110 protein-coding genes, 6 tRNA genes and 2 pseudogenes (1 of these 118 cut by a window edge) are annotated in these 110,451 nt (G+C 70.8%); 73 read left to right on the top strand and 45 right to left on the bottom strand.

Features of this window, described 5'->3' with window-relative positions; all coding sequences use genetic code 11:
• From AB0J66_RS37990 to AB0J66_RS37980, 3 genes are all read left to right on the top strand, one after another.
• Positions 1–620 carry the 3' portion of a PQQ-binding-like beta-propeller repeat protein gene (locus tag AB0J66_RS37990; protein WP_364671666.1) on the top strand. The gene continues 646 nt to the left of window position 1, outside the view, so the window shows 620 of its 1,266 coding nt (coding positions 647–1,266); its start codon lies off the left edge, out of view; its stop codon occupies positions 618–620.
• Between the two features lie 67 nt (positions 621–687).
• A complete protein-coding gene (locus AB0J66_RS37985) occupies positions 688–1,362 on the top strand; it encodes a response regulator transcription factor (RefSeq protein WP_364671663.1) in 675 nt (224 codons plus the stop codon).
• Positions 1,359–2,600, top strand: coding sequence for a HAMP domain-containing sensor histidine kinase (locus AB0J66_RS37980; RefSeq protein ID WP_364671660.1), 1,242 nt, complete (start codon positions 1,359–1,361; stop codon positions 2,598–2,600). Before AB0J66_RS37985 ends, AB0J66_RS37980 begins: the two co-directional genes overlap by 4 nt.
• A 2-nt stretch (positions 2,601–2,602) precedes the next feature.
• Here AB0J66_RS37980 and AB0J66_RS37975 read toward each other — a convergent pair whose 3' ends face one another.
• From AB0J66_RS37975 to AB0J66_RS37955, 5 genes are all read right to left on the bottom strand, one after another.
• Positions 2,603–3,667, bottom strand: a complete 1,065-nt coding sequence (locus AB0J66_RS37975; protein WP_364671657.1) for a DUF2637 domain-containing protein — start codon at positions 3,665–3,667, stop codon at positions 2,603–2,605.
• Positions 3,668–3,833: 166 nt separating this feature from the next.
• Complete coding sequence (locus AB0J66_RS37970; protein ID WP_364671654.1) at positions 3,834–4,862, bottom strand: hypothetical protein; 1,029 nt, start codon at positions 4,860–4,862, stop codon at positions 3,834–3,836.
• 144 nt (positions 4,863–5,006) lie between these two features.
• Positions 5,007–7,067, bottom strand: a complete 2,061-nt coding sequence (locus tag AB0J66_RS37965) for a 3-hydroxyacyl-CoA dehydrogenase NAD-binding domain-containing protein (RefSeq protein ID WP_364671651.1) — start codon at positions 7,065–7,067, stop codon at positions 5,007–5,009.
• Complete coding sequence (locus AB0J66_RS37960) at positions 7,064–8,260, bottom strand: thiolase family protein (RefSeq protein ID WP_364671649.1); 1,197 nt, start codon at positions 8,258–8,260, stop codon at positions 7,064–7,066. Before AB0J66_RS37960 ends, AB0J66_RS37965 begins: the two co-directional genes overlap by 4 nt.
• Positions 8,261–8,573: 313 nt before the next feature.
• Positions 8,574–9,878 (bottom strand): ribonuclease D, encoded by a 1,305-nt coding sequence (locus AB0J66_RS37955; protein ID WP_364671706.1) that lies wholly within the window; start codon positions 9,876–9,878, stop codon positions 8,574–8,576.
• 178 nt (positions 9,879–10,056) lie between these two features.
• Here AB0J66_RS37955 and AB0J66_RS37950 point away from each other — a divergent pair, with 178 nt between their 5' ends.
• Complete coding sequence (locus AB0J66_RS37950; protein ID WP_364671646.1) at positions 10,057–11,130, top strand: trypsin-like peptidase domain-containing protein; 1,074 nt, start codon at positions 10,057–10,059, stop codon at positions 11,128–11,130.
• Here the strand turns inward: AB0J66_RS37950 and AB0J66_RS37945 are convergent.
• Positions 11,117–11,689 carry a DUF3000 domain-containing protein gene (locus AB0J66_RS37945; RefSeq protein ID WP_364671643.1) on the bottom strand — a complete coding sequence of 191 codons (573 nt, stop codon included), beginning with the start codon at positions 11,687–11,689 and terminating at the stop codon, positions 11,117–11,119. The two genes, AB0J66_RS37950 and AB0J66_RS37945, sit on opposite strands and share 14 nt — an antisense overlap.
• Positions 11,690–11,762: 73 nt before the next feature.
• Between AB0J66_RS37945 and hemE the strand changes: the two genes are divergently transcribed.
• From hemE to hemQ, 3 genes are read left to right on the top strand one after another with little or no spacing between them, the layout of a single operon-like run.
• Positions 11,763–12,800: a uroporphyrinogen decarboxylase gene (gene hemE, locus AB0J66_RS37940; protein ID WP_364671640.1), complete on the top strand. Its 1,038-nt coding sequence runs from the start codon at positions 11,763–11,765 to the stop codon at positions 12,798–12,800.
• 58 nt (positions 12,801–12,858) lie between these two features.
• Entirely contained in the window at positions 12,859–14,241 is a 1,383-nt protein-coding gene (gene hemG, locus AB0J66_RS37935) for a protoporphyrinogen oxidase (protein ID WP_364671637.1), read from the top strand.
• 2 nt (positions 14,242–14,243) lie between these two features.
• On the top strand, positions 14,244–14,945 hold the full coding sequence (gene hemQ / locus AB0J66_RS37930; RefSeq protein WP_364671634.1) for a hydrogen peroxide-dependent heme synthase: 702 nt from the start codon (positions 14,244–14,246) through the stop codon (positions 14,943–14,945).
• Between the two features lie 26 nt (positions 14,946–14,971).
• Here hemQ and AB0J66_RS37925 read toward each other — a convergent pair whose 3' ends face one another.
• Positions 14,972–15,427, bottom strand: a complete 456-nt coding sequence (locus AB0J66_RS37925; protein ID WP_364671631.1) for a GNAT family N-acetyltransferase — start codon at positions 15,425–15,427, stop codon at positions 14,972–14,974.
• 81 nt (positions 15,428–15,508) lie between these two features.
• Between AB0J66_RS37925 and AB0J66_RS37920 the strand changes: the two genes are divergently transcribed.
• The 6 genes from AB0J66_RS37920 to AB0J66_RS37895 all read left to right on the top strand — a co-directional run bounded on the left by AB0J66_RS37920 (position 15,509) and on the right by AB0J66_RS37895 (position 19,246).
• Positions 15,509–15,763 carry a glycoside hydrolase family 13 gene (locus AB0J66_RS37920; RefSeq protein ID WP_364671628.1) on the top strand — a complete coding sequence of 85 codons (255 nt, stop codon included), beginning with the start codon at positions 15,509–15,511 and terminating at the stop codon, positions 15,761–15,763.
• A gap of 73 nt (positions 15,764–15,836) precedes the next feature.
• Positions 15,837–16,445 carry an NAD(P)H:quinone oxidoreductase gene (wrbA, locus tag AB0J66_RS37915; RefSeq protein ID WP_364671625.1) on the top strand — a complete coding sequence of 203 codons (609 nt, stop codon included), beginning with the start codon at positions 15,837–15,839 and terminating at the stop codon, positions 16,443–16,445.
• 28 nt (positions 16,446–16,473) lie between these two features.
• Complete coding sequence (locus AB0J66_RS37910) at positions 16,474–16,731, top strand: hypothetical protein (RefSeq protein ID WP_364671622.1); 258 nt, start codon at positions 16,474–16,476, stop codon at positions 16,729–16,731.
• Between the two features lie 104 nt (positions 16,732–16,835).
• Complete coding sequence (locus AB0J66_RS37905; RefSeq protein ID WP_364671619.1) at positions 16,836–17,636, top strand: thymidylate synthase; 801 nt, start codon at positions 16,836–16,838, stop codon at positions 17,634–17,636.
• Positions 17,633–18,154, top strand: coding sequence for a dihydrofolate reductase (locus AB0J66_RS37900; protein ID WP_364671616.1), 522 nt, complete (start codon positions 17,633–17,635; stop codon positions 18,152–18,154). Before AB0J66_RS37905 ends, AB0J66_RS37900 begins: the two co-directional genes overlap by 4 nt.
• Before the next feature lie 45 nt (positions 18,155–18,199).
• Positions 18,200–19,246, top strand: a complete 1,047-nt coding sequence (locus tag AB0J66_RS37895) for a glycosyltransferase family 2 protein (protein ID WP_364671614.1) — start codon at positions 18,200–18,202, stop codon at positions 19,244–19,246.
• A gap of 10 nt (positions 19,247–19,256) precedes the next feature.
• Here AB0J66_RS37895 and msrB read toward each other — a convergent pair whose 3' ends face one another.
• The gene (gene msrB / locus AB0J66_RS37890; RefSeq protein ID WP_364671611.1) at positions 19,257–19,664 is read right to left on the bottom strand and encodes a peptide-methionine (R)-S-oxide reductase MsrB; all 408 of its coding nucleotides are present in this window, start codon (positions 19,662–19,664) and stop codon (positions 19,257–19,259) included.
• 64 nt (positions 19,665–19,728) lie between these two features.
• On the opposite strand from msrB, the gene AB0J66_RS37885 reads away from it, so the two are divergent.
• Positions 19,729–20,208 (top strand): PH domain-containing protein, encoded by a 480-nt coding sequence (locus tag AB0J66_RS37885; protein WP_364671608.1) that lies wholly within the window; start codon positions 19,729–19,731, stop codon positions 20,206–20,208.
• A 95-nt stretch (positions 20,209–20,303) separates the two neighbouring features.
• Positions 20,304–20,816: an LPXTG cell wall anchor domain-containing protein gene (locus AB0J66_RS37880; protein ID WP_364671605.1), complete on the top strand. Its 513-nt coding sequence runs from the start codon at positions 20,304–20,306 to the stop codon at positions 20,814–20,816.
• 63 nt (positions 20,817–20,879) lie between these two features.
• Here AB0J66_RS37880 and AB0J66_RS37875 read toward each other — a convergent pair whose 3' ends face one another.
• Both AB0J66_RS37875 and AB0J66_RS37870 read right to left on the bottom strand, forming a co-directional pair.
• Positions 20,880–21,473: a hypothetical protein gene (locus AB0J66_RS37875; protein ID WP_364671602.1), complete on the bottom strand. Its 594-nt coding sequence runs from the start codon at positions 21,471–21,473 to the stop codon at positions 20,880–20,882.
• 167 nt (positions 21,474–21,640) lie between these two features.
• On the bottom strand, positions 21,641–21,919 hold the full coding sequence (locus tag AB0J66_RS37870; RefSeq protein WP_364671599.1) for a type II toxin-antitoxin system prevent-host-death family antitoxin: 279 nt from the start codon (positions 21,917–21,919) through the stop codon (positions 21,641–21,643).
• A gap of 161 nt (positions 21,920–22,080) precedes the next feature.
• Here AB0J66_RS37870 and ligD point away from each other — a divergent pair, with 161 nt between their 5' ends.
• On the top strand, positions 22,081–23,115 hold the full coding sequence (gene ligD, locus AB0J66_RS37865) for a non-homologous end-joining DNA ligase (protein ID WP_364671703.1): 1,035 nt from the start codon (positions 22,081–22,083) through the stop codon (positions 23,113–23,115).
• On the opposite strand, the gene AB0J66_RS37860 is transcribed toward ligD, so the two are convergent.
• Complete coding sequence (locus AB0J66_RS37860; protein WP_364671596.1) at positions 23,116–23,949, bottom strand: chlorophyllase; 834 nt, start codon at positions 23,947–23,949, stop codon at positions 23,116–23,118. It lies immediately after the preceding gene.
• A 72-nt stretch (positions 23,950–24,021) separates the two neighbouring features.
• Here AB0J66_RS37860 and AB0J66_RS37855 point away from each other — a divergent pair, with 72 nt between their 5' ends.
• Both AB0J66_RS37855 and AB0J66_RS37850 read left to right on the top strand, forming a co-directional pair.
• A complete protein-coding gene (locus tag AB0J66_RS37855; RefSeq protein WP_364671593.1) occupies positions 24,022–24,588 on the top strand; it encodes a TetR/AcrR family transcriptional regulator in 567 nt (188 codons plus the stop codon).
• A gap of 51 nt (positions 24,589–24,639) precedes the next feature.
• Positions 24,640–25,023, top strand: coding sequence for a VOC family protein (locus AB0J66_RS37850; protein WP_364671590.1), 384 nt, complete (start codon positions 24,640–24,642; stop codon positions 25,021–25,023).
• On the opposite strand, the gene AB0J66_RS37845 is transcribed toward AB0J66_RS37850, so the two are convergent.
• Both AB0J66_RS37845 and AB0J66_RS37840 read right to left on the bottom strand, forming a co-directional pair.
• Positions 25,020–25,520 (bottom strand): hypothetical protein, encoded by a 501-nt coding sequence (locus AB0J66_RS37845; RefSeq protein ID WP_364671587.1) that lies wholly within the window; start codon positions 25,518–25,520, stop codon positions 25,020–25,022. The genes AB0J66_RS37850 and AB0J66_RS37845 overlap by 4 nt on opposite strands.
• A gap of 48 nt (positions 25,521–25,568) precedes the next feature.
• Positions 25,569–26,033 carry a GNAT family N-acetyltransferase gene (locus AB0J66_RS37840; protein ID WP_364671584.1) on the bottom strand — a complete coding sequence of 155 codons (465 nt, stop codon included), beginning with the start codon at positions 26,031–26,033 and terminating at the stop codon, positions 25,569–25,571.
• A gap of 29 nt (positions 26,034–26,062) precedes the next feature.
• Here AB0J66_RS37840 and AB0J66_RS37835 point away from each other — a divergent pair, with 29 nt between their 5' ends.
• Positions 26,063–26,521: a potassium channel family protein gene (locus tag AB0J66_RS37835; protein ID WP_364671581.1), complete on the top strand. Its 459-nt coding sequence runs from the start codon at positions 26,063–26,065 to the stop codon at positions 26,519–26,521.
• On the opposite strand, the gene AB0J66_RS37830 is transcribed toward AB0J66_RS37835, so the two are convergent.
• Positions 26,472–28,043, bottom strand: a complete 1,572-nt coding sequence (locus tag AB0J66_RS37830) for an alpha/beta hydrolase (RefSeq protein WP_364671578.1) — start codon at positions 28,041–28,043, stop codon at positions 26,472–26,474. The two genes, AB0J66_RS37835 and AB0J66_RS37830, sit on opposite strands and share 50 nt — an antisense overlap.
• 63 nt (positions 28,044–28,106) lie before the next feature.
• Positions 28,107–29,174, bottom strand: coding sequence for an ATP-dependent DNA ligase (locus tag AB0J66_RS37825; protein WP_364671575.1), 1,068 nt, complete (start codon positions 29,172–29,174; stop codon positions 28,107–28,109).
• A gap of 97 nt (positions 29,175–29,271) precedes the next feature.
• Between AB0J66_RS37825 and AB0J66_RS37820 the strand changes: the two genes are divergently transcribed.
• From AB0J66_RS37820 to AB0J66_RS37810, 3 genes are read left to right on the top strand one after another with little or no spacing between them, the layout of a single operon-like run.
• A complete protein-coding gene (locus AB0J66_RS37820; RefSeq protein ID WP_364671572.1) occupies positions 29,272–29,817 on the top strand; it encodes a hypothetical protein in 546 nt (181 codons plus the stop codon).
• Positions 29,818–29,827: 10 nt separating this feature from the next.
• Complete coding sequence (locus AB0J66_RS37815; RefSeq protein ID WP_364671569.1) at positions 29,828–30,550, top strand: HipA family kinase; 723 nt, start codon at positions 29,828–29,830, stop codon at positions 30,548–30,550.
• Positions 30,547–30,915, top strand: a complete 369-nt coding sequence (locus AB0J66_RS37810; RefSeq protein ID WP_364671566.1) for a DUF3037 domain-containing protein — start codon at positions 30,547–30,549, stop codon at positions 30,913–30,915. The genes AB0J66_RS37815 and AB0J66_RS37810 overlap by 4 nt, the downstream gene beginning before the upstream one ends.
• Positions 30,916–31,021: 106 nt before the next feature.
• On the opposite strand, the gene AB0J66_RS37805 is transcribed toward AB0J66_RS37810, so the two are convergent.
• Positions 31,022–31,555, bottom strand: coding sequence for a hypothetical protein (locus tag AB0J66_RS37805; RefSeq protein WP_364671563.1), 534 nt, complete (start codon positions 31,553–31,555; stop codon positions 31,022–31,024).
• 329 nt (positions 31,556–31,884) lie between these two features.
• Here AB0J66_RS37805 and AB0J66_RS37800 point away from each other — a divergent pair, with 329 nt between their 5' ends.
• Entirely contained in the window at positions 31,885–32,079 is a 195-nt protein-coding gene (locus AB0J66_RS37800) for a hypothetical protein (RefSeq protein ID WP_364671560.1), read from the top strand.
• Here the strand turns inward: AB0J66_RS37800 and dgt are convergent.
• Both dgt and AB0J66_RS37790 read right to left on the bottom strand, forming a co-directional pair.
• Positions 32,076–33,521, bottom strand: a complete 1,446-nt coding sequence (gene dgt / locus AB0J66_RS37795) for a dGTP triphosphohydrolase (RefSeq protein ID WP_364671557.1) — start codon at positions 33,519–33,521, stop codon at positions 32,076–32,078. The two genes, AB0J66_RS37800 and dgt, sit on opposite strands and share 4 nt — an antisense overlap.
• Before the next feature lie 10 nt (positions 33,522–33,531).
• A complete protein-coding gene (locus AB0J66_RS37790) occupies positions 33,532–34,110 on the bottom strand; it encodes a hypothetical protein (RefSeq protein ID WP_364671554.1) in 579 nt (192 codons plus the stop codon).
• 90 nt (positions 34,111–34,200) lie between these two features.
• Between AB0J66_RS37790 and AB0J66_RS37785 the strand changes: the two genes are divergently transcribed.
• From AB0J66_RS37785 to AB0J66_RS37775, 3 genes are read left to right on the top strand one after another with little or no spacing between them, the layout of a single operon-like run.
• Positions 34,201–35,304 (top strand): MBL fold metallo-hydrolase, encoded by a 1,104-nt coding sequence (locus AB0J66_RS37785; protein WP_364671551.1) that lies wholly within the window; start codon positions 34,201–34,203, stop codon positions 35,302–35,304.
• Positions 35,286–35,867 (top strand): YdcF family protein, encoded by a 582-nt coding sequence (locus AB0J66_RS37780; protein WP_364671548.1) that lies wholly within the window; start codon positions 35,286–35,288, stop codon positions 35,865–35,867. The genes AB0J66_RS37785 and AB0J66_RS37780 overlap by 19 nt, the downstream gene beginning before the upstream one ends.
• 8 nt (positions 35,868–35,875) lie before the next feature.
• Complete coding sequence (locus tag AB0J66_RS37775; RefSeq protein ID WP_364671545.1) at positions 35,876–36,505, top strand: glycosyltransferase family 2 protein; 630 nt, start codon at positions 35,876–35,878, stop codon at positions 36,503–36,505.
• 221 nt (positions 36,506–36,726) lie between these two features.
• Here the strand turns inward: AB0J66_RS37775 and AB0J66_RS37770 are convergent, their stop codons facing one another.
• The 3 genes from AB0J66_RS37770 to AB0J66_RS37760 are packed head-to-tail and all read right to left on the bottom strand — an operon-like array spanning position 36,727 to position 39,011.
• The gene (locus AB0J66_RS37770) at positions 36,727–37,929 is read right to left on the bottom strand and encodes an MFS transporter (protein WP_364671542.1); all 1,203 of its coding nucleotides are present in this window, start codon (positions 37,927–37,929) and stop codon (positions 36,727–36,729) included.
• A complete protein-coding gene (locus AB0J66_RS37765; RefSeq protein WP_364671539.1) occupies positions 37,929–38,492 on the bottom strand; it encodes a helix-turn-helix domain-containing protein in 564 nt (187 codons plus the stop codon). The genes AB0J66_RS37770 and AB0J66_RS37765 overlap by 1 nt, the downstream gene beginning before the upstream one ends.
• Positions 38,493–38,549: 57 nt before the next feature.
• The gene (locus AB0J66_RS37760) at positions 38,550–39,011 is read right to left on the bottom strand and encodes a hypothetical protein (protein WP_364671536.1); all 462 of its coding nucleotides are present in this window, start codon (positions 39,009–39,011) and stop codon (positions 38,550–38,552) included.
• A gap of 55 nt (positions 39,012–39,066) precedes the next feature.
• On the opposite strand from AB0J66_RS37760, the gene AB0J66_RS37755 reads away from it, so the two are divergent.
• The 3 genes from AB0J66_RS37755 to AB0J66_RS37745 all read left to right on the top strand — a co-directional run bounded on the left by AB0J66_RS37755 (position 39,067) and on the right by AB0J66_RS37745 (position 40,765).
• Positions 39,067–39,318, top strand: coding sequence for a hypothetical protein (locus AB0J66_RS37755; protein ID WP_364671533.1), 252 nt, complete (start codon positions 39,067–39,069; stop codon positions 39,316–39,318).
• Positions 39,319–39,455: 137 nt separating this feature from the next.
• A complete protein-coding gene (locus AB0J66_RS37750; RefSeq protein WP_364671530.1) occupies positions 39,456–39,971 on the top strand; it encodes a hypothetical protein in 516 nt (171 codons plus the stop codon).
• Positions 39,972–40,021: 50 nt separating this feature from the next.
• Positions 40,022–40,765, top strand: a complete 744-nt coding sequence (locus AB0J66_RS37745) for a HEAT repeat domain-containing protein (protein WP_364671527.1) — start codon at positions 40,022–40,024, stop codon at positions 40,763–40,765.
• A gap of 11 nt (positions 40,766–40,776) precedes the next feature.
• Here the strand turns inward: AB0J66_RS37745 and AB0J66_RS37740 are convergent.
• The 3 genes and pseudogenes from AB0J66_RS37740 to AB0J66_RS37730 all read right to left on the bottom strand — a co-directional run.
• Positions 40,777–41,292 (bottom strand): annotated as a pseudogene (locus tag AB0J66_RS37740) (2-phosphosulfolactate phosphatase); the annotation flags it as partial.
• Positions 41,293–41,346: 54 nt separating this feature from the next.
• The gene (locus AB0J66_RS37735) at positions 41,347–41,883 is read right to left on the bottom strand and encodes a SigE family RNA polymerase sigma factor (protein ID WP_364671525.1); all 537 of its coding nucleotides are present in this window, start codon (positions 41,881–41,883) and stop codon (positions 41,347–41,349) included.
• Positions 41,880–42,200 carry a permease-like cell division protein FtsX gene (locus AB0J66_RS37730; RefSeq protein ID WP_364671522.1) on the bottom strand — a complete coding sequence of 107 codons (321 nt, stop codon included), beginning with the start codon at positions 42,198–42,200 and terminating at the stop codon, positions 41,880–41,882. The genes AB0J66_RS37735 and AB0J66_RS37730 overlap by 4 nt, the downstream gene beginning before the upstream one ends.
• Here AB0J66_RS37730 and AB0J66_RS37725 point away from each other — a divergent pair.
• Both AB0J66_RS37725 and AB0J66_RS37720 read left to right on the top strand, forming a co-directional pair.
• On the top strand, positions 42,193–42,531 hold the full coding sequence (locus AB0J66_RS37725) for a hypothetical protein (protein ID WP_364671519.1): 339 nt from the start codon (positions 42,193–42,195) through the stop codon (positions 42,529–42,531). The two genes, AB0J66_RS37730 and AB0J66_RS37725, sit on opposite strands and share 8 nt — an antisense overlap.
• Before the next feature lie 73 nt (positions 42,532–42,604).
• Complete coding sequence (locus tag AB0J66_RS37720; protein ID WP_364671517.1) at positions 42,605–43,261, top strand: hypothetical protein; 657 nt, start codon at positions 42,605–42,607, stop codon at positions 43,259–43,261.
• Here the strand turns inward: AB0J66_RS37720 and AB0J66_RS37715 are convergent.
• Positions 43,237–44,154, bottom strand: coding sequence for a YegS/Rv2252/BmrU family lipid kinase (locus tag AB0J66_RS37715; protein WP_364671514.1), 918 nt, complete (start codon positions 44,152–44,154; stop codon positions 43,237–43,239). The genes AB0J66_RS37720 and AB0J66_RS37715 overlap by 25 nt on opposite strands.
• Positions 44,155–44,188: 34 nt before the next feature.
• Entirely contained in the window at positions 44,189–44,767 is a 579-nt protein-coding gene (locus AB0J66_RS37710) for a GAF domain-containing protein (protein WP_364671511.1), read from the bottom strand.
• Between the two features lie 160 nt (positions 44,768–44,927).
• On the opposite strand from AB0J66_RS37710, the gene AB0J66_RS37705 reads away from it, so the two are divergent.
• The 3 genes from AB0J66_RS37705 to AB0J66_RS37695 are packed head-to-tail and all read left to right on the top strand — an operon-like array spanning position 44,928 to position 48,449.
• Positions 44,928–45,746 (top strand): PfkB family carbohydrate kinase, encoded by an 819-nt coding sequence (locus AB0J66_RS37705; protein ID WP_364671508.1) that lies wholly within the window; start codon positions 44,928–44,930, stop codon positions 45,744–45,746.
• Positions 45,739–47,931 carry a glycosyl hydrolase family 65 protein gene (locus tag AB0J66_RS37700; RefSeq protein ID WP_364671506.1) on the top strand — a complete coding sequence of 731 codons (2,193 nt, stop codon included), beginning with the start codon at positions 45,739–45,741 and terminating at the stop codon, positions 47,929–47,931. The genes AB0J66_RS37705 and AB0J66_RS37700 overlap by 8 nt, the downstream gene beginning before the upstream one ends.
• Complete coding sequence (locus AB0J66_RS37695; RefSeq protein WP_364671503.1) at positions 47,928–48,449, top strand: DUF1697 domain-containing protein; 522 nt, start codon at positions 47,928–47,930, stop codon at positions 48,447–48,449. The genes AB0J66_RS37700 and AB0J66_RS37695 overlap by 4 nt, the downstream gene beginning before the upstream one ends.
• A gap of 12 nt (positions 48,450–48,461) precedes the next feature.
• Here the strand turns inward: AB0J66_RS37695 and AB0J66_RS37690 are convergent, their stop codons facing one another.
• Positions 48,462–49,031 (bottom strand): TetR/AcrR family transcriptional regulator, encoded by a 570-nt coding sequence (locus AB0J66_RS37690; protein ID WP_364671501.1) that lies wholly within the window; start codon positions 49,029–49,031, stop codon positions 48,462–48,464.
• 90 nt (positions 49,032–49,121) lie between these two features.
• Between AB0J66_RS37690 and AB0J66_RS37685 the strand changes: the two genes are divergently transcribed.
• From AB0J66_RS37685 to AB0J66_RS37675, 3 genes are all read left to right on the top strand, one after another.
• Positions 49,122–49,766 carry a class I SAM-dependent methyltransferase gene (locus AB0J66_RS37685; protein WP_364671498.1) on the top strand — a complete coding sequence of 215 codons (645 nt, stop codon included), beginning with the start codon at positions 49,122–49,124 and terminating at the stop codon, positions 49,764–49,766.
• A 22-nt stretch (positions 49,767–49,788) separates the two neighbouring features.
• The gene (locus AB0J66_RS37680; protein WP_364671496.1) at positions 49,789–50,469 is read left to right on the top strand and encodes a hypothetical protein; all 681 of its coding nucleotides are present in this window, start codon (positions 49,789–49,791) and stop codon (positions 50,467–50,469) included.
• A gap of 152 nt (positions 50,470–50,621) precedes the next feature.
• Positions 50,622–52,175 carry a hypothetical protein gene (locus AB0J66_RS37675; protein ID WP_364671494.1) on the top strand — a complete coding sequence of 518 codons (1,554 nt, stop codon included), beginning with the start codon at positions 50,622–50,624 and terminating at the stop codon, positions 52,173–52,175.
• Positions 52,176–52,413: 238 nt separating this feature from the next.
• Here the strand turns inward: AB0J66_RS37675 and AB0J66_RS37670 are convergent, their stop codons facing one another.
• The 4 genes from AB0J66_RS37670 to AB0J66_RS37655 are packed head-to-tail and all read right to left on the bottom strand — an operon-like array spanning position 52,414 to position 58,858.
• The gene (locus tag AB0J66_RS37670; protein ID WP_364671491.1) at positions 52,414–53,385 is read right to left on the bottom strand and encodes a hypothetical protein; all 972 of its coding nucleotides are present in this window, start codon (positions 53,383–53,385) and stop codon (positions 52,414–52,416) included.
• Positions 53,382–55,871 (bottom strand): SMC family ATPase, encoded by a 2,490-nt coding sequence (locus AB0J66_RS37665; RefSeq protein WP_364671489.1) that lies wholly within the window; start codon positions 55,869–55,871, stop codon positions 53,382–53,384. Before AB0J66_RS37665 ends, AB0J66_RS37670 begins: the two co-directional genes overlap by 4 nt.
• The gene (locus AB0J66_RS37660; protein WP_364671486.1) at positions 55,868–57,019 is read right to left on the bottom strand and encodes an exonuclease SbcCD subunit D; all 1,152 of its coding nucleotides are present in this window, start codon (positions 57,017–57,019) and stop codon (positions 55,868–55,870) included. The genes AB0J66_RS37665 and AB0J66_RS37660 overlap by 4 nt, the downstream gene beginning before the upstream one ends.
• 9 nt (positions 57,020–57,028) lie before the next feature.
• A complete protein-coding gene (locus tag AB0J66_RS37655; protein WP_364671484.1) occupies positions 57,029–58,858 on the bottom strand; it encodes an ATP-binding protein in 1,830 nt (609 codons plus the stop codon).
• A gap of 141 nt (positions 58,859–58,999) precedes the next feature.
• Here AB0J66_RS37655 and AB0J66_RS37650 point away from each other — a divergent pair, with 141 nt between their 5' ends.
• The 3 genes from AB0J66_RS37650 (at position 59,000) to AB0J66_RS37640 (ending at position 61,972) form a co-directional block, all read left to right on the top strand.
• The gene (locus AB0J66_RS37650) at positions 59,000–59,851 is read left to right on the top strand and encodes an SDR family oxidoreductase (RefSeq protein WP_364671481.1); all 852 of its coding nucleotides are present in this window, start codon (positions 59,000–59,002) and stop codon (positions 59,849–59,851) included.
• A gap of 249 nt (positions 59,852–60,100) precedes the next feature.
• Complete coding sequence (locus AB0J66_RS37645; protein WP_364671479.1) at positions 60,101–60,817, top strand: amino acid-binding protein; 717 nt, start codon at positions 60,101–60,103, stop codon at positions 60,815–60,817.
• Between the two features lie 108 nt (positions 60,818–60,925).
• Positions 60,926–61,972, top strand: coding sequence for a GNAT family N-acetyltransferase (locus AB0J66_RS37640; RefSeq protein WP_364671477.1), 1,047 nt, complete (start codon positions 60,926–60,928; stop codon positions 61,970–61,972).
• Between the two features lie 78 nt (positions 61,973–62,050).
• Here AB0J66_RS37640 and AB0J66_RS37635 read toward each other — a convergent pair whose 3' ends face one another.
• Together AB0J66_RS37635 and bioB are read right to left on the bottom strand one after the other, a co-directional pair.
• Complete coding sequence (locus AB0J66_RS37635; RefSeq protein ID WP_364671475.1) at positions 62,051–62,227, bottom strand: hypothetical protein; 177 nt, start codon at positions 62,225–62,227, stop codon at positions 62,051–62,053.
• A gap of 4 nt (positions 62,228–62,231) precedes the next feature.
• The gene (bioB, locus tag AB0J66_RS37630; RefSeq protein WP_364671472.1) at positions 62,232–63,227 is read right to left on the bottom strand and encodes a biotin synthase BioB; all 996 of its coding nucleotides are present in this window, start codon (positions 63,225–63,227) and stop codon (positions 62,232–62,234) included.
• 84 nt (positions 63,228–63,311) lie between these two features.
• Here bioB and AB0J66_RS37625 point away from each other — a divergent pair, with 84 nt between their 5' ends.
• Both AB0J66_RS37625 and bioD read left to right on the top strand, forming a co-directional pair.
• The gene (locus AB0J66_RS37625) at positions 63,312–64,517 is read left to right on the top strand and encodes an 8-amino-7-oxononanoate synthase (RefSeq protein WP_364671469.1); all 1,206 of its coding nucleotides are present in this window, start codon (positions 63,312–63,314) and stop codon (positions 64,515–64,517) included.
• A 914-nt stretch (positions 64,518–65,431) separates the two neighbouring features.
• The gene (bioD, locus tag AB0J66_RS37620) at positions 65,432–66,274 is read left to right on the top strand and encodes a dethiobiotin synthase (RefSeq protein WP_364671467.1); all 843 of its coding nucleotides are present in this window, start codon (positions 65,432–65,434) and stop codon (positions 66,272–66,274) included.
• A gap of 77 nt (positions 66,275–66,351) precedes the next feature.
• Here the strand turns inward: bioD and AB0J66_RS37615 are convergent, their stop codons facing one another.
• Positions 66,352–66,933, bottom strand: a complete 582-nt coding sequence (locus tag AB0J66_RS37615) for a TetR/AcrR family transcriptional regulator (protein WP_364671464.1) — start codon at positions 66,931–66,933, stop codon at positions 66,352–66,354.
• Between the two features lie 45 nt (positions 66,934–66,978).
• Between AB0J66_RS37615 and AB0J66_RS37610 the strand changes: the two genes are divergently transcribed.
• The 7 genes from AB0J66_RS37610 (at position 66,979) to AB0J66_RS37580 (ending at position 73,958) form a co-directional block, all read left to right on the top strand.
• Positions 66,979–67,782 carry a class I SAM-dependent methyltransferase gene (locus AB0J66_RS37610; RefSeq protein ID WP_364671462.1) on the top strand — a complete coding sequence of 268 codons (804 nt, stop codon included), beginning with the start codon at positions 66,979–66,981 and terminating at the stop codon, positions 67,780–67,782.
• Between the two features lie 509 nt (positions 67,783–68,291).
• Positions 68,292–68,972 carry a sigma-70 family RNA polymerase sigma factor gene (locus tag AB0J66_RS37605; RefSeq protein ID WP_364671460.1) on the top strand — a complete coding sequence of 227 codons (681 nt, stop codon included), beginning with the start codon at positions 68,292–68,294 and terminating at the stop codon, positions 68,970–68,972.
• Positions 68,969–69,742, top strand: a complete 774-nt coding sequence (locus AB0J66_RS37600; RefSeq protein WP_364671457.1) for a zf-HC2 domain-containing protein — start codon at positions 68,969–68,971, stop codon at positions 69,740–69,742. The genes AB0J66_RS37605 and AB0J66_RS37600 overlap by 4 nt, the downstream gene beginning before the upstream one ends.
• A 222-nt stretch (positions 69,743–69,964) precedes the next feature.
• A complete protein-coding gene (locus tag AB0J66_RS37595; RefSeq protein ID WP_364671454.1) occupies positions 69,965–70,684 on the top strand; it encodes a hypothetical protein in 720 nt (239 codons plus the stop codon).
• A 43-nt stretch (positions 70,685–70,727) separates the two neighbouring features.
• Positions 70,728–71,519: a DUF4142 domain-containing protein gene (locus tag AB0J66_RS37590; RefSeq protein ID WP_364671452.1), complete on the top strand. Its 792-nt coding sequence runs from the start codon at positions 70,728–70,730 to the stop codon at positions 71,517–71,519.
• 42 nt (positions 71,520–71,561) lie between these two features.
• The gene (locus AB0J66_RS37585; RefSeq protein ID WP_364671449.1) at positions 71,562–72,785 is read left to right on the top strand and encodes a Pecanex-like protein 1; all 1,224 of its coding nucleotides are present in this window, start codon (positions 71,562–71,564) and stop codon (positions 72,783–72,785) included.
• Positions 72,786–73,073: 288 nt separating this feature from the next.
• A complete protein-coding gene (locus tag AB0J66_RS37580; protein WP_364671700.1) occupies positions 73,074–73,958 on the top strand; it encodes a DNA-3-methyladenine glycosylase 2 family protein in 885 nt (294 codons plus the stop codon).
• Between the two features lie 359 nt (positions 73,959–74,317).
• Here the strand turns inward: AB0J66_RS37580 and AB0J66_RS37575 are convergent, their stop codons facing one another.
• Positions 74,318–75,121 (bottom strand): TrmH family RNA methyltransferase, encoded by an 804-nt coding sequence (locus AB0J66_RS37575; RefSeq protein WP_364671447.1) that lies wholly within the window; start codon positions 75,119–75,121, stop codon positions 74,318–74,320.
• A gap of 79 nt (positions 75,122–75,200) precedes the next feature.
• Between AB0J66_RS37575 and AB0J66_RS37570 the strand changes: the two genes are divergently transcribed.
• Together AB0J66_RS37570 and AB0J66_RS37565 are read left to right on the top strand one after the other, a co-directional pair.
• Positions 75,201–75,956, top strand: coding sequence for an ROK family protein (locus tag AB0J66_RS37570; protein ID WP_364671444.1), 756 nt, complete (start codon positions 75,201–75,203; stop codon positions 75,954–75,956).
• A 1-nt stretch (position 75,957) separates the two neighbouring features.
• The gene (locus tag AB0J66_RS37565; RefSeq protein WP_364671441.1) at positions 75,958–76,677 is read left to right on the top strand and encodes an HAD family hydrolase; all 720 of its coding nucleotides are present in this window, start codon (positions 75,958–75,960) and stop codon (positions 76,675–76,677) included.
• A gap of 26 nt (positions 76,678–76,703) precedes the next feature.
• Here AB0J66_RS37565 and AB0J66_RS37560 read toward each other — a convergent pair whose 3' ends face one another.
• Positions 76,704–77,345: a 50S ribosomal protein L11 methyltransferase gene (locus AB0J66_RS37560; RefSeq protein ID WP_364671439.1), complete on the bottom strand. Its 642-nt coding sequence runs from the start codon at positions 77,343–77,345 to the stop codon at positions 76,704–76,706.
• A gap of 92 nt (positions 77,346–77,437) precedes the next feature.
• Between AB0J66_RS37560 and AB0J66_RS37555 the strand changes: the two genes are divergently transcribed.
• The gene (locus AB0J66_RS37555) at positions 77,438–80,410 is read left to right on the top strand and encodes an EAL domain-containing protein (RefSeq protein ID WP_364671436.1); all 2,973 of its coding nucleotides are present in this window, start codon (positions 77,438–77,440) and stop codon (positions 80,408–80,410) included.
• Here the strand turns inward: AB0J66_RS37555 and AB0J66_RS37550 are convergent.
• A complete protein-coding gene (locus tag AB0J66_RS37550; protein ID WP_364671433.1) occupies positions 80,407–81,483 on the bottom strand; it encodes an NAD-dependent epimerase/dehydratase family protein in 1,077 nt (358 codons plus the stop codon). The genes AB0J66_RS37555 and AB0J66_RS37550 overlap by 4 nt on opposite strands.
• A 60-nt stretch (positions 81,484–81,543) precedes the next feature.
• On the opposite strand from AB0J66_RS37550, the gene AB0J66_RS37545 reads away from it, so the two are divergent.
• From AB0J66_RS37545 to AB0J66_RS37535, 3 genes are read left to right on the top strand one after another with little or no spacing between them, the layout of a single operon-like run.
• The gene (locus tag AB0J66_RS37545) at positions 81,544–82,017 is read left to right on the top strand and encodes a 2Fe-2S iron-sulfur cluster-binding protein (RefSeq protein ID WP_364671431.1); all 474 of its coding nucleotides are present in this window, start codon (positions 81,544–81,546) and stop codon (positions 82,015–82,017) included.
• The gene (locus AB0J66_RS37540; protein WP_364671429.1) at positions 82,014–82,961 is read left to right on the top strand and encodes a xanthine dehydrogenase family protein subunit M; all 948 of its coding nucleotides are present in this window, start codon (positions 82,014–82,016) and stop codon (positions 82,959–82,961) included. Before AB0J66_RS37545 ends, AB0J66_RS37540 begins: the two co-directional genes overlap by 4 nt.
• Positions 82,958–85,000, top strand: a complete 2,043-nt coding sequence (locus AB0J66_RS37535; protein WP_364671426.1) for a xanthine dehydrogenase family protein molybdopterin-binding subunit — start codon at positions 82,958–82,960, stop codon at positions 84,998–85,000. Before AB0J66_RS37540 ends, AB0J66_RS37535 begins: the two co-directional genes overlap by 4 nt.
• Before the next feature lie 295 nt (positions 85,001–85,295).
• Here the strand turns inward: AB0J66_RS37535 and AB0J66_RS37530 are convergent, their stop codons facing one another.
• Both AB0J66_RS37530 and AB0J66_RS37525 read right to left on the bottom strand, forming a co-directional pair.
• Positions 85,296–86,342 (bottom strand): amidohydrolase family protein, encoded by a 1,047-nt coding sequence (locus AB0J66_RS37530; protein ID WP_364671424.1) that lies wholly within the window; start codon positions 86,340–86,342, stop codon positions 85,296–85,298.
• Between the two features lie 719 nt (positions 86,343–87,061).
• The gene (locus AB0J66_RS37525; RefSeq protein ID WP_364671422.1) at positions 87,062–88,189 is read right to left on the bottom strand and encodes a cellulose binding domain-containing protein; all 1,128 of its coding nucleotides are present in this window, start codon (positions 88,187–88,189) and stop codon (positions 87,062–87,064) included.
• Positions 88,190–88,426: 237 nt separating this feature from the next.
• Here AB0J66_RS37525 and AB0J66_RS37520 point away from each other — a divergent pair, with 237 nt between their 5' ends.
• Both AB0J66_RS37520 and AB0J66_RS37515 read left to right on the top strand, forming a co-directional pair.
• Positions 88,427–88,771, top strand: a complete 345-nt coding sequence (locus AB0J66_RS37520) for an Lsr2 family protein (protein ID WP_364671419.1) — start codon at positions 88,427–88,429, stop codon at positions 88,769–88,771.
• A gap of 59 nt (positions 88,772–88,830) precedes the next feature.
• The gene (locus AB0J66_RS37515; RefSeq protein ID WP_364671416.1) at positions 88,831–89,568 is read left to right on the top strand and encodes an SDR family NAD(P)-dependent oxidoreductase; all 738 of its coding nucleotides are present in this window, start codon (positions 88,831–88,833) and stop codon (positions 89,566–89,568) included.
• Between the two features lie 39 nt (positions 89,569–89,607).
• On the opposite strand, the gene AB0J66_RS37510 is transcribed toward AB0J66_RS37515, so the two are convergent.
• Together AB0J66_RS37510 and AB0J66_RS37505 are read right to left on the bottom strand one after the other, a co-directional pair.
• Entirely contained in the window at positions 89,608–91,239 is a 1,632-nt protein-coding gene (locus tag AB0J66_RS37510) for a GMC family oxidoreductase (protein WP_364671413.1), read from the bottom strand.
• Between the two features lie 39 nt (positions 91,240–91,278).
• Positions 91,279–92,286 (bottom strand): alcohol dehydrogenase catalytic domain-containing protein, encoded by a 1,008-nt coding sequence (locus tag AB0J66_RS37505; protein ID WP_364671697.1) that lies wholly within the window; start codon positions 92,284–92,286, stop codon positions 91,279–91,281.
• 177 nt (positions 92,287–92,463) lie between these two features.
• Between AB0J66_RS37505 and AB0J66_RS37500 the strand changes: the two genes are divergently transcribed.
• The 4 genes from AB0J66_RS37500 (at position 92,464) to AB0J66_RS37485 (ending at position 96,064) form a co-directional block, all read left to right on the top strand.
• Complete coding sequence (locus AB0J66_RS37500; RefSeq protein ID WP_364671411.1) at positions 92,464–92,724, top strand: hypothetical protein; 261 nt, start codon at positions 92,464–92,466, stop codon at positions 92,722–92,724.
• Between the two features lie 66 nt (positions 92,725–92,790).
• Positions 92,791–94,362: an AMP-binding protein gene (locus tag AB0J66_RS37495; RefSeq protein ID WP_364671409.1), complete on the top strand. Its 1,572-nt coding sequence runs from the start codon at positions 92,791–92,793 to the stop codon at positions 94,360–94,362.
• Positions 94,363–94,445: 83 nt separating this feature from the next.
• Entirely contained in the window at positions 94,446–95,276 is an 831-nt protein-coding gene (locus AB0J66_RS37490) for an oxidoreductase (RefSeq protein WP_364671406.1), read from the top strand.
• Positions 95,273–96,064 carry a TetR family transcriptional regulator gene (locus AB0J66_RS37485; RefSeq protein ID WP_364671404.1) on the top strand — a complete coding sequence of 264 codons (792 nt, stop codon included), beginning with the start codon at positions 95,273–95,275 and terminating at the stop codon, positions 96,062–96,064. The genes AB0J66_RS37490 and AB0J66_RS37485 overlap by 4 nt, the downstream gene beginning before the upstream one ends.
• Here the strand turns inward: AB0J66_RS37485 and AB0J66_RS37480 are convergent.
• Positions 96,052–97,635, bottom strand: a complete 1,584-nt coding sequence (locus AB0J66_RS37480) for a glycosyltransferase family 39 protein (RefSeq protein ID WP_364671401.1) — start codon at positions 97,633–97,635, stop codon at positions 96,052–96,054. The genes AB0J66_RS37485 and AB0J66_RS37480 overlap by 13 nt on opposite strands.
• A gap of 78 nt (positions 97,636–97,713) precedes the next feature.
• On the opposite strand from AB0J66_RS37480, the gene AB0J66_RS37475 reads away from it, so the two are divergent.
• The gene (locus AB0J66_RS37475) at positions 97,714–98,541 is read left to right on the top strand and encodes a class I SAM-dependent methyltransferase (RefSeq protein ID WP_364671399.1); all 828 of its coding nucleotides are present in this window, start codon (positions 97,714–97,716) and stop codon (positions 98,539–98,541) included.
• Here the strand turns inward: AB0J66_RS37475 and AB0J66_RS37470 are convergent.
• Positions 98,531–100,198: an AMP-binding protein gene (locus tag AB0J66_RS37470; protein ID WP_364671396.1), complete on the bottom strand. Its 1,668-nt coding sequence runs from the start codon at positions 100,196–100,198 to the stop codon at positions 98,531–98,533. The two genes, AB0J66_RS37475 and AB0J66_RS37470, sit on opposite strands and share 11 nt — an antisense overlap.
• A gap of 61 nt (positions 100,199–100,259) precedes the next feature.
• The gene (locus AB0J66_RS37465) at positions 100,260–100,907 is read right to left on the bottom strand and encodes an intradiol ring-cleavage dioxygenase (RefSeq protein ID WP_364671393.1); all 648 of its coding nucleotides are present in this window, start codon (positions 100,905–100,907) and stop codon (positions 100,260–100,262) included.
• Between the two features lie 70 nt (positions 100,908–100,977).
• Here AB0J66_RS37465 and AB0J66_RS37460 point away from each other — a divergent pair, with 70 nt between their 5' ends.
• From AB0J66_RS37460 to AB0J66_RS37445, 4 genes are all read left to right on the top strand, one after another.
• Positions 100,978–103,332: a TRAP transporter fused permease subunit gene (locus tag AB0J66_RS37460; RefSeq protein WP_364671391.1), complete on the top strand. Its 2,355-nt coding sequence runs from the start codon at positions 100,978–100,980 to the stop codon at positions 103,330–103,332.
• A 22-nt stretch (positions 103,333–103,354) separates the two neighbouring features.
• Entirely contained in the window at positions 103,355–104,377 is a 1,023-nt protein-coding gene (locus AB0J66_RS37455) for a TAXI family TRAP transporter solute-binding subunit (RefSeq protein ID WP_364671388.1), read from the top strand.
• Between the two features lie 739 nt (positions 104,378–105,116).
• The gene (locus AB0J66_RS37450; protein ID WP_364671385.1) at positions 105,117–105,647 is read left to right on the top strand and encodes a DUF6745 domain-containing protein; all 531 of its coding nucleotides are present in this window, start codon (positions 105,117–105,119) and stop codon (positions 105,645–105,647) included.
• A gap of 97 nt (positions 105,648–105,744) precedes the next feature.
• Positions 105,745–107,214: a phospholipid carrier-dependent glycosyltransferase gene (locus AB0J66_RS37445; RefSeq protein ID WP_364671383.1), complete on the top strand. Its 1,470-nt coding sequence runs from the start codon at positions 105,745–105,747 to the stop codon at positions 107,212–107,214.
• Here the strand turns inward: AB0J66_RS37445 and AB0J66_RS37440 are convergent.
• Complete coding sequence (locus tag AB0J66_RS37440; RefSeq protein ID WP_364671380.1) at positions 107,211–108,098, bottom strand: NADP-dependent oxidoreductase; 888 nt, start codon at positions 108,096–108,098, stop codon at positions 107,211–107,213. The two genes, AB0J66_RS37445 and AB0J66_RS37440, sit on opposite strands and share 4 nt — an antisense overlap.
• A gap of 628 nt (positions 108,099–108,726) precedes the next feature.
• Between AB0J66_RS37440 and AB0J66_RS37435 the strand changes: the two genes are divergently transcribed.
• The 7 genes and pseudogenes from AB0J66_RS37435 to AB0J66_RS37405 all read left to right on the top strand — a co-directional run.
• Positions 108,727–108,799, top strand: a tRNA-Trp gene (locus tag AB0J66_RS37435).
• A gap of 226 nt (positions 108,800–109,025) precedes the next feature.
• A tRNA-Ala gene (locus tag AB0J66_RS37430) sits at positions 109,026–109,098 on the top strand.
• 30 nt (positions 109,099–109,128) lie between these two features.
• A tRNA-Met gene (locus AB0J66_RS37425) sits at positions 109,129–109,201 on the top strand.
• A 5-nt stretch (positions 109,202–109,206) separates the two neighbouring features.
• A tRNA-Arg gene (locus AB0J66_RS37420) sits at positions 109,207–109,280 on the top strand.
• A 4-nt stretch (positions 109,281–109,284) separates the two neighbouring features.
• Positions 109,285–109,356, top strand: a tRNA-Lys gene (locus tag AB0J66_RS37415).
• 2 nt (positions 109,357–109,358) lie between these two features.
• A tRNA-Met gene (locus AB0J66_RS37410) sits at positions 109,359–109,437 on the top strand.
• A gap of 667 nt (positions 109,438–110,104) precedes the next feature.
• A pseudogene (locus AB0J66_RS37405) lies at positions 110,105–110,451 on the top strand (hypothetical protein); the annotation flags it as partial.

The raw sequence follows: 110,451 nt of genomic DNA, 5'->3' as shown, positions 1-110,451 counted from the left end.
AGACCCGGGACGCGGGAACCGGGCGGGTCGTGGCCCAGCGGAGCGTGCCGCGCGGCGCCGGGAACGTCTGGCCGGTCGGCGACCTGGTCACCATCGGCGCCGCGGACGGGTTCAGCGCGTACCAGCTGCCCGGCCTCACCTTCCGCTGGCGGACCGAGGCCGACCTGTCGCAGAGCTGGATGCAGGCCGACTGCGGCACGCTGATCTGCACCTTCCGCCAGCAGAGCGGCATTGTCGCGCTCGACCGGACGACCGGTCGCGCTCTGTGGTCCTCCAGCTTTTGGGCGTACGCGCAGCCGGCCGGCCCGTACCTCGCGGCCATCCGCCTCGACCGGCGGACCTTCGACCCCGCCGTGTGGCTGCTCGACCCGGCCACCGGCGAGCCCGTCGGCAACTTCGGCCGTTGGGAGATCCTCGACGGTTCACCGTCCGGCCCGCTCTTTGGAAAGATCGACATCTATGGCGAGGACCTCGTCTACTACGGCCGGCTCGACCCGGTCACGCGCGAGATCCGGGTCACCGGGCGGGCCGGCGGCGTCTCCGGCAACTGCCGCGAGGCGGCCGGCATGCTGATCTGCCGGCTGATCGACGCCTCGGTCGCGCTGTGGCCACTTGAGTAACCTTCCACTTACAGCCTCTTCACACCCGGTCGACGAGGCTGTACCCGGTTGTCGACGGAGGTCTGCGGTGCGTGTGCTGGTAGTGGAAGACGAGCGGAACCTCTGTGACGCGATCGCCCGGGGCCTGCGCCGCAAGGGCATGGCGGTCGACGTGGCGTACGACGGCCTCCAGGGCCATGAGATGGCCTATGTGACCCGTTACGACGTGGTGGTGCTCGATCGCGACCTGCCCGGCATGCACGGCGACGAGATCTGCGCGGCGCTGGTCGAGTCAGGGGCCCTCACCCGGGTCCTGATGCTCACCGCCAGCGGCACGGTGGCCGACCGGGTCGAGGGCCTGCAGCTCGGCGCCGACGACTACCTGCCCAAGCCGTTCGCCTTCGACGAGCTGGTGGCCCGGGTCCAGGCGCTCGGCCGGCGAGCCACCCCGGCCGCCCCGCCCGTGCTCACGGTCGGCAACCTCGTGCTCGATCAGACCCGCCGGGTCGTCACCCGCGGCGGCACCCCCATCGACCTGACCAACAAGGAGTTCGGCGTCCTGGAAGAGCTGCTCAAGGCCCGCGGGGGCGTGGTGTCGAGCGAGGAGCTGCTCGAACGCGTCTGGGATGCCAACACCGACCCCTTCACCACGACCGTACGGGTGACCATGATGACGCTGCGCAAGAAGGTCGGCGACCCGCCGCTGATCGAGACCGTGGTCGGCGCGGGCTATCGCGTGCCCGAACCGGTCGTCCTCTCATGACGGTCTACTCCGGCAGCAACCACCGCAGCCTGCGGCTCAGCCTCCGCCCCACCCTGCGCCTGCGGCTCACCCTGCTCAACGGCATCCTGCTCGTCGGCGCCGGGGCCATCCTCGTGCTGCTGGCGTGGCTGCTGGTCAGCGACGTGATGAGCTCCGGCGAGGGCCTGCGCCCGGGCACCCAGGTCGTCCTCGAGAGCGGCGAGATCCGCGACGCGGCCGAGTGGCAGAGCACGATCATCTCCCAAGCCTCCCAGGAAGTGCTGGTCAAAGGCCTGGTCGCGCTGTTCGCGATCGGCATCATCGGCACCGCCGGGGCGTACGCGGTGGCTGGCCGGGCCCTGCGCCCGCTGCACGCGGTGACCCAGACCGCCCGCCGGCTCGGTGAAGAAACGCTCGATCAGCGCATCCGCTACTCCGGGGCCGACGACGAGGTGGCCGAGCTGGCCCGCACCTTCGACGCCATGCTCGACCGGCTGGCCGGCGCCTTCGAATCCCAGAAACGCTTCGTGGCCAACGCCTCCCATGAGCTGCGGACCCCGCTCGCGGTCATGCGCACCGAGATCGACGTGACCCTGAGCGACGACGAGGCCGACGTGGCCGAGTACCGCCGGATGGCCAAGGTCGTCCGCAACGCCTCGGAAAGAGCGAACGGGCTGGTCGACGCGCTGCTCGTGCTGGCCCGCTCCGAAGCCCAGTCGGGTCGCCGCCTGGTCCGCAAGGTCCCGGCCGACCTCTCGATGAGCGTGACCAACGCCCTGTCAGCGGTCCGGGCCGAGGCCGAACGCCTGAAACTCGACGTGACCACCGACCTCCAACCCGCGTCGGTGGTGGGCGACCCGTCGCTGCTCGACCGGCTCGCGGGCAACCTGATCGAGAACGCGATCCGCTACAACCACCTCCTCGGCAGCCTCTGGCTCCGCACCTCGACCGTCGACGGCCACGCCGTGCTGGTCGTCGGCAACACCGGCTACGAGGTCGAGCCGGCCGACGTGCCGGGCCTGTTCGAGCCCTTCCGCCGCGGCGGCTGGGAACGCACCGGCTCCCGCGGCTCGGGCCTGGGCCTGTCCATCGTCCGAGCCGTCTGCGACGCCCACGGCGGCACAGTGTCGGCGGTCGCCCAGGACGGCGGCGGCCTCGAAGTCACGGTGAGACTGCCCACCGCCGACGCCACCCCGGTCGTCGCCGCCACCGCCACCGTCAAACGCGCCAAGGGCCTGGGCGTCGCCCCGTCCCAGTGACGTCAGACGGCGAGGGTGGGGTCGCCGGTTTCGCGGCGGATGGTGCGCCAGCGAGAGAGGCTGATGCCCAGCTCGGCGGCCAGGTCGGCTTCGCTCAGGTCGGGGCGGGCGGTCCTGATCTGCTGGGCCAGCGCGACCGTCTCGGCCGGAGTGCGGCGGGCTCGGGGCGGCTTCTCGGCGCTGACCGTGGTCGTCTCCGGGCGGGTGCGCTGAGCCGGTACCGCACGGCCGGCGCCGACGGGCCGGGAAGCCTCGGCCGCGGAGCGGGGCACGCTGGCGGACGGCCGGGGAGTTTCGGCCGCGGAGCGGGGAGCGCCGGTGGCTGGCCGAGGCGCGTTGCCGGCCGGGCGGCCCTGACGGGTCACGGTCGGGGTGAAGGGCGGGTTGTCGGTGGCCCGGGGAAGGGCCGCCGCCACCTCGGCCAGGGCGGCTGCGGTGGCCGCTCGGCTTCCGGCGCCGGTGCCGGCGTTGCGGGTGGGAGCCGGTATGAGACCGGGCAGTGCGGCCGCCGGATCCGACTCATCGTGCGTGTCGGAAATGTCGGGCAAGCGGGTGATGGTCATTGCTGGCGCGGCGGGCCCGGCAGTCGGCGACGCGGGCGCGGGCGACGCGGCGGGCCCGGCAGTCGGCGAGGCGGGCGCGGGCGACGAGGTGGCAGGGTCGGTGGCGCGCTCCAGGGTGGAGATGCGGCCGCCCAGCTCGACCAGGCAGATGCTGGCTACGACGATCAGGCCGTCCACTGAGAGAGGGAGCAGGTAGGGGGAGGCGCCGGTCTCGCCGTAGCGGGCGGCTACGCCGACCATGTGCCAGTAGGAGACCCAGGCGGCGATGCCGGCGATGATGGCGGTGGAGAGGAAGCGGGCCGCGGCCAGCCAGCGACGGTGGACCGGGACCCGGGAGATGAGCTCGACCGTCAGCAGCAGGGCGAGTGGGGGCCAGGCGGCGATGGCCTGGCTGATCGGGTTGTCCAGGGCGTGCAGGACGTTGGCGACGACCGAGGCGGCGACGCCCAGCAGCAGCGTGGCTCGTACCGCCCAGCGGACGCGGCGCAAGTGCTCCAGGATCACCGCGGCTCTCCTCACTCAGTGATCGGGGCCGGCGGGCGACCGATCGGGGACCCGGCCCATCCTGAACGGTGGAGATGACGCGAACGCCTCCGGAGAACGAACCGTGATCGGTCCGTGCCGGAGGCGTCGCCACTATGTGATCGTGTTGAACGGCGTGTCGGGTTGACTAGCTCTTGCTCTCGACCTGTGCCCGGAGCTTGGGGAACTCGGCCTTGGCGGCTGAAGTCGACTTGAAGTAAGAGATGATCATGCCGAAGCTGCCGTTGTCGGCCCAGGCGCAGAGGGTGAAGTCGGTGCCGGAGGCGTCTCCGCTGCCGCACTTGGCGTAGCCGCCGAGGGCGCCGGTGGGGGCGTCGACGATGTTCTCGATCTTCAGGCCGCCGACGCCGGCGCCGTAGAAGGTCGAGTCGAGCTCCGTCTTCGGGTTGGCGATCGGGACCGCCGCGGCCGCCAGCACCACGATGTCCTTCTCGCCCACCGTGCCGTACAGGGCGCCGATGGCCTTGGTGACCCCGGGCATCGTCTTCAGGCTGGACTCGAGACGCTCGGTCTGCGGCGCGAACTGCTGGTTGGTCAGCTTGGGGCGGCCGCCCAGCTTCGCCGGCTCCACGATCTTGATGGTGGCGGCCGGCGGCTTGGTCGGCTCGGTGGTGGGCGGCGCGGTCGCGGTCTCGGTCGGCTCGACGGTGGAGGTCACGGTCGGCGTCGCGTCCGCGCTGGTGGCCGTCTTGTCGTCGTCCGCGTTCTTGCCGACCAGGTAGAGCGCCACGGAGCCGCCCACGCAGAGCACCAGCACGATGGCGATCGCGGTGAGGACGATCGGCAGCACCTTGTTCTTCTGCTGCGGCGGCGGGGGCGGGGGATATCCCGGCTGGCCGTACGCGGGCTGACCGTACTGCGGCTGCGTGTAGTCACCCGGCGGAGGACCGTACGGAGGCTGCTGCCCGTACTGCGGCTGGGTGTAGTCGGGCTGGCCGGGGGCCGGGTACGCCGTGGTGGGCGGGTACGGCGGCGCGGGCGGCACAGAGCCGGGAGCGTCGGCGGGCGGCTGCTGTCCGGGGTAGGGCTGGTACGGCGGCTGACCCTGGTACGGCGGCTGGCCCGGGTTCGGCGGGTACGGCGGCTGTCCCTGGTACGGCTGGCCGGAGGAGGGCTCGCCCGGATAGGGCTGGCCGGGGTACGGGGGCTGCGACATCGAGCGCTCCATCAATCGGGTACCCACGGAGCCTATCGGCATCCGGCAATGACGCATCTCCCCAGGGAGGAGGAGGTGTGACACACCGAAACGACGATGCCCCGCGCTCACGAAAAGCACGGGGCACCGGTCGTCAAAACGGGATCAGGCGGGCAGCGAGGCCACGCCCTTCGGCAGGAACCGCTTGCCGGTCACCCGCTCGGAGGTGCCACTGCGGTCCAGGTACGGCGTGACGCCCCCCAGGTGCAGCGGGTAGCCGGCGCCGAGGATCATGCACAGGTCGATGTCCTGCGCCTCGGCCACCACGCCCTCGTCGAGCATGAGGCGGATCTCCTCCGCGAGCGCGTCCATCGCCTTCAGCCGTACCTCCTCGGCCGTCAGCGGCGCCGAGCCGCCCTCGATCAGCTCGGCCACGGCCGGGTTGATCTCGTCGTCCACCATGACCGGCAGCTTCGCGTCGACGATCTTCTTCAGGTTCGGCGAGTCGGCGTAGCGATCCGGGAAGGCCCGGTGCAGGGTCTCACCCACGTGGTACGCGACCGCGGGGCCGACCAGCTGTAGCAGCGCGATCGGGCGCATCGGCAGGCCGAGCGGGTCCATCGCCACGTTGACCACGTCGAGCGGGGTGCCGGCGTCGATGGCCTGGAAGATCTCGCTGGTGACCCGGGTCAGGAGCCGGTTGACCACGAACGCCGGGGCGTCCTTGACCAGCACCGACGACTTCTTCAGCTCCTTGCCGACCGCGAACGCCGTGGCCAGCGTCGCGTCGTCGGTCCGCTCGCCGCGGATGATCTCCAGCAGCGGCAGAACCGCCACCGGGTTGAAGAAGTGGAACCCGACGACCCGCTCAGGGTGCTCCAGGCCGGCCGCCTGCTCGGAGACCGACAGCGAGCTGGTGTTGGTGGCCAGGATCGCCTCGGGCGTCACGATCTTCTCGAGCTCGGCCCAGATCTGCTTCTTGAGCTCGAGGTTCTCGAAGACCGCCTCGATCACGAAGTCGGCGTCGGCGAAGACCGACTTGTCGACCGAGCCGCTGACCAGGCCGCGCAGCTTGGCCGCGGTGCCCTCGTCGAGCCGGCGCTTGCTGACCAGCTTGTCGATCTGGTCGATCACGTACTGCACGCCCTTGTCGACCCGCTCCTGGTCGAGGTCGGTCAGCACGACCGGCACCTGCAGGCGGCGGACGAACAGCAGCGCCAGCTGGGAGGCCATCAGGCCGGCGCCGATCACGCCGACCTTGGTCACCTTGCGGGCCAGCGACTTGTCGGGCACGCCGACCGGCCGCTTGGCCCGGCGCTGCACCAGGTCGAACGCGTACAGGCTGGCCCGGGCCTCATCACCCATGATCAGGTCGGCCAGGGCCTGCGTCTCGGCCGCCGTGCCGTCTTCGAACTTCGCGTCCTTGGCCAGCGCCAGCAGCTCCAGGGCCTTGTTGGCGGACGGGACGGCGCCGTGCAGCTTCTCGTCGAGCTGCTGCTTGGCGAAGAAGAGCACGCCCTCCCACATGTCCTGGTCGACCTCGGGCCGCTGGACCGTCAGCTCACCCTTGACCACCGCGGCGGCCCACTCGAGCGAACGCTCCAGGAAGTCGGCCGGCTCGAACAGCTGGTCGGCCACGCCGAGCTCGGCCGCCTGCTTCGGGCGCAGCGTCTTCTGGGTGAGTGGGTTCTGCAGGATCACCTGGGCCGCGCCCGGCACGCCGATCAGGTTGGGCAGCAGCTGGCTGCCACCCCAGCCCGGGACCAGGCCGATCGCGACCTCGGGCAGACCCAGCGCCGCCGCGCCGCCCGAAACCGTACGGTAGTGGCAGTGCAGCGCCACCTCGAGGCCGCCACCCAGCGCCGCGCCGTTGATGAAGGCAAAGGTCGGAATCTTCGAGTCCTTCAGGCGGGCGAAGACCCGATGGCCGAGCTCGCCGAGCTCGACCGCCTGCTCCCGCGAGGTGATGTACGGGATGCCGGTGATGTCGGCTCCCACGCAGAAGATGTACGGCTTGCCGGTCAGCGCGATGAACGCCGGGTCGGCCTCGGTCGCCTTCGTGATCGCCTCGTCCAGCGACCGCAGACCACCCGGGCCGAAGCTGTTCGGCTTCTTGTAGTCCAGGCCGTTGTCCAGCGTGATCAGCGCGGCCTTCTTGTCCAGGCCGGGCACGGCGACCAGGCGGACAAGAGCCTTGGTCACTACCTCAGTCGGGTGCTCGATCACTTCTCGGCGCCTTCCCAGTTCGGGTTCTCCCAGATAACCGTGCCGCCCATGCCGATGCCGACACACATGGCGGTGAGGCCGTACCGGACCTCGGGGTGCTCGGCGAAATGACGCGCGAGCTGCGTCATCAGGCGGACGCCGGACGAGGCCAGCGGGTGGCCGATCGCGATCGCGCCGCCCCACGGGTTGACCCGCGGGTCGTCGTCGGCGATGCCGTAGTGGTCGAGGAACGCCAGCACCTGGATCGCGAACGCCTCGTTCAGCTCGAACAGGCCGATGTCGTCGATGGTCAGGCCGGCCTTCTTCAAGGCCTTCTCGGTCGACGGGATCGGGCCGTACCCCATGATCTCCGGCTCGACGCCGACGAAGCCGTAGCTCACCATCCGCATGGCGACCGGCAGGCCCAGCTCACGGGCGGTCTCCTCGTCGGCCAGCAGGGCGGCCGTGGCGCCGTCGTTGAGGCCGGCGGCGTTACCGGCGGTGACCCGGCCGTGCGGGCGGAACGGGGTCTTGAGGGTGGCGAGCTTCTCCATGGAGGTCTCGCGCGGGGCCTCGTCGGCCGTGGCCAGACCCCAGCCCTCCTCGGTGTTGCGAATGGCGACCGGGACCATGTCCGGCTGCAGCTTGCCGTCGGCGTAGGCCTTGGCCGTCTTCAGCTGGGAATTCAACCCGTAGCGATCCGTCCGCTCCTTGGTGATGTTGGGGAGGCGGTCGTGCAGGTTCTCCGCTGTTGAGCCCATGACCAAAGCGCTGGGGTCGACCAGCTTCTCGGCGAGGATTCGGGGGTTGGGGTCCACGCCCTCGCCCATGGGGTGGTGGCCCATGTGCTCGACGCCGCCGGCGATGGCGATGTCGTAGGCGCCGATCGCGATGCCGCCGGCGACGTTCGTCACCGCGGTCATGGCGCCGGCGCACATGCGGTCGATGGCGTAGCCGGGGACCGTTTTCGGGAGGCCGGAAAGGAGGGCGGCGGTGCGGCCGATGGTCAGGCCCTGGTCGCCGGTTTGAGTGGTGGCGGCGATGGCTACCTCGTCGACCCGGTCTGGGGGGAGCTGCGGGTTGCGGCGCATGAGCTCGCGGATGCAGCGGATTACCAGGTCGTCGGCGCGGGTCTCGGCGTACATGCCGCCGGCCTTGCCGAAGGGGGTGCGGACGCCGTCTACGAAGACGACCTCGCGTATCTCACGGGGCACAGCAAGCCTCCTTGCGGGCGGGCCCGGGGGTTAGGTCTTTGATGCTACTCGTGGGTAACTAAGGGCGGGTAGCGGGTTGCGGAAACGTCACAGCTGGGGGGTGGGGTTTTTGGGGAAGACCCTGGGGCGCTGCCCTAGACCCTGGCCATCGGCTGCGGGGACCCCCAGCGAGAGGTGGGGGTCCCGCTGCGTCGACCGGCGAGGGGATCACAAAGGGGTGGGGTCCGCAAGCACACCCCGCTTGCGGACCCCACCCCTTTGCGATCTGGTCCCTACCTGCCGTCGCAACGGGACCCCCACCCAAACCCCCTCGCTAGAGGGTGGGCTGGGGTTCCGGCAAGGCCTCGGCTAGGCGGTCGGCTAGTAGGACCGTTTGCCAGTTGCGGGCGCCGAAACCCCTGAGGGTGTCGCTGATGGTGTTGGGGGTGACGTCCTCTGGTGGGGACCAGGCCAGGCGGCGGATGTAGTCGGGGCTGATCAGGTTTTCTGGGGGGAGGGTGTGTTCCTCGGCTGTGGTGATTACTACCTGGCGGCAGCGGGCCAGGCGGGCGGCGGCGATGGGGTCGCGCTCGGCCCAGCGGTGGGGAGGGGGCGGGCCCTCTACCGGCTGGTTGATGGGTAGGGCGTCGTCGGGGAGGGCGCGGGCCTCGTCGAGGGCGTCGAGCCAGACGCGGGCCAGGCGGCGGACCGAGCGGCCGCCGAAGCCGGGGATGGCCAGGAGGGTGCGCTCGTCCTTGGGGTCCTGCTCGGCGGCGGCGACTATGGCCGAGTCGGGTAGGACTCGGCCGGGGGCTGAGTCTCGTCTTGCGGCGACGCTGTCACGGGCGTACCAGAGGGCGCGGACGCGGGACTGGGCCCGTGCGCCGCGGACGCGGTGTATTCCGGAAGTCCGGCGCCAAGGGTCGGGGCGGACCTTCGGGGGGCGGTCGGCGGAGGCGACCAGGGCGGCGAACTCCTCGGCGGCCCACGCCGACTTGCCCTGGCGGTCCAGCTCGGCGGCCAGGTGGTCGCGGAGATCCGTCAGGAGCTCCACGTCCAGGGCGGCGTAGGTGAGCCAGGACTCGGGGAGAGGGCGCGTGGACCAGTCGGCCGCGGAGTGGTGCTTCTCCAGGGAGTAGCCGAGCAGCTGCTCCGTCAGGGCGGCCAGGCCGACGCGTTCGAAGCCGGCTAGGCGGGCGGCCAGCTCGGTGTCGAACAGGCGCCTCGGCTTCATGCCGATCTCGGCCAGGCAGGCTAGGTCCTGGCTTGCAGCATGCAGCACCCACTCGCTGTCGGCCAGGGCCTCGTCGAGGGTGCGCAGGTCGTCCAGGGGGAGCGGGTCGATCAGGACGGTGCCGGCGCCGGCCCGCCGCAGCTGGACCAGGTAGGCGCGCTGGGTGTAGCGGTAGCCGGAAGCCCGCTCGGCGTCCACGGCGACCGGGCCGGTGCCGGAAGCCATGCGGGCGACCACGTCGGCCAGCTCGCCGGAGGTCTCCACGGGGCGCGGCGTGCCGTCTCGGGGCGCGGTCAGGGGGACACTGGGGGCGGGCGTGGCGTCAGGACCACCAGACGTCGGGTCGGGCGGCTCGGCGTGCGGTCGTCCGTCCCTTGCGGGCTCCGGTGCGTCCCGACGGAGCAGGGGTGCGTCGTCGGTCACTCCGTAACCGTACGGGGAGGCCACCCCACGCGCGCGCAGCCGGGTCCCGGCGCGCCGATTCTCGATCTACGACTGGGGCCGGCCCGACTGATCCGGAGGGCGTTCTGGTCCGTACTACCTCTCGCAGCGCCGCATACCCGGGAGGCCGCGCCGGATGACCATGACCTTCGAACCCTTCACGCCCGCCGGCACCACGGGGGAGCAGCGCCGGTACGACGGGCGGCGCCGGGCGGACGAGCCCGCGGGCGCCCCGGCCTGGCAGGAGGCGCCGCCGCGGCGGGAGGAGCCGGCCCGCTGGAACGAGCCGGCGAGCGACCCCTGGGGCGAGCCCCGCACCCAGCAATGGGGGCAGCCGCAGGAGCAAGGGTGGGTCGAGGATCCGCAGTGGCAGGTGCCGCAGCAACGGCAGGCGCCGGCACCCCGCTGGCACGAGGAAGTGGCCCCGCCGGTCCCGGTGACGGCCGAACCCGAGCCGGCGTCGCGGCGCGCGCCGGCCGCCGGGCGGGTCAAGCCGGTCGCGATCGGCCTGGTGGTGCTCCTGCTGCTGGTGGCGGGCTGGCAGGCGTACCGCATCGAATCGATGAGTGACCACAACCAGAGCCTGGCCTCCGGGCTGGCCGCCGAGAAGGACCGGACCGACCAGCTGGAGAAGAAACTGGCCGGGGTCTTCGACCCCGAAGGGGTCTCGTCGAAGGTGCTGCCCAGCGTGTTCCGGGTGCGCGCGGGCAACTTCACCGGGACGGCCTTCTCGGTCGGCAAGAAGGCCAAGGGCAACGAGTCCAACCTGATGACGAACTACCACGTGGTGGCCGAGGTGTGGACCGACGGCGGGCGCAAGGTGTCGCTCGAACGCGGCACTACCAAGATCAACGCGACCATCGTCGACGTGGACAAGGCCAAGGACCTGGCGCTGCTGCACGCCGACACGAAGATCGCCGGGCTGGCCACGGCGCCGGCCACGGTCAAGCCGGGTCAGCAGGTGGTCGTGGTGGGCGCGCCGCTCGGGCTCGACGACACGGTGACGACCGGCGTGATCAGCGCCTACCGGCCGGACGACACGGACGGGCCGACGATCCAGTTCGACGCCCCGATCAACCCGGGCAACTCGGGCGGGCCGGTCGTGAACGCGAGCGAGCAGGTGGTCGGGCTGGCTACGGCCAAGGCCAAGGACGCCGAGGGGATCGGCCTGGCCATCCCGATCAAGACGGCCTGCGAGACCTTTACGGTGTGTTAGCTCGTTGGTTCTGACCGAGGAGAGCCACTCCCGGCGGCGGCAGACCCGCGGTTGAGGCGAGCATGTCGCACCAGCCCAGGAGATGGGCGGTGAAGTCGGTGGCGGTGGGGGTCCAGGAGGCGCGGACCTCCAGGTCGGCGGTGGGGGCGGGGCCGGCCAGCTCGCCGAAGCGGGTCGAGGTGGTCTGGGTGATCGTGCCGCCGATGGCCGTGTAGGCGGCCGCGTGCTGGGCCAGGCCGTCGGTGAGCCACGTCCACGCGACCTCGGGCAGCAGCGGGTCGTCGGCCAGGTCGGCCTCGAGCTCGGCCGTGACCAGCGTGACCAGGCGGATGTCGCCGTGCCAGGCCTCGTGGCCGGCCGGGTCGTGCAGCAGGATCAGCCGGCCCCCGGCCACCTCGTCGCCGGAGCGCAGCACGGTGGCGCTGAGCGCGAACGCGTACGGGGCGAGCTTCTGCGGCGCCGTGATCTCCTCGAGGAGGATCTCGGGCCGTGGCGCCGGGGCCCGCAGGCCGGCGACCGCGCGGGCGAACGCCGGAGGTTCAGCGGAGGGGGACGCCATGGGGGAAGACTATGCCGCCGCCGCGTGTGAGTAGCCGATCGGCGCGCCCCGCGTGTCGTGGCACGATGGCGCGGTGACCACAGTCTTGAACGATTCGCCCTTCGTGCGGGCCTGCCGCGGCCTCGACGTGCCGCACACCCCGGTCTGGTTCATGCGGCAGGCCGGGCGGTCGCTGCCCGAGTACCGCAAGATCCGCGAGGGCATCGGCATGCTCGACTCGTGCCGGCGTCCCGACCTGGTCACCGAGATCACCCTGCAGCCGGTACGCCGGCACAACGTGGACGCCGCGATCCTGTTCAGCGACATCGTCGTGCCGATCGCGGCCGCCGGCATCGACCTGGACATCGTGGCCGGCACGGGCCCGGTCGTGGCCGAGCCGGTGCGCACCCCGGCCGACGTCGAGCGGCTGCGGCCGATCACCTCCGACGACGTCGGCTTCGTCGCCGAGTCGGTTCGGCTGCTGGTCGAGGAGCTGGGCCACACCCCGCTGATCGGCTTCGCGGGCGCGCCGTTCACGCTGGCCAGCTATCTGATCGAGGGCGGCCCGTCCCGGACCTACCTCAAGACCAAGGCCATGATGTACGGCGAGCCGCAGCTGTGGAACGCGTTGATGAGCCGCCTGGCCGACATCACGCTGGCCTTCCTGCGCACCCAGATCGAGGCCGGGGTCAGCGCGGTCCAGCTGTTCGACTCGTGGGCCGGCGCGCTCAGCGAGGCCGACTACCGCGAGCACGTCCTGCCGCACTCGTCGCGGGTGCTGACCGGGCTGGCCGGCGCCGGCGTGCCGCGCATCCACTTCGGTGTCGGCACGGCGGTGCTGCTGGAGGCGATGGGCGAGGCCGGGGCCGACGTGGTCGGGGTCGACTGGCGCACGCCACTCGATCGGGCGACGAAGGTGATCGGGCCGTCGAGATCGGTGCAGGGCAACCTCGACCCGGCCGTGCTCTTCGCCGGCCGCGAGGTCGTCGAGCGGGAGGCCCGCCGGGTCCTCGAGCAGGGCCGGGCGGCCCCCGGGCACGTGTTCAACCTCGGTCACGGCGTGCTCCCCGAGACCGACCCGGACGCGCTGACCAGGCTGGTGGCGTTCGTCCACGAGACGTCCGCCTCGTAGGTCACAGTCGGCGACCCCCGCCGATGCGGCGGGGGCGCCACCTGGGAGGGTGAAAGGCGTGCGGAAGCGGGTGGCGGTCATCGGAGGCGGCATCGCCGGCCTCGCCGCGGCCGTGCGCCTGCGCGACCTGACGCCACCCGACACCGAGATCATCGTGTATGAGCAGGGCGGCGTGCTCGGCGGCAAGCTGCGCACCGGCGAGCTGGGCGGGGTGACCGTCGAGCGGGGCGCCGAGTCGTTTCTGATGTCGGGCTCGGACGGGGCCGAGTCGGCCGCCGTGGGCCTGGTCAAGCGGCTCGGGCTGGGCGCGGCGATCAAGCATCCGGCCCGGGTGCCGGCCGCGCTGGCGATCGGCGGCCGGCTCGCGCCGATGCCCGGGGGCACGCTGGTCGGCGTACCGGGGGATCTGACCCAGCTCGGCGACGTGGCGCACCCGGACGCCCGGCGCGACCACGACGCGGGCCGTCCGCTGCTCGCCGCCGGCGAAGATGTAGCGGTCGGGGCGCTGGTGCGGGAGCGCTATGGCGACGAGGTCGTGGACCGGCTCGTCGATCCGATGCTCGGCGGGGTTTATGCGGGACGCGCCGACGGGCTGTCCCTGCAGGTGACGATGCCGCAGCTGGCGCGGACGGCCCGGGTCGAGCACACCCTGCAGGCCGCCGTGCGGGCCGCGCAGAAGGCGAGCCGGCGGGTGCCCGGCCGGCCGATCTTCGGTGCGGTCGAGGGCGGCATGAGCCGGCTGGTGGGTGCGGCGGCGTCGGCCAGTGGCGCCCGGATCAGCCTGGGCCTGCCGGTCCGCGAGATCGCCCGCACTCAGCACGGGTGGCGGCTGCTGCTGGGGCCGGTGCCGGCGCCGCAGACCGATGATGTCGACGCTGTCGTTCTGGCCGTCCCGGCCGCCCCGGCTGCGAGGCTTTTGTCCGGTATTTCATCGGTCGCCTCCGAGGCTGTCGGCGACCTGGACTACGCCAGCGTGGCTTTGGTGGGGTTGGCTCTGCCGCCCGGCACTCCTCTTCCGGATCTGTCCGGATTCTTAGTGCCGCCGAGCGAGGGCACGCTGGTCAAGGCGGCTACCTTTTTCACGACGAAGTGGACTCTGCCGGGCGACGGCCCGGTGATCGTGCGGGCCTCCCTGGGCCGGGCCGGCGAAGAGGAGCGGCTGCAGTTCGACGACGCGGTGCTGCTGCAGCGCGCGCTGGACGATCTGGCCCGGCTCATCGGCGACGAGCTCCCGCCGCCGGCCGTCTCGTGGGTGCAGCGCTGGGGCGGTGGCCTGCCGCAGTACGCGCCGGGCCACGTCGACCGGGTGGCGGCGGCCCGGGCCGCCCTGCCGCCGGGGCTGGCGCTGGCCGGGGCGGCGTTCGACGGGATCGGCATCCCGGTCTGCATCGCCAGCGGTGAGAAGGCCGCGGAAGACGTGAGCAAGGCTCTGGAGGGTTAGGGATGACTGAGCAGACCAACGCGGCGCGGCTCAACGAGCTGAACGCGACGATCCGGTACACGATGTGGTCGGTCTTCCGGGCGTCGACGCCGCTGCCGGCATTGCGTGACGAGGTGGCCTCGGAGGTCGACGGCCTCTTCGAGCAGCTCGACGCCAAGGGCGTCACGATCCGCGGCACGTACGACGTGGCCGGTCTGCGCGCCGACGCCGACGTGATGATCTGGTGGCACTCCGAGTCCTCGGACGCGCTGCAGGAGGCGTACAGCCTGTTCCGCCGGACCGCGCTGGGCCGGCACCTGGCCCCGGTCTGGTCGCAGATGGCGCTGCACCGCCCGGCCGAGTTCAACAAGAGCCACATCCCGGCCTTCCTGGCCGGCGAGGAGGCTCGCCCCTACCTCTGCGTCTATCCGTTCGTGCGGTCGTACGAGTGGTACCTGTTGCCCGACGCCGAGCGGCGCCAGATGCTGGCCGAGCACGGCAAGCTGGCCCGCGGCTACCCGGACGTGCGGGCCAACACGGTCGCCTCGTTCGCGCTGGGCGACTACGAGTGGATGCTGGCGTTCGAGGCCGACGAGCTCTACCGCATCGTCGACCTCATGCGGGACCTGCGGGCGTCCGAGGCGCGGCGGCACGTGCGCGAGGAGGTTCCGTTCTACACGGGCCGCCGGCGCTCGGTCGGCGAGATCGTCGCTACGCTGCCGTAGCCCCGTCCGGCCACCCCGCCACCGCCCTAAGCCGGAGTGAACTCTCTCTTCATGGGCACGTGCGGGATGCCGTCTTCCAGGTATTCCGGACCGGTCTGCTCAAAGCCGAACTTGGCGTAGAAATCGGATAGATGCGCTTGGGCGTGCAGGACGCTCGGGCGGTTTCCGATGATTTTCAGCGCTTCGGCGATGAGCCGGCCGGCCAGCCCGGCCCCGCGCGCGTTCTTAGCGGTGACGACGCGGCCGATCCGCTGCACGTCGCCATCATCCAGGATGCGGAGATAGGCCTTTACGTCCGTTTTGTCGGCGAACCACAGATGTCTCGTGCCGGGCTCGTCGTCGCGCCCGTCGAGATCGCCGTACGCGCACTCCTGCTCGACCACGAAGACGTCGGCGCGCAGTTTGAGGATCGCGTACAGCGTCGTCGTGTCGAGGTCTCGGAACGAGGCCGACCTGAACTCGTCATGTTGTTCCGGTTGCATGTCCGCAGCGTAGGCGGCACGGCGTCACCCGTAACGTCGCCGTCCGTTGTACCGATGGAAGCCCGAGGTGTGGAGACCTTAATGATCAAGACAAGCAAGCTCTTCGGCAACAAGACCCGGGTGACCTTCTGCGTGCCCGAGGCGCTGGTCGAGGGCAAGGTCAGCGTGGTCGGCACGTTCAACGAGTGGGAGCCGGGCCGGCACGAGCTCAAGCCGCGCCGCGACGGCACCCGCACCGTCAGCGTGACCGTCGGGCCGGGTCACTACCGGTTCCGCTACCTGGCCACCGGCGGCGTCTGGTTCGACGACGAGCTCGGCGGCGAACTGAAGGTGTAATGCTTTTCGCGGTTTCGGCCGGATTGCACCGGGGATTGGCTTGACTTGGCAAGCAGATCACCAGGAGGCAATCATGGCCGGAACTCGGCTTGCAGTCATCTACTACTCGTCCACCGGGACCATCCACAAGATGGCCGAGCGGGTCGCCGAAGCCGGCGAGAAGGCCGGCGCCGAGGTGCGGCTGCGCCAGGTGGCCGAGCTCGCGCCGGCCGAGGCGATCGCCTCCAACGCGGCGTGGAGCCAGCACTTCGACAGGACCAAGGACGAGCCCAAGGCGACCGCCGACGACGTGGTCTGGGCCGACGCCGTGCTGTTCGGCACACCGACCCGCTACGGCAATGTGGCCAGCCAGCTCAAGCAGTTCATCGACACGCTCGGCCCCCAGTGGGCGCAGGGTCTGCTGGCGAACAAGGCCTACGCCGGGTTCACCGCCTCGCAGACGGCCCATGGCGGTCAGGAGACCACGCTGACCGCGCTCTACAACACGATCATCCACTTCGGCGGCATCCTCGTTCCGCCGGGCTACACCGACCCGCTCAAGTTCGCCGACGGCAACCCGTACGGCGTCTCGCACGTCACCGGCGCCACCAACGACGCCCCGCTCGGCGACGCGCAACTGGCCGCCCTGGATCACCTCGCCCAGCGGATCGTCTCGATCGCCGGCAAGCTGAAATCCGACTAAGCCTCATATTTGCCGTTAATCTGACTGCATGACCACGTACGAGACCGCCGACCTGCACACCCGGGTCGCCCGGTATGAAGCCGCCCTGGAAGAGTTGCGGGCGGCGCACCAGGACGTCCGCGCCGTCCTGCAGGATCAGATCCTCTACGAGCGGTGGCAGCAGCTCGGCGGCGACCTCGGGTTCGTCGTCAACCAGCCGCCCCCGCCCGACCAGACCCGATCCCAGCGGGACCTGCAGTCGCTCAACGAGCACATCCCGCAGATGTCGGACAGCTGGGCCAGTTAGTTCACCCCCGCCACCGGGGTGGTGCCGATTGCCGGCCGCGATCGGTGACCCGCCGGGTGGCCGCGTCTTCAAGGTGCGGGCGCCCGGCGGGTAGGTTGGCTGCCATGCCCGTCGACACCCAGTACGAGGACCTGCTGCGCCGGGTCCTGACCACCGGCACCCCGAAAAGCGACCGCACCGGCACGGGCACGGTGAGCCTGTTCGGCGAGCGCCTGCGGTACGACTTGTCGGCCGGCTTCCCGCTGATCACCACCAAGCGGGTGCACTTCAAGTCGCTGGCGGTCGAGCTGCTGTGGTTCCTGCGCGGCGACAGCAACGTGGGCTGGCTGCGGGACAACGGCGTGACGATCTGGGACGAGTGGGCCGCTCCGGACGGCGAGCTCGGCCCGGTCTACGGGGTGCAGTGGCGCTCCTGGCCGACGCCCGACGGCGGTCACGTCGACCAGATCAGCGGCGTCCTGGAGACGCTGCGCCGCGACCCCGACTCGCGCCGCATGATCGTGTCGGCCTGGAACGTGGCCGACCTGCCGGAGATGGCGCTGGCCCCGTGCCACGCGATGTTCCAGTTCTATGTGGCCGACGGCCGGCTCTCGTGCCAGCTCTACCAGCGCAGCGCCGACCTGTTCCTGGGCGTGCCGTTCAACATCGCCAGCTACGCGCTGCTCACCCGGATGGTGGCCGACCAGGCGGGGCTGCTGCCGGGCGATTTCATCTGGGTCGGTGGCGACTGCCACATCTACAACAACCACTTCGAGCAGGTGAGGACGCAGCTCACCCGCGATCCCTTCGAGTTCCCGTCCTTGAAGATCGCCGCGGCGCCGTCGCTGTTCGATTACAAATACTCCGATTTCGAGGTCGTGGGCTACCAGCACCACCCCGGGCTGAAGGCGCCCGTCGCCGTATGACCGTGCACATGATCTGGGCCGAGGCGCACGACCGCGTGGTGGGAGCCAAGGGCGAGATCCCGTGGCGGCTCCCCGAGGACCAGCGCCTGTTCCGTACGAGGACCAGCGGGGCCACGGTCGTCATGGGGCGCGCGACCTGGGACTCACTGCCGGTGAAGTTCCGCCCGCTGCCGGGGCGGCGCAACGTGGTGCTGACGCGTGACCCTTCGTGGTCAGCCGAAGGGGCCGAGGTGGCGCACTCGGTGGACGAGGTGGACCTCACGGGCGAGGTCTGGATCATGGGCGGGCAGGCGGTGTACGAGGCCTTTCTGCCCCGGGCCGGGCACATCCTGCGTACCCGCCTGGACCTGGTTGTTCCCGGCGACACCTACGCCCCCGAGCTGGGTGACGGGTGGGTCGTCAGCTCCTCGACGGGCTGGCAGACTTCCGGGAACGGCCTGCGGTACGTGGTGGAGGAATTGGTTCGCACCGAGCAAGCGTCACGGCCTGGGAAGACATCCGAGGCGAGGAAGGGCTAGTCTTCCGGCCGACGGATGACCGGCGCAGCAGGAAGAGGTCACTACATGTTCGCGTCACCGGTGGCACTCTCCGTGGTCACGCCGATGTTCAACGAGCGCGAGGCGGTCGACCACTTCGTGGCCCGGCTCCGGCCCGTGCTCGACGGGCTCGGCGAGACCTACGAGGTCGTGGCCGTGGACGACGGCAGCAGCGACGCGACCGTCTCGCGCCTCATGCAGCTGCGCGCCGACTGGCCCCAGCTGCGCATCGTGGCGCTGCGGCGCAACGTCGGCCACCAGACCGCCCTGCGCGCCGGCCTGCGGGCTTCCAAGGGCGCGTACGTGGTGAGCATCGACGCCGACCTGCAGGACCCGCCCGAGACGATCGGCGAGATGCTCGCGACCGCGCGCCGCGAGAAGGTCGACGTGGTCTACGGCGTGCGCAGCGACCGCAGCACCGACACGGCGTTCAAGCGGCAGACCGCCGGCCTGTACTACCGGGTGATGCGCAAGCTGGTCGGGCCGTGGGTGTCGGACCAGGCCGGTGACTTTCGCCTGGTCAGCCGCGCGGTGGTCGACGTGCTGAACGCGCTGCCGGAGCCGCGCCCGGTCTACCGGCTGATCGTGCCGTCGCTGGGCTTCAGCAGCGCCGAGGTGTCGTACGTGCGGGCCGAGCGGGTGGCGGGTGAGACGAAGTACCCGCTGTCGAAGATGATCAAGTTGACGCTGGACAGCATCACCAGCTTCTCGGCGGCCCCGCTGAAGATCGCGACCTGGCTGGGCATGCTGAGCTTCTTCGTCTGCCTCGTGCTGATGATCGTCGCCCTGGTCACCTGGATCGCCGGCTCGGTCGTGCCCGGCTGGACGTCCCTTTACCTGGCCGTGCTGCTGCTCGGCGGCATCCAGCTGATCTGCCTGGGCCTGCTCGGCGAGTACATCGGCCGCATCTACGCGGCCAGCCAGGGCCGGCCGCCGTTCCTGGTGGCCTTCGACACCGCCGCCCTCGACGTCACCCAGATCGCCACCCCGGTCCCGGGCGGCCCGATCGACGACGACGGCGTGGAAGCGGTGGAGCTGGCCGGCCAGGCGCCGGTGAGGCGTCAGCCGGCCTGATCCTGCGGCCTCAGGCCTTCGGCTCGAGGCGGATCGACAGGCTGTTGACGCAGTGGCGGGTGTTCTTCTCGGTCATGTGCTCGCCGCGGAAGACGTGGCCCAGGTGCGAGTCGCAGTTGGCGCAGCGGATCTCCGTACGGACCATGCCGTGGCTGTAGTCGTTGATCTCCTTGATCGCGCCGGGGAGGGCGTCGTCGAACGACGGCCAGCCGCAGTGCGAGTCGAACTTGTCGCTGCTCGGGTAGAGCGCGGCGCCGCACGCGCGGCAGTTGTACATGCCCTCGGTCTTGGTGTCGACATACTCACCGGACCAGGGGGCCTCGGTGCCCGCCTGGCGAAGGACCCGGAACTCGTCGGGGGACAGGCGGACCCGCCACTCGTCCTCGGTGGTGGGCAGGGTGGTCTCGTTCGTTGCCATGCTTCAAAGGTACGACGCACTCGGCGTGCGGCCCGGGGTCTCGGCCCGGCCGTTGAACCAAAACATGGATGCATCCGCGGCCATGTTCCGGCCCACCTGGCAGCAGGCCCTCGGGCGAGGGCTCTATCTCGGATCGATCGCGAACGTCGGCGTGCTGCTGTTCTTCGTGATCGCGACCTGGGCCGATGCCATCTCGCCACCCGGTACGGGGTGGGCCGTGGTGTCGGTCGGGCCCGCGGTGGCGGGCGCGCTGATCGGGCTGGCGGCCCGCGGGCGTACGGGCACGCAGGTCAGCTCGGGTGGCATCCGCACCCGGTCGGTGTTCGCGGACGGCGTAGCCCGGTGGGCTGATGTGGCCGACATGCGGGCCGAGCGGCGGGGCGCCCGGATGGTGGTCTCGGTCTATCTGCGTGACGGGGCCAGCGTGCAGCTGCGCGCCCCGTACAGCGGTGGTTTCTTCGCGGCGGACCCCAAGTTCGAGGGCAAAATGTTCGCTTTGTCCCATCTGTGGCGGAGTCACCGTTTCGGTGGTCTTCCGGGATGATGACCCGCCGGGGGCGGTTACAGGGTAAATCGGGCATTTGCCGCTAAGCTCCCCTCTCGGACCATGACCACAGCAACAGAACGGATTAACTCCTCATGAGCTCACTTCGCCGGATCCTCGCCGTCGGACTGCCCACCGCCGGCCTGACCGTCGCCGCCGCGCTCGCCCTCGGCGGGGCGCCCGCCCTGGCCACCGCCGACCAGGCCCCGCAGCCGATCGTCGCCGCCACCACGACCGACCCGGGCCGCCCGGGCGGCACCGCCGGCTACGGCACCGAGGCGCCCGCCGACACCGACGAGCAGCCCGCCGACACCGACGAGACGCCCACCCGCGGCCAGCCCGGCTACGGCACGCCGGCCCCGACCACGCCGGCGCCCAGCTCGCCCGCGCCGAGCACCAGCACGCCGACCGCCAACACCGACACCGTCCCGGCCGAGACCCCGAGCGGCGCCGCCCCCGACACCACCGCCCCCGGCGGCGGTGTCAGCGCCGGCGGCGCCCTGCCGGTCACCGGCGCGCCGATGAGCACCCTGGTCGCCCTGGGTGGCGTCCTGGTCGCCGCCGGCGGCGCCTCGGTCTGGTACACCCGGCGCCGTCGCAGCGCCTGACCCAACTGAGTACGGCCGAAGGCCGCCCGGTTCCCTGAACCAGGCGGCCTTCGGCCTGTCCGGCTACGGGCGGGGCGGAGGGGTCAGCTCGGCGTGCCGGATCCGGAAGTCCCCGCGGGTCACCGTGGCGAAGGCGGCGGTGGACAGACACGGCCCGATCCGGGACGGCCCCCACTCGCCGTCCTCGTTCTGGTCGACGGTCGCGTCCCAGGTGAAGCCGACCCGGTCCCGGCCGCGCCCGCCGTCCTGCACGCTGAACCCGACCCGCGTGCCGAGCAGACTCTTCGCGTAGTCGTCGGCCCGGGTGACGATCGCGGTCACCGTGGCGTGCCCCGGGCTGGTCATCAGGCAGTCGACCGCCGCCTCCCACCGGACGGTGACCTGCTCCGCGGCCAGGTAGTGCGCGACCCGCACGGTCCCGGTGGCGTCGGCGGGCGAGCCGTGCTCCCCGCCCTCGACCGGGATCGGCCGGCTCCAGGGGTCCGCCCGGGCGTCGAAGGCGAACGAGCGCACGTCGTCGTCCGCCCCGAAGGGCAGCTCGAACTCGGCCCAGCCACTCACTCGGGCCGGCCCGTGCTCGGTCGCCCCGGCCGGCCCGGCCGCCACCGCCACCAGCAGCGCCGCCGCGGCGGCCCCCCATCCCACTGTCTTGCGCATCGTCGTCTCCCGTCCGGGCCGCGCGGTCGCGGCTCCGGGCTCCACGGTCGGCGATGCGAGGCGCGCTTCGATCCCTCCGGAGAGGGAGATCGCTCCCTCCAGCGGGTGGTCACTCGATCGCCGCAAGCCCAGCTCTGTTACGGGGCTCAGCCGCGGAGTCGGGCGTTTTACCAGCGCTCCTCATCTCGCCTTTCGGCGAGTGCGGCGGCGCTGTCAACGTCTTCGCCGCCGAATTCTGGCGGAAGGAGGACCGGGCCACCGCCAGCCGGGGCCATCGCCCGTCCCGTGGCCACCAGCCTGGTCAGAGCGGATCGGTGGTCGTCCACGGGAACAAGTCGGGCGATCGGATGCCCGCGGTCCGTGATCTCAAAAGTTTCGCCACCGCGGACTCGAGCCAGCACCTGACTGGTGTTCCGGCTCAGCTCTCGGATGCCGATACGCTGCATCCGGCGACCGTAGAGCAATACGTTCCGCCTCACCAGCAGGGGTGAGTAGGCGGTCGAGCTCCTCCGCTCCGCCACGGCGAGGCTCATGCCGACGGGCGGTGGCCGCGGCTTTGTCAGTGCGAGGTGATGGGCGGCCGCTGGGGCGGAAGTGACCTAAGGTCATCGGTATGCCGAAAGCCGCAGCGGAAGAGCATGAGATCGCCGGCCACACGGTGCGGCTGAGCAGCCCGGACAAGGTGGTGTTCCCGGCCCGGGGGTACACCAAGCGTGACGTCTTCGAGTACTACCTGGCCGTCGGGGACGGGATCATGCGGGCGCTCGGGCAGCGGCCGACGACGTTGCAGCGGTTCCCGGACGGGATCGACGGGGAGACCTTCTTTCAGAAGCGGATCGGGGCGCGAGGGGTGCCCGACTGGATCCAGAAGGCGACGATCAAGTTCCCGAGCATGCGTACGGCCGAGGAGCTGTGCCCGGCCGATCTGGCCCATGTGGCGTGGGCCGCGCAGATGGGGACCATCGTCTTCCACCCGTGGCCGGTGCGGGCGGCGGCGCCCGATCAGCCCGATGAGCTGCGGATCGACCTCGACCCGCAGCCGGGGACGAACTTCGGCGACGTGGTGACCGCGGCCGGGGTGATCCGGGAGGTGCTCGACGACCTGGGCTGGGTCGGTTTTCCCAAGACGTCGGGTGGGCGCGGCGTGCACGTCTATGTGCGGATCGCCCCGCAGTGGGATTTCGTGCAGGTTCGCCGGGCCGCGATCGCGCTGGCCCGTGAGGTGGAGCGTCGCCGGCCGGAGGCCATCACGACCGCGTGGTGGAAGGAGGAGCGCGGCGAGCGGGTCTTCATCGACTACAACCAGATGGCCCGGGACCGGACGATCGCCTGCGCCTATTCGCTGCGGGCCAACGGCCGGGCCACCGCTTCGGCCCCGGTCACCTGGGACGAGCTGGCCGACGTGGAGCCGGACGACTTCGACCTGCGGACCGTGCCGAAGCGGTTCGCGAAGATCGGTGACCCGCACGCGGCGATCGACGACGTCGCCCACGACATCACGCCGCTGCTGGAGTGGTCGGCCCGCGACGAGAAGGACGGGCTGGGCGACCTGCCGTACCCGCCCGATCATCCGAAGATGCCGGGCGAGCCGCCACGCGTGCAGCCCAGCAAGATGAACAAGGCCAACTGGGAGGGCCAGTAGCTACTTGCTCTCGAGGCGGCCGAGGTGGCCCGGGTCCGGCAGGACTTCACCGCGGAGGTACGCCGTCGTGAGGCGCTGGAGGAGGTCCACGTGGGCCGGGTTCTCGTCGGTCGTCTCCCTGGCCTCGTAACCCGGGATGCCACCGAGTGAGTGCTCCGCCCCGTACAGGGTCAGCAGGCTCTTGGGTCCGGGGCTGAGCGTGTAGGGGTCGGCCGACCAGTCGGGGCCGCGCGTGGTCAGGAACGACTGGTCCTTGTCGCCCGCGACGACCAGGGCAGGCGCGGTCAGGTGGCTGAAGTCCGGGTTGAGGTAGGGGAAGTGCTCGGCGGCGTACGGGGTCAGGTCGTCGCCGCCCCGGCCGGCGGTGGCCAGCAGGATGCCGGTCCGGACGCGCTCGTCGCGGAAGTCCTCGCCGAAGACCCGGAGACCGAGCAGGGCCCCGGTGGTCTGCCCGCCGAAGGAGTGCCCGGCGGCGGCGATGGTGGTGCGGTCGAAGCGCCCGGGCACCGCGGCCTCGAACACGTCGAGATGGTCCAGGGTGCGCTTCGCGTCCTCGATGCGGTGACGCCAGATCCGCGGGGTGCGGGGGTCGTCGGCGGCCAGGCCGATCGTGCGCGAGTCGAGGTACGTGGGCTGCAGCACCGCGAAGCCCTGGGCGGCCCAGTGGTCGGTCAGCGGGCCGTAGCCGTCCAGGGACGAGCCGAAGCCGTGCGAGAAGAGGATGATCGGCAGGTTGTTGCCGCCGGTCACCGGGGCGGTCACCCGGACGTGCAGGTCCTGGCCGCGGCCGGGCGCGGGCAGGACGATGGGCTTCACCGAGACGATCGCTGTCATGAGGCATCCTCGATAAGTGGGACGTTGTCCCGCTTGACGATACGGGACGTTGTCCCGTTTAAGGAGAAGTGTGTGGTGAACGACAGACCCCGGCGGGCCGACGCCCGGCGCAACGCGGCGGTCCTGCTCGACGCGGCGGCCACGGTGTTCGTCAAATCCGGGGTGGAGGCGCCCATCCGCGACATCGCGGCGGTGGCCGGGGTCGGCACGGCGACGATCTACCGGCACTTTCCGACCCGGGCGGATCTGATCGTGGCGGTCTACCGGCATCAGGTCGAGGCGCTGGCCGAGGCCGGTCCGGCGCTGCTGGCCGAGCAGCCGACGCCGTACGCGGCCCTGGCCCGCTGGATCGGGGTCTTCGTCGACTTCGTGATCACCAAACAGGGGCTGGCGGCCGTGCTGCAGTCCGACGATCCCTGCTACGACCCGCTGCACTCGTACTTCGTGGAGCGGCTCGTGCCCGTCTGCACCGACTTGCTGAAGGCGGCCGCGTCGGCCGGGGAGATCCGGGGCAACCAGGACGCGTACGAGCTCATGCGTGGCGTGGGCAGCCTGTGCGCCGGGGCCGGGAAGAACATCCGGTACGACGCCCGGCACCTGGTCGGCCTGCTGGTGGCGGGATTGCGCTCGTCACACTGACGCGCGGAAACCTGTGGATTGAGCGGCCCGGCTACGGGAGACTACGCGGTCATGGCACACCGCAGCCGACTCTCGACGTTCCTGATCGACGCGCCCCGTGACGAGGCCGGCGCGTCGGCCGACTTCTGGTCGGGCGCTCTCGGCGTGCCGGCCGAGCCCGTGCCCGGCGAGGAGCAGTTCATCTCGCTGCGCGGGGTGCTGCCCGACCACACGCTGGCCATCCAGGCCGTGGACGACGCGCCGCGCTACCACTTCGACATCGAGACCGACGACGTCGAGGCCGAGACGGCCCGGCTCAAGGGACTCGGCGCCGTCGAGGTGGGCCGCTGGCTCGAGTGCGTGACCCTGCGGGCCCCGGGCGGCCACCTGCTCTGCGTGATCCCGCCCCACAGCGACCCCGAGGTCTTCGACCGGCTCGCCCAGAGCTGGGACTAACGGCCTTCGGGGGCAAGACCCAGGACGGCGTACGCCACGACGACGGCCGCCCGATCGGTGGTGACCTTGACCTGGGTCGTGGCGCCGCCGGGCAGAGTGCCGACGCTGTCGAGGGCCACGACGCCATCGCACGGCCGGGCGCCCGCGGCGGCGATCCGCTTGCCGCCGGAGGTCACTTCGTAGGAGAACGTGCGGCGCGGGTCGGCGCTCTGGCAGGCCGCCTGGACGAAGTACTCCTGATTGGCGCGCGGAGCGGCGCGCACGGTGCCCTCGCCCATGACGGTGCCGTCCTTGTGAGAGATCACGTAGCGGAACAACTCGCCTGGGGCCACGGCGGGCACCTTCACGGGCGTCGCGGGCGTTGGCGCCGAAGACGTCGACGGCGACGACGCGGGGGCTGAGGAGGCCGGCGGAGTCACCGCGGTGGGCGCGGGTTCTGTGGTGCACCCCGCGCAGACGGCCAGCAACACCACCACGGCGACTCGCAACTTGGGCATGCCGCGATGATGACAGGGCATGTCTCGCCAGGCCGGGTCGGCGGCGAGTCAGGCCGGGTCGACGGCGAGCTTCATGCCCTCGTGGGAGGCGGTGAAGCCGAGCGACTCGTAGAAACGCTTGGCGTCGGTGCGGCGCTTGTCGGTGGTGAGCTGCACGAGGGTGACACCTTGCTCCTGGGCGCGCTGGAGGGCGTACGCCATCAGGGCCCGGCCCAAGCCGGCGCCGCGACGGTCGGCCCGGACCCGGACGGCTTCGATGGTCATGCGGGTGGCGCCGCCGCGGCTGAGGCCGGGGATGACCGTGAGCTGGCAGGTGGCGATGATCTCGCCGTCGTCGCCGACGATCAGCTCGTTGTTCGGGTCGGCGTCGATCTGCTCGAAGGCGGCCCAGACGGCGGCGTCGGCCTGCTCGGTGACGGTGCCGCGGGACCGGCTGATCTCGTCGTCGGCCAGCAGGGCCAGGATCGCGGGGACGTCGGCTCGCTCGGCCGTACGGAACATCGGGGCTCCCATTCTGATCGTCGCTCGGGCACGATGACGCCATGAAGGTGCTGCTCACGCCGCTGTCGCGGGTCTATCGCGGGGTTGTCTGGCTGGCCAACTCGCCGGGCACGCTGATTCTCGCGTACGCCATCCTGATCGTCGTCTGTGGCGTGCTCTTCCACTTCTTCGAGACCGAGAAGTCGATCGGCGACGCGATCTGGTGGGCCGTCGTCACCGCGTCGACCGTCGGGTACGGCGACATCTCACCCGCCTCGTGGCAGGGCCGGGTGATCGCCGGGCTGCTGATCTCGCTGATGGTGCTCGTGGTGATCCCGCTGATCACCGCGCACTTCGCCAGCAAGCTCATCGTCGACCGGGACGTCTTCCGGCACGAGGAGCAGGAGGAGCTCAAGCAGAACCTGCGACAGGTGCGGGCCCTGCTCGAGCAGATGGCGGCGCGTGAGGGCCTCACTTCGCCGGACAGCGCAGCCCCTCCTGCGGCACCTTCAGATCGATGAGGTAACTGTCGACGGCCTGCGTGATGCACTGGGTGCTCGGGTAGGCCGTGTGCCCCTCGCCCTCCCAGGTCAGCACGTGCCCGACGCCCAGCATCGAGGCCAGGTCGGCGGTGTTCTCGTACGGCGTGGCGGGGTCGCCGGTCGTGCCGACCACGACGATCGGCGGGGCCCCGACGGCCTTGCCGACCGGGTACGGGTCGCGGTCGCCCTTCCACACCGCGCAGGGCAGCATGCCGACCGCGAGCGAGCCGCCGAACAGCGGGTATTTCTTGCGCCACTCGCCCTGCAGCCGGCGCACCTCGTCGACGGTGGGCGCGTCCTTGGTGTCGGAGCAGTTCACGGCCAGGTTGGCGTCGAAGAGATTGCTGTACGTCCCGTCGGGCTTGCGCTCCGCGTACTGGTCGGCGAGCTCGAAGATGCCCTCGGCGCCACCTGTCTTCAGGTCGGCGATCGCCTTGGCCAGCGCCGTCCAGCCGGTCTCGGTGTAGAGCGAGGACACCACGGCCACGAAGATCCAGCCGGAGGTGGCGTTGCGGCCGTCGGCGCCCTTGACCGGCTTGGTGTCGGCCGTCTTGAGCGCGTCGGTGACCGCCTTGCGGGCGTCCGGCGCGATCGGGCAGTCGCCGGCGTTGGCCTTGCACCAGTTGGTGAAGTTGGTGAACGCGCGCTCGAAGCCCTTGGCCTGGCTCTCCGAGCCCTCGACGAAGTTCTGCTGCGGGTCGACCGCGCCGTCGAGCACCAGCGCCCGGACCTTGGTCGGGAACTGCTGGGCGTACGTGGCGCCGAGCAGCGTGCCGTAGGAGAAGCCCAGGTACGTCAGCTTCTCGTCACCGACCGAGGTACGGATCGCATCCATGTCCTTGGCGGCCTGGGCGGTCGCGAACGTGGCCAGCTGGGCCGGGCTGTACTTCTTCGCGCAGTCGTCGGCGATCTTCTCGTTGAGCGTGACCAGCTCGGTGAACTGGGCCGAGCTGACCGGGTCGGGGACGGCGGCGAAGCTCTTGTCCTGATCCTGGGCGCTGATGCACTTGACCGGGTCGGAGCGGCCGACGCCGCGCGGGTCGAACCCGATGATGTCGAACTTGTTGGTGATCTCGGTCGGCAGGCCGCCGAACTGCTGCCCGAACGACAGGTAGACCGCCGTGTCGATGCCGGAGCCGCCCGGGCCGCCGGGGTTGATCAGCAGCGAGCCGGTCCGGTCCTTCTGGGTGGCCGAACGGATGCGGATCATCGCGATCGCGTACGTCTCGCCGTTGTTGGGATCGGACCAGTCCCGCGGGACGGAGACCTTGGCGCAGTCGTACGTCATGCCGGCGGCGCCGCGGCCCACGAGCTGATCCGGGATCTCGGGGCAGGGCTGCCAGTCGGCGTTGCCCGTGCCCGGCGCGGCGGCGCTGCTCTGGGTGCTCCGGGGGGCCGGCGTGGACCCGCCCGACCCGTCGGGCGCGAACGAGGGCACGGTGCAGCCGGAGACGGTCACCACGAGCGCGGCGAACACGGCCAGGAGAGAGCGGCGCGGCACGTTGGACCCTTCTTCAGCGGACTGTCCTGACCGAGGCTAGCCGGTGAGTCTGACAATCCGCGGTCAGCGGCTGGTCAGTACCTCGGCCAGATTGAACTGGACCGGGCGTTCGAGCTGCTCGTACGTGCAGGAGTGCGGGTCCCGGTCCGTACGCCACCGTTCGAACTGGGCGGTGTGGCGGAACCGCACACCCTCCATGTAGTCGTAGCGGACCTCGACCACGCGTTCCGGGCGCAGCGGGGTGAACGAGAGGTCCTTGCCGGCGTTCCAGCGGCTCACCTCGTTCTTACGCGGGGTGCGCTCGCCCTCCAGGTGGGCCGCCCAGTTCCACGGGTGACCCTCGAACTCCGTCACCAGCGGCTGCAACTCCTGGAAGAGCTCCTGCCGTACGGCCATGGGGAACGACCCGATGACGCCGACCGAGACCAGCACGTCCCGCTCGTCGTAGAGGCCCAGCAGCAGCGAGCCGATCCGGTCCTCGCCGGACTTGTGGACCCGGTAGCCGGCGACCACGCAGTCGGCCGTCCGCTTGTGCTTGATCTTGAACATGACCCGCTTGTCGGGCGTGTAGACCAGGTCGCGCGGCTTGGCGATCAACCCGTCCAGGCCGGCCCCCTCGAACTCGGCGAACCAGCGCCGGGCGGTTTCGAGGTCATCGGTGGCCGGAGTGACGTACACCGGGGGTTTGGCGCCCTTGAGGACCTCGACCAGCCGGGCCCGGCGCTCGGCGAAGGGCAGCTCGGTCAGGTCCTCGTCGCCCAGGGCCAGCAGGTCGAAGGCGACGAAGCCGGCCGGGGTCTGCTCGCTGAGCAGCTTGACCCGGCTCGCGGCGGGGTGGATGCGCTGCTGCAGGGCCTCGAAGTCGAGTGTGTTGCGCTCGGTGTCGGCCACGATCACCTCGCCGTCGATCACCGCCCGCTCCGGGAAGTTGGCCCGCACGGCCTCGACGACCTCGGGGAAGTACCGGGTCATCGGCTTCTCGTTGCGGCTGCCGATCTCCACCTCGTCCCCGTCCCGGAAGATGATCGACCGGAATCCGTCCCACTTGGGCTCGTAGACCTGGTCGGCCGGGATCTCGGCGACGGGCTTGGCGAGCATCGGCTTGACCGGCGGATTGATCGGCAGCTCCATTTCCCCAGTCTGCCGTGTCGCTGTCCGTCTTGGGGGGCTGGCGGCACCGGCGTAAGCGTGTAATTTTGTAATGACAGCAACCTGGGGAGGTTCCACCATGAAGTTCCGACAAGGACCGCCCGGACGGGTCGAGCCGCCGAACGCCGACGACGCCGCCGCCTGGGTCGCCGGAGCCGTCACCGACGGCTGGTTCACCGAACGGCCCGAGGTCGTCGTCGACCGCGACGAGATCATCATCTGGGGCCGGGTGGCCGCGCCCGACCTCGGCGACGACGCCACCGACGCCGACCGGGCCGCCGCCCAGGCCGGCCGGATCAACCAGTTCCGCGAGGACACCCGGGCCGACCGGATGCGGGTGGCCCGCCAGATCGAGCACCGCTACCAGCGCAAGGTCGCCTGGGGCGTGCGCTGCGGCGACACCAACGAGTTGTTCACCCACCTCGCCGCGCCGGTGATGACCCGGCTCCGCCAGCCCGAGCGGCAGATCCTCGACACGCTGGTCGACGCCGGCGTGGCCCGCTCCCGCTCCGAGGCCCTGGCCTGGTGCGTCAAGCTCGTCGGCCAGCACACCGAGGAGTGGCTGGCCGACCTCCGCTCGGCCATGGGCAAGGTCGACGAGCTGCGGAAGCAGGGCCCTTTGTAGGGTGATCCACGTGCTTCGTGAGGTCACCGCCATCCGTTATGTGACACCGCTGCGTGAAGGCGGTTCCCTGCCCGGCGTCGTGGAAGCCGACGACCTCGGCACGTACGTGGTCAAGTTCCGCGGCGCCGGGCAGGGCCCCAAGGCCCTGGTGGCCGAGGTGATCTCGGGTGAGCTGGCCCGGCGGCTCGGCCTGCCCGTCCCCGAGCTCGCCGTCGTGCACCTCGACCCGGTCGTGGCCCGGGCCGAGCCCGACGAGGAGGTCCAGGAGCTCATCAAGGCCAGCGCCGGAGCCAACCTGGGCATGGACTTCCTGCCCGGCGCCCTCGGCTACGACCCGGTGGCCCACCCGGTCGAGGCCGGCCTGGCCTCCCGCGTGCTGGCCTTCGACGCCTTCGTCGAGAACGTCGACCGCAGCTGGCGCAACCCCAACCTGCTGATCTGGCACAACGGCCTGTGGCTGATCGACCACGGCGCCACCCTCTACTTCCACCACAACTGGCCCCGCGCCGCCACGGTCGTCCACCGCCCGTACAAGTGGGACGACCACGTCCTCAAGCCGTACGCGACCGAACTAGCCACCGAGGGCCCGGCCCTGGCCGCCCGGATCACCCCGTCGCTCATCCGCGAGGCCGTCGGCCTGGTCCCCGACGAGTGGCTCGACGACGGCGACAAGGACGCCTACATCGCCCATCTCACCGCCCGAGCAGAGCAGCCGGAGGCCTGGCTGCCATGAGAGTCCCCTACGAGTACGCGGTGATCCAGGCCGTCCCGCGCATCGAACGCGGCGAGCTCATCAACGTCGGCGTCGTCCTCTACTGCCAGCGCCGCGACTTCCTTCAGGCCCGTACACACCTGCACGAGGACCGCCTGCGCGCCCTGGACCCCACCGCCGACGTCAAGGCCATCCGCGACGCCCTCACTTCGTGGGAGTCCACCTGCACCGGCGCCGGCGCCGCGGCCGGCATGAGCCAGGGCGAGCGCTTCCGCTGGCTGGCCGCCCCCCGAAGCACCATCCTCCGAGCCGGTCCGGTCCACATGGGCTTGGCCGAGGACCCGGCCGAAGAGCTCGACCGCCTGTTGACCCTGCTGGTCAGATAGCGAGAGCTGCGGCTCAGGGTTGCTATGTCACTAACAAAGCAATATTGCGAGTTTGATGTCGCTATGTTGGCGACATCGTCGGCGCTTGCAAGATCTGACCATTGGCTTAGGGCTCGTCGGCGTCGGTGAAGCGCCATTGGTGCTTGCCCAGCACGAGGCCGAAAACGACGACGCCGAGGATGGAGACCGGCACTCCGATGGCGGTACGCAGCCATAGGCCGGTCGAGTCGCCGATGAGAGCGCTGCTGTCCAGCGCGAAGATCGTAGGGTCGTTGCGGTCAGTGCAGATCCTCACCGCGGATCGTTCGCGCAGCGGCCGGCGGCTCTGATAGTGGAGCGCGCCCCGAAAGGTCTGGCCGCCGATGGCGTACGTCAGATCGGCCGAACTTCGCAGTTTGCTGCCCAGGTGCCAGCCGGCCTTTTCCACTTGGGCCTCCACGCACAGCCCGCTATCTCGAAGATTGTTGATCGTGCGGGCCTCGCTCATCACAACGGGAAGGCCGATGATGAAGCCGAGAAACGACACGACGGCGATGGCCGCCTCGAGGGGCTCGAAGCGCAGCCCTCGGCGGAGCGAGAACCGGCCCTCCGGTTGTGCGTGCCGTGCCATTGCCCGCTCCTCGTGCCGTCCCGTGATCACCGTAGGCCGTCTGAACTGGCCGAAAGCGGGAGGCTAACGATCTCGCGGCCGGCTTAGCGTCGAGCTATGGGTAAGCCGGTGGGATGTCGGCTGGGGTGGCACAAGTGGGTTCGGCGGTCGACGCAGGACGGGCAGCAGTTTCAGCAGTGTGCCCGCTGCGGCAAGGATGACGGGTCGTCGAAGGCGCACTGGGCTGCCGGGCCGATGGCGTGAAGCTTCGCATTTCGCCCTGGGCGGTGAGGTGAGAGCCCAGGTCAGTGGCGTGCGGGCCGAGTCACCCGGTCGAGCAACGGCGGGCGGGGTGGCGGCCGCGGACTTAGGCTCGGGGCATGGACTATCAAGTATCGGTCAAGTGCGAACAAATCGCCGAGTGGTACGTGAGGGTCAAGGGGCTCGCGGATGCTCATCATGGGCATGCCACGGGGGAGCACCTGAAGGCGCTCGCGGACGAGATCTACGAGCAGGTGCCGTCGGAGTGGTGGACCAGCCAGCCGGCGCCGCTGGACAACCGCGTCCGAAGTTAGAGGACGAACGCGTCGGTCCAGAGCTGGCGGGAGCGGCCGCCCAGGGCCTCCATCAGGCCGACGGCCTGCTGGTCGGTCAGGCCCGCGACGAAGTCGATCACGGCTCGGCCGCGGGCCCGGCGGAGGCTTTCCGGGGTGCCGTCGGGGAGCTCGGCCTGGGCCAGTTCGACCAGGTCCTGCAGGCGGCGCGGGATGCGCTGCTCCTCGTCGGGGTCGGTGAGCCAGGCGTCCAGCGCCTCGACCAGGGAGGCCAGCAGGCGGCCCTGGCCGCGCTGGTGCAGGGCCAGGTCGGGGCGGGCCAGGACGAACCGGTTCTGCACGAACTTGAGGATCTGCACCTCGTGCCACTGGGCGGTGGCCAGCTGCACGTGGCCGGAGCGGACGGCCGGGTCGGCGATCGTGCGGCAGGACTCGACCAGGCGGCGGGTCCACGTGGCGGAGAAGGCCGCGACCCGGGACTCGGCCTCCAGCGAGCCGTCGAACGGGCGGGCCAGCAGGCCGTCGACCAGCTCGGCCCGGACCAGCTCGACCGCGGCCGCGAAGGCGTCGTCGTCGGCCATCCAGGCGTCCTTGCGGTGCAGCTGGCGGCGTAGGGACTCGATCGCGCCGCCGGCCCGGGTCAGGTCGGTCGAGGTGCCCCAGCGCTGCCAGGCCATCAGCTCGGTGGCGACCGCGCCCTGCTGGAGAACGCCGACGCGGTGCACGTCCTCCAGGTCGTGGATGGCGTACGCGATGTCGTCGGCCGTGTCCATGACCGAGGCCTCGACGGTCTGCTGCCAGTCGGCGACCCGGCCCGCGAACGGGGCCCGGGCGGCGGCCATGTCGCGCAGCTCGGTGGAGTACGCCCCGAATTTCAGGGAGCCGCCGGCCGGGTCGTCGGCCGGTGGGGCGGCCCCGCGCGGCGGCGGGTCCATGAAGCGGGCCTGACCGCGGCGGGTCCACGGATATTTGAGGATGGCGGCGCGTACGGCGTTGGTCAGGTTGAGCCCGAGGGTTGCCTCGCCGCGGATCTCGGTGCTGGTGACGATCCGGTACGACTGGGCGTTGCCCTCGAAACCGTCGTTGAGCCCCAAACGGTGGCGGGCCAGCCGGTCGAGCACCCGCTCGCCGAGGTGGCCGAAGGGCGGGTGGCCGAGGTCGTGGGCCAGGGCGGCCGCCTCGACGACATCCGGGTCGCAGCCGCCGAGCTTGTCGGCCAGCTCGGGGTCGACCCGGTCGGCGATGGCCCGGGCGACCTGGGCCACCTTGAGGCTGTGGGTCATCCGGTTGTGCACCAGCAGGCCGGCGCCGCCCGGGCTGATCACCTGGGTGACACCGGCGAGCCGGGCGAAGAACGGGGAGCTGACGATCCGGTCGCGGTCGACCCGGAACGGGCTCGACGCGAGGTCACCGGGGGCGACGAGACTGTCGCCGAACAGGCGCTGAGCCCGGGGATCATCCATCCCAGGAAGGTTACCGGGCCTGCAGAGCGTCCAGCGCGACGGACATGGCCGCGACCAGCCGGCGGTCCAGGCGCGGGTCGTGGATCGTGACGACGTACCGGTCGCGCAGGCCCCACTTCTTGACGACCGAGAAGACCGGGCGGTCGCCGATGACGAAGTCGAAGTGGTACGGCAGCCAGGACAGGCTGTCGACGAAGCGGCGCAGCACGGCCACCCAGACGTTGGTCTCGCGGCCGATCATCTCGCCGAAGCCGGGCTGCTCGAGGTGCCAGGTCGAGCGGATCAGCGACTCCTTGAAGTTCTTGCGGAACAGGCCGATCGGGGCGCCGTTGGCGTCCGTCACGTCGTAGGTGGCGCCCAGGTCCATGACCTGACGGGCCTTGAAGCCCAGCACCGGCACCGACTTGGTGTCGTCGGTGTAGAGGGTGACCTGCTCCTTGAACGCCATCCGCTTCTGCTGGGCGAAGGCGAGCAGGCCGGCCTCGTTGCCGTCGGGGGAGACGGCGTGGATCTCGTATTGGTTGACCATCAGCCGCACGCGCTGACGGACGATCAGCTGCTGCTGAGTTTGAAGGGTGTCGACAGTCACGGCGAGAGAGTGTGTCATACCTGGCGAATGCTGTGGGGAACCTGAGCACCTCGGTGGCGGCACCCCTTGGCGGGAGGTCAAACTGGGGTAATGGCGAAACGAGGACGTACGGGTTCATTGATCGCGCTGGCATTGGGCGCGGCGGCGGTCTGGGTGGCGAAGGACATTCCCCGCCAGATGGGCGCCAAGGCCAAGGGCGAGCGGCTGGCCCGGATGCAAGCCTCGCCGCAGTTCGCCGGGGGCAAGTTCCGCAACACCGAGCCGGCCACCATGCTGGGCTTCGCCGAGATGCCCCGGCTGCTCGCCGCCACGTTGCGCGACCGCGAGAACAGGAGCCCGCACCAGCCGATCCCGCTGGTCACTCCCGACCCGGGGGCCTCGGCCGACGGCCTGCACGTCACCTGGTACGGCCACTCGTCGGCGCTGGTCGAGATCGAGGGCAAGCGGGTGCTGCTCGACCCGGTCTGGAGCGAGCGCTGCTCCCCGTCGCGCCTGTCCGGCCCCAAGCGGCTGCACGAGCCGCCGGTCGCGCTGCGTGACCTGCCGCCGCTCGACGCGGTGCTGATCTCGCACGACCATTACGACCACCTCGACATGGAGACCATCCACAACCTGGTCGACCTGCAGGCGGCCCCGTTCCTGGTGCCGCTGGGCGTCGGCGCCCACCTGGAGCGCTGGGGTGTGCCGGCCACCCGGATCGTCGAGATGGACTGGAACGACACCCACAAGGTGGCCGGGCTGGAGTTCATCGCCACCGCGGCCCGGCACTTCTCGGGCCGGGGGCTCGGCCGCGACGGGACGCTCTGGACGAGCTGGGTGATCAACGGGCCGACCCGCAAGGTCTTCTACTCGGGCGACACCGGCTATTTCCCGGGCTTCGCCGAGATCGGTGAGAAGCACGGCCCGTTCGACGTCACGCTGGTCCAGGTCGGCGCGTACAACGAGGCCTGGCCGGACATCCACATGATGCCCGAGGACGGCGTCGCCACCCACGTCGACGTCCGCGGCGGCCTGATGATCCCGGTCCACTGGGCCACGTTCAACCTGGCCCTGCACGAGTGGCCGGAACCCGCCGACCGCACCTGGGCCGAGGCCAAGGCCCGGGACGTCCGCCTGGCCGTGCCGCGCCCCGGTGAGCGGGTGGACGTCGACAACCCGCCGGCGGTGGACGGCTGGTGGCAGCAGATCGCGTAGCGGCCGCGCTGCTGGTCCTCGGCAACGGGGTGACGCCGGCCGGGCTCACCCCGGGCAGCCTGGCCCGGGTGCGGGCGGCCGTCGACTACGTACGGGCCGGGGCCCGCCCGGCCCGGATCGTCTTCAGCGGCGGTTGGGCCCAGGCGTCGTCCGTACAGCCGCCCCTGGAATGTCGCGAGGCCTCGCTGATGGTGGCCGCGGCCCGCGAGGCCGGGCTGGACCGGTGGGCCGATATCCGGGCCGAGTGCCGCTCGCGCACCACCCTGGAGAACCTGCTGCACATCGGGGCCGACGGGTTGCTCGACGGGCTCGACCTCGGACCGGAGCGGCCGCTCGGGGTGGTCACCCACGCCTGGCATCTGCCCCGGGTCCGCTTCCTGGCCGGGAAGGTGCTCGGGCTGCACGGCGACGCCCTTCTGGGCGTCCCGGCCGCCGGCTCGTCACCACTGGGGGAGTACGCGCGGAGGGCCGTGTTCCGGATCGGCTTCCTCGGCGTCCGTGATCCGCAAGGGCTGTTGCGCCGGGAACGACGGATGGTGGCGTTGGTGCGGCGCTGGGTATAGACCGCGGCATGGTCCTGCTCCTGCCCGTCTATCAGCCATCGTCCCATCTGTCGGCTTTGGTGGCCGAGATCGATTGCCCGGTTGTCGTGGTCGACGACGGCAGCACACCGGCGGTGGAGGGGCTGCCCTGCACCGTGCTCCGCCACCCGCGCAATTCGGGCAAGGGTGTGGCCCTGCGGACCGGGTTCCGGCACATCATGGCCGCCTATCCCGGCGAGGACGTGGTCTGCGCGGACGCCGACGGTCAGCATTCCGTCGCCGACATCCGTCGCATTTCCGAGGCCGTACGGGATACCGGCCACACGGTGCTGGGTGTGCGCCGGGTGCGGCGGATGCCGTTGCGCAGCCGGGTCGGCAACGCGCTGACCCGGCTGCTGTTCCGGGCCACCACGGGCCGGTCCGTGCGCGACACCCAGACCGGCCTGCGCGGCTACCCGGGTGATCTCCTCCCGTGGCTGCTGACGATCCCTGGCGACCGCTTCGAGTACGAGATGAACGTGCTGCTGGCCGCCGCCCGCGAGGGCCACCCGTACTCGCAGGTGGAGATCGCCACGACGTACCTCGACGACAACGCGTCCTCGCACTTCGGCGCGGTCGGCGACGCCGTACGGATCTATCGGTCGCTGTTGAAGTTCTAACTGGTGGCGGCGGTGTAGGCGGCGAGGAACAGGGTCCCGAGGACCAACAGCAGGCCGACGATCAGCCGGGTGGTGCGTGCGCCTTCGTGACGTACGGGTCGACTGGCGCGCCTGAACTTCTGGCGGGACGACATGGCGTACCCCCTGCGGTGGCCGGACGTGAAAGGCCAGTCTGGGGCTCGTCCGCCACCGCGACCAGGGGATATGTGGGTCGATAGCGCCTAGCCGGTGACCAAGCTCCTGTCGTCTATCCGTCTTTTGATCAGCGCGAACGGCACAAGCGTCACGGCCAGGTAGAGACCGCCCGCGAGCAGCAGCGCGACGCGGGCGCCGGCGTGATCGACGGCCACGCCGCCCAGCAGGCCGCCGAGGGGCAGCCCGGCGAAGCCGATCGCGGTGGCCACGCCGAGGACCCGGCCGCGCAGGTGGGGCGGGATGCGCTCATAACCGAGGGCCATCAGGACGGGGTTGACCGCGGCGACGGCCAGGCCGGCCCCGAACGCCACGGCCAGGACCGGAAGAAGGCGGTCGGTGGCCGCGAGCGCGAAGAACCGCGGCGACCCGGCGATCAGAAAGCAGACGGCGAAGGTGAGCACTCGCGGCAGCCGCGTGGCCAGAGCCGCGTAGACGACCGAGCCGAGGACGGCGCCCAGCCCGAAGACCCCGCCGAGCAGCCCGAGCGTGGCCGGCCCGGCGCCGGTCTCCTTCACCCAGACCGGGACGAAGACCGTGCTGTACGCCTGATCGGCCAGATTGGTGAAGAACAGAACCCCGACGATGACGGCGAAGAGGGTGTCCCGCCGCAGAAAAGCGAACCCGTCTCCGAGCTGGGCCAGGTAGCTCTCGCTCCGGGCCGGCGCAGTGGCGCGGGTGTGGACGCCGGCGGCGACCAGGGTGGCGCAGAAGGCGAACGAGGCGGCGTCGATGGCCAGGACCGCGGCCGGGCCGACGGCCGCGACCAGGACGCCGCCGAGGGGCAGGCCGATCAGGATGGCGGCCCGGCCGACGCCGTCGAAGAGCGCGGTCGCGCGGGCCATCGGCGTGCGGCCGGCGGCCTGGGGGAGCAGGGCACGCTTGGCCGTGTTGGTGGCGCCCGCGAACACACCGGCCACGGCCACGATCGCCACCAACGGCCCGAAGGACAGCAGTCCCAGCAGGTGCAGCACCGGAACCAGCCCGACCACCGCGGCGCTGGCCGCATCGGAGGCGATGGCCACCCGCCGCGGCCCGATCCGGTCGACGAGCGGGCCGCCCAGCATCCCGGCCAGCACGAACGGCAGCGTCTGGGCCAGCGCGACCGCGCCCACCCGGGTCGCCGACCCGGTGGTGGTCAACACCAGCCACGGCACCGCGATCCCGGAGACGTGACTGCCGACCAGCGACACCGACTCCGCCACCAGCAGACTGGCCAGCGGCCTGCGCATCAGCCGCGCTCCTCCGCCGCCGGCAGCGGAAGCAGCTGCCACTGCACCGCCACCCGAGCGGCCGGCGCGGCGCTGGGGTCGGTGGCGAACTCGGCGATCAGGGTCTTGAGGCGGGTGCTGAGCTCGGCGGCCCGGGCCGGGGCGAGCTCAAGGAGGTCGGTGCTGAGGAACAGGATGTCCTGCCACTCGCGCGGCATGGCCGGAAGGTCGGCGATGGCGGCCTCGGTGCGCTGAAAGTCGGCCTGGGCCACGGCCCGCAGATAACCCTCGGCCACCTCCCACGACTGGCGGCTCTCCTCGGGCGTCAGCACGGTCCGCCCGTGCGCGGCCCGCCACCAGCGCTCACGGCCGGTTCCTCGCTCGGCGTCCTCGACCACGAAGCCGTACAGCGCCAGTTGTCTCAGGTGATAGCTGGTGGCCCCGCTGGACTGCCCGAGCTGCTCACCGAGCCGCGTCGCGGTGGAGGGGCCGCCCTTCCGGAGCAGATTCAGCAGCCGTACGCGCAGTGGATGCGCCAGCCCGCGCAAGGTGCGCGGATCCAGCGCTATGTCATCGTCCCGCATGGATGCAAAGCTATCTTTGCAAAGCATCCTTTGCAAATCCGTCGGCGTCGGCGGCGGTCAGCCGGCCAACTCGGTGATCACCTTGACCAGGCCGTCGGCGATCAGGAAAAGAACATGACCGACGGACCGCAGAATCTTGACGGACAGCTCGGAATTCAGAGCCACGAGCACAATGACGACCACGGTCAGCGGCACCCAGCTCAGATGCAGCCCGACCTTCCCGGCGGTCGACTTGTGGGCGATCGCCCCGCAGAGAACACCGACGAGATCGGCAATCGTGAAGACGGTGCCCAATTGAACGTTGGGCGTGCCATGCGACATGGCGGCCCCCACGAGGTCGATGGTCAAAGCCACTACCCCGACGATCGCCGCCGCGATCGAGCTGTAAGAGAACATGAAACTACTTCCCGCCTGTATCGACCCATTCTCCTCATCGGTGAAAAGCGTGACAGTCGGCATGTAACGCGGGAAGCGGGCGAATTGCCAATCACCCGGTGCCGCAACGGCCTTTGATCGCACCCGCTCCGCCTACTCCGATCGGGCATGGTCGCCGGCGCTGGCTACGATCCCGGCCGTGACCGTCATCGATCTCGACCGCGAGGTGCAGCCCGCGCCGCACCGGCCCGCCCGGCGACCCGCGCGGGCCTTGGTCGCGCTGACGGCAGGCGCGCTGCTACTCGGCCTGCCCGGCGAGCCCCAGAGCCCGCCGAGCCCACCCGAAGGGGCCCCCTTCTGCACGGTTGTGCCGGGCTCGGGTGCCGCGAGTCAAAACGTGGTCGTCATCGATTCCACCACCGGCGAAGTGGTCCGGATCCTCCACTGCTGACCACGGGTCGGGCCGGGTTGGCTCGGCTGTGCTGCTGGGTTGATGATCGGCGGGTGTCGGGTGATGAGTCGTACGAGTTGGCCGGTTTCGTGGTTGGGGGCCGGTGGACACCTCCGGCCCAGCCTTGGACCGCGCGCATGCCGGCTGAGGTTGCCACCGTCAGCGACTGTCTGGCCGAATTGCCGGTCTTCGACACGGATCCATTGACTGCGCCCTGGCACCGGTCACTGCAGGATGCGATCGAGACCGCGCGGAACGCGCCGGCGGGCGCCCACGTTCTGGCCGCGAGCATGCCGACGCCGGGCGCGGATGGCCTGGCCGAGATGCTCGAGGCGTGGATCGGCGACTATCCACATCCGATCCTGGCCAACCTCGGCCATCGAGTCGCTCCGCCCAGTGGCTGGGTTCTCGGCTTTGAAGTACTCGGTTTCGAGGCGGGCCGCTTCCACTCCTGGCTCTGCTATGGCCTCCACGAGCAGGCCGAAGACGAACTCGCCGTCCAAGCCAACCAAGACGGCCTACTGACCAGCTTGGCCGACGCTCAGCGAATCGCCGACGCCGCCAACAACAAGCGCGGCACACTCAACGGCACGCCAGAAGAAGTCACCTGGTTTCCCGTCCGCATCACTCAGCACGACAACCGACCCACCTGAGGTATCGACATGAGGTTCTTGGGACATCGCATTCCCGGCTGGGGGTGGCGGTGACTGGCAACGAGGCGCGGCTCGGGTCCCTGATCGACCATGCGTCGCAGTGGGGAGACATCGACTATGACGAGATCGCGCCGACGGTTGAGGCACTGACCGGCTCGGGTGACGTCGGTCTGGTGCCGCGGCTGCGTGAGGCGCTCGTCGATGTGGCCGGCGACGATCGCGCCTTCGCCATCCTTGCCGGGGCGCTTCACGACCCCGACGAGCTGGTGCGGAGGGAGGCGATCGGCCGCCTCGGCGCAAGTGGTCGTCTCGACGCGGTGGAGGTATTGACGAACGCGGTGACCGAGGGCCGGCCGTTGGAGGGGGCGCGGATCGCCTACGCGCTCGGTCGGCTCGGCCGGTCATCGGCCACGCCGATGTTGCTCCAGCTGCTCTTCGACGAGGACGAGCGCGTGCGTGACCAGGCGAGGGACGCGCTTGGCGCGGTCGGGAGCCCGGCCGCCGTCGACGCCCTGCTCGCCGAGGCCGGCGGTCCGGACGTGCGGCGTCGCGCCGGAGCCGCGAAGGCGCTCGCCAAAGCGGTCGCCGCCGATCCTGCAGCGCCTCGCCGAGGATCACGAGGCGAGCGTCCGGCAGGCCGAGGGCACTCAGCTCACGAAGGCGCGGCTTTGGTCAGGGTGACGTGGGTGGGGTGGATCTGGCCGAGCATGGCGAAGGGGGAGCTGTCGACGGCGCGGCAGAAAGGAAGGTCTCGAGTGAGATCCACGCGCTCGGTGGGTGGGGCGGTGGCGTAGGCGCGGGTGTGTTCGACGGCGCCGTCGGTGATGCCTTGGAGCAGGGCGGAGCGGCTCGGGGTGGTGCCCTGGAGGAGACCGTCGAGGTAGGTGGCGCAGGCCCAGTCCTCGGGGGATCGGCCGGTGCAGATGATCGTCCAGGGGGTTCGGGGGTGGGTGGTGGTGATCCAGCGGGCGGTGGCGGTGACGTTGCGGGCGGAGGTGGCCAGCAGGGCGGCCGGGTGGGGGCTGCGGGCCAGGCCGACGGTGCCGTTCGAGGTGGACTGGATCAGGTGGTGGCCGGTGAGTGGGGCGGTCGAGATCTCGTACGGCGAATTGCCGTAGTTGAAGTCGGCGGGCCTGAGGCCGCCGGTCTCGCCGATCAGGAGGTGGCCGGGGTGTTGCCGGTGGAGGGCTCGGGCCGCGTCGAGTGAGGGTGTGCAGGCTATTGCTGTCGCGCCTCGCTCGAAGGCGACGGCGGCGGTGGTGAAGGCGCGGATGACGTCGATGACCACGACGACCCGGCCGGAGGGGATCTCGGCGTCCATTCCCACGATCGGCACGGGATGCCACTCTGCGCGCGGATGCGGCGGGCCGCAACGTCATTTGTCGAGGAAGTCGTCGCCCAGCAGGGAGCGCAGGCGGGTCAGGGCGCGCGCGTTGCGCATCTTCACGACGGAGGCGGAGACGTCGAGGATGGTGGCCACGGTGTCGACGCTGTGGTCCTCGGCGTGGCGGAGGACCAGGACGGCCCGGTCCTCGAGGCTCAGGCGGGCCAGGGCCTCGACCAGGGTGAGGTGGAGTTCCGGGCCGCCGGCGGGGGCCGGGTGGTCGGGGAGGTCGGCCACGACGATCTCGGAGCTGTCGCGGCGGCGCTGGTGGTCGAAGACCAGGTTCATCAGGACGCGGCGGCTGTAGGCGTCGAGGTTCGTGGTGGTACGCAGCAGGCGGCGCCACGACGCGTACATCTTGGTGTAGGTCTGCTGGGTCAGGTCCTGGGCCAGATGCCAGTCGCGGCACATCAGGTAGGCGCTGCGGCGCAGGCCGGTGGCGGTCGACTCGACGAAGGCGGTGAAGTCGTCGTCGGCCTGACCGCGGCGGGCCGGCACGGGGCGGGCCGGCGTCACGGTGTCGGTCACCGCACGCCTCCGATGGGGGCGCTGGGCGGGCAGACGCGGCCGACGATGTCCTGGACGCCGCCCATTGCCGCGTAGTCGGTGTGGAAGGCCGCGTAGCGCGAGGTGTCGGCCAGCCGCACCCGGAACGATTCGGGCAGGGAGTCCGGGGTGACCGACGCGACGAAGTCCGGCGAGTCGGCCCACAACTTCCGGAACTTGTCGTACGCCTGCTCGCGGTTCTCGAAGACCGAGGAGGACACGCGCTTGTCGTTCGCGAGCGCCGACCCGATGGCCGATCGTTGCCGCCGGGTCGCCTCGGAGGTCAGGAAGATGGCCACGTCGGTGGCATCGCTCTGGACCGGGTCGACCGAGCACGCCGGCGCGGCCGGGCATCATCGCGGCGGCGATCGTGACCGCCGGCGGTGTCTCTGCCGTGGACCGGAGGTTCAGGCCCGCTACGCCGCCCGCCACCGCGATCACGGCGGCGGCCGCGCCGGCCACGGCGGTCTGCCGGCGTCGGCGGCGCACCCGGCCGCCCTGTTCGATGGCCAGGTGCGCCATCGCGAAGGGGTCGGCGCCGGGGTCGTGGCTGACCGCCTGGTCGAAGTGCTCCCGCAGATTCGCGTCCACTTGTTCGTCCTCGCTGTCGGTTGCGCTCTCTGCAGATAGGACCGCCTGGGGCCGCTGTTCGGTCACATCGAATTCGGCCAGCGCCGAAGTCTCACGGCCGTAGCCTGCGGCGATGCGAGAGATTCTGAGTGACCCGGCGTTCGTGGTGCCGCCGGTGCCTCCGGCGACGGCGGGGGTGGGCTGGCTTCGGGCCAGCGTCGGCCGCTTCAGCGAGGGCGCGGCGCACGTTCGGCGGCGAGGGCTGGCCGAGGCGATTCTTGATGGCATTGCGCCGGAATCGCTGCGGGGGAGGAGCGGGCATTCGGTGGCTGTCCTGGCCGCGGCCATGGGGGTGACCGATCCGGCGGTGGCGGGGCTGGTGGAGGACGTAGCTCAGGCCTACCAGCCGGGGACGGGGGACGAGGGGGTGGCTGATCCGGCCGTCGAGCGGCTGGTTGCGATCTTCGGCCGGCACGATGAGGGGACGGCGGCGCGGATCGGGGTGCTGGTGCAGGCGTGTGGGGCGACGGTGGCACTGATCGAGCGGACGCGGGACAAGCCGGTCGAGGAGGTGCTGCGCGACGATCCACCCGTGCGCTTCACGAAGCGGCAGGCCAAGGCGGCCACCACGGCGGGTGGCCGCCGGATCGAAGCTGGTGAGATCCTGTTGGTGCCGCTGGCGGGGCCGACGGCGTTCGGCGCGGGGCCCCGGCAGTGCCCGGGCCGCGCTCACGCCCTGGCGCTGGTCGAGGCGGCGACGAAAGCTCAGGCGCCGGACGCCTCGCGCTGACGGGGAACGCAGATCTTCACCGCACCGGGGGCGACCTTGGCCGTGAAGGTCTTCGCCTTCGTGCGGGCGCCGCCGTCCAGCTCGTACTCCATCTTGGACTTGAGCTTGACCTCGATCTCGCGGGCCCGGGTGGTGCGGACGAACGGCGAGCTGTCGCTGCGGCCGACGGCCATGGTGCCGAGGGCGCGCGCCCACTGCAGGGCGCCCTGGGCGGTGGCGACGCCGACGTCGAGCCAGCCGTCGTCCGGCTTGGCGTCGTCGAAGGCCTTGATGCCGCCGGTGATCTGGCTGACGTTGCCGATCAGGACGCAGCTGGCCTCGTCGTCGAACCACTCGGTGCCGTCGATCTTGATCTGGGCGCGCGGGGCTTCGCCGTTGACGTGGCGGACGCCGGCCCAGACGTACGCGAGCTTGCCGAGCCGGTCCTTCATCTTGCGGTCGGCGTCGCTGATCATCGCGCCGTCGAACCCGACCCCGGCCATCACGCCGAAGTACTCGCCGTTGAGCTTGCCCAGGTCGATGCGGCGGTGCTCGCCGTGCAGGGCGATGTCGACCGCCTGCTCGAGGTCGGCCGGGATGCCCAGGTTGGTCGCGAGCAGGTTGCCCGTGCCGGCCGGCATGATGGCCAGCGGGATCTTCGAGCCGCCCTTCTCGTGGGCCAGCACGTCGATCGAGCGCTGGACCATGCCGTCGCCGCCCCACACCACGAGCAGGTCCGGCTTGGCCTTGATGACCTTGCGGACCTGCTCGGGGGCCTTTTTGCTCTTGGGTACTTCAGACCACAACAGGTCGTCGACGCCGGTGTCGGTCAGGCGGCGGCGGAGCTCGTCCAGGCCTCCGCCGAACGTCTTGCGCTGGTGCGCGACCACGGCGATGGTGCGGGGAGTACTCATGGGCAGCGCACTACCCGTATCGACGGAAACGTAATCAGTTGACCGTCTCGCGCATGCGCTGCTCGGCGGCCGCGCTGCGGATCACCATGAGGCGCAGCTCGAGCTCGTCCGAGACCATCGAGGCGAGGTGCTCGAGGGCCTTGAGCTGGCGCGGGTTGGCCTCACGGGGTTTGTTGTCGATGACGTTGACCGTGCCCAGGCGGTACCCGTCGTGCGTACGGATCGGGGCCGCCGCGTAGAAGCGCAGGCCGAGCTCACCGCGTACCAACGGGTGTTCCAGGGTCCGGGGGTCGACCGCGGCGTTGTTGATCACGTAGACGTCGTCCTGGGCGATCACCGACGCGCACAGGCCGGGCTCGCGGCCGACCTGGCGGACGCCGCTGAGGCCCTGGCACGCGGCCAGCCAGACCCGGTCCTGCTCGACCAGGGAGACGGTCGCGATCGGGGTGTCGAAGATGGCACCGGCGACGAAGGCGATCCGGTCGTACGCGTCCTCGACCGGCTGATCGACCAGCCGGTACCGGCGTACGGCCTCCAGCCGGGCCTGCTCTTCGGGGTTGACGGTGTCCAAGTATTCGTAGGCGTTCGACGACACGGGGCTGCTGCTCGTCATGGCCTTCCTTCCTGGGGGTGGCTCCGATGCCTGCTCGGTGCCTGCGAGCCTAGAAAGGCCCTCGAGGCCCCGCAATGCTCTCGGTAGGCGAATCGGGCCCACATCCTGTGAACAGGCTGGGATATCGCACATTCTGTCGGTCACCGGGTAATGGAGCACCGTGACGCAACGAACCGCCGCCGTGATCGGGCAGCTCGCCCGCGACCTCGTATTGACCGTTGACGAACTCCCGGACGTCGGTGCGTCCGGCGCCGCCACCAGCCGGCACGAGCAGCTGGGCGGCAAGGGCGCCAACCAGGCGGTCGCCCTGGCCCAGCTCGGCGTGCGGCCGTCGCTGGTCGCCGTGGCCGGCGACGACGTGATCGGCGACGTGCTGCTCGATCAGGCCAAGAAGGACGGCATAGACGTACGCCGCGTGGTGCGCCGTGCGGACACGCTGACCGGCCTGATCGTGGAGATCCTGGAGCCGGGCTCGAAGTACCGCTACGTCGAGCACCTGCCCCTGCTCACCGAGGGCGACGTGCTGGCCGCCCGCGATGTGATCGCCGCCGCCGACGCCGTGCTCGTGCAGTTGCAGCAGCCGTTCGAGGCCGCCCTGGCCGCGGCCCGGATCGGGCACGAGGCCGGGAAGCTGGTCGTGCTGGACGGCCAGGTCACCGACGAGGCGATCCTGCCGTACGCGGATGTCGTGCGGGCCGACGAGAAAGAGGCCGAGGGCTTGGACACGAACGGCTCCGGGCTCTTCGCCCTCGCCCAGGAGGACGGCAACCTGCTGATCTGGAAGGACGGCCGGGTCAAGATCCCGCTGATCGGCGGCGATCCGGTCGACACCACCGGCGGCGGCGACTCGTTCACCGCGGCGCTGACCGCGGCCCTGCTGACCGGTGACTCCTATGAGGAGGCCGGGCGGCGGGCGACCGCCGCCTCCGGCGTGACCGTCATGCACGTCGGTGGACGACCGGACCTGCGCTATGTCTGAGATCGGGGCCGCCGAGCCGTGGATCGTCCGCGAGACCGCCCTGCCCGCCGAGGACGCGCTGCGCCAGGCCGAATCGATCTTCGCGCTGGCCAACGGCCACATCGGCCTGCGCGGCAACCTCGACGAGCCGCACGCGGGCGGGATGCCGGGCACGTTCCTCAACTCGCTGTTCGAGGAAAGGGACATCACCTACCCCGAGGCCGGGTACGCGTTTCCGGAGCGGACCGAGACGGTGGTGAACGCGCCGAACGTCAAGCCGATCTCGCTGCGGGTGGGTGACTCGCCCTTCGACGTACGGACCGGGACGCTGACCAAGCACGAGCGGGTGCTCGACCTGCGGGCCGGAACGCTGACCCGGTCGGTCGAATGGACGTCACCGGACGGGGTTGCGGTGCGGCTGCGCAGCGTACGGCTGGTGTCTTTCCCGCGTCCGTCAGTGACCGCCGTCCGCTACACGGTGTCCGCTGACGCGCCGCTGACCGTCATTTCCGACCTGATCGTCAACGAAGAGCTGTCCTCCGAGCGGGACGACCCGCGGGCCAGTGCCATCATTTCTGACCCCTTTTGTTCTGTTTTCGTCGACGACGACATCCTTGAGCACCGCACCAACCGCAGCGGTCGATCGGTGGCGGTCGCGGTGATCCATACCGGTCACGAGGGAATTGTGGAAGCCTCGCCCGACCGGATCCGGTGGACGGCCACCGGGCACGGGGAGATCAGCTTCGACAAGTTCGCCGCGTACCGCTGGAACGAGGACGGCCTCCGTGACCTCGCGCTGAAGGATCGGGACGCGGCGGCCCGGGACGGCTTCGACGCGCTGCTGGCCGAGCAGCGCGACTATCTCGACGAGTTCTGGGACGGGGCCGACGTCGAGGTCGACGGCGACCCGGACATTCAGCAGGCGGCCCGGTTCGGCCTGTTCCACGTGCTGCAGGCGGCGGCCCAGGCCGGCCCGCACCCGATCCCGGCCAAGGGCCTGACCGGCAACGGCTACGACGGGCACACCCTGTGGGACACCGAGACGTACGTGCTGCCCGTGCTCACGTACACGCATCCGCAGTGCGCCGGGCTGGCCCTGCGCTGGCGGCACAGCACTCTTCCGGCCGCTCGGGACCGGGCTCGTGAGCTGCGGCTCGACGGCGCGGCGTTCCCGTGGCGCACGATCAGCGGCCCCGAATGCTCCGGCTACTGGCCCGCCGGCACGGCCGCGCTGCACGTCAACGCCGACATCGCCGACGCCGTGCTGCGCTACTACAAGGCCACCTGCGACGAGGACTTCATGCGTTCGGTGGGCCGAGAGTTGATCGACGAGACCGCCCGCATGTGGCAGTCCGTCGTCTACTTCGACGACGACGGGGCCGCGCACATCGCCGGGGTCACCGGGCCCGACGAGTACACGGCCCTGATGGACGACAACATCTTCACCAACCTGATGGCCGAGCAGAACCTGCGGGCCGCCGGCGTCGATGTGCGCCTGCACGTGCCCTACGACGAGAAGCGCGAGGTCCACGATCAGTCAGCCGGCTTCACCCGCCTGCCGGCATGGGACTTTTCGGACGAGGACTATCCGCTCATGCTCCACCACCACTACCTGAACCTCTACCGCAAGCAGGTGATCAAGCAGGCCGATCTGGTGCTCGCCATGATGAAGCGCCCCGACGCCTTCACCCTCGACGAGAAGCGCCGCAACTTCGAGTACTACGAGGCCCGCACGGTCCGTGACTCCTCCCTGTCCGCCCCCGTACAGGCCGTGCTCGCCGCCGAGCTCGGACACCTGAGTCGCGCCCACGAATACCTGACCGAGTCGGCCCTGCTCGACCTGCGCGGCACCGGCGAATCCGGCGGCGACGGCCTGCACATCGCCGCCTGCGCCGGCGCCTGGACCACCCTGGTCATGGGTTTCGGCGGCCTCCGCGACCACGGCCCCGAACTGTCCTTCGCTCCCCGGCTGCCCCCGCGCTTCCAGCGCCTCGCCTTCCGGCTCCGCTGGCGTGACTGCCGGCTCTCCGTCGCGGTCACTCCCGACAGCGTGACGTACGCGGCCCGGCAGGCCCCCATCACCTTCCGCCACCAGGGCGAGGAGGTGCAACTGGCCGCCGGCCAGGAGAAATCGTTCCCCTTGGACCCGGTCGAGGACCTGCCGGCCCCGCCCACCCCGCGGCCCCCTCTTAAGCTGACCGAATGACCGTCTGGGTGGCCTTGTTGCGAGCAGTCAACCTCGGCGCTCGCAACAAGGTGCCCATGGCTGCCCTACGGGCGTCCCTGTCCTCAGCCGGCCTGCCGGGCGCCAAGACCCACCTGCAGAGCGGCAACGTGCTGGTCCGCTCCGACCTGGACGTCGGCCCCATCATCCACAAGGTCCTGCGCGAGGACTTCAACCTCAACGAGCCGGTGATGGTCCGCAGCCACGACCGCCTCACCGAGATCCTCGCCGCCAACCCCTTCCCCGCCGCGGCCCTGACCCGCCCCACCCACCTGCGCGTCATCTTCCTGGCCGACCACCCACCCGCCGCCCGAGCCAAGCTCCTGGAAGAACACGCCGAGATCCGCCTGCGGGACCGCGAGGTCTACCTCGACTACGGCGACCGAGTCCACGGCAACCCGGTGAACGCGGCCATGGTCGCCCGCCGCCTGGGCCTGCACGGCACCGAACGCAACTGGGCCACCCTGACCAAGCTGGCGGAGATCGCCGCCCTCCTCTGACCCGATCGGCCGTCATCTACCGCCGGCCTGGGTGACCAGCGCGTCCAGCAGTGCGGAGGTCACAGGCTGGCCGGTCACGAGCACCCGGAAGTGGATCGGCCCGACCACCTGGTCGACAAGCAGGTCGATGTCGGCGTCGGCGGGCAGCTCGCCCCGCGCCACCGCCCGGTCGAACGGCACCCGGTCGCGGGCCCGCAGCCGGGGCAGAACCTCCGCGCGCAGCCGGGTGGCCAGCTCCGGATCGTGCTGGGCCTGACCGGTCAAAGCCCGGAACACCGCGCCCGAGTCGGACACCTCGAGAAAGCGGACCAGCTCATCGAGGTGGGCGCGCAGGTCGGTGCGGAAGGCGCCGGTGTCGGGCAGCGTCAGCTCCTGGGCGCTGTCGGCGGCGAACGCGTCGACCAGAATGTCGGTCTTGGAGCGCCACCACCGGTAGATCGTCTGCTTGGCGACGCCGGCCCGGGCGGCGATGCCCTCGATGGTCACCTTGGCGTAGCCGATCTCGGCAACGAGGTCGTCCGCCGCCTGGAGCACGGCCTCGCGCGCCGCCTCGCTCCGGCCGTGCCGGTTGCCGTGATGCATCGTGCGCTCCTTCCCGCTCCCCTCCCGCTTTCCGAGACGTTACAAGATCCGAGGCTTCCGTAGACGCAACGTTGCGTCTAGTCTTCCGGCATGACGACGACATTGCACGATCCCGCGGTCCGCGACCTGATCGCCCGGCTGTTCACCGAGGCCGAGCACGACGACGAGCGCTCGCCGGGCCGGCCCGCACCCACGATCACCGCCCAGGAGCGCTCCGACCTCCTGGAAGACATCTACATGCCGATCTCGGCACGCGGCGGCGACCTGCTCTACGCCCTGGCCCGCGCGGCCCGGCCGCAGACGGTGGTCGAGTTCGGCACCTCGTACGGAATCTCGACCCTGTACCTCGCCGCCGCCGTGCGCGACAACGGGATCGGGCACATCACCGCGACGGAGCTCAGCGCGACCAAGGTCAAGGCGGCCCGCGCCCATATCGAGGAGGCCGGGCTCAGCGACCTGGTGACCGTGCTCGAGGGCGACGCCCTGACCACCCTGGGCACAGTCGAGGGCCCGATCGGCCTGGCCCTGCTCGACGGCTGGAAAGAGATGTGCCTGCCCGTCCTGCGCCTGCTCGAGGACCGGCTCGCCCCGGGCGCCCTGATCGTCGCCGACGACTCCACATTCGACTCGATGAGCAACTACCTGTCCTACGTCCGCAACCCAGCCAACGGCTACGTCAGCATCGACTTCCCAGTCGAGGACGGCATGGAACTCAGCTGCTGGACCGGCCGCTGACCGAGGCTCGTAAGGTCAGCCGGTGAACGTCTACGACATCGTCGGCCGCCTGCCCTCGATTCCCGTGCTACGCGACCGGTGCCGGGCCCTGGCCGTTCTGGAGTTGATCCAGGGCACCGGCTACGAGTACTACAGCTACACCGCTTGGGGCGACGACGAAGCAGCGCTGATGAGCAACGGCGGCGGCGACGAGTACACCATCGTCTTCAGCGAGGCGGGCGTGTTCATCCGGCTGTTCGACCACGAGTCCGCGATGTCGCCCTATGCCGCCGATGACGATATGGCGCTCTGGCCGGGACTGCTCGACGGGCTGCCGCCGGAGTTCGCCGGACACCTCAGCGAGCCGGCGTTCTGCGACGGCGACGACCTGATCGCGACAGCGGTGCTGTGGCGACGAACCACCGACGACCGCTGGCACGCCGGCGCCGGCATCACGTTTCCGCCGTCCCTCGGCCCCTACGACATCAGCCCGGACGGCACCGACCGGCTCAGCATCCTGTGCGACGACATCGTCAACGAGTACGTCGACTTCGCCGGCGACTACTACGAGACCCAGATCGACCAGGATGCGGTGGCGCACGTCGCGGCCCTGCGCCCGCTCACCGACGAGGTGGTCCGGGCGCTGAACCCGGAGTCGAGCCTCGCCGCGGTTCGCACAGAGGTGGCCACGACCGGCTACCCGATTGCATCGACGGTCAGCTAACGCCGTCCGGGCGGAGGACGCGGGTAGTCAGTTCCCGCCGGCCCGGCGCGCCTGATCGACCGCATGAGAGTGCGCCGCTGCCTCACTGCCCCGGCTAACGTCGTACCAACCGCCGAGATTGCTTAGCTCACCCCGGACGTTGAGGACTATTCTTGATCCCTCGCTTACATGCACAGTCAACTGACTCTCGACGCCATCTCACCTGGACCGATACGGACAATGAGCCGCCACTTTGGCCATTTGACGGTCAGCGGCGACTGCGCAAGCTACGTGTACTTATCGATGCGGATGCCTGGCCGGCAGTCGCGTCAGGAAAGTTCACTCTGAATGAGATCTTGGCAGGTCTACTCACCGATCCGTCGGTCGAGTTCTGGCGGTACCGCGATAACGGCCCACCGGATGAGCTTGCTTTCACCACAGAGAATGCTGACCAAGTGCCGCCGGGCTGGGTTGATGTATCCCCACACGGCGAATTATCGTTCGGCGATGGGATGCTAGACGTCAGGGTAGGTTCCGGTCCTGGAAGCGAGCGGCTCGCCTCATTCGACCGTGGCTTAATCCACATGGTTGCTGGCCCGATCGCAAGCCAGTCAAGCGCAGATGATTCGGATGTGCGGCAGAGGTTGCTCGACGGCAGGGCGGCCACGGTGGCTGTGGCGATCAACGCCGACATATTCATCACGACGCGCGATCATCTATTGAAGTCGGACCGCTTCGTCCTGAACTGTCGGATGACGTCAGTCGCCGAGGGTATCGCTATAGTCGGTCTCTATCTGCGGGCGCAGGATCGACCGACAATTTACCGACACTTCGACTTCAACGGTCAAGTCACTTCCGGAACGCATGAGTTTTACTGGGTAGGAGCCTGTGGTTGCCTACCTTGGAGCTGGCGATGGCGATCGGTGTTCCGCAAGCAATCGGAACTTCGAGGGGAAGGTGGCTGGATATACGAAGCCGAATCAGTGATAAGTCGCTTGAGTCAAGCGCTGCAGGCGCGGGACCGGGTCCATATTGCATTAAATAGGAGTCGGTCAAACAGTTCCAACGATGACGTGGCATCTTCCTTCGACATTCTCGCACTGATGTTGCTGGCCGCTCTGGACGCAGCAGCCGCCGCGATCAGTCTGCTGTACGGCCTGCCGGGGCGGGACAACCCGAGCTTTGGCAACGCAAACTGGATCAAAGAGGCTGAAAAAGTTTGCAGGCCGATCACCGAAATCTTCCGCAAGGGGTCGGATGGCTGGCGGATGCTCTGCGCCCTCAAGGTACTGCGGAACACCATTCATCATGCGGCCCTCAGTCCGCTCATGATCCAAGATGGCGAACGCCCTCATGATCGGTTGGCAATCAGGCTACCGAAATCCTATGGACGTGAGCTACGTCACTACTTCGAGAAGCTGGGCGGCATGAAGTCATGGGGAGTGCGGCATATCACGGATGAATTTTCTTTCGCTGACCCCGGAATATTAACGGACCGGCTGCTGTCGGCAACAATCCACTACCTCAATAATGTGATGGAGGTGTTGCCAATCGAGAGACTCGAGGGCATTAACGTAAGCTCGGATGACATCGCGCCGCCCAAGGCTGAGCGCAATACGCCGTTCCATCCATGGAGCCCCGCATACATGAATAGCATTCGTTGGCAACTTGCCGTCGACCCATTCATCCCGGAATCGTTAGTTGCCGACGGACGTGATCAAAACTAAAGGTTCAATCTCAAGACGCGCAGAATAATATTAAAACGCCTCCGCGCGGCGCGACCTGCGCCAGTGAATGTGCGCACGGCCATGCAATCCGATGCACTCAATTCGGCACATCAGTGTACTGAGGTCCTGAGGGCTTCATGGTCGCTTGCGCGGAGCCTGAACGAGCGCGGGATAGGCGCTGGTGCGACCGGGGCGGTCTACCCCGGCCGGGACCGGGGGGTCGAACGTCAGCGCGGCGTCAGCGGGTCAGGGACGTGGCCTTGATCAGGGCTCGATGCAGAAAGCGGGCGTCGCCCAGCATGGTGCGGAGGCGGCGTTCCAGGCCGGCGATGGGGACCAGGTTCTGTGGGGCGCGCGGGTCCTTGTAGGAGGCTGAGGCGAAGCGCGGCAGGGTGGCGCTGGAGAGGTCGGCCAGTTCGATGGCCTCGTCGGGGGTGAGGTCGGGGGAGCATTCGACGCGGACGATGCCGGACCAGGGGGCGCCGGAGCCGCCGGGGAGTCTGAGGTACCAGGACCAGCCGCCCCAGACGGTGCCCAGGTGGAAGACGGGGGTGCGCTGGCCGGGGCGCAGCGAGGTGACCACCGGGGTGAGGGCGCCGGGGAGGTACTGCTTCTGCTGGGTCTTGACGTAGCCGATGGTGCGGGGGAGTTGCCGGCGGTTGCGCAGGGGGCCGTCTACCACCAGGAGGTCGGCGCCGTCGGAGCCGGCGGCGCGGGCCTCGGAGGAGATGTCGATTTCGAGGGCGGTCAGGGAGGGCTGTACGGCGGCGGGCAGTTTGGAGGCCTCGCCGGCGCCCTCGATGCGGTGGACGGTGTAGCGGACCGTGCCGGCCTGGACGTCGGAGGCGGTGGGGCTGGCGGTGAACAGGCCCCGGCCGACGCGGGCCATGGCCAGCTCGGCCTGGCCGCGGACCAGGTCGCAGCGGACCACGCCGGCGGCGTAGGAGGCGGCCAGGCCGGCGTAGGAGGTGCCGTCCTCTTCGGCGGTCCACAGGCCGGCGTCGTTGCGGCGGACACCGTCGACCAGGAAGACGACGTCGGGGGAACGGACGGACGTGGACACGTCGATCGGGGCCCACTCGGCGGCGGGAACCTCGACGTCGGTGTCGACCTGGGCGCTGCTGGCCGACGACGGGCCGTCACCGCCGTCGGCGCCCTCGTAGGAGGCGCCGTACGACGGGTCCCACGCGTCCACGTACATCCTGGTCAAAAGCCAACCCTTTCCACATGGGCGGTACGCGCGTCCTTGCGCACCTCGAACCGGACCGGTACGCGCTCGGCGAGCGCGTTGACGTGGGTGACCACGCCGACCATGCGGTCGCCGCGGGCGGCCAGGTTCTCCAGCGTCGCCGCGACCACGTCCAGGGTGGCCGCGTCGAGGGTGCCGAAACCCTCGTCGAGCACGATCGACTCGAGGCTGGCGGCGGTGGTCGACATGCCGGCGAGCTGCTCGGACAGGGCCAGCGCGAGGGCCAGCGAAGCCTGGAACGTCTCGCCGCCGGAGAGCGTGCGGACGGCGCGGCGCAGACCGGCGTCGTGGTGGTCGATGACGAAGAACTCGCCCTTGTCGTGGATCAGATCGTACTGGCCGCCGGTCAGCTCCCGCAGGATCCGGGACGCGCCGCCGACGAGCAGGTCGAGGGCTTCCTCGAGCAGCCAGCGCTCGAAGTTGTTGGCCCGCAGGTGACCGGCCAGCGCCTTGGCGACGCGGCTTTCCCGCTGCAGCAGCATCCGCTGTTCCGAGAGCTCAGCGGCCTGAGTGCGGCGGTCGTCGAGCCGTTTCCACGCCGCCTCGGCCCGTTCGGCGGCCACGGCCGCGGCCCGGATGAGGTCGGCCGAAGACGACTGGGCGGGAGCCGCAACTCCGGCCGTCGCAAACAAGTCGGAAATATCCGAGATGGCGGACAAGACGGAGCGGTGGGCTGCCGCAACCGCCTCGTCGGCGACCTCACGGGCGGAACGCCGCGACACGACCAGCTCGCCGGCCCAGGTTACGAGCGCCGCCCACGCCCCGGCCAGATCATCACGATCGGCCGGCGGGGGAGAGAAACGGGCGACCCCGTCCCGTACGGCATCGAACTCGCGCCAAGCCGTCCGCTGCTTCTCCTCGGCCGCCACCACCGCGGCCTGGGCTTTCCGATGCGCGGCGCGCGCCGTCCGCACCCGGGAAGCGGCCTCGTCGAGGTGCTTCTGGAGCCGGCCGAGCTCGTCGAGCCGCCGCTGCAGAGCCTCCACGCCGGGCGACTCGGCGACCGCCGCGCGGGCCTCGGCGAGCCGCGACAGGTGGTGCTCGTACTGGGCGCGTTTGCGCTCGAGGTTGCTCTCCAGCTTGCGCGCGACCGCGTCCCGCTGCTTCCAGGTCTGCTCGGCGGCCTCGGCCGCGGCCCGGGCGGCCTTGCCCGCCGCCTCGGCCGCGCGCACCGCCGAGCCCTCGGGCACGGCCGGCACGGTCGTCACTGTCTGCTCACACACCGGGCAGTGATCGCCCACCGCGAGATGCGCCCGCAGAGCCGCCGCCCGATCCGTACGCTGGGCCTCCGTGTAGTCGAGCCGGGCCTGCTCCAGCAGCTGGGCCGCGCCCAGGTTCTCACTGTGCGCGAGCTCGGCCGCCGCCACCGCGTCCTTGTGCTCGACATCCGCGACCGACACCTCGCCCGCGAACCACTCCTCCTGCCCGGTCAGCCGCTGCAACTCGGCGTGCCGGTCCAGCATCAGGCTCAGCGAGCCCGCGTCGCCGGCGGCCGCCAGCTCACCGCGTACCTTCTCTTCCTTCTCCTCCGCGGCCCGGACCTCCTCCGCGGCCTCCGCGGCGGTCGCCCTGGCGGCCGCCGTCACGCCGGCGGTTTCCACGCTTCCGGCGGGTGTACGCACGGAGCCCAGTTGCCGCAGCTCGGCGTCGAGCTCGTCCCGCTTCGTGGCGGCGGCCTGTTCGGCGGCCCGCTTGTCCTGCAGCCCGGGCACCGCCTGCTCGACCGCGGCGGTCAGCTCGCGCATGCGTACGACCTGGGCTTGAGCTGTTTCGACGGCCTCGTCCGTGGCGTCGGCCAGGCCGGCCAGGTTCTGGTCGACGACGGCGAGCTTGCCCTCGGCGGTCTGCGCGCGACCGGTCGCCTTGGTCTGCACCTCCTCGTAGACGTGCAGGCCGAGCAGGTTGACCAGGATCTGCTGGCGGGTGGCCGGCTTGGCGTGCAGGAAGTCGGCGAACTGGCCCTGCGGCAGCACGACACAGCTGGTGAACTGCTCGAACGGCAGGCCGACGGCGTGCAGCACGGCCTCGTCCATCTCGGCCGGGGTGCCCGCGAGGACGTCGCCCAGGTCGTCGAGGTCCATGCCGGTGTCGAGCTTGGTCACGTCGAAGCCGGGCGGCATGAGCTGCAGGCCGGCCCCGGCCGTCTTGACGTTGCCCCGGCCGTCGCGGCGGACGACCCGGGTCGCCACATAGCGGTCGCCGGCCGACTCGAAGACCAGGCGGACGCGGGCCTCGGTGGCCGAGGGGGCGAGCGCGTTGACGATGCCGCGGGCGCCACCCCAGCGCGGGACCGTGCCGTAGAGGGCGAACGTGATCGCGTCGAGCACCGTCGACTTGCCCGAGCCGGTCGGCCCGACCAGCGCGAAGTAGTCGGCGTCGGTGAAGTCCACCGTGGTCTCGTCCCGGAAGACGGTGAACCCGGCCATGTCGAGTCGGATGGGCCTCATTTGTTGGTGCTCACCTCGTCGTACAGCTCGTCGAACAGCTCGCGGACGCCGTCCTCGGCGTTGTCCTTGCTGTCCAGGTAGTCGCCGAAGAGCTCGCGCGGGGACCGGCCGGCTCGCTGCGCCATCCGCTCTCCCGTCTTGTCCGGCATCATCTCGGGGTCGATCCGCACCTCGAGCGCGTTGGGCAGCAGCTCCTGCACGTCCTCGCGCAGGCCGACCCGTGGCTTCTCGCGCACCAGAACACGGAGCCAGGCGTCCGGAAGGTTCACCGTGGCGAGCTGTTCGAGGGTGCCGCGCACCGTGCGCAGGGCGATGGCCGAGGAGATCGGCACGTCGCGGACCCGGGCCGCCCGATCGACGCCGACCTCGACCATGGCCACCGACGGGATGTTCTCCTCCTCGCCGAAGTCGATGGCGAGCGGGCTGCCGCTGTAACGGGTCGGGCACGGCGCGATCACCTGCTGGGAGCGGTGCAGGTGACCGAGGGCGACGTAGTGCGTGTTCTGCGGGAAGACGGTCGCGGGCACGGCGTAGCCCATGACCGTGTGCGCTTCGCGCTCGCCGCCGCCGGTGGTCGCCCCGAAGATCGTCAGGTGGGCGGTCAGCAGGTTGATCACGCCCGGGTCGGCGAACTTCTCGCTGAGCTTCGCGATCAGACGACCCAGGTGATCGGCGTACGTCTGACTGGCCTCGGCCGCCGTGAGCTCGTACATCTCGGCGGCGCGGATCGCGTACCGCTGGGACAGGAACGGCAGGGCGACCAGCTGCCAGCGCTCGCCCTCCTCGGTCTGCCCGGTGATCAGCAGGTCCTCGGGGTTGGTCAGCACCGAGCCTCGCAGCTCGATGCCGGCCGCGTCGGCCCACGGGCGCAGCGCGTCGAGGGCGGCCCCGTTGTCGTGGTTGCCGCCGATCGCCACCACCCGGGCCCCGGTCTTGCGCAGCGCCGACAGCGCCCGGGTGACCACGCGGGTGGCGTCGGCGGTCGGGGCCGCGGTGTCGTAGAGATCACCCGCGATGATCACCAGGTCGGGTCGCTCGGCCTTGGCCACCTCGACGACCTGGGCCAGGACGCGGATGTGCTCCTCGTGCCTGTTCCGGCCCTTCAGGACCTTGCCGACGTGCCAGTCGGAGGTGTGCAGGATGCGCATCGCGGAACCTTAGAACGGAATGTCGTCGTCGGTGTAATCGGTTGACATGGGTTTTCCGCCGCGGGTAGACGCAGCACTGCTGCGGCCGCCGACGACGGCGAACGGGTCGGCGCCTTGGACTATGGATTTCATGGTGCTCGTGGGCGGGGGACCGGACTCGGACTTGCGGGTGGCCCAAGCCGGGAACGGGAACTCCACGCACAGCGGGACCGGGATGTCGGGCTGGTTGACGAACATCGTGCCCGGCCGGGCCAGCAGGGCACGCTGGCGCATCGCGGGCGGCAGGAAGCCGTACTCCGGGCGCGCGGCCTCGGCCGGATCGAGCCGGCCGACCACCCGGATGGCCGAGTTCGTCACGATGCGGCGCTCGACCTCGCTGGCCGTCTGCTGGGCGCCGATCAGGATCACCCCGAGCGAGCGGCCCCGCTCGGCGATGTCGAGCAGCACCTCCTTGATCGGGGAGGTGCCCTCGCGCGGCGCGTACTTGTTGAGCTCGTCGAGGACGACGAAGAGCAGCGGCCGGCCGGTGCCGGACTTCTCCTTCTCCTCGAACTCGGTCTTGAGCGTCACACCGACCACGAACCGCTGCGCCCGGTCGGGCAGGTTGTGCAGGTCGACCACGGTGACCTGGGCCGACTCGGCGGTCTTGATCTGATGCGGGCGGCGCTGGGCCAGATCGCCGCGGATCAGCCGGGAGAGGTCGCGCTTGCTGCCGATCAGCCGGCGGGCGAACGCGTTGACGGTGCCCATGTTGACCGCGCTGCCGGCCCAGGTCGAGCGGGTGTCGTCGTCGGTGAGCTGCTCGACGATGTGGTCGACGAGATCGCCGTACGACCCGATGCGGCGGCCGTCGATGCTGATGCCGCCCTCGGCCGGGACCGCGTAGCGGTTGAGATGGGCGGTGACCGAGTGGACGACCATCGTGTACTGCTGGCGCTCGTCGTCGGCGTCGGCGAAGACGTACGGCAGGAGGCGGGCCGAGCAGAACTCCTCGAGCGTCCAGTAGAACGCGTCGACACCGGTGAGCCGGCTGCTGACATCGGGCGCGCCGGAGGAGTCACCCGCGCGCGGAGGCGCGTAAACGCGTACATCCGGGAAGGGGTTGGCTGGAAGCTCCAAGAGCTTGTAAGCCGCACGCGTCGACTCGTCGAGCTTGGTGTTGGGGTGATCGAGGAACAGCAGGTCCTCGCCCTTGACGTTGAAGATCAGGGCGCGGGCGTTGGCGCCGTCCGCGCCGAGCTGGCCCGACCGGAACACCGAGTAGAGCAGGAACGTGGCGAAACTGGTCTTGGTGGCCACGCCGGAAATGCCGGAGATGGACACATGGGCGCCGCGGGTGCCGTCGAGGAAGTCGGCGTTGAGGAAGACCGGGACCCCGTCGCGGCCGGTGCCCATCGGGATGCGCCGCTCCATGCGGTCGAAGTGCAGGGCGGCGTCGCGGGCCTCGCCGGACGCGCGGTGCACCACGGCGCCGGGGGCGGGCGGCACGTACAGCTCGGGGTCGACCCGGGTCGTGGTGATCTCGGCCGCCTCCTGCACCATCGCCGGGAGGGTGCCGTCGGCGATCGAGAAGACGTCCGAGTCGAACTGGGCGCCCTCGTGCCGGGCCCGGACCTGGGTGACCACGCCGGCGATGGTGACCGGCTCGCGGTCCGGCAGATCGCGCTGGGTGACCACGACGTCGTCGAGCTGCAGGTAGCTGCCGGGGGAGACGGCCGTCCAGAACTGCAGCGGGGTGGCATCGGCTGTACCCAGGACCCGCCCGACGGGGTCCTCAGCCGATTTGTCATTTTGTTTTCCGCCGCGGGGAAGGGCAGCTTCGTCAGACACGCTGATCATCGTGCACCAGGGGTACGACAAAAGACGCACTCGGAGTCGGTTGGCACGCGTTGTCCACAACTTCTGGTGCTCATACACAGAGTTATCCACAAGATCTTGGCCGTACGCGGGAGGCGCGCCCATCTTCGATACGGTTGCGCGGTGACTCTCTCGGGCCGTGTTCATGTCGTCGCGGGCGGCACCGGCCGCGCCGGGACCGTCGTCGTGCGGGAGCTTCTCGCCCGCGGCGCGTTGGTCGCGGTGCCGTCCCGGAGTCAGGCCAAGCTCGACCGGCTCCGCGCCCGCCTCGCCTCGCCGCCGCCCAGCGCCGCGCTCCCACCGCCCAGCCTTACCTCCCCGCCGCCGCCCAGCCCCACGCTTCCGCCGCCCAGCCCTGCCTCCCCGCCGCCCGGCGTTGGGCAGCTCTTCGGCTTTGTTGGCGACATTTCGGACTTGTCGGATGGGGAGCGGCTCCGGGACGAGATCGTGGCCCGGCTCGGGCCGATCGACGCGGTGGTGGCCACGCTGGGCGAGTGGTGGGAGGGCGCGCCGCTCACCGAGGTCGACCCGGCCACCTGGCAGCGCATCCTCGCCGACAATCTGACCAGCCACTTCACCGTCGCCCGAGCCTTCCTGCCGGCGCTCGCCGAGCGGGCCGACTCGGTCTACCTGGCGCTCGGCGGCATCGCCTCGGTGCTGGCGGTCGCGGGCTCCGGCCCGATCTCGATCACCGGGGCGGCCCAGGCCATGATGATGCGCGTGCTCCAGGCCGAGATGGCCGGCAAGGCCGTGCGGCTGCACGAGGTCGACGTCTACACCCCGATCGTCACCGAGGACTGGGACGGCGGGGCGAGCGAGCCGGGCTGGCTCACCGGCCGTGATGTCGGCGCATTCGTGGCCGACGCGCTGGAGCCGGGCTTCGCCCGGGCCGGCGAGCTGTTCCTGACCACGCCGGACGACACCGAGTTCCCGAGCAACGCGACCTGGGCGAGGACGGCCTCAGGGGCCGGGTGAGCCCGTGGCCGGCGGGGTCGGCTCGGGTGGGCGGTGCTGGCAATCACACCACGAGCCACCGCGGCACTTGTCGTGCTGCTTCTCGCGGCAGGCTGCGCAGATCACGCTCCGACGATACTCCCGTGACGTGGCGTATCCGTAGGTCTTGACCACGGGGACACGGCCGCGCAACCGGGGCGAAATGCCGAGTTGGCAGGCTGTATGCCAACGGGCGGCCTTGCTGTGCCGTCCGACGACGGGAGGAGTTGCATGTTGCTGCGGGTTCGAGTCACCCTGCCGGACCGTCCCGGCGCCCTCGGCCAGGTCGCGCGCACGCTCGGCGTCGCCGGTGCGGACATCGTCCAGGTCGTGGTGCTCGAGCGCCTCGGCGGCCGCGCCGTCGACGACTTCACCGTCGTCTGGCCCGGCGCCTCCCGCGTGGAACGCCTGCTGGCCGGTCTCGCCGCCATCCCCGGCGTCCAGGTCGACGGCGTCTGGAAGGCGATCGGCGCTCCCGTCAACGGCGGGCACGACGCCGAGCTGCTGGCCCAGGTCGCTGCCAACCCGGCCGACGGCCTGGCCACCCTGGTCGACGCCGTCCCGGCCCTGCTGGCCGCCGACTGGGCCGCCGCGGCCGTGGTGCCGGCCGACTGGGCCTCCCGGTCGAACGCGCCCCGGCCCATGAATACGGAGCCCGCCGTGGCGTACGCCAGCTGGCGCGCCCCGGCCCCGCTGCAGCTGCCCGAGGTCACCCCGCTGCGGGCCCGCCCGCTGACCGGGCCCGACAACACCAAGTACGCGGTGGCGCCGTTCGGCCGGGCCGGACTCGTGCTGGTGATCGCCCGCTCGGCCGACGAGGAGCTGCCGGCGGCGGCCTTCCACGTCACCGAGGTCGACCGGGTGGCCCAGCTCGTCCGGGCCGCGGCGGTGATCCTGGGCGACCGCCTGGACCCGGCGAGCGTACCCGCGGTGGCCAATCCGATGTGACTGGTCTCGCACCTCTAATCCCAGCTCAGGCAATGTCCGGTTAACACCCGCGGGGCAGTATTGGTGTCGGTACAGCCGACGTAGTAATCCGCGAAAGGGGTGCCGGAGATGGCGCTGTGGCGGATCCGGGCAACGGTCGACGACCGGCCGGGCTACCTTTCCGTCCTGACCGCGAGCCTGGCCCTGCGGTCGGTCAACATCCTGGCCGTTCAGGTGCACACCACCGAGGCGGGCGCGGTCGACGACTTCCTGGTCGACGCGCCCGACTCGATGACCGAGACCGAGCTGCTCACCGCGATCGCCAAGGGCCGCGGCCGCAACGCGTTCGTCACCCGGGCCGAGGCCCAGGGCCTGGCCGATCAACCGACTCGGGCCCTCGCCCTGGCCGGCCGCCTGGTGCACGAGCCCGACACGCTCGGCGAGGCCCTGGTCGCCCTGCTCGACGCGACCGAGGTCCGCTGGCGGCCCGAGCCGCTGACCGGCCGCCCCGGCCACGACGCCGAGCGCATGCGGCTGGCCGACCCGGCCGGCGGCTCCCTCGAGGTGCTGCGCAACGCCCCTGCTTTCACCCCGGCCGAGTATGCGCGGGCGCAGGCCCTGGTCGAGATCTCCGGCGCGATGCTGCGCCGCCGGCGCGAGCAGTCCACCCTGCTGCTGCCCGACGGCACCGAGCTGACGGTCCGCCCGGCAACCGCGGAGGACCTCGAGGCCGTACGCCGTCTGCACGAGCGCAGCTCCGCCGCCACCCTGCAGCGCCGCTACCTGGGCGGAGGCAGCCCGGCCGACGCCCGCCTGCGGCGCCTGCTCGAACCGTCCGGCGCCGGCCGCACGCTGCTGGTCGTCGCGGGCGACCGCGTCGTGGCCATGGCCAACCTCCTCACCGAGGGCGACCTGGGCGAGATCGCCCTGCTGATCGAGGACGCCTGGCAGCGCCGCGGCATCGGCACCGCCCTGCTGCGCCGCCTCCTCGCCCACGCCGAGCGCAGCAACCTCACCGCCGTGGTCGCCCACACCGCCGCCGACAACGTCGCCATGCTCCGCACCCTGCGCCGCGCCGGCCCCGGCACCACCGACCGCGACGGCCCGATGGTCAGCGTCACCCTCCCGGTCCCGGCCGAGCACCCGGTGGGGGAGCAGACCCCCGCAATCTCTTAGGACGTGCGAGGCTGCGGCGGCCCCTAATACGGTGGGCGGGCCGCCCCTACATCGGCGCGGCCGGCGGCCGGGCGGTTGCTAGGAGGTGCGGGTGCCGTGTTCGACGCAGGTGGCGGTCCAGCCGGTGGGGACGACCTGGACCTTCATCCGGCGGCGGCACTGGGTGCAGTAGCGCGGGGGCTCCAGAGCACGGGCCCGGTCGCAGGGCGTGTGGTCGCCTTCGGTGGCGGGGTTGCCGCAGCGGTCGCAGAACATCGGGCTACAGCGTCTGCGACAGGGCCTTGACCGGCATCTTCAGGTCTTCGAGCAGCGCCAGATCCTCGGTCGCGGGGCGGCCCAGCGTCGTCAGGTAGTTGCCGACGATCACCGCGTTGATGCCGCCCAGCAGGCCGTCCCGCGTACCGAGGTCGCCCAAAGTGATCTCGCGGCCGCCGGCGTACCGCAGGATGGTGCGGGGCATCGCCAGCCGGAAGGCGGCGATGGCGCGCAACGCGTCCCTGCCCTCGACCACCGGTTGATCACCCAGCGGCGTGCCCGGACGCGGGTTGAGGAAGTTCATCGGAACCTCGTGCGGGTCGAGCTCGGCCAGCTGCGCCGCGAACTCGGCCCGCTGCTCGATCGACTCGCCCAGCCCGAGAATGCCGCCGCAGCAGACCTCCATGCCGGAGTCGCGCACCATCCGCAGGGTGCTCCAGCGCTCCTCCCACGAGTGGGTGGTGACCACATGGGGGAAATGCGAGCGGCAGGTCTCCAGATTGTGGTTGTACCGGTGCACGCCCATCTCGACCAGCTCGTCGACCTGCTCCTGGGTGAGCATGCCGAGGCTGGCCGCGACCTGGATGTCCACCGCCTCCCGGATGGCCTTCACACCCTCACGCATCTGGCTCATCAGGCGCTTGTCCGGCCCGCGCACGGCGGCCACGATGCAGAACTCCGTGGCCCCGGTCGCGGCGGTCTGCCGGGCCGCCTCGACCAGCGACGGAATGTCCAACCAGACCGAACGCACCGGCGAGGCGAACAACCCCGACTGCGAGCAGAAGTGACAATCCTCCGGGCACCCACCGGTCTTGAGCGAGACGATGCCCTCGACCTCGACCTCCGGGCCGCACCACTTCGTCCGTACGTCATGAGCCAGCTGGAGAAGCTCCGGCAGATCATCGTCGGGCAGGCGCAGCACCTCGAGAACCTGCCCCTCGTCGAGGCCGGTCCCGCCGGAGAGCACCTGAGCGCGGGCCTTCTCGAGGATCTCGGGCATGCCCGTACCCTACAGACCTTCCGGGCCGGTTGGATTGTCATCGGTGGGTGATAGTTTCCCCTTCTCGTGATCGCTGGAGGTGTCTTGTCGGGCTGGCTGGAAGAGCTGGACCGCCTGGCCGTGAGCAGGGCCAAGGCGGGGCTCACCCGTCAGTTACGGCCCCGCCCGCCCGGCCGTTCCGTCGTCGACCTGGCCGGCAACGACTACCTCGGCCTGGCGGATCACCCGCGCGTGATCGCGGCCGCGACCGAGGCCCTGACGCGTTACGGGCTCGGGGCCACCGGGTCGAGACTCGTGCGCGGGTCGACGATGGAGCATGCCGCGCTGGAGACGGCGCTCGCGTCGTGGCTGGGCGCACCGGCGGCGCTGGTCTTCTCCTCGGGCTACCTGGCCAACCTCGCCGCCGTACGAAGCCTGGCCGCCCTCACCGACCTGATCGTCTCCGACGCCTACAACCACGCGTCCCTGATCGACGGCTGCCGCCTGGCCGCCAAGAAGACGGTGATCGCACCGCACAACTCGCCCAGCACGGTCGCCGAAATCCTGGACGCCCACCTCGCCGCGGGTGTCGCTTCCTCTCCTGTCCCGAGCGACGTCCCCGGCGCGGACGGGGCGGGCATCGGGGGGCGGCCGACGGCGGTGGTGGTGACCGAGTCGGTGTTCTCCGTGGACGGGGATCTGGCTCCGCTGGCCGAGCTTCACGAGGTGACCTCCGCTCGGGGTGCATTGTTGCTGGTGGACGATGCGCACGCGCTGGGGCTGCTGGGCCCGGCGGGTGCCGGGGGTGTGGCGGCGGCCGGGCTGGCCGGCCGCCCCGATGTCGTCGTCACCGCGACTCTCTCCAAAGCTCTCGGCGGGGCCGGCGGGGTGATCGCCGGCCCGGTGCAGTTCGTCGATCATCTGGTCGACACGGGCCGTACGTTTATCTACGACACCGCACTGCCGCCCGCCGTTGCATCCGGAGTCCAAGAAGCTCTGCGGATCGCGCAGAGCGCGGACGATCGCCGGGCCTTGCTGGCTTCGCGGGCCGCGCTGGCCGTCGGGCGTCTGCGGGCCGCCGGCTTCCAGGTGGCCACTCCGGCCGCGGGCGTATTGTCCGTGTTGGCGCCCGGCCCCGAGGCCGCCCTGGCGTGGGCCGCCGACTGCCGCGACAGAGACGTCGCCGTCGGCTGCTTCCGCCCGCCGTCCACCCCCGACGGCACCTCGCGCCTGCGCCTGACCCTCAACGCGGGCATCTCCGACCACGACTTCGCCCGCGCCCTGGACGTGATCGTGGAGTGCGCCCCGTGAGCAGCAAGCCCCGCCCTTCCCCCACCGGCCCGTCCTCCCCGGACATCACCGAGGTCATCACCCGCCTCCCCACGGCCAACGTGATCTTCACCGGCCGCCCCGGCGCCAAGGGCTTCACTTTTCCCCCACTTCCAGGCCGCTCCCAGCCGGTGACAGACCCCGCCTCGCCGAGCGCCCTCCCCACCGAGCCGCCCCCATCACTGGAGACGGCCGAGCCGCGTGCTGCTGAGCCGTCCCCGCCGCTCGTGACCGTCGAGCCGCGTGCTGCTGAGCCGTCCTCGCCGCCCGTGACCGTCGAGCCGCGCGCTGCCGAGTCGTCCTTGCCGCTCGCGACCGCTGAGTCGCCCGCTGCCGCGCGGTCCTCGCCGCCCGTGGCCGCTGAGCCGTTCGCCGCCGAACTGCCTTCGCCGCCCGCGGCGCAGGAAGCCGAGGTGTCGGTGGCTGGGGCTCGCGCAGCGGCCGAGGAGCATGAGGAAACTGCGATCGGTCCGGCCGAGGAGGCACTTGACACCTCCGCCGCGCGATATGAAGGAAAATCTTCCAGCGTTTCTCAACGAGGTGCCGCTGGGCCGGACGGGACATCGACCACGTCGTCCAGCGGTGAGGGTGCGCCCCGCCGCGGGTCGAAGAGAGGGCTCGTCGGCGGCGAGCTGTTGTCCGTAGTGGCGCCGGCCGTCTCGTCACTCGCCGGTCAACCGGGCGACCAGGGAGCGGCTGCTGATGCGGCGGAGACGCTGCCGGCTGAGCCGTCGCCGGTGTCCCCGGCGCCTGGGGGCGTGCCTGTATCGCCGGCGCCCGGGGGTGTGCCTGTATCGCCGGCGCCCGGGGGTGTGCCTGTTTCACCGGCGCCTGGCGGTGTGCCGGCACCGGCGGGTGTGCCTGTTTCACCGGCGCCGGCCGGCAGTGGGCTGGGGATGGATGACCTTCCCAGTGGTGAAGCGCTCGGCGCTGAGATCGCAGCCGAGCTTTCCGCTCAGGCGCCGCCGCCTGCGGCGCAGGCCGAGCCGCGGCGGGGCGAGCCGGGGGAGTGGCGCGGCATCGTTCTGGTGACCGGGACGGACACCGACGTCGGCAAGACGATTGTCACGGCGGCGGTGGCGGCGGCTGCGCAGGCGTCGGGGCTGCGGGTCGCTGTGATCAAGCCGGGGCAGACCGGCATTGCCACCGGTGGTCCGACCGATATTGAGGTCATTAGCCGGCTAGCGGGGCCGGACACCGCCCGTACGCTGGCCGAATATCCTGAGCCGATGGCCCCGCTGGCCGCCGCCACGGTGGCCGAGATGCCGCCGCTGGAGCTGTACGAGGTGGTCGACGCGATCCGGGCCGAGGCTGACAAGCACGACCTGGTGCTGGTCGAGGGGGCCGGTGGGCTTCTGGTGCCGATGGGCGTACGCCCGTCCGGTGAGTCCTGGACGGTGGCCGACCTGGCCACCGCACTCGGCGTCAGCACCATCGTGGTCGCCCGGGCCGGCCTGGGCACGCTCAATCACACCGCCCTGACCCTGGAGGCGCTCAACCGCCGCGGCATCCCGGCCGGCGTGGTCATCGGCGCTTGGCCGGCCAACCCCGATCTGGTGCACTGGGCCAACCTGAGCGAGATGCTCCCGCACCTGCTGGGTGCCCTGCCGACCGACGCCGGCCGCATGGACCCGGGCGTCTTCCGCCGCTCCGCCCCCGGCTGGCTCACCCCGTCGCTTTACGGCGTCCTCGACAACTGGCGGGTCTGGGCCGAGGAAACGGGCGACGGCCACCACTGAACCAGGCGGGCCACCACTGAACCAGACGGGCCACCACTGGCAGGCGGGCCGCCACTGGTAGGCGGGCCACCGCTGGATCAGGCGCCGGTGAGGATTGAGGCGACCAGCCGTTCGATCTCGTCCGGGTCGGGTGGGGTGCCGTCGCGGCCGGCGAAGACCAGGTGGGCCGTGCCGATCAGGGTCAGGGCCAGGGTGTCCACATCGGCCGAGGCCGGGAGGCGGCCCCGATCGCGTTCCCGGGCCAGGTAGGACGCCAGCATGGTGGTGGCCTCGGTCAGCAGGGGGATGCCGGCCGGGCGGTTGCGGCGCAGCCGGGCCCGCAGGTCGTCGCGGGCGATGATCAGGGCGACGATGTCGAGGGCGACCGAGCCGAAGACGTTGAAGAGCGCCACGGTCACGTTGGCCGCGACCGGGCCGCCGCCGACCGAGGCCTGCAGGTCGTCGGCGTCGCGGCCGAGGCGGGCGATGCGGTCCTCGACCAGGGCGGCCAGGAAGTCGTCGAAGTCGGTGAAGTGCCGGTGCAGCACGCCCTTGGCCACGCCGGCCTCGGTGGTGACGGCGCGGCTGGTGAGGGCACCGACGCCCTCACGAACCAGGACTCTTTCGGCAGCGTCGAAGAGCTGCTGTCGTACGTCGCGCAAGGCCACACCGGTCGGCATCCCCCAATCTTCCCCTAATGGGCATGTGCCCATTGGAGTGGGCGCATGCCCATTCAAGAGCCGCACGAGTTGCGACAGGTGGCCGAGTCCTTCGGGATCGATGCCCAGCGGTACGACCGGACGCGCCCCCGCTATCCGCGGGAACTGATCGACCGTCTCGTGGCCGCCGCGCCCGGCCCCGCCTTCCTGGACGTCGGGATCGGTACGGGGATCGTCGCCCGCGCGCTGCGGCGCCGCGGGTGCCGGGTGCTGGGGGTCGAGCCGGATCCGCGGATGGCCGAGTTCAGCCGGCGCGACGGGTTCGAGGTCGACGTGGCCACCGTCGAGCAGTGGGATCCGCGCGGGCGGCTCTTCGACGCGGTGGTGGCCGGCCAGACGTGGCACTGGGTGGACGCGACGGCCGGCGCGGCCAAGGCGGCCGGGGTGCTGCGGGACGGCGGCCGGCTGGCCCTGTTCTGGAACGCGGGCCAGCCGTCGCCGACTGCGGCCGAGGCGTTCCAGGCGGTCTACGAGCGATTGATGCCGGGCAGCATGATGGCGCGGGCCTACACCTCGGGCGCGACGGCGGTGCAGCTCTACACGTCCATGCTCGACCGGGCGGCCGACGGGATGCGGGCGACGGGCAACTTCGAGGGTCAAGAGCGGTGGCGGTACGACTGGGAGCTCGTCTACGGCCGTGACGAGTGGCTGGACCAGTTGCCGACGCAGGGCGCGCACACGACGCTGCCGCCCGAGCAGCTTTCCGAGCTCGTCACAGCGACCGGCGCGGCGATCGACGGGCTGGGCGGCAGCTTCACCATGAGCTTCTCGACGGTGGCGGTGACCGCGCTCCGGGCGACCCGATCCTGAGCGGCCACGGCGAGGTTCCGACGCTCGCGGGCGGCGCGCTGTGCAGCCGTACGGCATGAAGATCTCAAGAATTCAGGGTGTCCGCCAGAACGGACGAAAACGGCCAAGAGGTACGGATCACCCAGGCATCGCCTGAACGGGGTCACACATCGCCTGAACGGGCCAGTTGCCTCCCTCAAGGCCATCTGGGAGCGCTCCCGGATGGTGAGACGCGAACGCTGCGGAAGCGCGGAACTACTTAGCGGTAATGCCGCACCGGCAGTGCGTCGCCGCTGCTCAGAAGGACGTTTCATGGGACCCCTGGGGCTGAGTATTATTCGGCTGCCCTGGCCGTCATATCGGTGCAGATCGATGAAATTTGATCGTCTGCACCCGTGCCTCGTGACCTCTTGCGCGAGACCGGAGGACCGTTTGAGACCGCTCCCGAAAAATTTCCCGCCCGCGTTGATCCTCGCGGCTGCCCCCAGCCGTATCTCAGGCGACGGGGAAAGCTCCGGGCGGAGGTATCGATGCATGCGGTGGCCGAAAATCGGCTGGCGCCGGGTGGGGTTGGCCTGATGACACAGCGTTCCGGTGGACGGTGGCAGTCACTCGACGGGAGCCGTGGTGTGGGCGATGGTGGTTCGGTGATCCCCCGGCAGGCGCCGCGGCACGAGGCAGCGCCCTCGACCGGCCCCGGCCACGAGGACACTCTGGTCCGGATGCTCTACGAGGAGCACGCTGGTCCGTTGCTGATGTTCGTGCTGCGCCTGACCGGTGGTGACCGGCAGCGCGCCGAGGACATCGTGCAGGAGACCCTGCTGCGGGCCTGGCGCAACGCGCACCGGCTCGGCGCGCAGGGCCAGCAGTCGCTGCGGCCCTGGCTGGTCACCGTCGCGCGGCGGATCGCGATCGACGATCACCGCAGCGCCAGCGCCCGCCCGGCCGAGACCTACGACCGCGAGCTGGAGAGCTTCCCCAGCACGGCCGACGACACCGACCGCGTCCTGCAGTCGATGACGGTCTCCGACGCGCTGCGCGAGCTGAGCCAGTCCCACCGCGAGATCCTGATCGAGACGTACTTCCGGGGCCGCACGGTGCCGGAAGCGGCGGAAAAGCTCGGCCTTCCGTTGGGCACCGCCAAGTCACGGGTGTACTACGCTCTGCGTGCACTGCGGACCGCTTTGCAGCAGCGGGGGGTGACGGAATGACACAGGAAGACCACTTCGACGTGGCGTCGTACGCGCTTGGCGTGCTCGACACCCGCGACGCCGAGCTCTTCGAGGACCACCTCATCGAGTGCCCGCGGTGCGCGTACGAGCTGGAGTCGTTCGTCGAGGTCGCCGACCTGCTGGCCGACGTCGACGCGCAGTCGGTGATCGCCGCCGAGGAGACCCGGCGCGACGGCTACATGCTGCAGAAGGTGATCGGCGAGGTGTCGCACGAGCGGCAGCGGGCCAACAGCCGGCGGCTCTATTCGCTGGCCGCGGCCGTCGTCATCTTCGCCATGCTGTCGATCGGCGCGTTCTTCGTGGGCGGCCAGGTGATCGGCGACAAGGGCGGCAACGCGCCGTCGACCGCGACCGCGCAGGGCGGCAGCAGCCAGACCGACCCGCTGCCCAACAGCGGTCAGGGTCCCGGCATCGGTGGCCCCGACCTGACCGGCGAGCGGTTCGACGGCTCCGACCCGCGTACGGGGGTGCAGGCCTCGGTCGGCTTCGAGCAGAAGGACTTCGGCACGCAGATCCAGTTCGCGATCTCCAACATCACCGGGCCCAAGACGTGCCGGCTGGTGGCCGTGCACACCGACGGCACCACCGAGCCGCTCGTCTCGTGGACGGTGGGCACCAAGGGCTGGGGCACCGCGGCCAACTCGCAGCCGCTGCTGCTGCAGGCGGTCACCGCGACGCCGCGGGCCGACATCGCGCACGTGCAGGTGCAGGAGGTCCCGTCCGGCGACACCCTGGTTCGCGTTCCGTAATCAATTAGCTACTAAAAGGGCTCGGCCAATGTGGCCGGGCCCTTTTTCGTGCGCCGGGGAGAGAACTGATACGTAGGCCGGGCCCGATCGGTTCAACCAAAATTTCGGGAAATTGATCGGCGCTTTGTTCAACCCGAAGCGATCCCCGGCGCGTACTACTGCCCGGAAACGCCAGATGCAAAATCCCATGGAGGGCACGTGTTCCCGGAGAAGCGAAAGTTGATGGTTGTCGGCACCGCCATCGCCGCAGCGTTCGCACTGCAGGGCTGCGCCCCGGCTGGATACGGCGGCGACAACGCCGCCGCGGACTACGGCAACGCCGCCGAGCCGGCCTCCCAGGACGTGGCGGCCACCCCGGGCGCGACCGCCGACCCGAACGCCACGGCCGACCCCAACGCGCAGGCCGACCCCAACGCGACCGCCCCTCCCGGATCCGAGGACGCGGCGCCGGAGCTGAGCGCGGAGGACGAGACCAACAAGCTCACCGGGACCAAGGTGGCCAGGATGGGCCAGGTCGTGGAGAACGAGAACCAGCAGGTCCTCTACCGCTTCGACAGCGACACGAACAACCCGGCCAAGTCCAACTGCGACGGTGACTGCGCCAAGGTGTGGCCGCCCGCGCTGACCACGGCGGGCAAGCCGACCCTCAAGGGCGTCGACGCCAAGCTGGTCGGCACGGTCACCCGGGCCGACGGCTCGAAGCAGCTGACCCTCAAGGGCTGGCCGCTCTACACCTACATCGGTGACACCAAGCCGCACGCCTGGAAGGGCCAGAACGTGGCCGGCAAGTGGTTCGTGATCCAGCCCGACGGCGCCAAGAACCTCACCTGCCTTCCCGCCGTCTCCAAGGCGGTCGCCCCGCCGAAGGACGACGCCACGGACGATTCGGGCGCGGCCGGGTCGAGCGACGACTCCGGCACCGGTAGTGACTACAGCTACTGACTTAATCGTCTTTTAAGAATTGCTCGATCGGAGGTTGAGGAAAATGCTTACCACTCGCTCTTCGCGGCGCCCGTCGCGGTTGCTGGTGGGCATTTCGGCGGCGATTCTGGCGTTCCTGATCGCCCCGGTCACCCCGGCCCACGCGGCCGGCGGTGACGGCGTCCCCGTCCCCGCGGCGACCGGGCTGTCCGACAAGGGCACCGGCTCAGTCACCGCGGCCGACAAGGACTTCGTCATCAAGGTCCGGCTGGCCGGCCTCTGGGAGATCCCGGCCGGCAACATGGCCCAGGAGAAGTCGAACGACCCGCGCGTCGTCGCGATCGGCAAGGCCATCGCGGCCCAGCACGTGACGCTCGACGCCCTCGACCGCGCGGCGGCGGCCAAGCTCGGCATCGATCTCCCCAACCAGCCGAACAGCGATCAGCAGTTCTGGCTCAGCGAGATGCGCAACGCGAACGCGACCCAGTTCGACCAGATCTTCGTCGACCGGCTCCGGGCGGCGCACGGCAAGATCTTCCCCGCGATCGCGACGATCCGCGCCAGCACCCGCAACGACAGCGTGCGCAAGCTGGCCCAGCAGACCAACCAGTTCGTCCTGACCCACATCACGCTGCTGGAATCGACCGGCATCGTCGACTACGGGTCGCTTCCCACAGCTCCCGCCCCCGCGGCGGCCGGAAAGGGACCGGTCCCAGTGGACGGGCAGATGCTCCAAGCCGCCAGCAGCAACAGCGGCAGCGTTCCAGGCGTCAACACCACCGTGATCCTCCTTGTCCTAGCCGTCGCCCTCGTGGCCGGTGTCATCACGACGATGCGCATCTTCCGGGCGCGGTAGCCCCAGCCGTCGTCCGAGTCGCGTAAGAGAAAGGTTCACCCCATGCGAAGGTCCAAGTACCGGCGCGCCGCCAGGAGCAACAACTGGTTCAGCGGAAAACGCCGGATCATCGCGGTGGCTGCCACGCTGGTCGCCTTCGGCGGCATCGTGACCGTCACTCAGGTCTCCAACGCGAGCACCGACCGGAACCAGCGCAAGGCGCTCAGCGCCTGCGACCGGATCGAGGCGCCACCGAAGTCCGAGCTGTCCACCAAGACGCGCAAGGGCACCTACACCACCAACAACGGCACGGTGACCCAGCACGCGGACGACGGTGCGGGCGAGACGGTGTCGGTCAACACCCTGCGCAAGCGCTGCCGCGACTGGGTGATGAACAACGTCGGCAACAACGGGCAGGCCACGACGCCGCCCACCACTCCGGCCACCAACGAGCCGGCCGCCGATGAGCCGAGCGCCAGCGCGCCCGCCGAGGAAGGCGGCAACAACGGCGGCGAGCAGGGCAACGGCGAAGAGGGCAACAACGGCGGCAACCAGGGTGGCGACCAGGGCAACAATGGTGGCGACCAGGGCAACGGCAACGGCGAGCAGGGCAACGGTGGCGACCAGGGCAACAACGGTGGCGACCAGGGCAACAACGGCGGCAACCAGGGCGGCGACCAGCCCGACCCGCAGCCGACCGAGGGCCAGACGACCCCGCCCCCCGGCGCCGGTCTCGGCATCCTGACCAACAGCTGCGACACCAGCCAGCTGGCGCCGCACGACGGCTTCCAGAACGGCAACCGCTGCGTCTCCACCGAGTTCGGTGAGGTCGGCGAGGCCGCGAACAACCCGACCCTGCTCATCACGCAGGCGCCGCGCCAGGTCGCGCCGAACACCCCGTTCACGCTGACCGTCAGCACCCGCAACCTGATCCGGGACCGCTTCCTCGCGGCCGGCGCCGGTGGCTACTACGTGGAGAGCTCGGTCCTGCAGAACGGCCTGGTCCGCGGTCACTTCCACACCGCGTGCCGGATGCTCGAGAACACCAACTCGGCGCCCGCGCCGGACCCGGTCCCCGCGTTCTTCGTGGCGACCGAGGACAGCAAGGGCAGCGCGACCCCCGACTCGGTGCAGATCCAGGTCCCGGGCCTGCCCACCGCCGGCACCGCGCAGTGCGCCTCGTGGGCCGGTGACGGCTCGCACCGCATCCCGATGATGCAGCGCGCCAACCAGATCCCCGCGTACGACGCCGTGCGGATCACGGTCCGCAACGGCCGCGGGCGCTAATTAGGTCGAGAGCGGCGCCGCCACACCGGCGGTGAACCCGGCCGGGGCGAGGCCACCGACATGGCCCCCGTCCCGGCCGGGACCCCCCATCCCCGCCGGGTTGGTCGTCCTTCCCCCTGACGGACGACGTACGGCGGCATCCGCTCCAACGGCGGTCCGGACCACTCGGGTGTCCGGTCGCCCCTCCGATGGCCCTGACCGGGAGCGCGGTCAGGGCCATCGGTCTGCCTGGGCAATCCCGGCGCCAGGTGGCACAGTGTTCCGGTGACTTCCGAAGTGACCCGCCGGCTGACCCTGCCGCCGCGCTACCACTTCGGCGCCACCCTGGGGCAGCTCGCGGTCCCGAAACACGACCCGTGCGCCCGTTTCGCCGCCGACGACCTCTGGCTGGCCGCCCGCACTCCTTCCGGCGCCGCGACGCTGCGGCTGAAACGCGAAAAATCCGAACTGGTGGCCACGGCCTACGGGCCCGGCGCCGAGTGGATCATCGAGCGCGCGGACGCCATCGCCGGCCTGCGGGACGATCTGAGCGACTTCGCCGAGCTCGTCGCCCATCACCCGCTGCTCGCGCGTCTGGCCAAGACCTTCGCGGGCGTACGGATGCCGGCCACCGGCCTCGTCTTCCCGCGGGTCCTGCGGGCCATCCTCGAGCAGAAGGTGACCGGAAAAGAGGCCCACCGCTCGTACCGGGCGATCTGCCGCACCCTCGGCGAGCCGGCGCCGGGCCCGGTCGACCTCGTGCTGCCGCCCGACCCGGCGGCGATCGCCGCCATGGCCTACTGGGAGTTCCACCCGTTCGGCGTCGAGCAGCGCCGCACCCAGGCCCTGCAGCGCGCCGCCCTGGTCGCGGCCCGGCTGGAGCTGTGCGCCGACTCGGCCGAGGCGACCCGCCGGCTGGTCGCCCTGCCCGGCATCGGCCCGTGGACCGCGGCCGAGGTGGTCCGCGTGGCCTACGGCGACGCCGACGCGGTCAGCGTCGGCGACTTCCACATTCCCAACACGGTCGCCTGGGCCCTCGCCGGCGAGGCCCGCGGCACCGACGAACGCATGCTGGAGCTGCTGGAGCCGTTCCGAGGCCACCGCGGCCGCGTCTGCGACCTCCTGGCCCACGGCGGCCTGGGCGCCCCGAAGTTCGGCCCCCGCATGCCCATCCGCTCCTTCGCCCGCTTCTAGGCCCCGCCGCATCGGCCCCGCCGGCCCACCTGCGCGCCGGCCCCGCCGGCCCATCTGCGCGCCGGCCCCGCCGGCCCATCTGCGCCGGCCCGCCCGCGGCAGCCCGCATCCGCCCACCCACGCCGGCCCGCCCGCATCGGCCCGTGCCGGCCCGCGCCGGCCCACCCGCGCCCGCATCGGCCCACCCACGCCGGCCCGCGCCGGCCCGCGCCGGCCCGCGCCGGCCCACATCGGCCCACCCACGCCGGCCCGCGCCGGCCCGCATCGGCCCACCCACGCCGGTCCGCGCCGGCCCACCCGCGCCCGCCCACACCATCCGGCCCACGGCGCGGGGTGGGCCGGGTGGCACGGCCGTGTCGTCAGGACCTATGCGTGCGCTGGCGGTTTACCTCGTAGAGGACGACTGTGGCGGCGGTTGCGGCGTTCAGGGAGCTGGCGGCGCCGGTGATCGGGATGCGGACCAGGGCGTCGGCGGCCTCGCGCCAGGCCGTGCTGAGGCCGGTGGTCTCGTTGCCGACCAGGACCACCCGGGGGCCGGTGAGGTCGTAGTCGGCGACGTCGACTGCGCCGTGCTCGTCGGTGCCGACGATCTGTACGGGGAGGCCGGCGTCCTGCAGGCGTGACACCCACTCCAGGACCTCGGCGTGGCCCTCCGCGCGGATCACCGGCAGCGCGAACAGCGAGCCGGTGCTGGCGCGGACTGCCTTGGGGTCATAGGGATCGGCGGCGTGCCCGGTGATGACGACGGCCGCCGCCCCGAACGCGTCGGCTGAGCGGATCAGGGTCCCGACGTTGCCCGGCGTCGACGGCCGGTCGAACACGACGACGAGAAGGTCATCATTGAAAGCCGGAAAATCGTAATTGTCCGGAATGCGGACGACGGCGATCAGCTCGGCGGACTCCTTGTCGGCGAGCTCGGTGAACAAGTCGGGCGCCATGGCCACCGGCCGGGCTCCGGAGCGGTCGAGCACACCGCGGGCCCAGGCCGACAAGGAATGGTCGTCCGGGTAAAGAAGGTCGCTGACGTCCCACCCGTGGTCGACCGCCAGCGTGATCGGCCGCACCCCGTGGACGAGGAACGCGCCGGCCCGATGGCGCTTCGTCCGATTGGTGAGGAGAGCCTGCCACTGCTGGAAGGCGGCATTCCGGGTAGTTACTCGCACGGCCGTCGACCCTACCCAACACCACACACGCCGGTCACAATCACTAGGCGAGGAGGTGGCCGCCATGCAAACTGACGGCGTGGCTTTCACCCTGACGATCGACTGCGGCGGCGGCGGCATCAAGGGGTCCGTCCTCGACGAGGCGGGCACGATGCGGGCGCAGCCGCTGCGCGTCCCGACTCCGTACCCGTTGCCGCCCGACCTCTTCGTGAAGACGTTGGTGCAGCTCGGGGAGCAGCTTCCGAGCGCCGACCGGGTCACCGTCGGCATGCCGGGCATGCTGCGGCACGGCGTCGTCGTGGCGACGCCGCACTACGTGACCCGCAGCGGCCCCCGGACCAGGGTCGATCCCGAGCTGGTGGAGGCGTGGAGCGGCTTCGACGCGCGGACGGCGCTGGCCGACGCGTTCGGCATGCCGACCCTGGTGCTCAACGACGCCGAGGTGCACGGGGCCGGCGTGGTCGCGGGCACCGGTTGTGAGCTGGTTCTGACGCTGGGCACCGGGCTCGGCTGCGCGCTGTTCGACGGCGGCAAGCTCGCCCCGCATCTGGAGATGTCGCAGGCGCCGGTGCGCTGGGGCATGTCCTACGACACGTACATCGGCGAGCACGAGCGCCGCCGCCTGGGTGACGCCCTCTGGTCGCGCCGGGTCCGCAACGTCATCGAGGGGCTGCGCCCGGTCTTCCTGTGGGACCGGGTCTATCTGGGCGGGGGCAACTCGCGCCTCATCACTCCCACCCAGCTGGCCCGGATGGGCGACGACGTCGTGGTGGTGCCGAACACCGCGGGCATTGTCGGGGGCGTGCGGGCCTGGACGTTGGGTACCGTTCGTTGATATGCGGCCGGCTGCGCTTCTCCTCGACTTCGGGGGCGTCCTGGCGGACGCGCCGCCGCAGCGCAGCGCTCCGCCCGGTCTCGTCCTGCGGATTTTCAATCTGACCCGGGGCGCGCTGTCGCCGGGGGAGATCCAGCGGTCGGTCACCCAGGGCGCGGCGGCGTACGCGGCGTGGCGGGACGAGGACTGGCCGGACGAGCTGACCCAGGCCGAGGTGTTCGAGCGCTTCATCCTGCCCGGCTGGCCGCCCGCGGCGCAGGTGCCGGTGCGCGGCGCCGTCCGCAAGCTGGCTTACGAGTGGGCCTGGCGGGACAACTGGGCGCTGCGCCCGGGGATCCCCGAGATGCTGGAGCACGCGGCCTCCGAGGAGATCCCGTTGGCCGTGGTCAGCAACTCGCTGGCCGGAGCCGCCCACCGGGATTTCCTCGACAAGGCGGGCATCGGCCGCTATTTCGCCGCGCAGATCTACAGCGACGAGGTGGGGGTGCGCAAGCCGAACCCGCAGATGATCTGGCACGCCACCGACGCGCTCGGGGTCCCGCCCGAAAAATGCTGGTATATCGGCGACACTCCGCGCCGGGACATCGAGTGCGCCCGCCGGGCCGGCGTCGAACGCGCCATCCTCATGCCGTCGCCGCGAACCCGATCGGAGCCGGGCGGTCCCACCGCGGACGACGTCGTCGAGGACGGTTTCGCCCTGATCAAGCGGATGCGGGGATAAACCTCAAGCTGTTGCGGGGATAAACCTCAAGCTGATGCGGGGATGAGCTGCCAGACCGTCGTCGGCCGCACCGGCACGCTCTCCAGCGACACCGGCACCGGCACGTCGTACGTCGCCCTTTTGGTCAATCCCGACGGGGGCAGGTAGGCCCGCCCCGGGTCGCCGATCAGCACCAGGCTGCCCCGCCCCGCCGCGCGCCGCAGGAACGGCAGCACCCGGGCCGCCATCTCCCGGCTGTAGAAGACGTCACCGGCCAGGACCACGCCGTACGCGTCGTTCGTGTCGAGCAGGTCCGCCTCGACGGTCCGTACGGCCACGTGGTTGGCCTCCGCGTTGACCTCGGCCGCGGCCAGCGAGTACGGATCCACGTCGTTGGCCGTCACCGGGTGGGCACCCGCCTGGGCCGCCGCCACCGCCACCAGCCCCGAGCCGGTGGCCAGGTCGAGCACGCTGCGCCCGCTGACCAGCTCGGGATGGTCGAGCACGTGCCGGGCCAGCGCCTGCCCGCCGGCCCAGGCGAAGGCCCAGAACGGCGGCGGCTGCTCGGACCCGGACTCCTCGGTCTTCTCCCAGAGCGCGATCGGCTCCTCCGCCTGGTACAGCGAGATCTCGGGCACGAAGGGGACGGGGGCCAGCACGGTGTTGCCGCGGATGAACTCGAGGAGCACCCCACGATTGTGCCGCTTTCGCTCAGGTGACCCCGGGCCGGGCCGATCAGGCTCGCCGCAGAACCGATCGCGGGAGTGGAGGCAGGAACAGGATGCCGGCACGCTGGGCCGCCGCTTTCGGGGGCTGGATGGCGCTTCTCGCTGTCCTTTTCGTGCTCGCGCCCGCCGAGGCGCAGGGGGCCCTGCGGCTGGTGGCCGGGCTCTCGGCCGTCGCCGCTCTCGCGTTCGGGGTCCGCCGGCATCAGCCGGCCGACAGCCTGCCGTGGCGGCTCCTGGGCATCGCGGTCGTCCTGTCCGCGGTCGGTGGCGCGGTCTACATGGCCCCGACCGGCCTGTCCACCGCCGGTGGAGTGCTGGCCCTGGCCGCCTATCCGGTGCTGGCCGGTGTCCTGCTCGTGCTGATCCGCCGGCGCACCGGCGGACTGCGGGACCGGGGCGCCCTGCTCGACTCGCTCACCCTGACCTCCGGGGTCGCGTTGCTGGCTTGGAGCTTCGTGCTCGGCCCGGACCTGGAGCAGGGCATCGCGAGCGGCGAGGTCGTGTTCCCGCTGGCCGACCTGATGCTCCTGGGCCTGCTGACCCGCCTGCTGACCACCGGCCGCCCGGTGGCCGCCGGGCGGATCCTCGGCGCGGGCCTGCTGCTCATGCTGGTCGGGGACGCGGGCTACCAGCTGGGCGTGGTCGGCGGCGTGGCCACCCTCGGCAATCTCGCCATGTTCACGGCGGTCGGCCTGGCCGCGCTGCACCCGTCGATGATCGAGCTGAGCCGGGCCGCCCCGGCCGCGGAGACCGAGCTGACCGGTCTGCGGCTGGCCCTGCTCGGCCTGGCCTCGATGGTGTCGCCCGCGGTGCTGCTGGTGCGGATGTTCCGCGACGGCGCGGCGCCCGATCTGACCGTGGTGGCGGTTCTCAGCGCGGTCACGTTCCTGCTCGTGCTGGTCCGGATGGCCGGCATCATGGCCAGCCACCGCCTCGCCCTGGCCCGGGAGCGTGCTTTGCGTCAAGCCTCGGCCGCTCTGGTCTCGGCCAATGCCACGGACGAGGTCAACGCCGCCGTACGCGTCGCGGTCGCCCAGCTGCTGCCCCCGGACACCCCGCACGGGGTCGTGCTGGCCCTGGCCGTCGCGGAGAGCGAGACCGACCGGGCCGCCGGCACCGCGGCCCGGATGGTGCCGACCCGCGACGTCGACTGGGCCGTCGCCGTGCGGCTCACCCACTTCAGCATGACCCTGCGCAGCCCGATGGTCCTGCGGGACCGCCCGGCCGGGGCGTCGCTGCTCGGCGTGCTGCATGTCGGCGCCCCCACCCCCCTGCTGCCCGGCCTGCTGCGCGCGGTCGAGGTGCTGGCCGGGCAGGCCGCGCTCGCCCTGGAGCGGATCGAGCTCAGCCACGAGGTGATCCGCCGCAACAGCGAGACCTACTTCCGTACGCTCGTGCAGAACACCTCCGACGTCATCCTCATCGTCGACGAGGACGACCGGATCCGGTATGCGAGCCCGTCGGCCGCGACCGTGCTCGGCGCCGACCCGATCGGCACGCTGCTGCCCGGCGTGATCCACCCCGGCGACCGCGGCCGGCTGGCCGAGGTGCTCGCCGCCATCCGGGCCGGCGACGCGATGCAGGAGGGTCTCGACTTCCGGGCCGTCGGCCACGGCCGGGCCGAGGTGCTGCTCGAGATGCATTCGCAGGATCTGCGCACCGACCCCACCGTGGCCGGGCTCGTGGTGACCTTGCGCGACGTGACCGAGCGCCGGCGCCTCGAGCAGGAGCTGATCCATCAGGCGTTCCACGACTCGATGACCGGGCTCGCGAACCGGGTGCTGTTCCACGACCGGCTCGGGCACGCCCTGCACCGCGGCGCCCGTGACGGCTCGGTCGTGGGCGTGCTCTTCATCGACCTGGACGACTTCAAGAAGGTCAACGACACGCTCGGGCACGCCGTCGGCGACCAGCTGCTGATCACCGTGGCGCACCGGATCGCGGGCGCGCTGCGGGCCGACGACACGGCGGCCCGTCTCGGCGGCGACGAGTTCGCCGCGCTGGTCGAGAACGTGCAGGACCCGGGCGCGGTCGAGGAGACCGCCCAGCGGATCCTGACCGCGCTGGCCGAGCCGGTGCCGCTCGACGACGGCACGACCATCATGGCCGTGGCCAGCATCGGTATCACCACCACGCCGGAGGCCGACACCGCCGACGAGCTGCTGCGCCAGGCCGACCTGGCCCTGTACGTGGCCAAGGGCGCCGGCAAGAACCAGTGGCGGCGCTACCAGGCCGACCTGCACGGCGCGATGGTCGAGCGGCTCGAGTTGCGGTCGGCCCTGGACCACGCCGCGCGGGAAGGGCACTTCCTGCTCGCGTACCAGCCGATTGTCGATCTTGGGACGGACGAGCCGGTCGGCTATGAGGCGCTCGTGCGCTGGCACCACCCGTCGCGGGGGGTCGTGCAGCCGGCCGAGTTCATCGAGGTGGCCGAGGAGAGCGGCCTGATCGTGCCGATGGGCCGCTGGGTGCTGGAACAGGCCCTGCACACGGCCGCCCAGTGGCGGCGCATGCTGCCCCGCTCGCGCCAGCCCTACGTCAGCGTGAACGTCTCCGTCCGCCAGTTCCGCGAGGCCGGCTTCGTCGACGAGATCAAGCAGGCCCTGGCCCGGGCGGCTGTCCCGCCGCACGCGCTCATGCTCGAGCTCGGCGAGACCGCGCTGGCGCCGGAGAACGAGTGGGTCCGTCCTCTGCTGCAGGAGCTGCGGGACTTCGGCGTGCGGATCGCCATCGACTACTTCGGGGCCGGTCCGGAAGGCTTCCCGCTGGACGTGGTGAAGATCGACAAGACGGCCATCGACGGCATCGCCCAGAGCCAGGAGCAACTGGCGGCGGTGCAGGGCATGGTCGCCCGTTCCCGCCAGTACGGCCTGACCGTCATCGCCGAGGGCATCGAGAGCACCACCCACCGCGACCTGCTGGCCTGGCTGGGCTGCCCGCTCGGCCAGGGCTATCTCTTCTCCAGCCCGGTCGACGGCACCGAGGCCCTGAGCCAGATGACCGACCGCCTCCCACTGGTCGCCTAGTACGGGTTACCCGTGCCAGGCAGCCTTCCGCGCAGCAGGCCGCCGAGCCGGCCGGGCAGAGCCGGGTCGGCCGACAGCGGCGGGCCGTCGCCGTGGGCGCGGTCGGCCATGCCGGCGATCAGCTCCCGCAGGGCCTCGACGGCGTCCCGGGTGGGGCGCCAGCCCAGCTCGGTGGCGGCGCGGTCGCAGGACATCAGCGGGGCCTTGAGGGCGAGCCGGACCCAGCCCGCGTCGATCGGCTGCAGGCGCAGCCACCACGACAGGGCGGCGGCGCTGGTCAGGGCGGCGCCCGGCACGGGGACCCGTACGCCGTGGAAGGCCTTGGCCGCCACCTTCGGGTCGAGGACGGGCCCGGCGGCGATGTTGAAGGCGCCGTGCACGTCCGACATGGCGGCGCGGGCGTAGGCGTCGGCCACGTCGTCCGCGTGCACAGCCTGCATCCGCAGCGCCGGATGGGCCGGCACGACCGGGATCCACTGCGGCCTCAGCAGCCGCGCCGGCAACAGCGGCCCCGCGAAGTACCGGGCGATCTCCGTGCCGACCGCGCGCTGGAAGATCAGGCCGGGACGCAGCCGGACCACACGCAGCGTCGGATGTTCCGTCTCGACGGCGTCGAGCATTCGCTCGACCTGAGCCTTGTGCCGGCTGTACGAGGACTCGAGCACCCCGGCCCGGGCCCAGTTCTCCCGCACGTAGGCGTCCTTCGGTCCCGGCGAGTAGACGCCGACCGACGACGCGTGCACCAGGGCCCGCGCCCCCGACCGCAGCACGGCCCGGGCCACCGCCCGGCTGCCGAGCACGTTCGTCCGGTACAGCAGGTTCTGGTCGTGGCTGGGCTGGATCTGCCAGGCCAGGTGGACCACCGCGTCGGCCCCGGTGAAGATCTCGGTGAGGCGTTCGGTGGCGTCCTCGGCCCCGATGTCGACGGAGTGCCAGCTCGCGTTCGCGTACACCCCGGCCGGGTCCGGCAGCCGCCGGGCGACCCCGGCCACCTCGACATCGGACTCCGAGGCCAGACGGCGCAGGAGGGCGGTTCCGGCGTTGCCGGTGGCTCCGACGATGACGACTCGCATGTCCCTGGCGGTACCCGAGCGACGGCGATTGAATCACGACCCCGGGGGTACGAGGCCGCCATGAACCTCGTCGTGAACGGCGCCGAGCACGAGCTCGACGTGGACCCGCGCACCACCCTGCTGGACGCGCTGCGCGAGCACATCGGCCTGACCGGCGCCAAGAAGGGCTGTGATCACGGCCAGTGCGGCGCCTGCACGGTCCTGCTGGACGGCCGCCGCGTGAACAGCTGCCTGATCCTGGCCATCACCCAGCAGGACGCCCGGATCACCACGATCGAGGGCCTCGATCATCCGGTGCAGCGGGAGTTTCAGGCCCACGACGGCTTCCAGTGCGGCTACTGCACGCCGGGCCAGATCTGCTCCGCCGTCGGCATGCTGGACGAGGTCGACAAGGGCTGGCCGAGCGCGGTCACCGAGGACGGTGAGGACCTGCTCAGCGAGGCCGAGGTCCGGGAGCGGATGAGCGGCAACCTGTGCCGCTGCGGCGCCTACGCGAACATGGTCCCGGCCATCCGAGAGGCGGCCGCGCAGTGAAGACCTTCACCTACCGCACCGCGACCGACGTCGCGGCCGGTCTCGAGCCGGGCGCGACCTTCCTGGCCGGCGGCACCAACCTGGTCGACCTGATGAAACTCGGCGTGGCCACCCCGGACGTGCTGGTCGACGTGACCCGGCTCGGGCTCGACGAGGTGACCGAGCGGCCCGAAGGCGGGCTGCGGATCGGCGCCGGCGTCCGCAACAGCGACCTGGCCGCCCACCCGCTCGTCCGCCGTGATTACCCGGTGCTGAGCCAGGCGCTGCTCGCGGGCGCGTCCGGTCAGCTCCGCAACATGGCCACCACCGGCGGGAACCTGCTGCAGCGGACCCGGTGCCGCTACTTCATGGACGCCACCAAGCCGTGCAACAAGCACGCGCCCGGCACCGGCTGCCCGGCCCGCGAGGGCGACCACCGCAATCTGGCCATCCTGGGCGGCTCCGAGCACTGCATCGCCACCCACCCGTCGGACATGGCGGTCGCCCTGGTCGCGCTCGAGGCCGTGGTCAACACGTCGCAGCGCGCCATCCCGGTCAGCGACCTGTATCGGCTGCCGGGCGACGACCCGTCCCGCGACACGATCCTCGAGCACGGCGAGCTGATCACGTCAGTGGATCTTCCTGTGGTGCCTGCAAGATCAACTTATCGGAAGGTACGCGACCGGGCCTCATACGCCTTCGCTGTGGCCTCCGTCGCCGCCGTGGCGCAGGTCGCGGACGGCACGGTGACCGACATCCGGCTCGCGCTGGGCGCGGTCGCGCACAAGCCGTGGCGGGCGCTGACCGCCGAGCAGGCGCTGCGCGGCCGGCCCGCCACCCGGGAGAACTTCCTGGCCGCGGCCGACGCCGAGCTGGCCGCGGCGAAACCGTTGAGGGACAACGCGTTCAAGGTCCCGCTCGTACGCAACCTGATCGCCTCCGTGCTGGAAGGGCTCACCTCATGACCGCCGTCGGGCAGCCGCTGCAGCGTCTCGAAGGGCCGGACAAGGTCACCGGGGCCGCGAAATACGCCGCCGAGTACGAGGTCGGCGACGATATCGCGTACGCCTGGGTCGTGCAGTCACCCGTGCCCCGCGGCCGCCTCGTCGACGTCCGGGTCGACCCGCTGGTCGAGGCCGACGCCATGCTGTCGGTGCTCTGGCACGGCAACGCGCCCCGGCTCGAACCGGTCGACGACCCGGAGCTGGCCGTCCTGCAGTCCGACCGGATCAGCTACCGCGGGCAGGCCGTCGCGCTGGTCGTGGCCCGCACCCTCGAAGCGGCCCGGCGCGGCGCCCAGGAAGTCGTCCTGGAGATCGAGCAGGAGCCGCACGACTCGGTCCTGCGCGCGGACCACCCTTCCCTGTACACGCCCGAGGTGGTGAACCCGGCCTTCCCGGCCGAGACCTCCGCCGGTGACGTGTCGGCCGAGGCGGCGGTGACCGTCGACGTCACCTACACGACGCCGGCCCTGCACAACAACCCGATGGAGCCGCACGCCACGACCGCCCTGTGGTCCGGCGACGACCTCGTCCTCTACGACTCCAACCAGCACCCGGCCGGCATCGCGGCCACCGTCGGCCAGCTGTTCGGCCTCGCCCCCGAACAGGTGCACGTGGTCACCGAACACGTCGGCGGCGGCTTCGGCTCCAAAGGCTCGGCCCGCCCCAACGCCGTGCTGGCCGCGATGGCGGCCAAGGTGACCGGCCACCCGGTGCGGCTCGCGCTGCCCCGGCAGGCGCTGTTCAGCATGGTCGGCCACCGCACCCCGACCATCCAGCGGCTCCGCCTGAGCGCCACACCCGAGGGCGAGCTCGTCACCATCGACCACGAGGCCATCTCGCACACCTCCCAGCTGTTCGAGTTCGCCGAGCAGACCGCGGTGTCGACCCGGCACATGTACGCCGCGCCCAACCGCAAGACCGGGCACCGGCTGGCCCGGCTGGACGTGCCCACGCCCCGCTGGATGCGCGCGCCCGGCGAGGCCCCCGGCATGGCCGCCCTCGAATGCGCGATGGACGAGCTGGCCGTGGCCCTCGACATGGACCCGATCGAGCTGCGCGTGCGCAACGAGCCCACGGTCGACCCCGACTCGGGCAAGCCGTTCAGCTCCCGCCACTACGTCGAATGCCTGCGCCGCGGCGCCGACCGCTTCGGCTGGGCCAGCCGCAACCCCCGCCCCCGCCAGCGCCGCGAGGGCGACTGGTGGATCGGCACGGGCGTGGCCGGCGCGACCTACCCGACCATGGCCCAGCCGTCCACGGCCCGCGTCCGCAACCTGGGGGACTCGTTCGAAGTGGCGATCGCGGCGGCCGACATCGGCACCGGCGCCCGCACCATCCTCACCCAGATCGCGGCCGACGAACTCGGCGTGCCGGTCGACCAGGTCCGCATCCGGATCGGCGACAGCACACTGCCCCGCGCCTCGGTGGCCGGCGGCTCGTCCGGCAGCGCCTCCTGGGGGTGGGCGATCACCGGCGCCTGCCGGGAGCTCCGCGAGACCGGCAAGCCCGAGGTGACGTACGACAGCTCCGAGATCGTCTCCGGCCAGGAGAAAGAAGGAAAGCACGCCTTCGGCGCCCACTTCGCGGAGGTACGCGTCGACGCCGTGACCGGCGAGGTGCGCGTCTCGCGGCTCTTCGGGATGTACGCGTGCGGGCGCATCCTCAACCCGCGCACCGCCCGCAGCCAGTTCATCGGCGGCATGGTCATGGGCATGGGCATGGCCCTGTTCGAGGAGGGCGTGCTCGACCCCGCCACGGGCGACTGGGTCAACCACGACCTCGCCGAATACCACATCCCGGCCCACGCCGACGTCGAGTCGATCGAGGCCGAATGGCTGGACGAGGAGGACGGCGAGGTCAACCCGATGGGCAGCAAGGGCATCGGCGAGATCGGCATCGTCGGCTCCCCGGCCGCCATCCTCAACGCCATCTGGCACGCCACCGGCGTCCGCATCCGCGACTTCCCGGCCCGCCTGGACAAGATCCTCCCGGGCCTCTGACTTCAAGGCTGCTGGCCCTCCTGTGGGCCCGCCCTCTGTGGGCCCGGCCTTCTTGCGGGCCCGGCCCTCTTGCGGGCCCGGCCCTTCTGTGGGCCGGGCCCTTCTGTGGGCCGGGCCCTTCTGTGGGCCGGGCCCTTCTGTGGGCCGGGCCCTTCTGTGGGCCGGGCCCTCCTGTGGGCCGGGCCCTCCTGCGGCCGGCTGCCCTGGCCGGAGATTTTGCGCGGGCGGCGGCGCTGGGGCCTGTGGCCTCACGGGTCTTTCGGGGCAGCTCGCTCTGGGTGGCCCTTCCACCTGGTCAGCGGGCCGGCCAGCGCTTTCCGCGGGCGATGACGGCCAGGGGCTTGTCGAGTCGACTGAGGTCGGCGCGGGGATCGCCGTCGAAGACGACCGCGTCGGCCGGGGCGCCGTCGACCAGGCCGGGGAGACCCAGGTAGGTGCGGGCGGTCCAGGAGGCGGCGGCGATCGCCTGGTGGGCGGAGACGCCGGCGGCGACCATGGCGCGTACCTCCTGGGTGATGCCGCCGTGCGGGCGCGAGTCGGTGCCGGCCAGGACGGTGACGCCGGCCTCGACGGCGGCGGCGGTCAGGCGGCCGTGGGCGCTGGCCCCGGGCACGTACCAGCTCTTGGCGGCCCGCTCCGGATCGGCCAGAATCTTCTCCAGACTGGCCGTGATCACCGAGAGCGTCGGGGTCAGCGCGATGCCTTTCTCGGCCATCCGCGGCAGCAGGCCCGGGTCGAGGCCCATGCCGTGCTCGATGGAGTCCACACCGGCCTCGACCGCGATCTCACCGCCATCGGTCTGCTGCGAGTGGACCGCCAGCCGGCCACCCACCGCATGCACCCTCGTGACCGCCTCCCGCAGAATCTCGACGGGCAGGACCTCGCCCACCTTCCAATCCAGAATGATCTTGGCCCACCCGGTGCGCCCGGCCTGCTCGGCCGCGACTGCCGGCAACTCGCCCAGTTCGGGCCGGCGCCCCCAGCCGTCGAAGAATTGCCCCTGCTGAGCAATCCACGGCCCGGCGTGAACCGCCCGCGGGCTACCGTCATCCCGGCCGAACCACTCGGGCGGATCCCCAGCCAGCCCGGGCGAGCGGATCAGCGTGACCCCGGCATCAAGGTGGGCCCGAAGATCACCCCGCAGAACGTCCTCATCGAGCGGCTGCCCAAGCACCTCCGCCCCCGGATGCGTATGCGCGTCGACCAGCCCCGGCAGAATCCACCCCTCGGCCACCAACTCGGCCCCGCCCACCGGATCAGTCGTCCACCGATCCCCATCGGCATAGAGATCGATCGGCTCCCCTTCGGGAAGCGCATAACCCCGAATCCGCAGCACCGCCACCAAACCACCCGCCCCGCCTAGCTCGAACCGTCCATGATGCTCGGTGCCACCCCACCTCCGCTGCCCCGCGCTCGCGGAGCCCCGCCCTCATCCCCACTTGGCGTGGCCGTCCTGCTGGGCGTGGCCGTCCGGCTGGGCGTGGCCGTCCTACTCGGCGTAGGCGTCCCGCTCGGCGTGGCCGTCCGGCTTTCGATGGCCACCTCACTTGGTATGGCCTCCCGGGCGGCAATCCCGCTTCCAAGCGGCAATCCCGCTTCCAAGCGGCAATCCCGCTTCCAAGCGGCAATCCCGCTTCCGGGCCGCAATCCTGCCCGGGCCGCAATCCTGCCCGGGCCGCAATCCTGCCCGGCCGGAACTCCGCCTCGAGGCCACCATCCCCGCTTGCCGACGTGACGCTGCGGCCCTCATCGCCGACCAGCGCCGCCGCCCAGGCCTTTACGCCGCGGCCAACCTCCACTCCGTCCGCGCTCGGCCGCCGCTGGCATTACTGATGGGGGTGGGAGAAGGTCGCGGGCAGTGCTGGTGGGGCGGGCAGGCCGCGAGGGTTGCGGGCGGGGTGGGGAGGCCGCGGGCAATGTTGCTGGGTGGGGAGGCCGCGAGGGCTGCTGGTGGGGTGGAAAGGCCGCTGGAGTTGCCGTGGGGGTGGGGGAGTGGGGAAATGGGACGAGCCGCCCCGGCGCCGGAGGATCGGCTACGAGGCGGCTCGGGAATGGGGGCGGTTAGGCGGTGGTGCAGGTGGTGCCGTTCAAGGTGAAGGCGGCGGGGGCGGACGAGTTGCCCGCGTGGGTGGCCTGGAAGCCGAACGACGTGCTGGCGTTCGGGGCCAGCGTGCCGTTGTAGGCGTTGTTGCGGGCGGTGATCGCGCCCGAGGCGCCGGTGAGCGCGGCGTTCCAGGAGCCGGTAATGGTCTGGCCGGAAGGCAGGGTGAATCCGAGCGTCCAGCCGTTCAGAGCGGTACTGCCCGTATTGGTCACCGTTACATTTGCGGTAAGTCCGGTGTTCCAAGTGTTGGTCGCATAGGTGATGCGGCAGGCGGAACTGGCGGGCGGTGGCGTCGTGGTCGACGGCGGCGGGGAAGTGGGGATGCCTCCACCGTTAACCTCGGCCGCGAAATCGGTCACGGCGAGGCCGGCGCCGCCGATCCACGGCTCGAATCCGGCCTGAATGCTAGTCAAATACCAAGCGTTCGTGATCGCGCCGCGATTCTGTACGTCGCGGATGAAGTCGAGGACGCTGAACGACCACGACGTGATGGGCGACGGGGCCACGTACGAAATCACGGCATTGCTGCCGTTGCTGCCCTGCCACACCTGCCAGGAGCGCCCGCCGATGTTGGCGGTGCCGACGACCGAGCCGATCGGCTGGATCGAGCCCTGCCGGTTGAACCAGATCATGATCTCCTGCTGGCTGACGCCGTCGGTCTTCGGCGCCGGGTCCAGCCAGATGTCGTACGCGGCGTCGTAGGTCGCGCCCTGCACGTAGCTGTAGCTGATCCGGCTGGTGGCGCTGGAGATGTTGCTGACCCGGATCGGCAGGTTCGTGCCGGGCGAGCATTTGGTGTAGTGGCAGCCGAGATAGATCGCGGGGTAGGAGACCGGGGCGCCGCTGGTGTTGCCGGTGCCCTGCTGGCTGGTGACGGAGAAGCCGGTGCTGGTCACGTTGATGCACTGCTGGGCCGTGGTGCCCCAGCGGTTGTTCATCACGATGTACCGGCCGCCGACGGTGGCGGTGCCGTACTGCTCGCAGATGGTGGTGTCGGCTTCGGCGGGCCCGGCCACGGCGAACGTCGTCAGGGCGGCCGTGGCGAGTAATCCGGCGGCCAGGCCGGCGCGGAGGATGCGTCTCATTCCACTGGCTCCGAGGGGAGGGGGACGGGGGTTGGGAGCGCTCCCACGATACGTTACAGGACATTCACAGACATGAAAAGAGGGGCACCGGACGGACGGAATTGCGACATGCGAAGGGGGCAAATTTGCTCTAGGAACGGTCGGGAGACAGAATGAAACCGTATCGAACATTCACGGCGTCGCCGTCGTGCGTAAAGTCGTGACTCAAATGACATCGCTGTAGGAGCGGGGCACACCATGGCCAAGCAGGTAATAACCCTTCTGACCGACGACATCGACGGCGGGGAAGCAGACCGTACGGTCGAGTTCGGACTCGACGGTGTGAACTACACGATCGACCTCTCGGAGAAGAACGCCGGCAAGCTGCGCAAGGCGCTCGACCCGTTCCTGAGCGCGGCGACCCGCGTCGGCCGCAGCGCGGCCCCGTCCCCGGTGCGCCGGGGCGCGCAGGCCAGCACGGGCCGGGCCAGCCGCGATCAGAACCAGGCGATTCGCGAGTGGGCCAACAAGAACGGCTACGAGGTTTCCGAGCGCGGCCGCATTCCGAGCCACATCGTCGAGGCGTACCACAGCAAGCGCTGAAGTCTCAACGGCGCCGCCGGGCCACCGGCGGCGCCGTTTTTGCTTTTCGGGGAGGAAGCATGCCGGTCGTCATCGTCACGGGCGCCTCGAGCGGGATAGGCCGGGTCACCGCCCAGCGTCTCGCCCGCAACGGCGCCACCGTCGTTCTGGCCGCCCGCCGCGCCGACAAGCTCGAGCAGCTCGCCCAGGAGACCGGCGGCATCGCGGTGCCGACCGACGTGCGTGACCCGGCCGCCCTGACCGCCCTGGTCGAGCGGGCCCGCGAGCTCACCGGCCGCATCGACGGCCTGGTCAACAACGCCGGCATCGGCGGCGCCGCCTCGGTCCTGTCCGACGACGACATCGTGGTCGGCATGGTCGAGGTCAACCTGATCGCCCCGATCCGTCTCATGCGCGCCGTCGTCCCGATCATGCGGGAGCAGCGCGCCGGCGCCATCGTCAACATCGGCTCGGTGGCCGGCGAGGTCGGTATCAGCGGCGCCTACTCGGCCACGAAGTTCGCCCTGCGCGGCATGACCGACTCCGTACGCCGCGAACTGGCCGGCACCGGCATCGGCGTCACCCTGGTCGAGCCCGGCTACATCGCCGGCGCGGCCAACAAGAACCGTTCCAACCTGCCCGGCCCGGAAATCGTCGCCGCCGCCATCGAGAGCGCCCTGAAACACCCCCGCCGCCGCATCGTCGTCCCGGGCCGATACCGCGCGTCCATCCTGGCCGCCAACGCCTTTCCCTTCATCGCCGACCGCCTGTACGCGGGCAAGGCCGCCGGCAAGAAAGAACTGAAGGGCCGCCTCTGAAGCGCTGGGCGCTTCGATACTCAGGCGGCGGGGGCGGGCTCACGACTGGAAGCGGAGCGCGCCCGGGGCGTGGGCGGGCACGGCCGGGGAGTGCGGGGCGATCGGGGCCAGGCGCTCGTAGCCGGAGGCGGGGCGCGGGTCGGGCTCGCCCTTGTTGGGCCACAGGGCGATGGCCCGCTCGGCCATGGCGGTGATGGTCAGGGACGGGTTGACGCCGAGATTGGCCGGGACGGCCGAGCCGTCGATGACATGCAGGCCCTGGTAGCCGAAGACCCGGTGGTACGCGTCCACCACGCCCGACTCCGGAGAGGCGCCGATGGTGGCGCCGCCGAGGATGTGGGCGGTCATCGGGATGTTGAAGATGTCGCCGACGGTGCCGCCGGGGAATCCGCCGATCCGGGTGGCGATGCGGCGTACGGCCTCGTGACCGACGGGGATCCAGGCCGGGTTGGGGGCGCCGTGACCGGGGCCGGTGGTGAGGCGGCCGCGCTTGGTCCGGCGTACGGTCAGGGAGTTGTCGGCCGTCTGCATGACCAGCGCGATGATGGTGCGCTCACTCCAGCGCCGCACGGACAGCGAGCGCATCAGGACGTACGGGTGGCGCAGCGCCTCGGCCAGGAACCGCACCGGCCGCGGCACCCGGCCGCCCCCGTCGACCAGCAGCGTCGACAGCAGCCCCATGGCGTTGCTGCCGGGGCCGTAGCGCACCGGCTCGATGTGCGTGGTCGCGTCCGGGTGGAACGACGACGTGATCGCCACCCCGGTCGAGAACGGCTCATCGGGCACCGAGGCGGCCTGGGCGCCCAGCAGCGCCTCCGAGTTCGTCCGGGTCAGAGAGCCGAGCTGCGCCGACAAAGACGGCAGCACCCCGGTGTCCCGCATGGCGTGCAACAGCGACTGCGTGCCCAGCGCGCCCGCGGAAAGGATCACGTCCCGCGCCGTGAAAGTGCCCCGGGAGGTCGAGATCGTCCAGCCGGTCGCCGAGGGCCGCAGCGCGGTCACGGTGGTCGACGGGTGCACGGCGACCCCGGCCTGCTCGGCCAGGTACAGGTAGTTGACGTCGAGCCGGTTCTTCGCGCCCACCTTGCAGCCGATCATGCAGTTGCCGCACTGGGTGCAGCCCGTCCGCGCCGGCCCGGCCCCGCCGAAGAACGGGTCGGGCACGGTCTTGCCGGCTTCGCCGAAGAAGACCCCCACGGGCGTACGCCGGAACGTGTGCCCGACCCCCATCTGTTCCGCCACGTCGCGGATGACCACGTCGGACGGTGTCATCGTGGGCTGTTCGGTGACCCCGAGCATGCGGGAGGCCTGGTCGTAGTACGGCGCGAGCTCGGCCGCCCAGTCGGTGATCCCCGACCAGCGCGGGTCGTCGAAGAACGCCGCCGGTGGGCGGTACAGCGTGTTGGCGTACACCAGGGAGCCGCCGCCGACCCCGGCCGCCGACAGCACCACGATGTCCTTGAGGAGGGTGATCCGCTGAATGCCGCGGAACCCGAGCCTGGGCGCCCAGAGGAAGTTGCGCAGATCCCACGAGCTTTTCGGCAGCGTCCGCGCGGTGAAGCGCCGGCCCGCCTCGAGCACGCCGACCTTGTAGCCCTTCTCGGCCAGGCGCAGCGCGCTCACGCTGCCGCCGAAGCCGCTGCCCACGATCACGACGTCGTAATCAGCCACGGCCTCACTGTTGCATTACTGGTCGGTAACCACCAGACCTCAGGACAGTAAAACCTTCAGATGCCGGCCTGAAGCGGCATCGTCGAACGCCGATGCGGCTTCGCTCAACGGGTATGTCGCCGACACCAGCCGGGAGACGTCGACCTCGCCGCTGACCAGCAGCCGGATCGCCTCGGCGAAGTCGTCCGGGAGATAGGTGGCGCTGCCCTGGATCCGCAGCTGACTGTCCTGGACGAGCGGCAGCGGGATCGACACGTCGGCCGGTGGCACCCCGACCACCACGACGGTGCCGCCCTTGGCGGCCAGGCCCAGCGCCTGGGAGATCGTGCTCTGCTCGGCGACACAGTCGAAGACCACGTCGGCGCTCTCGCCCAGCGCCTCGCGAACCTGCGCCACGGCATCCGCCGCAGTGGCGTCGACGGCCGCCGCGGCGCCGAACGACAACGCCCGGTCACGGTTGGCGGCCGACCGGGCGGTCATGACGACGCGCTTGGCCCCGTACGTCAAAGACACCAGGAGGGTGAGAAGACCGATCGGCCCGGCCCCGAGGATGGCGACGGTCTTGCCGGCGACGCCGCCGGCCAGCCCGATCGCGTGCACCGGCGTGCCCAGCGGCTCGATGAAGGCCGCCGTGGGCCAGTCGAGCTCGTCCGGGATGTGGTGCAGCCGCCGCTGGTCGATGGTGAAGTAGTCGGCCATCCCGCCCTGATCGTGGGCGCAGCCGAAGAACCGCAGGCGTTCGCAGATGTTCTGCCGCCCGGCCCGGCACTGCTTGCACTCCCAGCAGGGCAGGAACGGCTCGACGGTGACCCGCTGCCCGACCTCGCAGCCGGTGACGCCCGCACCCAGGGCGGAGATCGTGCCCGACGCCTCGTGACCCGGCGCGTACGGCAGCTCGATGAACGGGTGTTGGCCGTGCAGCGCATGGGTGTCGGAGCCGCAGATGCCGGCCACCGCCGTCCGCACCTGAACCTCACCCGGCCCGGGCGCCGGCACCTCGGCCGAAACCACTGTCACGCCGTCGGCCCCGACAATTACACGCTGCATTCTCACGGTGAGACCTTAAACCGCAGCGCTCGCGGGTGTTCGAATCCGGTCTGACCTTTCCGGACACGCGGCGTTTCTACTTCTACAAAACTCTTTTTATGGACATATTGCCCGCCGTGCGGGTACGACGCCCGCCGTCGAGAAAGGGTTCTCATGCGGATTCGCTCTGCTTTCGCCGTGGCTGCCGGTGCCGCCGCCGTCCTGGCCTTCAGCGCTCCGGCCCAGGCCACGATCAACATCGGCACCGTCGACATCACGGTGACCGACGTCGCCAGCGGCAACACGACCACGCTGTTCCAGAACATCTCGGTGCTCCAGTCGGCGCAGATCTGCCAGGTCAATGTGGACGTCATCACGGCCACCCTGCTCCGCGGTGACGCCGCCAAGTGCAGCAGCAAGACCAACAACCACCAGCAGGCCTGGGTCAAGAAGCACTGACCGGCTCCGGCCGCCACTTCCGCGCTACCCCTGGCGCGGCGGTGGCGGCCGGTTCATGCTGCGGAAATGCTGTCGTATGCATCGGGAACCTCGAATCTGCCCCTGCTCGGCGAGACGATCGGCGAGAACCTCGAACGGACGGTGTCCCGCTTCGGCGAGCGGGAGGCGCTGGTGGATGTGGCGGCCGGGCGCCGCTGGACCTACGCGCAGCTGAACGCCGATGTGGACCGGCTGGCCCGCGGGCTGCTCGGCCGGGGCATCGGGAAGGGCGACCGGGTCGGGATCTGGGCCCCCAACTGCGGCGAGTGGGTGATCACGCAGTACGCGACGGCCAAGATCGGGGCAATTCTGGTCAACATCAACCCCGCTTACCGTACGCACGAGTTGCGCTTTGTCGTCGAGCAGTCCGGCCTCCGCTTGTTGATCAGCGCCGTGGAATTCAAGACCAGCGATTACCGCGCGATGATCGAGGAGATCGGCTTCGCCGACGTGGTTTATCTTCCGGATTTATCCGATTTATATGTCGACGGCGCCCCGATCGCCGCCGACTTGTCGTTCGACGATCCGATCAACATCCAATACACGTCGGGAACGACCGGCTTCCCCAAGGGTGCGACGCTTTCGCACCACAACATCCTCAACAACGGCTACTTCGTCGGCGAGCTGATCAACTACACCGAGCACGACCGGGTCTGCCTGCCGGTCCCGCTCTACCACTGCTTCGGCATGGTCATGGGCAACCTCGCCGCGACCTCGCACGGCGCCTGCATCGTGCTCCCGGCGCCCGGCTTCGACCCCGCGGCCACCCTGCGGGCGGTGGCCCAGGAGAAGATCACTTCGCTGTACGGGGTGCCGACCATGTTCATCGCCGAGCTGGGCCTGGCCGGCTTCGGCGAGTACGACCTGAGCTCCCTGCGCACGGGCATCATGGCCGGCTCGCCCTGCCCGGTCGAGGTGATGAAGCGGGTGGTGGCCGAGATGAACATGGCCGAGGTGGCCATCTGCTACGGCATGACCGAGACGTCGCCGGTCTCCACGATGACCCGCCCCGACGACACCCTGGCCCGCCGCACCGAGACCGTCGGCCGGGTCATGCCGCACCTGGAGTCGAAGGTCGTCGACCCGGACACCGGCCTGGCGGTGGAGCGGGGCGAGCCGGGCGAGCTCTGCACCCGTGGCTATTCGGTGATGCTCGGCTACTGGAACCAGCCCGAGGCGACGGCCGGGGCGATCGACGCCGCGCGCTGGATGCACACCGGCGACCTGGCCACGATGGACGCGGATGGCTACCTCAACATCGTCGGCCGGATCAAGGACCTGGTCATCCGTGGCGGCGAGAACGTCTACCCCCGCGAGGTCGAGGAGTTCCTCTACTCGCACCCCGACATCGCCGACGTCCAGGTGATCGGCGTGCCCGACCCGAAGTACGGCGAGGAGCTGATGGCCTGGGTGGTCATGCGCCCGGAGGCGAAGCCGCTGAGCGCCGACGACGTGCGGGCGTTCTGCGCCGGCAAGCTCTCGCACTACAAGATCCCGCGTTACATGCACGTCGTCGACGGCTTCCCGATGACCGTCACCGGCAAGGTCCGCAAGGTCGAGATGCGCGAGCGGGCGAGCGAGATCCTGGGGTTTTCGTGAGCCACGCCACGACCGGCATATAAGAGGCCAGCGGCCCGTTATGGTGGACGTACAAGATTCCACTGGCCTCTTAAGGAGCCGTCATGAGCAAGGTTTGGCTGATCACCGGCACGTCCCGCGGCCTGGGCCGCCAGCTGGCCGTCTCCGTCCTCGAGCACGGCGACCGGGTCGTCGCCACCGCGCGCCGCCCCGAGCAACTGAAGGACCTGACCGAGACGTACGGGGACCGGGTGCGCACGGTCGCCCTCGACGTCACCGACCCGGCCGCCGCCCGCGCCGCCGTGGCCGAGGCGGTCGGCGCCTTCGGCCGGCTCGACGTGCTGGTCAACAACGCCGGGTACGCCGACGTGGCGTCGATCGAGGACATGCCCGAGGAGAGCTTCCGAGCCCAGATCGAGGCCAACTTCTTCGGCGTCGTCAACGTCACCCGGGCCGCGCTGCCGGTCATGCGGGCCCAGGGCGGCGGCCACATCATCCAGGTGTCGTCGGTCGGCGGCCGCGTCGCCAGCATCGGCCTCGGCGCCTACCAGTCGGCCAAGTGGGCCGTCGGCGGCTTCTCCGAGGTGCTGGCCCGGGAGGTCGAGCCGTTCGGCATCAAGATCACCGTGGCCGAGCCCGGTGGCATGCGCACCGACTGGGCCGGCGACTCGATGAGCACCCTGCCCATCAGCGACGCCTACAAGCCGGTCATCGAGCCCGCCGTGGCCCGCTTCAGCGAGCACAACGGCCACCAGCCGGGCGACCCCACGCGCATCGCCCAGGTCCTGATCGACGTGGCCGACCACCCGGAGCCGCCGCTGCACCTGCTCCTCGGCGCCGACGCGGTCGCGGTCGCCCAGGCCAAGGCCGAGTCGCTCGCGGCCTCGGACGCGCGGTGGCGGGCGGTGAGCGAGTCCGTAAGCTACGCGGAGTGACCGCGCAGCCAGACCAGCAGTTCCAGCGGGCCCGCAGCCCCGAGCAGCGCGAGGCCCGCCGGCGGGCCATCCTCGGGGTCGCGGAGCAGCTGCTCACCGAGATGCCGGTGAGCGACATCAGCCTCCGCGAGCTGGCCCGCCGCGTCGGCCTCTCCAAGACGAACGTCGTCCGCTACTTCGAGACCCGCGAGGCCGTCTTCTTCGCCCTCCTCAACCAGTCGATCGCCGACTGGCTGACCGCCCTCCCCACCGAGCTGCCGCCCCCGCCACGATCCGCCGCACCTTCCCCCGAGGCGGCCACCCCTTCCGCGGCCGCCTCCCCCTCTGCCGCCGCCGTTGTCGAGGCGCTGGCGGCGTCTCTGGCGCGGCGACCGCGCATGTGCGATTTGTGGAGCTCGCTCGGGACCGAGCTGGAGCGCAACATCAGCGCCGAGGCCATCCGCGAGTTCAAGCTCGCGAACGGCGAGCTCCAGGTCGCCTTGGCCGCTTTGCTGCGCGAGCGGATCCCCGCGCTGGGCGAGCCGTCCTCGCGCGAGCTCGTCCAGCTCATGATCCTGCTGCTCGCGGGTCTCTGGCCCTTCGCCAACCCGGCGCCCTCCGTGGTCGAGGCCACGGAGGATGTCCGGCTGGCCGGCTCACGGGTCGACTTCGCCCACCGAATGGGCCGCTCCCTGGTGGTCGCGGTCACCGGCCTACTCGCCCTCACCGCAGACACGCCGAGCGGCGCCACCCAGGGCGCGGCCGGCTCCGGCTCGGCCTCCCGGTCAGTCGATCCTCACCGGCGGTAGATGGTCATCGAATAACCGACCTGGCCGATCTCGGTGCTGGAGTCGATCAGGCGCTTGAGCTGATTCTGCGCGAGGGCCACCCGCGAATCCGACACCACGACGATGCCCCGCACCTGGTCGAGCGGCACCGCGAGCGGATTGGGCAGCCGCAGCCCGTAGTAACCGGGCGCGCCGCCACCCTTGTAGACCAGCCACACCCGTTCGCCCGGGTATCTCTGCTTGATGGTCGTGGCCAGCCGGGGCAGGTCCTGCCCCCAGTCGACGTTGGAGTCGTGCAGGTTGTTGTGCGTGTTGGCCGTCCCGCCGAACGCCTCGTTCGAGTACGGCAGGTAGTACGGAAAGGTCCGCAGCGAACTGACCGCCACAAAAGCGACCAGCACCGTCGCCGGAACCCACGCGTACTTCCAGCGGATCAGCACCACCGTCCCGGCCACCACACCCAGGAACATCGGCATGAAGATGACATACCGCGAGCCGTAATCCCTCGCCCCCGTCATGGCCACCAGCATCAGCACCCCGGCCGGCACCAGCGTGTAGAGCGCCGCCACCCACTTCTTGAGCAGCAACGTGACGGTCCCGGCGATCCAGAGCGCGATCATCCCCAGCGGCGTCTTGATCAGCAGCGCGGCCGGCAGGTAGTACCAGCGCGACCCCTTGTACGCCTCGCCGAGCAGGAAGCCGTTGAACGTCTGCGTCTCGAACTTGAACTGGATCAGCACCCCGTCCCGGTACGCCTGCGGGAACGGCAGCAGATCCACCGCCAGCCCGCGCAGCCCACCCGGATTGGGCAGCCCGGCCGGCGTCGTCCACCGCAGCCGCGGATCCACCGCCAGATAGACCAGCCACACCGTGGCCACCGCGATCAGCCCGACCGCGACCGCCGCCCCGAGCCGCGCGGCCACGTCCCGCCACGTCCATTTGGCCCGGTAGAACAGAAAAACCAGGGCCAGAGCCAGCGGTACGGCCGGAAGCGTGCTCGCCCGCGTCGCCAGCGCCGCCCCCAGGGCCAGGCCGGCCAGCGGCAGATAGCGCCCCGGTTTCTCCCGCGCCCGCCAGAGCAGCCAGAACGTCGTCAACAGGAATCCGGCCGCCGGCACGTCGAGCGTGGCCAGCGATCCGTGCGCGATCACATCCGGCGAGAAGGCGTAGAGGGCCAGCGCCACCAGCCCCGCCCACGGCCCGGCCAGGTCCCGCGCGAAGAACAGCACCACGAGCCCGATCAGCAACGTCAGCGCGATCATCGGCAACCGGGCCGCGAGCAACAGCCGGAACGGGTTGTTTCCCGACTCGTACAGCAGGTGTCGCCCCAAGAGCGACTGGTTCCCCTGGAAGCCCGGGTCGAGCTTGGCGTCCTCGAAGGCCATCCCGGCCGCCATGAACAGCTTGGCCAGCGGCGGATGCTCCGGGTTGTAGCGAAGGCTGTGCTGCTGCGCGTAGACCTCGGCCACGCCCACATAGACCGGCTCGTCAATGGTCGGCGACTGCTGCACCGCGGTGGTCACCATGGCGAACGCCATCTGTCCCAGTAACAGCACCACCACGATCGGATAGAGCCATCGCCGCTGCAGCACCGGGCAAATCTAGCCGGTGCCCCGCTGCCCGTTCGAAAAGCCGTGGCGCACCGGCGTGGCCGCCCCTACTCTGCGGCCATGGACCGGGTGATGCGCAGCCTGGACGACGTCTATGGCGACACGTTCGACGACGACGTTGAGGCGGCGCTGAACGAGAGTTTGTCGCCGCGGGACCTCAACCAGCTCATGTACGACCTGGTCGCCGAGGCCGGCCTGCCGCCGGGCGCGGCCGTGCTCGACGTCGGCGCCCGCGAGGGGCGCTATTCGTTCGAGCTGGCGCGCCGCTTCGGGTTCGCGGTGCGCGGCGTCGATCCGGTCCGCTGTCACCTCGACAACGCCGCCCGCGCCCGGGCCACGCTCGCGACCGAGGAACCCGAGGTCGCCGCCCGGGTCCGCATCGACGAAGGCATCGCCGAGAAACTGACCGATCCCGACGGCTCGATCGACCTGATCTGGTGCAAGGACGTGCTCGTGCACGTCGAGGATCTGGAAACGGTGTTTGCCGAGTTCCGGCGGGTCCTCAAGCCGGCCGGGCGCGCGGTGGTCTTCCAGATGACCGCCACCGACTGGCTGACGCCGGCCGAGGCGGCGTTCATGTGGCCACCGGCGGGCATCCATGCCAGCAGCCTCGACCCGCAGCGGATCGAGGCCGCGATCACCGGTGCCGGCCTGCGCATCGAACAGTGCATCGAGTTGCACGGTGAGACGCGCGAGCGTCGCGAGGAAGACGGCGTCGCCTCCAGCTCCCAGCAGTTGCTGTGGGTCTCCCGGCTGTTGCGCAACCGGGCGGCGTACGAGGAGCGGTTCGGCACGATCGCGTACGAGTACTTGCTGACCGACAGCCTGTGGGGCGTCTACCAGATGATCGGCAAGCTGAACCCGCGCATCTACGTGCTCACCCGGTGAACTCGCCGGGCGGGACCGACTCCGGGGTGGGGCGCTTCGCCAGCTCGGCGGCGCGGAGCTCGACGCGGCGGATCTTGCCCGAGATGGTTTTCGGGAGGTCGGCGAACTCCAGGCGGCGGATGCGGGCGTACGGCGGCATGTGCTCCTTCGCGTGAGCGAAGATGGCCTCCGCGGTCGCCGCGTCGGCCGCCCAGCCCTCCGCGAGCACGACGTAGGCCTTGGGGACCGACAGGCGCAGCGGGTCGGGGGAGGGGACCACGGCCGCCTCGACCACGGCCTCGTGCTCGATCAGGACGCTCTCCAGCTCGAACGGCGAGATGCGGTAGTCGGAGGCCTTGAAGACGTCGTCGGTGCGGCCCACGTACGTGATGTAGCCGTCCTCGTCGCGCGAGGCCACGTCGCCGGTGTGGTAGTAGCCGCCGGCCATCCGCTCGGCGGTCAGCTCGGGGTCGCCGTGGTAACCGACCATCAGACCGGTCGGGCGCGGGTCGAGGGCCACGCAGATCTCGCCCTCGGCGGCGGGGGCGCCGGTATTGGGATCGATCAACTCGATCCGGTAGCCGGGGACCGGGCGGCCCATCGAGCCCGGCTTGACCGGCTGGCCGGGCGTGTTGGCGATCTGCACCGTCGTCTCGGTCTGGCCGAAGCCGTCGCGGATGGTGACGCCCCAGGCCTTGGCCACCTGGTCGATGACCTCGGGGTTGAGCGGCTCGCCGGCCCCGACGACCAGGCGGGGCGGGGTGGCCAGGGCGCTCAGGTCGGACTGGATGAGCATTCGCCACACGGTGGGCGGGGCACAGAAACTGGTCACGCCGCACCGCTGCATCTCGGCCATCAGGCGGCCGGCGTCGAAGCGCGTGTAGTTGTAGATGAAGACGCAGGCCTGGGCGTTCCACGGGGCGAAGACGTTGCTCCACGCGTGCTTGGCCCAGCCCGGCGAGGAGATGTTGAGGTGCACGTCGCCCGGGCGCAGGCCGATCCAGTACATGGTCGAGAGGTGCCCGACGGGGTACGAGGCGTGGGTGTGCTCGACCAGCTTGGGGTTCGCGGTCGTGCCGGAGGTGAAATAGAGCAGCAGCGTGTCGCCGGCTTTGGTGACGCCGTCCGGTTCGAAGGCGTCATCCGTGGCGTAGGCCGAGCCGAAGTCGAGCCAGCCGTCGACCGGCGCGCCGACCGCGATCCGGGTGATGCCGGGGTCCACGGCCCCGAACTTCGCGGCGGCGTCCGACCTCGCGATCACATGTCTGGCGCCGCCCCGGGCCACCCGGCCGGCCGCGTCGGCCGGGCCGAGCAGCGGGGTGGCCGGGATCAGCACGGCCCCGAGCTTCATGACGGCCAGGATGGTGTCCCACAGCTCGACCTGGTTGCCCAGCATCAGCACCAGGCGGTCGCCACGGCGTACTCCCTGCGACCGCAACCACGACGCGACCTGATCCGACCGCCGGGCCATCTCGGCGAAGGAGAAGCGCTGCTCCGAACCGTCCTCCTCGACGATCCAGAGCGCCGGCGCGTCGTTGTCCTTGGCGATGACGTCGAACCAGTCGAGGGCCCAGTTGAACTCGTTCAACGTGGGCCACTCGAACCCTTCGGTGGCCGCGGCGTAGTCGTCGGCGTGCCCGAGAAGGAAATCCCGCGCCTCGCGGAAAGAAACAGCCATCTGAAGCCTCCTAGCCTGCCCGCTGAGTTTTCACCCGATCAGGCCGCAGGGCCAGATGGCGTCAGATGCCAATCGTGCGGGTGGCCGTGAAACCGCGTTCAAGATCACCCGTGACGCAGGCCATGGCGAGCGCGTGCGGGTCGGCGCCGGCCGGGTCGGCCCCGGTCAGGCGGGCGCGGCTCCCCTCGTACCCCGCCGTGGTGTAGACCTGCGAGCAAGCGTCGCCGGGCAAAGCGATCTGGCCGCGCAGCGCGGCCGTCTGCACCTCGAAGTGCAGGTGCGGCCACTGATCGCGGTAGGCGCCGGGGAAGATGCTGGTGAACGTGACCCAGCCGGCGTCGTCGGTGGTCTGGACGCCGCGCAGGTAGTTCTGCCCGGCCAGGCCGGGGGAGTAGAGGGAGTACGCGCCGTCGCGGTCGCCGTGCCACAGGTAGAGCGCGTGGCCGCTCAGCGGGCGCCCGGAGGTGGCGCTGATCAGCCGCAGCCGGATGGTCAGCGGGACGCCCTTGGCCACGCCGGTCGCCGTGCCGAAACCCCAGCGGATGTCGCTGCGGACGATGCCGCTGCGGGCCAGCACGTCATTGTCCCCGGCGGTCAGCGCGGCCACCGTCATGCCGTTGACCAGGCCCATCATCCGCCGCCGGCGCAGCGTCGGGAAGTCGAGGGCGAGGCCGCCGTCGTGCTGCCGGGTCTCCATCTGCACGGTCATGCCTCCATTGGAGGTCGCGACGGTTGCCGGCGGGTTCCCCGACGGGTGCGAGTCGGTTACTGTCCGTTCCATGGGCGATGATCGATCTTTGAGCCCGGAGGTCGTGTACGACGACGAGGAGCTGCCCGCCCGTCGCTTGACCGGGCGCATCGGCCTCGCCGTCTCCGTTGTCGCGTTCGCCGTCGCCGTGCTGGTCCTCTGGCAGGTGTTCCGGCCGCTGGCCCGCGGCAGCCAGTACTACCTGATCATTTTCCTGGCCGGGACGCTGCCGCTGGTCTTCCTCGCCTACAAATTCCGTCGTCGTAGCGCCGAGCGCCCGGGAGTCGCCGACTGGATCTTGGCGGCGGCGGCCCTGCTGGTCTGCCTCTACCCCTTGAACCCGTTCAACGGCGGCTACGACGCGTTCCTCAACCGCCAGGGCCTGCTCGACCCGGTCGACGTGGTCTTCGGCGCGATCATGCTCGTCCTGGTGGTCGAGGCCTGCCGCCGGACCACCGGGTGGGCGCTGCCCGTCGTCTGTCTCGCTTTCCTGGCGTACGCGTACTACGGCGGTCTGTTGCCGCAGAGCTGGCCGGTCGCCCACGCCGGTCTCGACTTCGCCCAGATCGTGGACGCGCTCTACAACTCGGGCAGCGGCTTCTACGGCACCCCGCTCGACGTCGCCGCCACGTACATCGTGCTGTTCACCATCTACGGCGCCGTCCTGGACCTCAGCGGCGCCAGCCGCTTCTTCGTCGACCTGTCCGTGGCCGCGTTCCGCCGCTCCCGCAGCGCGGCCGGGCGCACCGCCGTCGCCGCCGGCTTCCTGCTCGGCACCGTCTCCGGGTCGGGCACGGCCACCGCGGTCAGCGTCGGCGCGGTCACCTGGCCGATGCTGCGCCGGGCCGGCTACCCGGCCGAGCAGGCGGGCGGCATGCTGGCCGCGGCCGGCGTCGGCGCCATCCTGTCCCCGCCCACGCTGGGTGCGGCCGCCTTCATCGTCGCCGAGTACCTCGACGTCTCGTACCTGACGGTCCTGGGCTGGGCGATGATCCCCACGGTCCTCTACTACCTGGGCATCCTGCTGGCGGTGGAGATCGACGTCCGCCGCTTCCGGGTCCGTGCGCTCGACACCCCACCGGTCAGTACGCTGCGGCTGCTGGCCCGCTTCGGCTACCACTTCTCGTCCCTGGTGCTGATCGTCGTGCTGCTGGCCCTGGGCGAGAGCGCCACCCGCGCCGTCGTCTACGCCACCGTGGTCGCGTTCGCCCTGTCCTTCCTCGACCGCGCCTCCCGGCTGACCCCTCGGCGCACCTTCGAGGCTCTGAGCGCGGGCGTACGCGGCGTACTGCCGGTCGTGGCCGTCTGTGCCGCCGCCGGCATCATCACCGCCACCACCACCAAGACCGGCCTCGGCGCCCAGTTGGCGTCGCTGCTGGTCCGCGGCGCCCAGGCCCTGTTCACCAACCCGACCGCCGTGCTGGCCACCACCGTCGTCCTGGCCGCCGTCGCCCTGGCCCTGCTCGGCCTGGCCGTCCCCGTGACCGCCAGCTTCATCATCGGCTGGGTCATCATCGGCCCGGCGCTGCTCGCCCTGGGCGTCCCCGCCCCCGCGGCCGCCATGTTCGTCTTCTACTACTCGGTCCTCTCCGAGGTCACCCCACCCACAGCCCTGGCCGCCGTCGGCGCCAGCGCCATCACCGGCGGCCGCACCATCCCCACCATGTGGCAGGCCCTGAAGTACGCCCTGCCTGCCTTCCTGGCCCCCATCGCCTTCGTCCTGACCCCCGCCGGCTCCTACTTGCTGGCCCGCGGCTCGGCTCTGGAGGTCACCTGGGCCACCGCCGTCGCCGTGCTCGCCGTAGCCGCCCTGGCCATCGCCACCGGCGGCTGGGTCCTGGGCATAGGCCCAGCCGGTACGGGCCCGCGTGCGCTGGCCGCCCTGGCCGGGCTGTGCCTGCTCTACCTCTCGCCCCCAGCCATCGCCATCGGCGTGACCTTGCTGGCCGCCGCCGTGGGGTGGTCGGCCCTCAACCGCCGTACCTCCGGCACGTCCGCCATGCCCGCCTCCGACTCAGGCGTGCCCGCGTCTGCCTCCGACTCAGGCGTGCCCGCCTCCGCCTCCGCGGAATTTGTCGCCCCGGGGTCCGCCTCCACGTCCGCTGATCACGTCGTTCCGGGGGCGGCGCCCGCACCTGGCGCACCCACCCGCGCCGAGCCTGCGCCTGACCACGCTGAGCCTGCGTCCACCGGCGCCGAGTCTGCGGGGCCTGCCCGCGCCGAGTCGGCGTCCGCCGGGTCTGCCCGCGGCGTGGCCGCTGAGCGGCCCGCGCCCTCCCCGCCGTCCGCGCCCTCCCCGCCGTCCGCGCCCTCCCCGCCGTCCGCGGCGGCGGCGCCACGCGTTCGAAAAGCCTCTCCACCCTCCTCTACCGACGAACGGGGTTGATATGAAGCGACAAAACGGAATTGTGCGATCGGCGTTCTCGAGCAACCGGGCCGCTGCGGCCGGCATCGCGGTCGTCGCCGTGCTGGCGGCGGTGACGGGGTGTGGTGGGCGGCAGGATGCGGCCTCGACTGATGCCGGTGGGGACGTGACCTGCAACGTCGGCAACGAGACGCGGGTCGGCATCGCGACCGGCAATGCCACCGGTGTCTACTTCGCGCTCGGCAACGCCTACGCCGAGCAGATCAACGCGACCGGCGGCAAGCTCAAGGCCACCGCCTCCGAGACCGGCGCCTCCGTGCAGAACATCCAGCAGGTGGTGGCCGGCCAGTACGCGGTCGCCTTCTCCTTGGCCGACTCGGCCGCCGACGCGGTCAACGGCACCGGCAGCTTCGACAGCAAGCAGCCGATCGCCGCCCTGGCCCGCATCCACACCAACTACACGCAGGTGATCGTCCGCAAGGCGGCCGGCATCAAGGACGTAGCCGGCATGAAGGGCAAGCGCGTCTCCACCGGCTCCCCGAAGTCCGGCACCGAGGTCATCGCCAACCGCATGCTCACCGCCGCCGGCCTCGACCCGGCCAAGGACATCAGCGCTCAGAAACTGGACCTGACCAAGACCGTCGACGGCATGAAGGACGGCTCGATCGACGCCCTCTTCTGGTCGGGCGGCCTGCCCACCCCCGGCATCACCGACCTGCTGACCACCTCGGCCAACCAGGTCGAGTTCATCGACGTGACGCCGCTGCTCCCCGCCCTCCAGAAGATCAACCCGGTGTACGAGGCCGGCACGATCCCCGCCGCCACCTACAAGCTCCCCGCCGACGCCCCCACCGTGATCGTCCCCAACCTCCTGCTGGTCCGGAACGACCTCGACCCCAACGTCGCCTGCGTCCTGACCAAGACCCTCTTCGACCGCCAGCCCCAACTCGTGCAGGCCAATGCCGCCGCCAAGGAGATCACCCTGGACCAGGCCCGCAAAACCGACCCCGTCCCCTTGCAGCGCGGCGCCGTCAAGAGCCTGGACGACCTGAACGCCCCCAAGTAGCCAAACCCCAACACCCGAACACGTTCAAGCCAGCCCGGATTGGCCGGGTCGAACGTGTTCAAGCCGCGGTCCGGGGCCGCGGAGTCGAACGCGTTCAAGCCGGTCTAGGGCCGCCGCGTCGAACGTGTTCAAGCGGGTGCGGGGTCGCCGCGTTGAACGCGTTCAGGGCGGTGCGGTCGCCGGGTCGAACGGGTTCAAGCTGGCCTGGAGCTGACCGATCGAACGGGTTCGAGGTGGCTCGGGGCCGATGGTTTGAACGCGTTCGAGGGAGGGCTGAGCGAGTTGAGCGCGTTCGAAAGAGTCGGCAGCGGGCGGAAGCGGGGCGGCAGCGGGCGGCAGCGGGGCGGAAGCCGGTCAGGGGCGGGAGGGAGCGGGCCGGGTTAATGGGTTGATGGTTTGGGTGGGGAGGGGGCATCATGGGCGACATGATGATCTTCTCTCGGAAGGGCGCGTGCGCCCTCGCGCTTTGATCGCGCTCGCGCGGCGGGATGCCGCGCTCCGTAACGACTTCTGGCGGCAAGCGGTGGAGATTCGCCGCGAATGGTTGGGTGTCGGGTTCTGTACCGAGCCGGCCGATCGCCAGGTCACCGAAGAGGCTATCGCCTCGATTTATCACCGGCGGCCGGAGTTTGTCTGGGTCGATTCGCCGCGCGCTGCCCTCCCGTACCTCCGGGGGTTGCCCTCGCACGAGGATCTGCGGAGCTGGGTCGCGTCGCGGCGGCCGGCGGGGCGGCCGCCGGTGGCCAGTGACATTGCGGCCGGGCTGTCGTTTCTGCGGTCCACAGCGGAAGAGACGTACGCCGAACCGCCGGCCGATCGGGCCTCGCCCAAGCGGAAGAAAGGCGAGGGATGGCCGGTGTTGCCGCCGGAGCGGGCGCTGGAGCTCGGGCTGCCGTTCAAGGAGATTTTGACCCAGGGGGTACGGGACGCCCTGTTCCGGACCTTCTCGGCGTTCTATCTGCCGGTGCGGGCGGCGCTGGGCGTGCCGCCGCCGGTGGGCTGGTACGGGCAGCAGGACGGGTGGTGGATCGCCTACCTGGACGTGCTGCGCCGGCTCGGTTTGGCCGCGCCGAAAGCGAGTGGCGAGTTGGGCGCCTGGGAGGCTCTGGCCCGGTCGGCCGGGTGGTGGTGGCCGGGGGACGACCGCTGTGTGCTTGTCGAGCGGCCTGCCCGCGTACGGCTCAAGCCTGTGCCTGGGTCTTGGCACGATGAGCTGCGGCTGGAGTGCGTCGAGTACCGCGACGGATGGTCGGTGACCGGGGTCCTCTGACAATTCGTTCTTCGCCGGGCATCGATTTGTCGGTGCCCGGCCCTACGATCGCGGTGTGACGACAACGCTGGCTCCGGAACCGACGGTTCTTCGCGCCGTGCCTGACATCGTCCGGCGCCGGCTGGCCACCCTCGACAACTGGCTCAACCCGCACTCGTGGGCGGTCACCGCGATCATCGTGGCGGTCGCGGCGATCCTGCGGCTCAACGGGATCACCAGCGCCAAGGGCTACGTCTTCGACGAGGTGTACTACCCGACCGACGCCTGGGACATGTTGCAGCACGGCGTCGAGTGGGATCCCGAGAAGACCAACGCCGCGGCTTATGTGGTGCATCCGCCTCTGGGCAAATGGCTGATCTCGGTCGGCGAGCTGATGTTCGGCAACACGGAGCTGGGCTGGCGCTTCATGCCCGCGATGGCCGGCATCCTGATGATCCTGGTGCTCATCCGCGTCGCGTACAGGCTGTTCCACTCGGTTGTCCTGGCCGGCACGGCCGGGCTTCTGATGACGCTGGACGGGTTCCAGCTCGTGTTGTCGCGCATCTCGCTGCTCGACATCTTCCTCGGGCTGTTCGTGCTGATGACGTTCGCCGCGATCGTGCTCGACCGCGATCACTATCGGCGCGGCTGGCTGCGGGCCCTGGAGAGCGGCGGCCGGCCGGCCCGGGTGCCGTGGTGGCTGCTCGTGGCCGGGGCGATGCTCGGGCTGGCCAGCGGGGTGAAGTGGAGCGCGCTGTTCTTCGCCCCGTTCTTCGCCGCGCTGGTGATCGTCTGGCGGATTCAGGCGCGGCGGTCGGCCGGTGCGCCCGCCGTCGTGGTCGCTGATTTCGGGTGGCTGGTCCTTGCTTTGGGGGCCGCGTTCGTCGTCTATCTGGCCACGTGGACGGGGTGGTTCGTCACCAACGACGGCTACTTCCGGCACTTCCGCGCGGACAACGGGATCAGCGAGCCACCGGTCATCGGCGCGCTGATGAACCTGTGGCACTACCACTCGGAGGCGTACAAGTTCCACAGTGGCCTGACGTCGAAGCATCCGTACCAGTCCTGGCCGTGGCAGTGGCTGCTGCTGGGCCGGCCGGTCAACTTCTACTGGCCCAGCGCGAGCGGTTGCGGCGCGCCCAACTGCGTACGGCAGATCCTGCTCCTCGGCACGCCGATCCTGTGGTGGTCGTTCCTGCCGGCGGTGGCCGCCCTGGCCTGGTTCGGCGTGGCCCGGCGGGACTGGCGGGCGTGGGCGATCGGCACCGGCGTGGTGGCCGGCCTGCTCCCGTGGTTCTACTACGCGATCAAGGACGGGCGCACGATGTTCTCGTTCTACGCGCTGCCCGCCCTGCCGTTCCTGATCCTCGCGGTCGTCTATGTGCTCGGCGCCATCATGACCCCGCAGGAGGGCATAGCCACCGGCTCGGGCCGTACAGATCGTCAGCTCGTCGGCACGATCGCCGCCGCCGCGTACGTCGTCGCGGTCGCCCTGTGCTTCGCGTACTTCTATCCGATCTTCGTGGGCTCCTCGATCCCGTACGAGAGCTGGTCCCAACGCATGTGGCTGGGCAGCCGCTGGATCTAGACGACGATCACGACTTTGCCCCGGCCGTGCCCGGAGCCCACGTCACGGTGCGCGTCGGCCGCCTTGGTCAGCGGGTAGGCGGCGCGGACGTGGATGCGGAGCTGCCCGTCGGCGTACATCCGGGCCAGCTCGGCCAGGCGCTCCCGAGAACGCAGGGGTGGCGTCACAAGGACACCAGGGCGGCCGTGATCGACCAGCGTGAGGACGTTCGTGGTGAGGCCGAGCGAGATGTCCAGGGCTTCACCCCCGGCGCCATCCAGGACGGCGTCGACGCCGTGCGGTGCCGTTGCCCTGATGCGGTCGGTCAGACCTTGGCCGTACGCGATGGGGGTGGCGCCGAGAGAGCGTAGGTAATCGTGGTTCCCGGGGGCCGCGGTGCCGACGACGGTGGCGCCCCAAGCGCGGGCCAGCTGCACGGCCACGGTCCCGACCGCGCCCGCGGCACCGTGTACCAGCAGCGTGTCGCCGTCAGCGATGCCCAGCTCCTGCAACGCGATGTGGGCGGTCTGGGCGCCGGCACTGAAGCCGCCGGCTTCCTCCCAGGACATGCTCGCGGGCTTGGCGGAGACATTCTCGGCCGGCACGACGATGTATTCGGCGTAGGCGTTGAGCATCCCGAACCCGATCACCTCCTGGCCGACCCGCTGGTCGCTGCCAGGCCCCACCTCGTCGATGGTGCCCGCAAACTCGTTACCCGGGATGCGCGGGAAGCCCGGCGGGGCTCCGGCTGGGTTCCAGCCCTCGCGCACCGCACAGTCGTACGGCTGCACGCCGGCCGCCCGCACACGGACGCGCACCTCACCCGGCCCGGCGTGGGGCGTGGGCACCTCCGTCTCTTTGAGCACCTCGGGCGGTCCTGGACTGTCGAACGCGGCTGCTCGCATGGCTGTCACGGTCCAACTTGAACCGGGCTTCAAGTCAAGAGAGGTTTCGTCCGGCCGGCGTGCAGGTTTCCTCCACCCGGACTGCGCCGGTCTCCCTCAGCCCTGGGCAGCTCCGGTTTTCCTCGGTACTGGGCAGCGCCTGTGCCGGTTCCCTTCCGCCCGGCTGGGGTGGTTTCCTCGGCCGCGGTCGGGGCGGTTTGGTCAGGGCCCGCGACGCTGGTTTCGTCCTACCCGGCCGTGGCGGTTTCCTCCAGCCTGGCCGCGGGGGTTTCCTCCACCATGGCCGCGGCGGTTTCACCCAGCCCGGTCGCCGGTGAGTAATTCTTGGAAAAGGGATTGTCAGAATGGGTCGCCCGGACTAATGTTTCTCTCGTCCGAAGAGAACGCGCCGGAAAGGGGATCGAGATGATGTGGCAGGCCGCCGACATGGTCGCCCTCCGCGCGTGCGGTTCGGCCCTGATCAACGGCTCCATGGAGAGCGAAGCCCCGGCCGCCGCGGCGGTGGGCTGGCGACGAGCCATGAAGCGGCCCGTCTCGGGAGTGTGCAGGCGAAACGGCTGACGCCGTAACGGTTTCGCCGCCGCCCTCCCGCTTCGGGACGGGCGGCTTTTCTCTGTCATGGATTCGTATGGGCGTAGCTCAATCGGTAGAGCGGCGGCCTCCAAAGCCGATGGTTGCGGGTTCGATTCCTGCCGCCCGTGTGCTTTTATTTCCGTACAATTGAATAGCAGTTAATTGCACCCAGAAATGGGTCGAGGATGTGGCCGCGCGGGCCGGCTGCGGCGGGTGGGACGACCGCCGGGCTCGCTGGGCGGGACTATTTGCGCTACCCACCCAACGCGCCGGCCGCCTCCTCGCCTGTTCGACCGGCGCCAAGCCACCGACTCGGCGCCGACCCCCCCTCTGACCCGGCGCCGGGTCGGAGATGGGCTCGTAGCTCAGTTCGGAGAGCGCCCGCCTTGCAAGCGGGAGGTGGCCGGTTCGAGCCCGGCCGGGTCCACGGTCGCGGCCGCAGACCGCGTCATGGCGAGTCGTCGTAGCTCAGCGGTAGAGCGCCGCCCTCATAAGGCGGAGGCCGGCTGGTTCGAAACCACCCGACGACACGCAAGCCCCTGTAGCGCAGCTGGACAGCGCGCCGGTCTACGAAGCCGGAGATCGGGAGTTCGAATCTCCCCGGGGGCACAACGCGCCGCTAGCTCAACGGCAGAGCAACCGCCTCTTAAGCGGTGGGTTCGGGGTTCGAATCCCCGGCGGCGCACTCGCAGGGTAGAGGAGCACGGTCGTCCTCGCCGGTCTCATAAGCCGGAGAACGCGGGTTCAAATCCCGCCCCTGCCACCAACGTCCCACCCCGCCGACCAGCCCTCCCGCCAGGGCTGGTCGGCCCTCTCCCGCCGACCAGCGCACGGCTAGCCCTATGCGCTGTTCCGGCACCGCGATGTTTCGCCTCAGCGCCTCCGCGCGCCCTGCGTTCCCGCGCGCCCTGCGTTCCCGCGCCCTGCGTTCCCGCGCGCCCTGCGTTCCCGCGCCCTGCGCTCCCGCGCGCCCTGCGCTGCCTCGCACACCTGCGTTGTCCCGCGTCTCGCGCCCCTGTGTTGTCTCCGCGTCTCCGCGCTGTCTCCGCGTCTCCGCGCTGTCTCCGCGTCTCCGCGCCCCTGTGCTGTCCCGCACCCTTTCGCGGTCTCGCGTCCCGTGCCGCCCTGCGATCCGCGCTTCGTCCTGGACCGGCGCCTGGTTGCGCACGTGTGCCGTGACGCTGCAGGGTGCTGCGGCGTCCCTCTCGCGCTTGGGGCTTGTGCTGACGGGGATGGGCGGCTTTGTGCTTAGGTGCTCGGATGGTGGATGTGCTGTCCGCGGCGGTGCGGAACAACGCCGAGTGGTGTGCATTGGTGTGCCGGACTCATGGGGTGGAGTCGCGATTCGGGGAGCGGGCGTGGCGCAGTCTCGGGCCGCCGCCGCCGTACTACCCGGCGGCGGTCACCCTCACGGCGGAGCCTCGGCTGCGGATGTGCTGCCGCGCGGGGATCTGGGGGGATATTCGGTCAAGGACAGCTTCGGTGCGGTTGATCTGGCACCGGCCGGGTTCGAGCAGCTCTTCGAGGCTCGGTGGATTCATCGTGCGGCGGCCGCGAGTGGGCCGGAAGCGGGGCTGACGGCTGAGCGGATCACCACCGTGGTGGGGCTTCGCGAGTGGAGCGCGGCCTGGGGAGATGGAGACGTCTTCCGGCTGGCGCTGCTGGACGAGCCGGACGTCGCCATGCTCGCATTCATCGAAGCCGAAGCCGAAGCCGAAGCCGAAGCCGAAGCCGAAGCCGAAGCCGAAGCCGAAGCCGAAGCCGAAGCCGAAGCCGACGT

Source organism: Actinoplanes sp. NPDC049598 (assembly GCF_040675435.1).
Taxonomy (GTDB): Bacteria; Actinomycetota; Actinomycetes; order Mycobacteriales; family Micromonosporaceae; genus Actinoplanes.
The sequence above is the reverse complement of the archived record's forward strand: the minus strand, read 5'-3'. Positions and strand labels throughout refer to the sequence as shown.

Coding starts and splice junctions, on each gene's coding strand:
- AB0J66_RS37980 (WP_364671660.1), top strand. CDS start 1,359: ATGACGGTCTACTCCGGCAGCAACCACCGCAGCCTGCGGCTCAGCCTC.
- AB0J66_RS37970 (WP_364671654.1), bottom strand. CDS start 4,862: ATGTCGCAGCCCCCGTACCCCGGCCAGCCCTATCCGGGCGAGCCCTCC.
- AB0J66_RS37950 (WP_364671646.1), top strand. CDS start 10,057: ATGACCTTCGAACCCTTCACGCCCGCCGGCACCACGGGGGAGCAGCGC.
- AB0J66_RS37945 (WP_364671643.1), bottom strand. CDS start 11,689: ATGGCGTCCCCCTCCGCTGAACCTCCGGCGTTCGCCCGCGCGGTCGCC.
- hemQ (WP_364671634.1), top strand. CDS start 14,244: ATGACTGAGCAGACCAACGCGGCGCGGCTCAACGAGCTGAACGCGACG.
- AB0J66_RS37925 (WP_364671631.1), bottom strand. CDS start 15,427: ATGCAACCGGAACAACATGACGAGTTCAGGTCGGCCTCGTTCCGAGAC.
- AB0J66_RS37920 (WP_364671628.1), top strand. CDS start 15,509: ATGATCAAGACAAGCAAGCTCTTCGGCAACAAGACCCGGGTGACCTTC.
- wrbA (WP_364671625.1), top strand. CDS start 15,837: ATGGCCGGAACTCGGCTTGCAGTCATCTACTACTCGTCCACCGGGACC.
- AB0J66_RS37910 (WP_364671622.1), top strand. CDS start 16,474: ATGACCACGTACGAGACCGCCGACCTGCACACCCGGGTCGCCCGGTAT.
- AB0J66_RS37905 (WP_364671619.1), top strand. CDS start 16,836: ATGCCCGTCGACACCCAGTACGAGGACCTGCTGCGCCGGGTCCTGACC.
- AB0J66_RS37900 (WP_364671616.1), top strand. CDS start 17,633: ATGACCGTGCACATGATCTGGGCCGAGGCGCACGACCGCGTGGTGGGA.
- AB0J66_RS37895 (WP_364671614.1), top strand. CDS start 18,200: ATGTTCGCGTCACCGGTGGCACTCTCCGTGGTCACGCCGATGTTCAAC.
- msrB (WP_364671611.1), bottom strand. CDS start 19,664: ATGGCAACGAACGAGACCACCCTGCCCACCACCGAGGACGAGTGGCGG.
- AB0J66_RS37885 (WP_364671608.1), top strand. CDS start 19,729: ATGGATGCATCCGCGGCCATGTTCCGGCCCACCTGGCAGCAGGCCCTC.
- AB0J66_RS37880 (WP_364671605.1), top strand. CDS start 20,304: ATGAGCTCACTTCGCCGGATCCTCGCCGTCGGACTGCCCACCGCCGGC.
- AB0J66_RS37875 (WP_364671602.1), bottom strand. CDS start 21,473: ATGCGCAAGACAGTGGGATGGGGGGCCGCCGCGGCGGCGCTGCTGGTG.
- AB0J66_RS37870 (WP_364671599.1), bottom strand. CDS start 21,919: ATGCAGCGTATCGGCATCCGAGAGCTGAGCCGGAACACCAGTCAGGTG.
- AB0J66_RS37860 (WP_364671596.1), bottom strand. CDS start 23,949: ATGACAGCGATCGTCTCGGTGAAGCCCATCGTCCTGCCCGCGCCCGGC.
- AB0J66_RS37850 (WP_364671590.1), top strand. CDS start 24,640: ATGGCACACCGCAGCCGACTCTCGACGTTCCTGATCGACGCGCCCCGT.
- AB0J66_RS37845 (WP_364671587.1), bottom strand. CDS start 25,520: ATGCCCAAGTTGCGAGTCGCCGTGGTGGTGTTGCTGGCCGTCTGCGCG.
- AB0J66_RS37840 (WP_364671584.1), bottom strand. CDS start 26,033: ATGGGAGCCCCGATGTTCCGTACGGCCGAGCGAGCCGACGTCCCCGCG.
- AB0J66_RS37835 (WP_364671581.1), top strand. CDS start 26,063: ATGAAGGTGCTGCTCACGCCGCTGTCGCGGGTCTATCGCGGGGTTGTC.
- AB0J66_RS37825 (WP_364671575.1), bottom strand. CDS start 29,174: ATGGAGCTGCCGATCAATCCGCCGGTCAAGCCGATGCTCGCCAAGCCC.
- AB0J66_RS37820 (WP_364671572.1), top strand. CDS start 29,272: ATGAAGTTCCGACAAGGACCGCCCGGACGGGTCGAGCCGCCGAACGCC.
- AB0J66_RS37810 (WP_364671566.1), top strand. CDS start 30,547: ATGAGAGTCCCCTACGAGTACGCGGTGATCCAGGCCGTCCCGCGCATC.
- AB0J66_RS37800 (WP_364671560.1), top strand. CDS start 31,885: ATGGACTATCAAGTATCGGTCAAGTGCGAACAAATCGCCGAGTGGTAC.
- dgt (WP_364671557.1), bottom strand. CDS start 33,521: ATGGATGATCCCCGGGCTCAGCGCCTGTTCGGCGACAGTCTCGTCGCC.
- AB0J66_RS37785 (WP_364671551.1), top strand. CDS start 34,201: ATGGCGAAACGAGGACGTACGGGTTCATTGATCGCGCTGGCATTGGGC.
- AB0J66_RS37775 (WP_364671545.1), top strand. CDS start 35,876: ATGGTCCTGCTCCTGCCCGTCTATCAGCCATCGTCCCATCTGTCGGCT.
- AB0J66_RS37770 (WP_364671542.1), bottom strand. CDS start 37,929: ATGCGCAGGCCGCTGGCCAGTCTGCTGGTGGCGGAGTCGGTGTCGCTG.
- AB0J66_RS37765 (WP_364671539.1), bottom strand. CDS start 38,492: ATGCGGGACGATGACATAGCGCTGGATCCGCGCACCTTGCGCGGGCTG.
- AB0J66_RS37750 (WP_364671530.1), top strand. CDS start 39,456: ATGCCGGCTGAGGTTGCCACCGTCAGCGACTGTCTGGCCGAATTGCCG.
- AB0J66_RS37725 (WP_364671519.1), top strand. CDS start 42,193: ATGGCCACGTCGGTGGCATCGCTCTGGACCGGGTCGACCGAGCACGCC.
- AB0J66_RS37720 (WP_364671517.1), top strand. CDS start 42,605: ATGCGAGAGATTCTGAGTGACCCGGCGTTCGTGGTGCCGCCGGTGCCT.
- AB0J66_RS37715 (WP_364671514.1), bottom strand. CDS start 44,154: ATGAGTACTCCCCGCACCATCGCCGTGGTCGCGCACCAGCGCAAGACG.
- AB0J66_RS37710 (WP_364671511.1), bottom strand. CDS start 44,767: ATGACGAGCAGCAGCCCCGTGTCGTCGAACGCCTACGAATACTTGGAC.
- AB0J66_RS37700 (WP_364671506.1), top strand. CDS start 45,739: ATGTCTGAGATCGGGGCCGCCGAGCCGTGGATCGTCCGCGAGACCGCC.
- AB0J66_RS37695 (WP_364671503.1), top strand. CDS start 47,928: ATGACCGTCTGGGTGGCCTTGTTGCGAGCAGTCAACCTCGGCGCTCGC.
- AB0J66_RS37690 (WP_364671501.1), bottom strand. CDS start 49,031: ATGCATCACGGCAACCGGCACGGCCGGAGCGAGGCGGCGCGCGAGGCC.
- AB0J66_RS37685 (WP_364671498.1), top strand. CDS start 49,122: ATGACGACGACATTGCACGATCCCGCGGTCCGCGACCTGATCGCCCGG.
- AB0J66_RS37665 (WP_364671489.1), bottom strand. CDS start 55,871: ATGAGGCCCATCCGACTCGACATGGCCGGGTTCACCGTCTTCCGGGAC.
- AB0J66_RS37660 (WP_364671486.1), bottom strand. CDS start 57,019: ATGCGCATCCTGCACACCTCCGACTGGCACGTCGGCAAGGTCCTGAAG.
- AB0J66_RS37655 (WP_364671484.1), bottom strand. CDS start 58,858: ATGATCAGCGTGTCTGACGAAGCTGCCCTTCCCCGCGGCGGAAAACAA.
- AB0J66_RS37645 (WP_364671479.1), top strand. CDS start 60,101: ATGTTGCTGCGGGTTCGAGTCACCCTGCCGGACCGTCCCGGCGCCCTC.
- AB0J66_RS37640 (WP_364671477.1), top strand. CDS start 60,926: ATGGCGCTGTGGCGGATCCGGGCAACGGTCGACGACCGGCCGGGCTAC.
- AB0J66_RS37635 (WP_364671475.1), bottom strand. CDS start 62,227: ATGTTCTGCGACCGCTGCGGCAACCCCGCCACCGAAGGCGACCACACG.
- bioB (WP_364671472.1), bottom strand. CDS start 63,227: ATGCCCGAGATCCTCGAGAAGGCCCGCGCTCAGGTGCTCTCCGGCGGG.
- bioD (WP_364671467.1), top strand. CDS start 65,432: ATGGATGACCTTCCCAGTGGTGAAGCGCTCGGCGCTGAGATCGCAGCC.
- AB0J66_RS37615 (WP_364671464.1), bottom strand. CDS start 66,933: ATGCCGACCGGTGTGGCCTTGCGCGACGTACGACAGCAGCTCTTCGAC.
- AB0J66_RS37610 (WP_364671462.1), top strand. CDS start 66,979: ATGCCCATTCAAGAGCCGCACGAGTTGCGACAGGTGGCCGAGTCCTTC.
- AB0J66_RS37605 (WP_364671460.1), top strand. CDS start 68,292: ATGCATGCGGTGGCCGAAAATCGGCTGGCGCCGGGTGGGGTTGGCCTG.
- AB0J66_RS37600 (WP_364671457.1), top strand. CDS start 68,969: ATGACACAGGAAGACCACTTCGACGTGGCGTCGTACGCGCTTGGCGTG.
- AB0J66_RS37595 (WP_364671454.1), top strand. CDS start 69,965: ATGGTTGTCGGCACCGCCATCGCCGCAGCGTTCGCACTGCAGGGCTGC.
- AB0J66_RS37590 (WP_364671452.1), top strand. CDS start 70,728: ATGCTTACCACTCGCTCTTCGCGGCGCCCGTCGCGGTTGCTGGTGGGC.
- AB0J66_RS37585 (WP_364671449.1), top strand. CDS start 71,562: ATGCGAAGGTCCAAGTACCGGCGCGCCGCCAGGAGCAACAACTGGTTC.
- AB0J66_RS37565 (WP_364671441.1), top strand. CDS start 75,958: ATGCGGCCGGCTGCGCTTCTCCTCGACTTCGGGGGCGTCCTGGCGGAC.
- AB0J66_RS37555 (WP_364671436.1), top strand. CDS start 77,438: ATGCCGGCACGCTGGGCCGCCGCTTTCGGGGGCTGGATGGCGCTTCTC.
- AB0J66_RS37550 (WP_364671433.1), bottom strand. CDS start 81,483: ATGCGAGTCGTCATCGTCGGAGCCACCGGCAACGCCGGAACCGCCCTC.
- AB0J66_RS37545 (WP_364671431.1), top strand. CDS start 81,544: ATGAACCTCGTCGTGAACGGCGCCGAGCACGAGCTCGACGTGGACCCG.
- AB0J66_RS37535 (WP_364671426.1), top strand. CDS start 82,958: ATGACCGCCGTCGGGCAGCCGCTGCAGCGTCTCGAAGGGCCGGACAAG.
- AB0J66_RS37525 (WP_364671422.1), bottom strand. CDS start 88,189: ATGAGACGCATCCTCCGCGCCGGCCTGGCCGCCGGATTACTCGCCACG.
- AB0J66_RS37520 (WP_364671419.1), top strand. CDS start 88,427: ATGGCCAAGCAGGTAATAACCCTTCTGACCGACGACATCGACGGCGGG.
- AB0J66_RS37515 (WP_364671416.1), top strand. CDS start 88,831: ATGCCGGTCGTCATCGTCACGGGCGCCTCGAGCGGGATAGGCCGGGTC.
- AB0J66_RS37505 (WP_364671697.1), bottom strand. CDS start 92,286: ATGCAGCGTGTAATTGTCGGGGCCGACGGCGTGACAGTGGTTTCGGCC.
- AB0J66_RS37495 (WP_364671409.1), top strand. CDS start 92,791: ATGCTGTCGTATGCATCGGGAACCTCGAATCTGCCCCTGCTCGGCGAG.
- AB0J66_RS37490 (WP_364671406.1), top strand. CDS start 94,446: ATGAGCAAGGTTTGGCTGATCACCGGCACGTCCCGCGGCCTGGGCCGC.
- AB0J66_RS37475 (WP_364671399.1), top strand. CDS start 97,714: ATGGACCGGGTGATGCGCAGCCTGGACGACGTCTATGGCGACACGTTC.
- AB0J66_RS37470 (WP_364671396.1), bottom strand. CDS start 100,198: ATGGCTGTTTCTTTCCGCGAGGCGCGGGATTTCCTTCTCGGGCACGCC.
- AB0J66_RS37465 (WP_364671393.1), bottom strand. CDS start 100,907: ATGACCGTGCAGATGGAGACCCGGCAGCACGACGGCGGCCTCGCCCTC.
- AB0J66_RS37460 (WP_364671391.1), top strand. CDS start 100,978: ATGGGCGATGATCGATCTTTGAGCCCGGAGGTCGTGTACGACGACGAG.
- AB0J66_RS37440 (WP_364671380.1), bottom strand. CDS start 108,098: ATGCGAGCAGCCGCGTTCGACAGTCCAGGACCGCCCGAGGTGCTCAAA.